The following is a 113,780-nucleotide window of genomic DNA, read 5'->3' as shown; positions in this document are numbered from 1 at the left end:
GGCACCGAGCCCCTCCACCTGACCGATCCGATGACCGCCGACGAGGCCCGGCGCGCCGTCGAGGCGGGCGCGGCGATCGCCGCCGAGGAGATCGCGGCCGGCGCCGACCTGCTGATCGGCGGCGACATGGGCATCGGCGACACCACCACCGCGGCGGTCCTCACGGCTGCGATCCTGGGCCTCCCGGCCGTCGACGTCGTCGGGCGTGGCACCGGCATCGACGACGCGGCGCTCCGGGTCAAGACCGAGGTCATCGACACGGCCCTGCGGCGCGCGCAGGATCGCACCTCCGACCCGATCGACCTGCTGAGCGCGCTCGGGAGCCCCGACATCGCCGCCCAGGCCGGGTTCATCAGCGCCGCCGCGCAGGCGGGCGTCCCGGTCCTGCTCGACGGCGCGATCGCCACGGCCGCCGCGCTGGTCGCCGAGCGCCTCACCCCGGGCGTGGCCCCATGGCTCGCCGCCGGCCACCGCTCCACCGAGGGCGCGCAGTGGCACGCCCTGAAGGACCTCGGGCTCGAGCCGCTGCTCGACCTCGGCATGCGCCTCGGCGAGGGCTCGGGCGCCGTCACCGCCGTGCCCCTCGTGCGGTCCGCGGCGCTGCTGCTGTCGGAGATGGCACGGCTCGACGAGCTCCTGTGAGCCGGTTCGGCGACGCGGTCCGGCTGTCGGTCGGGACGTTCAGTGCCGTCCCCGTCCCGGCTCCGCGGCGGGTGGACCGTGCCACCGCCGGGGTCGCCGTCGCGATCGCGCCGCTGGCCGTCATCCCCGTCGGTGCGCTCGTGGCCCTGGTCGCGTGGGGCGGCCGCGAGCTCGGGCTGTCCTCGGTCGTCGTCGGCGCCCTCGCGATCGGGCTCGGCGCGTGGGCGACCCGCGGCTTCCACCTCGACGGACTGGCGGACACCGCCGACGCACTGGCCTCGTCGTACGACCGCGACCGCGCGCTCACCGTCGCCCGCACGGGCGACGTGGGACCCGCCGGCGCGGCCACGCTCGTGCTCGTCCTGCTGACCCAGGCTGCCGCCGCGGGGACCGTGGCGACGCTCTGGTCGTGGGGACCGGTCGCGCTCGGGGTGCTGTGGTGCCTCGCGCGCGCCGCGGCCACGGTGGGACTGCGCCGCGGCGTGCCCGCGGCCCGCAGCGACGGCATGGGAGCCACCTTCGCCGGCAGCGTCGGACCCGTCGCCCTGGCCGTCGGCTGGATCGCCGCCGCCGGCGTCGGAGCCGCCCTCACGGCCACGACCTCCGCCCCCGTGCTGCAGGGCGTCGTCACGGTGGCGGTGGCCCTCGCGGTGACCCTCGCCCTGATCGCCCACGTCGTGCGCCGCCTTGGTGGCATCATCGGCGATGCGGTGGGCGCCTCGGTCGAGGTCGCCCTCGCTGTCCTCCTGATCGGCTTCTCGGCGGTGATCGCATGACGTTCCTCGGCCCCGACGGCGCGCCGCGCTGCGACTGGGCCGGTGGCGCCCCCGGCTTCGTGGAGTACCACGACGGCGAGTGGGGCTTCCCCGTCTCCGACGACGTGCGGCTCTTCGAGAAGTTCTGCCTCGAGGGGTTCCAGTCGGGCCTGTCGTGGCGCACGATCCTGGACAAGCGCGAGAACTTCCGCGCGGCGTTCGCGGGGTTCGACCTCGAGACCGTCGCCGCGTTCGACGAGTCCGACGTGCTGCGGATGCTCGCCGACGCGGGCATCGTCAGGCACCGCGGCAAGATCGAGGCGGCGATCAACAACGCCGGCCGCGCGCTGGACCTGATCGAGTCGGAGGGCTCCCTCGCGGCGTTCGTGTGGCGCCACGAGCCCGACCCGGCCGAGATCCCCGAGCCGCAGTCGCTGACCACCTCGCCCACCGCGACGGCGCTGTCGAAGGACCTCAAGCGGCGCGGCTGGAAGTTCGTCGGCCCGACCACGGTGTTCTCGTTCATGCAGGCGATGGGTCTGGTCAACGACCACGCCCACGACTGCGTGATCCGCGCCCGCGTCGCCGACGCCCGCGCGGCCTTCACGCCTCCTGCCTGACGCCCGCGACCGACCGCCACCCCTCGCCACTTTTGGAACGGGATGCACGCTTTCGCCGCGATCCCACGTGCAACGCGTTCCAAAAGTGGCCGAGGGGTGGCGGCTGTCCGGCGCGGGCGGGCGCGGGGCTCAGAGGCGCAGGACGCGGCCCGCGACGACGAGCAGGACCTCGTCGCAGTCCATGGCGAAGCGCTGGTTGACCTTGCCGAGCAGGTCGCGGAACAGCCGCCCGGAGCGGTGCTCGGGCACGACGCCCCAGCCGACCTCGTTGGTCACCACGACGACGTCCTCGGCGTGGGCCGTCATCGCCTGCACGGCGCGCTCGACGCGGAGCCAGAACTCGGGCTCCCAGTCGTCGAGTGTCTGGTCCCAGCCGTCGAGCTCGCTGATCAGGGCGGTGACCCACGTGCCGAGGCAGTCCACGATGACGGTGTCGTCGGTCATCGCGATGGCGCGCTCCAGGTCGGCGGTCTCGACCGTCTTCCAGTGCTGGGGCCGACGCCCCCGGTGGGCCTCGACGCGCGCCGCCCAGTCGGGATCGAACTCCGGGTCCGGCGGCGGACCCGGGGCGATGTACGTGACGTCGGTGGCTGCGACGAGCATCGACTCGGCATGGAACGACTTGCCCGAACGCACGCCTCCGGTGATGAGGGTCCTCACGCTCGAAGCCTAGTCCCGTCGCGCCCCGCGCCGGTCAGCCTTGGTCGAACACGGAGTCGAACGAGGCGGTGGGCAGCTCGAAGTCGAAGCGCTTGAGGAACTCGAGCGCCTCGGGCGCGCCGCGGAGCCGGTCCATCCCGGCGTCCTCCCACTCCACCGAGATCGGCCCGGCGTAGCCGATGCGCGCGAGCGCCCGGAACGCGTCCTCCCACGGCACGTCACCGCGCCCGGTGGAGACGAAGTCCCAGCCGCGACGCTGGTCGCCCCACGGCAGGTGCGACGAGAGGATGCCGTTGCGGCCCCCGCCCATCCGCATGCGGGTGTCCTTGCAGTCGACGTGGTAGATCCGGTCGGCGAAGTCGCTGATGAACGCGACGGGGTCGAGTCCCTGCCAGACCATGTGGCTGGGGTCCCAGTTGATCCCGAACGCCTCGCGGTGGCCGATCGCCTCCAACGTGCGCACGGTCGACCAGTGGTCGTAGGCGATCTCGGAGGGGTGGACCTCGTGGGCGAACCGGACGCCGCACTCGTCGAAGACGTCGAGGATCGGGTGCCAGCGGTCGGCGAAGTCCTGGTAGCCGGCCTCGATGCGCTCGGCCGGGACGGGCGGGAACATCGCCACGTACTGCCAGATCGACGAGCCCGTGAAGCCCACCACGACGTCGACGCCCATCCGCTGCGCCAGCCGTGCGGTGTGCTGCATCTCCTCGGCGGCGCGGCGGCGCACGCCCTCGGGCTCACCGTCGCCCCACACCCGCGGACCGACGATGGACCGGTGGCGGTCGTCGATCGGGTCGTCGCACACGGCCTGGCCCTTGAGGTGGTTCGAGATCGCCCAGCAGCCGAGGCCGTGCCGGCGCAGGATCTCGAGGCGTCCCTCGACGTAGTCGTCGTCGTCCCAGCGCCAGGCGTCGAGGTGCTCGCCGGACACGGCGATCTCGAGGCCGTCGTAGCCCCAGCCGGCCGCCAGCTCGGCGACCTCCTCGAGCGTCAGGTCGGCCCACTGGCCCGTGAAGAGCGTGAAGCGCTTGCCCATGGTGTCCCTCCTTCGATGATCAGGATCTCGCGAGTGCGACCGTGTCGCGCCCGGCGACGGCACTGCGCTCGATCGCGTCGAGCACCCGCTGCACCGCCAGGCCGTCCTCGAACGAGGGCGTGGGGTCGGTGCCGGCCGCGATCGCGGCGAGGAAGCCGGCGGCCTGCGTCGTGAACGTGTGGTCCCAGCCCAGCACGTGGCCGGGCGGCCACCACGGCTCCAGGTGGGGATGATCGGGCTCGGTCACGAGCACGCGGGTGCGTCCCTCGCCGGTGTCGATCCACAGCTCGTTGAGGCGCTCGAGGTCGAAGGCGACCGAGCCGCGGGACCCGAACACCTCGATCTGCAGCGCGTTCTTGCGGCCGGCGGCCATCCGGCTGACCTCGAGGCTCACCACCGCTCCGCGCGACGTGCCCAGCAGCGCCCAGGCCGCGTCGTCGACCGTGACCGGCTCGGGACCGGAGGGCCCCGGCCGCGACTCGACGAACGTCTCGAGTCGCCCCGAGACGCTCGCGATCTCGTCGTCGAGCAGGAAGCGCACCTGGTCGACCACGTGCGAGCCGAGGTCGCCCAGCACTCCCGACCCGGCCTCCTCCTTGCGCAGGCGCCAGGTCATGGGGGCGTCGGGGTCGACGAGCCAGTCCTGCAGGTAGGAGGCACGCACCTGGCGGACCTCGCCGATCCGACCCTCGGCGATCACCGAGCGGGCCAGGGCGAGCGCGGGCACGCACCGGTAGTTGAACCCCACCATCGAGCGGACCCCCCGAGCGCGGGCCTCCTCGGCCGCGACGACGAGCTCCGCGGACTCCTCGAGGGTGTTGGTCAGCGGCTTCTCCACGATGACGTGCTTGCCGGCGCGCAGGGCGGCCAGGGCGATCTCGTGGTGCAGGTGACCGGGGGTGCAGATGTCGATGACGTCCACGTCGTCGCGCGTGACGACGTCGCGCCAGTCGGTGGCCGACTCGCGCCAGCCGAACTGGTGGGCCGCCGCGCTGACGGCCGACGCGTCGCGGCCGACCAGGACCTGCTGGGCGACCCGCGGCAGGTGCGGATGGAACGCCCCGACGTTGCGCCAGGCGTTCGAGTGGGCCTTGCCCATGAACGAGTAGCCGATGACGGCCACCCCGAGCTCGCGCGTCATCGTGACTCCCCCGTCCGGGTCAGCTCGCGCAGGAACGCCAGACCGTCGCGCGCGAGGTCGTCCTGCGTCGGCGCGAGGGGCCGCCAGATCGACGCCGCCGTGGCGATCGAGGCGTTCTCGGCCGTGAAGCTCTCGATGACGAGGGGGCCGGTGTGCCCGACCTCGTCGAGGGCGCCGATCAGGGCGTCCCAGTCGGTCTGGTCGCCGCCGGGCGCCCCGCGGTCGCTGCCGCAGACCTGGATGTGAACGAGGTGCTCGCCCGCCGCACGGATCGCACCGGCGCTGGACCGCTCCTCGATGTTCAGGTGATACGTGTCCAGGGCGAGGCCGAGGGAAGCTCCGAGGAGTCCGTCGAGGCCTTCGAGCGCCTGGTCGACCGTGTTGACGAGCGACGTCTCGTAGCGGTTCAGCGGCTCGATGCCGATCCGCACGCCGCGGGATGCCGCGTGCTCCACGACCGGCGCGAGGTGCTCGCGCCACTGCCGGTAGGCGTCGCGGCGCTCGTCGGGCGACAGCCGCCACGTGCGGCCGGTCGCCGCGTAGAAGGGGCCGCAGACCGCGTCGGCCCCGATGCCGGCGGCGAGGTCGACGCACCCCCGCAGGTACTCCTGCGTGATGGCGACGGCCTCGTCGTCCGCCCCGACGAGATCGCGTCCCGGCGCCATCGCGCCGACGACCGAAGGAGCGAGGCCGGTGCGCTCGAGGGCCGGTCCGACGACGTCCGCCGTCAGGTCACCGAGGTTCTCCAGCGGCAACTCGACCGCGTCGAAGCCGAGGGCGGCGACGTGCTCCAGGCGAGCCTCGACCGTGGCGTCGGTGAGCGGCGACTGCCAGACCCACGTGTTGATGCCGATGCTGCGCACGACTTCTCCTGTCGAGAGGGACGGGTGGGTCCCGGGTGGCGGCGCCGAGTCGCCGCCACCCGGTTCGCGATCAGCGGTCCTGCCAGGCCTTCGGGAAGCCCGGGAGGTCCTCGCCGCCGAACTTGGCGTAGTGCCCGTCGGGCATCCCGTCGTTGGCCTTCAGGAACTCCGCACGGCTGTCCTCGGTGATCGGCGCCTGGGGCAGGACCCACTCGGCCGGCACCTCCTCGCCCGCGAAGATCTTCTGCAGGGCCAGCAGCGGGGTGCGCCACTGGAAGTTGGAGTAGACGGGCGCCAGGCCGGTCAGCCCGGTGTCCTCCCACTTGCGCAGGAAGCTCATCTCGTCCTCACCGGTCATGACCGGGTAGTCCTTGCCCGCGTCCTCGAAGGCCTCGATGGCCGCGACGGCACCGTCACCGGCGTCCATCCAGACGCCCTTGATGTCGTCCTGGTTGATCGCGTCGGTGATGATCTGCTTGATCTTGGTGGGATCGGCGTCGGTGAACTGGTCCTCCGCGTCGATGTCGTTCTCGTCGAAGATCTTCTCGGCCGCGGCCCAGCGGGTCTCGAGGACGTCGACGCCGGGCAGGATGCGCAGCGCGATGACCTTGTCGCCCTTCTCGAGGTTGTCCACCAGGAACTCGGCCGTGTCGATGCCCCACGCGTAGCCACCGATCGGGTGGATGAACGTGGTCGCGCAGTCGGTGTCGACGCCGCGGTCGAACACCACGACCGGCTTGCCGGTCTCACAGGCGCGCTCGACGGCCGGCGTCATCGCCGCCGTGGAGTTCGGCGAGATGATGAAGGCGTCGCAGTTGCCCTCCTTGATGAAGTAGTCGATGTCGGCGATCTGCGTGTCGTCGGAGTCCTGCGCGTCGCGGGTCTCCATCTGCGAGACGACGCCCTCGTCCTGCATCACCTTCAGCTGCTGCTGCATCGTGATCCAGCCGGTCTGGCGCCACGGGTTGCTGATCGAGGCGTTCGCGAAGCAGACCTTCTTGGCGCCGTCGGTCTTGAACTTGGCCGTGTCGGTCATGTCGCCGGCGATGTACTGCATCCACGGCGTGGCGGGATCGCCCTCGAAGCTGGCGCTGCGCTGTTCGTTCTGGCGGTCGAAGTCAGCCTGGACGAACCACTCGGTGTCCTGGGATCCCGAGTCGTCGTCTCCGGAGTCGGGCACGTCGTCCGTGCTGCAGCCGGCCAGTACCAGGACGGCCGCGGCCGACACCAGTACCCCTCTCATGGATGCGCGCATCAGTTCTCTCCTGTCGTTGCGCCCGTGGCGGGCTGGGGTGATGGGGGTGGAGAAGTCGTGGGGCCGCGGCGGCGCCCGGCGCCCTGCCAGGCCCGGCCCGCGAGGGCGACGGCCGCGATGATGATGAGGCCCTGCACCGTGTCACGCCAGGTCGACGCGATGCCGAGGCTCGTCAGCAGCACGAACAGCAGCTCGAGCGCGAAGGCGCCCGCCGCGGCTGAGAGGACCCAGCCGCGTCCGCCGCCGAGGACCACGCCGCCGAGCACGACCGCCGTGATCGCGGCGAACTCGTAGCCGCCGCCGACTGAGGGGTGCACGCCGGCGTAGCCGACCAGCAGGATGCCCGCGACCGTCGCGGACAGGGACGAGATCATGAAGGCCCGCGTCTTGGTCCACCACAGCGGCGTGCCGGAGAAGCGTGCGGACTCGGGGTTGTCGCCGGCGGCGATCAGGGTGCGGCCGAACGGACGGCGCATGAGCCACACGGCGAACGCCCCGACGACGAGGAGCACGATCAGCGGGTACGGGATCATCCCGACGAGCGGCACGTTCTCGATGCCGCCGCGGCCGATCTCGCGGAAGCGGTCGGAGGGGTTGCCCGTGGCGGCGCCCCCGGTGACGTACCGCACGAGGCCGGTGAGCGACAGCATCATGCCGAGCGTGACGATGAAGCTCGGCACCTTGAGCAGCGTCGTGGCCAGCCCGTTGAGCAGCCCGATCCCGGCGCCGACGACCAGCATGAGCAGCAGGCCCGGGAGGATGCGCGCCTCGTCCTGACCGATGACGTTGCCGGCCAGCACCACCTGGGCGGCGATGACCGCTCCCATGGAGAGGTCGAACTCGCCGCTGACGATGACGAAGTACTGGCCCATCGCGGCGATCGCGATCGGCGCCGTGCGGCCCGCGAAGCGGATCAGCGCGTTGCCGTCGGCGAAGCTCGGGTTGGACGCGATGATCGCGAGCAGCAGCGCGATGACGAGGAGGAAGACCGCGCCGCCGGGAGTGGCCAGGACGGCCAGGAACCGCCGGCCCGGCGTGCCCTCGTGGAGGGGGAGCACACGGGTCGTCATGACACGACCTCCTTCGTCGCGCCGAAGCGCTCGGGCCGCCGGTCGATCTCGCGGCGCGCGTAGACGGCGACCGCGACGACGATGACGATGCCGCGCACGACGTCCTTCAGGAACGGGTTCAGCTCCATGACGCCCATGACGTTGTCGAGGACGGCGAAGATGCCGACGCCCGCGATCGTGCCGACGATGCTGCCCTTGCCGCCCGACAGCAGGGTGCCGCCGAGCACGACCGCCGCGATGGACATGAGGTCGTAGCCGGCCTGCGAGCCGACCGTCGGCTGGCCGACGCCGAGGCGCGCGAGCAGCAGCAGACCCGCGAGGGCGGCCGTCACCGAGCAGATGACGTGCGCGGCGACGATCGGGACCTGCGTCCGGACGCCCGACATGCGCGCCACCTCGGCGTTGCCGCCGACGGCGTAGATGTGGTGCCCGAGGCGCGTGCGGCGCAGCATCAGCACGGCCAGGCCGGCACAGACCAGCATGATGAGCGTCGCCACCGGCACCGGGCCGATCCGCGTCGCGTCGAGCAGCCGGAAGGCGTACGGTGCCGTGCCCGAGCTGCCCTGGTAGTTCGACCCGAGGAAGCCCGAGACGACCAGGCCCGTGCCGAGCGTGGCGATGAAGCCGTGGACGTGGAGCATGCTGACGATCAGGCCGTTCAGCAGGCCGAAGAGGACCGCGACGCCCAGCGCCACCGCGACGCCGAGGGGGATGTTCGCGGAGCGGTCGGCCATGATCCCGCCCGCCAGCACGCTGGCGAGGCTGACCATGAACGGCACCGAGAGGTCCAGCGAGCCCACGAGGATCACGAGCGTCTGGCCGATCGCGATCAGGCCCAGGATCGTCATGGTGGTCAGGACGTTGTCGATGTTGCCGACGCTGAAGAAGTTGCGGCCCTCGAGCGCCGTGATGATCGAGCCGGCGACGATCGAAACCGCCAGCACGACGAACACGATCATCGTGGAGTCGAGGCCCGCCAGCCGTGCCCTCATGAGGCGATCTCCTCGTCCAGGCCGGCGGCGAGCGACAGGATCGTCTCCTCGTCGGAGCCCCCGGGCAGCTCGCCGGCGAGCCGGCCGTCGCGCATCACGAGGACCCGGTCGGACATCCCGATGACCTCGGGCAGCTCGCTGGACACCATGAGGACGGCGATCCCGCGGGCGGCCAGCTCGCGCATGACCTCGTAGATGGCGTGCTTCGCGCCGACGTCGATGCCGCGCGTGGGCTCGTCGAGCAGCACGATCCGCGGATCGGTGGACAGCCAGCGCGCCAGGACGACCTTCTGCTGGTTGCCGCCGGAGAGGAACTGGGCCTCCTGGCTCAGCGAGCGGGCCGAGACCGACAGGGAGCCGAACAGGCCGGGCACCTCGCGCCGGGCCGCCTCCGTGCGTCGCGGGAAGACGGCGCGGACCACGCCGAGCGCGTTGTCGAGCAGGGACTGCTGCAGTGCCAGGCCGGTGGCCTTGCGATCCTCGGTGACGAGGGCCAGGCCCGAGCGGATGGCGCGGCGCGGGGAGCCGATCGGCGTGGCCGCGCCGTCGACGGTGATCTCGCCCCGTGTGAAGGGCTCGATCCCGAAGATCGCCTCGAGCAGCTCGGTGCGACCCGAGCCCTGCAGGCCCGCGATGCCGACGATCTCGCCCGCGCGCAGCGTCAGGTCGATGTCGTCGACGTAGCCATTGCCGGCGCCGCGCAGCTGCAGTCGCGGCTCGCCGACCGTGGTGCCCGGGGTCGGGTCGGGGATGAACGAGTCCATCGGACGTCCCACCATGAGGCGCACCAGCGTGGCCTCGTCGAGCTCGGACGCGGGGCGCGTGTCGACCTGGCGGCCGTCCTTGAGCACGGTCACCGTGTCGCACAGGTCCAGGACCTCGCGCAGCCGGTGGGAGACGTAGACGATGGCGACACCGCGCGACGTCAGCCTGCGCACGATCCCGTAGAGCAGCTCGACCTCGTGGTCGGCGAGCGCGGCGGTCGGCTCGTCCATCTGGATGACGCGGGCGTCGAAGCTGACGGCCTTGGCGATCTCGACGATCTGCTGCTCGGCGACCGAGAGCGAGCGGACCCGACGCGACGCGCGCAGCCCCTCGATGCCCAGGCCGCTCAGCAGCGCGGTGGTCTCCTGCTCCATGCGGCGCGTGTCGACGAGGCCACCGCGTCCGCGGGGCTCGCGTCCGAGGTGGATGTTCTCGGCGATGGTCCGCTCGGGCAGCAGGTTGAACTCCTGGAACACCGTGGCGAGCCCGGCGCGCTGGGCCTCGACGGGGTGGCCGAAGCTCACCGCCTCGCCGTCCAGCTCGATCGAGCCCGAGTCGGCCGGGTGCACGCCGGCGAGGATCTTCATCAGCGTCGACTTCCCGGCGCCGTTCTCGCCGACGAGTCCGAGCACCTGTCCGGCCACCAGGTCGAGGTCCACACCGTGGAGGACCTGGTTGCCGACGAAGGCCTTCGTCACGGCGCGGACGCGCAGCACCGGCGCGGTCTCGCGCACGTTCACGTCAGCCTCGTTCACGCAAGCACTGTGACACAGATCTCCACTTCTGTCGAGTATTCGGTAAAAGTTGTCGGCTGGACGTTCAAAAGGCTGAATGGTTGAATCAGCACCGTGAAGACCAGCGACGTGTTCGCACTGCTCCAGCGCGAGGGTCGGCCCATGACCCGCGCCGAGCTGGCGGCGTCGAGTGGTCTGGCGCGCTCCACCGTGGCCTCGCGGGTCGACCTGCTGCTGCGGCTCGGCCTGATCGCGCCGTACGGCGGTCGCAGCTCCACGGGCGGCCGCCCGCCGTCCCTGCTCGCCGTCAACAATGGCGCGCGCGTCGTGGCCGCGATCGACCTCGGCGCACGCCACGCCCGCGCGGCGATCGTCGATCTGTCCGGTGCCGTGCTCGCGCAGGACCGCGAGGACCTGGACATCGCCGACGGCCCCGTGCCCGTGCTCCGCTGGGTGACCGCGACCATCGATCGCCTGATGCTCCAGACCGGCCGCCCCCGCGCCGACCTGGCGGGCATCGGCATCGGCCTGCCCGGCCCGGTGGAGCACTCGACCGGCCGCGCGATCAACCCGCCGATCATGCCGGGCTGGGACCGGTTCGACGTGCCGCAGTTCGTCCGGCGCTCGTTCGACGTGCCGGTGCTCATCGACAACGACGTGAACATCATGGCGCTGGGCGAGCAGGACACCCAGTTCCCCGACGAGGACGACCTGATCCTCATCAAGGCGGCCACGGGCATCGGCGCCGGCATCATCGCCGGTGGCGAGCTCCAGCGCGGCGGCCAGGGCACCGCCGGGGACATCGGGCACATCCGCGTCTCCCGCGGGAGCGACGTGCTGTGCCGCTGCGGCAACGTCGGCTGCCTCGAGGCGCTGGCCGCCGGACCCGCGATCGCGCGGGTGCTGGGCCGGCCCGGGGTGACCGAGGCGACCCACGTCGTCGACCTCGTCCGCTCCGGCGACCTGGCCGCGATCCAGGCCGTGCGCCAGGCGGGCCGCGACATCGGCGACGTGCTCGCGATGATCGTGAACTTCATCAACCCGTCGGTCGTGGTGATCGGCGGTGCCCTCGCCGAGGCCGGCGAGCACCTGCTGGCCGGCATCCGCGAGGAGGTCTACCGGCGCTCACTGCCGCTGGCGACCGAGCACCTGCGCATCGTCCCGTCGGTCAGCGGGGAGCAGTCGGGCGTCCTGGGCGCGGCGGCCATGGCGATCGCCCACGTGCTCTCGCCCGAGGCGATCGAGCAGGCCAGCGCCGAGCTGCTGGCCGCCGCGGACTGACGTTCGCGGACCTCCCTCGCCGAGTGGCGCACACCGGGGTCGCGAGTGGGGCGGTGGGCTCAGTCGCGGCGGCGGCGGGCGACGACGAAGGCGGCCACGGCCACCAGCAGCGCGGCCACGATCGCGATCGGCAGCGCCACCGTGGCGAGCGAGGACGACTCGTCGTCCTCGTGGTCACCGCTCGCGTGGTCCTCGTGGCCGGAAGCCTCGGCGGCGGCGCGCGTGGACGCGTCGGCCGCGGCGTCGACCGGGACGTTCTCGCCGTCGGCCATGAGGTGGTACTTGAGCGCGACGAAGTCACCCTCGGCCAGCTCGTACTCCTGAAGGCCCACCGAGGCGTAGCCCCAGTCCTGACCCTCCTTGGCCACGAGGAACGCCCAGTAGCCCGGACCGTTCAGCGCGTTGCCGCACTTCTCCTGCTCCGGCGTCGGCAGCCCGTCGATGCGGCACACCATCGGCATCGCACCGCTCGTCTCGGCCGTCTCGACGCCGGCCTCGTCGAGGGCCTCGAGGCCGGTCGTGCCCGCGGAGTCCTGGGCGCACAGGACCCGGTCCTCGCCGTCGAGCGAGCCGAACTCCAGCACGATCGGGACGTCCTCGGGCGACTCGCAGGACCCCTCGGCGGTGGCGGCCGTCGGCAGCGCGACGACGCTCGCCGACAGCAGGGTCACCGCGGCGAGGCGGGCGAGCAGGCTCTTCATGTGGACTCCTTGGAGAGGAAGCGGGCGCGCCGGGCGGCGCGTCTCAACGTAGCGAGGACGGCCGGCCCGAGCGCGAGCACCAGCAGGCAGTTCGTGATCGCACGGCCGAGGTCCCAGCCCCAGAACGACGTGAGCAGGGTGAAGACGAGGAAGCGCTGCAGGTTCTCCAGCACGGGGTCGCCGGGGACCATCGCCAGCGAGTCCTCCGCGCCCGGGATCGCAATGCCGAGGGTGAACGGCCAGGAGGAGAGGTTCATCAGCAGCCCGTAGGCGAACGCCGCGACCACGGCGTAGACGGCGAGCGCGGCGATCTCGGACCGGCCGGTCAGCCGCCGCGGAAGCAGGCCGGCGCCCATGCCGACCCACGCCGCACACAGCATCTGGAACGGCAGCCACGGACCGACGCCCGAGGTGAGCAGCGCCGACGCGAACAGGCTCGTGCACCCCAGCACGAAGCCGAAGCCGGGCCCGAAGACGCGACCGCCGAGGATCAGCAGGAAGAAGATCGGCTCGACGCCGGCGACGCCCGCGCCCAGGGGACGCACCGCCGCGTTGATCGCGCTCAGCACGCCGAGCATCGCGAGCGCCTTCGAGTCCAGACCGCCCTCGGAGAGCTCGGCGATCACCACGAGGACGACCACGGGCATCAGCACCATGAAGATGAAGGGCTGGTCGACGCGCGTCTGGTCCGGCGCCGGCGCGAAGATGAGCGGCCACAGCAGCATGAGCAGCCCCGCGACGCTGGCGGCGGCGAGCACGAGCGCGGACCGCAGGGTGACCGGGACGGCCTCGGAGGATCGCAGGCTGGTCACCGGACCACCTCCGTGGGCAGCGCGGCCGCGACCTCGTCCACCGTGAGCCAGTCGTGACCGAGCACCTTCGACACCTGCGGCGCGAAGGCGGGCGACTCCGCCAGCACCGTGCGCACCGGGCCGGTGGACACGACCTCGCCCTCGGCCATCACCACGACGGTGTCGGCCACGGTGGCGACGAACTCAACGTCGTGGCTGGACACGACGATGCCGCGGCCCTCGGCGGCGAGGTCGCGCAGGATCGCCGCGAGGGCCGCCTTGCCCGGGTAGTCGAGGCCGCGGGTCGGCTCGTCCAGCGCGACCACCGCGGGGTGGGCCGTGAGGACGATCGCCAGGACGAGCGCCAGCTTCTGCCCCTCGGACAGGTCGCGCGGATGACGGTCCCCGGGAATGCCCGGTGCCAGGCGGTCGAGCAGCGCGCGACAGGTGCCCGTGTCGACGACCGACTGGTCGTCGGCGGCGGCGCACTCGCGGTCGACGGTCTCGAGGTACAGCAGGTCGGAGGAGGTCTGCGGGACCAGGCCGACCAGCATCCGCGCCTCGGCCGGGCGCGCGTCGCCCGGGTCCACGCCGTCGACGTCGACGGCGCCCGCGGCCCGAGCGCCCGTGCCCTGCACGGCCCACAGCAGCGAGCTCTTCCCCGAGCCGTTGCGACCCATGAGGGCCACGACCTCGCCGTGGCCGACCTGCAGGTCGACCTCCTTCACGGCGGCGAACCGCCCGTACTGCACGGTGATCCCTCGCGCCCGCAGCGCCGGCGGACGCTCGAACGGCGCGTGCACGGGCGGCGGGCCGAGCCGTGAGGCGAGCGGCCTCACCCGGCGCCGCGCCTCGCGCACGGACAGCGGCAGCGGATCCCAGTCGGCGAGGCGCCCGAGGTGCACGAGCGGCGGCGCGACCGGCGCGTCCACGAGCAGGGCGGCCGTCTCCCCGATCCGGACCCGGCCGTCCTCGACCACGGCGAGCCGGTCGGCGAAGGGCACGACGCGCTCCATCCGGTGCTCGGCCACCACGACGGTGAGCGCCAGGTCGTCGACGAGGCGCGCGATCGTGGCCAGGACGTCCTCGGCCGCGGTGGGGTCCAGCGCCGAGGTGGGCTCATCGAGCACGAGCACGCGCGGGTGCATCGTCAGCACCGAGCCGATCGCGACGCGCTGCTGCTGGCCGCCCGACAGCGAGCGCACCGAGCGGCGGCGCAGGTCGGCGATGCCGAGCAGGTCGAGCGTCTCCTCGACGCGGCGACGCATCGTCTGGGGGTCGAGGCCGAGATGCTCCATCCCGTAGGCGAGCTCCTCCTCGACGACGTCGGCCACGAAGCCCGAGGCGGGGTCCTGCGCGACGTAGCCCACGAGGTGCGCCAGCTCGCGCGGGGGCTTGCCGAGGACGGACGAGCCGTCGATCCGGATGTCGCCGCCGAGCGTGCCGCCAGTGAAGTGGGGCACGAGGCCGTTGAGCATCCCCAGCAGCGTGGACTTGCCCGAGCCGGTGCGGCCGGCCACCAGCACCAGCTCGCCCTCCTCGATCTCGAGTGAGACGTCGCGCAGCGTGGGTGCGGAGGCGTCGTCGTACCAGAACGTCACGTCGTCGAACGAGATCATGCGTCGTCCCCTCCCACCTGGTCGTGGGCGACGGGCGCCTGCGGGGCGACGAACACGGGCAGGATCCCGATGGCGACCACCGCGAGCGACAGCACGCTGAGCGGGGGCCAGCCGGGGACGTCGGGGTAGATCACGGGGATCTGCTGCGTCGACAGCGCCTTGAGGCCGATCGCCACGGCCAGACCGGACGCCGCGGTGAGGTACTCGGCCGCCTGCCAGGCGATGGGACGGTAGCGCGTGCGGTGCACCCGGCGGCCCGCCGATCGCAGGGCCAGCACGGCGAAGACCAGGCCGACGGCGAGCATCGGGTACGAGAGGAAGCGGGGCGCCGTTCCGTCGAGGTACCCGTAGGTGCCCACGCTGAGGCCGAACAGGCCCACGAGCATGAGCACGCCCGTGGCGAAGCGGTCGCGAGGCGCCACCGTGCCGGAACGACCGTAGCCCCGCGCGTCCATCCCGGCGGCGAGGGTCATCGAGCGGTCGAGCGCGTCCTCCAGCACGGGGATGACGATGCGGTGCATCGCGCCCGTGCCGCGGCTCGCGTCGCCGCGCAGCTTGCGCGCGCGGTTGACCCGGCGCACGCTCTCGGCCAGCTGGGGGAACACCGAGACGGCGACGACCAGGGCCGCGCCGACCTCGTAGAGCGCGGAGGGCGCGGCGGCGAGCAGCTTCTTGGGGTTGGCCAGCGAGTTGGCCGCACCGATGCAGATGATCAGCGTGGCCAGGAGCATGCCGTCGTAGAGGCCCAGCAGCACCTCGTTGACCGTGACGTCGCCGAGCAGCTGGATCCCCCGGGCCACCTCGGGCAGCGGGATCTCCGGCAGGCCGAACAGCACGGGGTCGCCCGGCGCGGAGCCCCCGCCGAGCAGGACGCGGAAGACGACGCGCATCACGACGATGAGCAGCCCGAAGTACAGGTAGTACCGGAACGACAGGGCCCACGGGGCGTCACCGCGGCACGCCGCCACGACGAGCGCCGCGATCGCGACGATGATCACCAGCAGGAAGGGATTGAGCGTGAACGACGCGCCCGCCGCGAGGCCGAGCGCCCACAGCCACCAGGCGCCCGGGTGCAGCTCGCGCCGGGGGCGTCCGGTGGCGGGGCTCCTCACCGGGGTGGAGTCGACGACGGAGGTCATCTGCTCCCCTTCCCCGCGGCACGGGGGCGAGATCCACGAGGGCGATCGCCCACCCGTCGTTGCGCGACAACACATGTGGTGGTGGCTGTCCGGCGCGGGTTCCCGGCTCGCTCCGCCGGGTGGGGCGGGGCTCACGGTTGCGGCACAGCACCGGAATCTCACCGGTTTCCCCTGTGCCGGACGTTGGTCCAACGCCCGCGAGTCTACTCCCCCGCGGCCGTCAGCCCGACCGGCGTCGGTACCACGTGACGCCCCCGGCGGCGGCCAGCAGCACCACGACACCGACCCCAGCGACCAGGGCGGCGGGCGACGTCGTGTCGGACCCGGCCTCACCGGCCGTGGGCTCGACCGCCGGCGCACCGGCTACCGTCTCGTCCCCGCCCGAGGTCGTCGGAACCGAGGCGCTCGGCGTCGGACCGGTGGACGGGGTCGCGGACGGGGTCGGCACCGAGGTGGTCGGCGACGTTCCCGCCGAGGGGGTCACGGAGGATCCGGGGACGGCGCCCTTCGGTGCGGCGGTGGCGGTGGTGCGCGCGGTCGAGTCCTTGGCGCGCGGCTGGTCCTTCGCGCCGGGCTTCGACGTGCCGGAGGTGGGACGCGTCGTGGCCCGGGTGGGCTGGGGCGCGGTCGCGACCGGCGGCCTCACCGACGGCCACGTGCGCGAGGACGAGCCCTGGAACACGAACGCGACGGAGCCGCCCTGCGGCACCTTCAGCGCGGAGACACCTAGGCTCGAGTAGGTCCACTCGCCGGACTTCCCGTCCGACCAGAACAGGCCCCAGTACGCGTCGACGGGCGATGCCTCGACACAGGGGTCGGAGGCCGGCGCTCCGTCGACCCGGCACACGAAGCCGGGCGCGCGCGACGCGAACTTGAGCTGGTGACCGGCATCGGTGAAGTTGCTCGCGGCACGCCCGCCACCGTCGGAGTCGCACCCGACGCTGGAGCCGACCACGACGGTGACACCCTGCGCGCCGCCGCACGCCGCGGCGTGGGCCGGTGCGCTGAGGGACGCGGGTCCGGCGGCGACCCCGAGGAGGGCCGCCGCCAGGACACGCCGGAGCAGTCGGCTCACTTGACGACCCGGAAGACCCTCACGCCGTTGCGCTCGGAGTACGCACCGCGGACGATCACCTTGGCCTTGCCGATCCTCTTGCCCACCTTCAGGCGGTACGTGTACGTCCCGGTCTTCGTCGCGACGCCGCGCTTCACGAGCTTCCCGCGGTAGTAGACGCGCACCGGCTCGCCGGCGACGAGGCCCCGCACGACGACCTTCTGCACCTTCGCGCGGCGGACCTTCGCCTTCGAGGAGACCCGCAGCTTCTTCGCGGCGAGCACCTGAACCGACGTGGATGCGACGGCGCGGCCGGTGGAGTCGCCGACGACGACGGCCCGACGGGCCGTGCCCTTCGGGACGCGCACCGTGAACGTGGCACGGCCGGCGGCCGGCACGACCGTCCGGGCCGTGGAGCCGCCGGCGACACGCGCCGTGCTGCTCCAGCCGGCGGCGAGGCCACTGGCGCTCACCTTGAGGGCGCTGCCCGAGCGGACGAACTTCGGCACGGAGACCGACGCCTTCGGCGACGAGAGCACCGCCAGGGCCGGAGCAGCCTGCGCCGAGGCACGGACCCACTGGTCGATCGCGAACTCGTCGATGCCGTCCTCGGCGCCGGCGGTCAGGGCCGCCTGGTCGTAGGCGATCGCGCCGGCCTGCGCGGCCAGCTTCCCGCCAGTGGCCTCGGTGACCTGGTGGCGTGCGACCCACGTGGCGGCCTTCGTCGCCTCCGTGGCACGGCCCGCACGGCTCAGCGCCGCCGCGGCCAGGCCGGTGGAGTTCGTGTTGGGCACGCCGTTGCCGACGAACGAGCCGTCGGCGCCCTGGGCGGCGGCGATCGCGGCCACGGCGCGGTCGACGACCGCGGCGTCGACCGTGAGGCCGGCCTCACGCGCGTCGACGAGGGTGTGGAGGGCGGCTGCGGTGGTGTCGATCTCCGGGACCTCGGGGCAGGGCGCCGTGAGCACCTGGCGGAAGGTGCCGTCCGCGCACTGCTGCGCAGCGACGTAACCGACCGAGGTGGCGGCCTCGTCGCTCCCGCCCGCGATCAGGCCGCGCGTGGCGAACGTCTGGCCGAAGAGTCCGTAGGTGTCGCTGGACTCCCCGGTCTCGTCGTTCGTCGCCGCCTCGATCTGGGCGACCAGGTCACGACCGCCGACCGAGGCCACGTCGCCGCCGGCGGCGTCCACCGCGAGCGCGAGCTTGCCGGCCGACGCGGGGTAGAACGTCGTGACGCCCTCCCAGGTCGACTCGACGTACTCGTCCACGCGCGACGTGACCGTCGAGAGGATCTGCTGCTGGACGGCCGGCTGGACGTCGAGCGCGCGGAGCGCACCGAGGACGTCGAGCGTGAGGCCGAAGTCGTCGTAGTCCCACTGGTCGTTGTGGACGACGCCATTCGTCAGCTGCGCGGAGAGCCACTGGCCGGCCGCGGCAGTGGACGGGGTGGGGGCCGCCGAGGCGGTGGGGGCGGCGGCGACGGCGGTGGACACCGCGACCGCGCCGCCTGCGAGCACCGCGAGGGCGCGTCGACGCAGGGTGGTACACATGGGGGTTTCCTTCCCGCTGCACAGGACGGGAAGGGGCCGATGTCATCAGCTCCGCCCGCTGCGTTCCTCGACAGCGTGTGGCCGGTTCCGACAGGCAGGTGCTCCGGCTCGTCGCCCCGAGGGGCGGTCTCACGGTTGCGGGTCAGCGCCGGATTCGCACCGGCTTCCCCTGGCACTGCGGAAGGTGATTGTTGAAGCGCACTCTAACACCCGCGCGCCTCGTCATTTCCCTCTCGTCGAGGGCGAGATCAGCAGGTGCGGTAGACGTGGCCCTTCGCGCCGCGCGGGACGACGTCGCGATCCCGGAGCAGGACCGAGATCCTCGAGCCCCGCGCCTTGCAGGCGCGCTTGAACGCGCGGCGGCCGTTGTCGGTGTACTCGATCTCGATCACCCGGCGGCCGTACATCCGCGTGTACCGGCCGCACTCGCGGTACACCTCGCACTCCTCGGCCACCGCGAAGTCGAAGCCGAGCCTCCGGCCGTTGATCTCGGGGGTGTTCTTCTGGGCGATGGCGAGGCCCTCGGCGTGCGCGGCGGTGACGAGCCGCTTGGCGTAGGCCCGCGCCTCCGACCGCTTCAGCAGCCTCTTCGACCGGGTCCACGAGTCGAGGTTGTCCGGCTCCACCGCGCGGAAGCCCCGGTCGGCGCACGAGGCGAACCAGCTGCGCATCACGCGCGCCGCAGCCGCGCGCTTCCCCGAGGAGCGCAGGTCGAGCAGCACCTCGTCGGGCCAGCCGGCGTCGCGCACGACGCGCCCTCTGCCGTCGCGCAGCAGCAGGCCGGGGTGCTTCTTCTTCCACCAGCGCAGGCTGCCCGGCTGGGTCTGGAACGCGTTCACGTAGCAGATCGAGTACACGCCGGGCGCCGGCTTCTCGGTGCGATCACGCACGACGACGTCCACCTTCGCGGCGGGCGGGTACGCACCGCCGAGCTGGTAGTCGGCCACCCCACCGGCCGGCGGGAGCGTGACGGGCGTGACCGCCGCGAGCACCGCGAGCAGCAGCGAGGACAGGAAGGCCATGCCTCAGGAGTACCAGTCTTCGCCGTGTCGTGGTGGGCCGCCGCCACTAGCCTGTGCCCATGAGTCTCGGTGAGGAACTTCGACGGTCCATCGACGGCAAGTGGCGCCACGTGCGTGAGCAGAGCCGCGTGGAGCTGGCCCAGCTGGACCTGGCGTACGACCACTCGCTCACCCTCGACGAGGCCCGCGAGCGCGTGCTCGACCAGATGAAGCAGCTCGTGCCCACCGGCATCCCGGCGGCCGGCTTCCGCACCGAGAACGGCGGCACCGGCGACCCGGGGATGGCCGTCACGGGGATCGAGATGCTGGCCCAGTTCGACCTGTCGCTCATGGTGAAGGCCGGCGTGCAGTGGGGCCTGTTCGGCGGCGCGATCGAGAACCTCGGCACGGAGCGCCACCACGAGAAGTACATCCCCGCGCTGATCGACCTCGACGTGCTCGGCTGCTTCGCGATGACCGAGACGGGTCACGGCAGCGACGTGCAGAGCCTCGAGACCACGGCCACGTACGACCCCGCGACGCAGGAGTTCGTGGTCCACTCCCCCACCCCGTCGGCGCGCAAGGACTACATCGGCGGTGCCGCCAAGCACGCGCGCGTGGCCGCGGTGTTCGCCCGCCTCATCACCCTCGGCGAGGACCACGGCGTGCACTGCTTCGTGGTGCCGATCCGCGACGAGGCCGGCGAGGACCTGCCCGGCGTCACCACCAGCGACTGCGGGTTCAAGGGCGGGCTCGGCGGTGTCGACAACGGCCGCATCATGTTCGACCAGGTGCGGATCCCCCGCGAGAACCTGCTCAACCGGTACGGCAACGTCGACGAGGGCGGCACCTACTCGTCCCCCATCGACAGCCTCAACGCCCGGTTCTTCACCATGATCGGCACGCTCATCCGCGGCCGCGTCAGCGTGGGCGGATCGGCCCGCGCCGCCGCCGAGGTGGCGCTCAGCATCGCCGGCCGCTACGCGCTCCAGCGTCGCCAGTTCGAGGGCGTGCCGGGTGAGGAGACCGTGCTGATGGACTACCGGATGCACCAGCGTCGCCTGCTCCCCCTGCTGGCGGAGGCGTACGCGTTCCGCTTCGCCCACAACCAGCTCGTCGCGCGCATGCACCGCCTGCAGACCGAGGCCGACCCCGACGCCCACGCGCAGCGCGAGCTCGAGGGCCGGGCCGCCGGACTCAAGGCCGCACTCACCTCGTTCGCGACCCGCGCGATCCAGGAGTGCCGCGAGGCCTGCGGCGGCGCCGGATATCTCGCCGAGAACCGGCTCACGACGCTCAAGGCCGACAGCGACGTGTTCACCACGTTCGAGGGTGACAACGTCGTGCTGCTGCAGCTGGTCGCCAAGGAGCTGCTGACGTCGTACGCCAAGGAGGTCACGGGCCTCGACCCGGTCGGCATGGTGAAGTTCGCCGCCAGCACGGTGGCCGAGACCGTCAAGGAGCGCACCGCCGCCGCCCAGCTGATCCAGCGGCTCATCGACGCCCGCTCGCGCGACGACGACCACAACCTGCTCGACCGCGGCACGCAGCTGGACCTCTTCGAGGACCGCGAGCAGCACGTCATCGAGACGGCCGCCCGCCGCCTGCGCCGCGCCGGGAACGACAAGGGCGCCGCCTTCGCCGCGTTCAACGCCGCCCAGGACCACGTGGTCAAGATCGGCCAGGTGCACATCGATCGCGTCGTGCTGGAGGCGTTCACCGCCGGCATCGCCCGGTGCGACGACGAGGCCGCGGCCGACGTCCTGCGCGACGTCTGCTCGCTGTACGCCCTCACCGTGATCGAGCGCGACAAGGCCTGGTTCATGGAGCACAACCGGATCAGCGACACCCGCGCCAAGGCGGTCACCACCGAGGTCAACGCCCTGCTGGAGAGGCTGCGACCCCACACGCTCGCGCTCGTCGAGGGCCTGGGCGTGCCGGAGGAGAGCCTCGGCGCCGCGATGCTCGGCTGACCGAGGACGGTGGGTCGCCGGGTGAACGGAGGCCGTCCACTTGATGGTTCTTCCGAACCATTCGCCCGGGACATGGCAGACTGACGCTGCTCATCCACACACATTTCGTCTCGGGGAGAAAAATGAACCGACGCATCACCCAGGTCGCGGTCGCCGCCGCGGCCGCCATGGCGCTGTCCCTGGCCACGCCCGTGTCCGCCCAGGCTGCCGAGTCCGGCTCCGCCACGCTGCAGAAGAGCGCCACCGCGCCGACGGTCGCGACGCCCAGCGCCATCACCCGCAACCCGGCAGCCGCGCCGTCCGTGACCCGCCTGTCCGCGGGCCGGGGCACGCTGTACTACACCGGCAACACCTACGTGCCGGCCGCGATCAACTACAACGTGCCCGACGGCTGGAGCAGCATCCCGACCGCGCGCCTCTCGAAGAGCGGCCGCACCGCCAACGTCGACCTGTTCGACGGCACCTCGGTCCGCATCCCCAGCGCGTGGGGCGCCGGCGTGTACCGCGTCGACAACATCACCTTCCGTCGCTACGACGGCACGGCCACGCACGTCGCGCCGAACTCGCTCACGTTCCGCGTCCGCAAGGGCCTGAACCCCTCGGGCGGCATCCGCATCGTCCGCAAGGGCTCGAAGGTGACCTTCAAGGTCCAGAAGATCCGCGCCTTCAACGGTGCGCGCTACACGGCGCTGCCCAAGGCCACGGTCCAGGTCAAGAAGGGCAAGAAGTGGAAGACCCTCAAGACCGTCAAGCTGAACAAGTACGGCAGCCGGACGTTCAAGATCAAGCACAAGAGCAAGCGCAAGTACCGCCTCTACATCAAGACGACCACGTCGGTGCAGGGCGGCGCCACGGGCGCGATCCGCATCTGATCTGATTCGCACCGAGCGCCGGTCCACCTTCGGGTGGGCCGGCGCTTCGCGTTGGCGGGACGAACGATGAGGCATTGGGGTACCCCAGCGGGGCGAGAGGCATCATCGTTCGTCTCCGCAGCGCTCAGCTCCAGTCGTCGCGGCGCAGCGGGGTGAGCAGCTCGTGGATCGTGCGCTGGTCCTGGGCACTCACGCCGCCCACGCCGAAGTCGAGCGCCGTCAGCGCCTCCGTGGCGGCGTCGAGCACCTTGGTGCCGGCCGGCGTCAGTGACGCGAGCGCGCGGCGCCGGTCGCGCGGGTCGATGTTGCGGTCGACGAGCCCGTCGGCGACGAGCCGGTCGATGACGTTGGTGACCGAGGTCGGGTGCACCATGAGCCGCTCCCCGATCTTCGACAGCGGCAACGAGCCAGAGGAGCTGAACGACAGCAGCCGCAGCACCTCGTAGCGCGCGAAGGTGATCCCGAACGGCTTCAGGGCGCCGTCGAGGCGGGCGAGCACGATCTGGTGGACCCGCATGATCGAGGTCGCCAGCCGCATCGAGGTGGCGTCGCCGATGCGCTCCTCCCAGAGCTCGCCGGCGCGCTCGAGCGGGTCGAAGTCCAGTCCTGGCATGGCTCCACCGTAGCCATCCGCACCGCCGCGCACGTCCATGGACCGATCCCGGTGGTGTCGTCATGGAACCAAGGCTTAGGCTTGGCTTACCTACCCGTGATGAAAGGTACTCCCTTGCGCCTCGCACCCCTGCTGGCCGCCGCGACCCTCGCGCTGAGCCTTGCCGCCTGCGGCTCTTCCTCCGACGACACGAACGAGTCCTCGGGGGCCTCGGGCGAGAACTTCCCGGTCACGATCGAGCACGCGCTCGGCACGACCGAGATCAAGAGCGAGCCGAAGCGCGTCGCCACCGTCGCGTGGTCGAACCAGGACACCGCCCTCGCCCTGGGCGTCGTGCCCGTCGGCATGCCCAAGGTCACCTACGGCGACGACGACACCGACGGCCTGCACCCGTGGGTCAAGGACAAGCTCGACGAGCTCGGCGGCGAGGCCCCCGTGCTGTTCGACGAGACCGACGGCATCGACGCCACCGCGGTCGCCAAGACGACACCCGACCTGATCCTCGCGCCCAACTCCGGCCTCACGAAGGAGGAGTACGAGACGCTCAGCAAGATCGCGCCGGTCGTCGCGTACCCCGGCCAGGCGTGGGGCACCTCGTGGCGCGACGCCATCAAGCTCACCGGCCAGGCCCTCGGCAAGTCCGACGAGGCCACCCAGCTGATCTCCGACCTCGAGCAGCAGATCACCGACGCCACCGAGAAGGAGCCGGACATCAAGGGCAAGACCGCCGTGATGAGCTGGATCGACCCGAGCGACCTGAGCAAGGTCGGCTACTACACCGCGTCCGACACCCGTGCGACGTTCCTCAACGACCTCGGCTTCGAGACGCCCGACTTCGTCACGAAGGCCTCGGAGGGCAGCGACCAGTTCTTCCTGGAGATCAGCTCCGAGAAGGCCGACGAGCTCAACGGCGCCGACGTGTTCGTGGGCTACGGCGACGAGGCGGCCCTGAAGAAGGTCCAGGCCGACCCGCTGCTGGGCCAGGTCACCGCGTTCAAGAACGGCTCCGCCGCCCTGCTGGAGGACAACACGCCGATGGCCGCGGCCGTGTCGCCCTCGGCGCTGTCCATCCCCTGGATGATCGACGACTACGTCGCCCTGCTCGCGGACGCAGCCGCGAAGGTGAAGTGACCACGACGACCGATCCGACCGTGGGGGCTGCCGCGCTGACGCGGCAGCCCCCGTGGTGGTTCCTCGTCAGCATCGTGGCGCTCGTCGCCGCGGTGTTCCTCTCGGTCGCCTTCGGCGCTCGCGTGGTGAGCCTGTCCGACGTCGTGCAGGCGCTCACCGGCGGCGGTGACGACGTCACCTCGGCGGCGATCCGCTCACGCGTGCCGCGCACGATCCTGGCCGTGCTGGTGGGCGCGGCCCTCGGCATCGCCGGTGCCGTGCTGCAGGCCGTCACCCGCAACCCACTCGCCGACCCGTTCATCCTCGGCATCAACTCGGGCGCCTCGCTGCTTGTCGTGATCGGCATCGCGTTCTTCGCCGCCGCCTCGATGCCCGAGTACATCTTCTTCGCCCTCACCGGCGCCGCGCTGGCCGCGGTCTTCGTCTACCTCGTGGGCTCCCTGGGTGCCGGTGGACCCACCCCACTCAAGCTGGCGCTGGCCGGAGCGATCACCACCGCCGCCTTCACCTCGCTGTCGAGCGCGATCCTGCTGCCGCGGATCGACGTCATGCGGGTGTTCCGGTTCTGGCAGGTGGGCAGCGTGGGGCGCGCCGAGAACTCCGACACTCTGATGGTGCTGCCGATCCTCGTGGTCGGCGCGGCGATCTGCTTCGCCAGCGCCCGCTCCCTGAACATCCTCGCGCTGGGCGACGAGGCGGCCGCCGGTCTCGGCGTCGCCGTGGTCCGCACCCGCCTGCTGGCCGCCGCCGGGGCGATCATCCTGTGCGGCGCCGCCACCGCGCTGGCCGGACCCATCGGGTTCGTGGGCCTCGTCGTGCCGCACCTGTGCCGGCTCGTGGTCGGGTCCGACCACCGGTGGCTGCTGCCGGTGTGCGCCACCGTCGGCGCCACCCTGCTGACCCTGGCCGACGTCGTCGGTCGCGTGCTCGGCCGGCCCGGCGAGATCGACGTCGGCGTGATCACCGCCCTCATCGGCGGACCCGTCTTCCTCTGGGTCGTCCTGCGTCGCACGGGGGGCGCCACATGACCGTTCTCACCGGCCCCGAGATCGTCCACGCCGCCCGCACCCGCGGCGCGCGCCGCGCCACGTGGACCGTCGTCGGCCTGGCGATCACCCTCGTCGTGCTGTTCGTGGTGTCCCTGAGCGCCGGCGACCCCGTCTACTCCCTCCCCGACGTGTGGCGCGTCATCCTCGGCGAGCAGGTGCCGGGCGCCTCGTTCATCGTCGGCGAGCTGCGTCTGCCCCGCGCCGTCCTCGCGGTCCTCGCGGGCGCGGCCTTCGGCCTGGCGGGCATCACCTTCCAGACGATGCTGCGCAACCCGCTGGCGAGCCCGGACATCATCGGCATCACCAACGGCGCCAACGCCGCCGCCCTCTTCGGGATCGTGGTCCTGGGCGCGAGCGGCCTGGCCGTCTCGCTCGGCGCGGTCGTGGCCGGTGTCGCCACCGCCGCGCTCATCTACGGCCTCGCCGCCTCCGGCAAGGCCGTCGGCACGCGACTCATCCTCGTGGGCATCGGCATCGCCGCGATGCTGCACAGCGTCACGTCGTACCTGCTGGTCTATGCCAACGAGCTCGACCTGCAGCGGGCGATGCGGTGGCTGAACGGCAGCCTCAACCTCGCGACGTGGGAGACCGTGGCGATCGTGGCGGTCCCCTTCGTCTTCCTCGCGCCGGTCCTGCTGCTGCTCGGCCCTCGCCTGGCGCTCCTGCGGCTCGGCGAGGACCTGGCCGCGGGGCTCGGCGTCCCGGTGGAGACGACCCGGCGGATGCTCGTGCTCGTCGCGGTGGCGCTGGCCTCGTTCGCCACCGCTGCCACCGGGCCCATCCTGTTCGTCGCGTTCATGGCCGGACCGATCGCCACGCGGCTGGTCGGCCACCGCGGCTCGCTGATGCTGCCCTCGGCGCTCGTCGGCTCCACGCTCGTGCTGGCGGCCGACCTCATCGGCCAGTACGCCTTCGACACGCGCTACCCCGTCGGCGTCATCACCGGCGCGCTCGGCGCACCGTTCCTGATCTACCTGCTCATCCGCACCCAGCGCACGGGAGGCTCCCTGTGACCACCACCCTGACCACCGAGTCACTGACCTTGGCGTACGGCGACCGGCCCATCGTCACGGACCTCACCCTGTCGCTGCCGGCGGGGAAGATCACGACGATCGTCGGCGCGAACGCGTGCGGCAAGTCCACCCTGCTGCGCGGTCTCGCGCGCCTGCTGCCGGCGCAGTCCGGCCGGGTGCTGCTCGACGGCAGCGACATCCACTCGATGCCCACGAAGCAGGTCGCACGACGCCTCGGCCTGCTGCCCCAGTCGCCGATCGCGCCCGAGGGCATCACGGTGGCCGAGCTGGTGGCGCAGGGCCGCCACCCCCATCGCCGCTCCTTCGCGCGGTGGACCGCCGACGAGGACGCGATCGTGGCCTCCGCACTCGAGGACACCGGCGTGCTCGAGCTCGCCGACCGCGTCGTGGACGAGCTCTCGGGCGGCCAGCGCCAGCGGGTCTGGATCGCCCTGGCGCTCGCCCAGCAGACCGAGGTGCTCCTGCTCGACGAGCCGACCACCTTCCTCGACGTGTGCCACCAGGTGGAGGTCCTGGACCTGCTCACCGACCTCAACCGCACGCGCGGCACGACGATCGCGATGGTGCTGCACGACCTGAACCTCGCCGCGCGCTACGCCGACCACCTCGTCGCCGTCGACCGCGGGCTCATCCACGCCCAGGGCTCGGCCGAGCAGGTGCTCACGCAGGAGACGGTCAAGATCGTCTTCGGCCTCGACGCCCGCGTGGTCGAGGACCCCACCAGCGGCCGCCCCATGATCCTGCCGCTGGGGCGTCACCACGTGCGGGCGTGACGACTCCCCGGTTACGTGGGAAGTCCTGCCCACGTAACCGGGGAATCCGTCAGCAGCTCAGCGCACGCGGACCGTGGTCGCGTTCGCGCTGGGCGAGAACAGCGACGAGCCGCCGTAGCGGGCCCAGACGCTGCGCTTGCCCTTGGCCGACTTCAGCGTGACCGTGGCCTTGCCGTTCCTCAGCTTGACCACCTTGGTCGAGGAGCCGACCTTGACCCGCACGGAGCCGGAGGGCGTGCCCGCCGACGACTTCACCGTGACGGTGACCTGGACGCGGCCCTTGCCGAGCGCCTTGGCCCTCAGCCCGGTGCGCGAGGCCGCCTTGGCGACCTTCACCGTGGCCGGAGCCGAGGCCGAGGGGGCGAAGCCCGCACCCGACGGGACGAAGTGCGCCGTCAGGCGACGCGAGCCGGGCTTGAGGCCCGACACGCTCAGGGTCGCCGTGCCGCTCGCGGGGAGCGCCCGCGAGGCGAGCACCTTCGAGCCCTCACGCACCTGCACCGTGCCGGCCGGCTTCTGCGCACCCGCCGCGGTCACCTTGACCGTGGCCGTGATCGAGCGGCCGTAGGTCGCCGTCGCCGGGACCTTCAGCGTCGTCGTCGTGGCCACCACCGGAGCGGGGGCCGGGACGCCCTCGCCCTCGGGCGCCGCCCAGAACAGCGCACGCGCCGCCTGGCTCTGACCACCCTTGGTGTGCGTGCGGTAGACGGGCGACGTGCCGAACACGAACGCCTTGGCGCCGGACGGCTGCGACGCCGAGACGGCGGCCGGCTGACCCGCGGCGTTCAGCGGACCGTTCGCGCCGTTCGTGTCACGCCAGTGACCCGACACCAGCGGGTTGCCCGTGGCGTACCGCTGCTCGACCGCGACCGACTCCGGCAGCCCCGTGAACCACGTGGCCGGGTAGACGAAGGCGAACTGCTGCTCGTACGGCTTCAGCACGCCCCCCTCCGCGGTGTCGGTCCTGACGATGCCGTTGCCGGAGCCGTTGCCGACCACGGCGGTGCCGCCGCCGATGAGGCCGAACGTCCTCGCCGTGTTGAAGGCACCCGCCGCGCGGCCGACCATGCTGCCGCCCGCGTCGACGAACGCCTGCACCGCGGCGCGACCCGCGGCCTGGGCGTCGTTGAAGGTCAGCGCCGAGCCGAGCCACAGCACGTCGACGTCGTCCAGGATCGCCGGATTGGCGGTGATCGTGGCGGCCGTGACGGCCTGGAGGTCGTCGAAGCCCAGCTGCGTCAGCGAGAGCAGGTCCTCGTGGTTGCCGCTGTAGCCGACCTTCAGGTCCTGCAGCCCTCGCGTGGACTCGTCGGACAGCTGCGCGATCTCGGCCGCCGTCGCCTTGTCGACGTCGACGTCGAACTCCTCGGCGGCGTCCTCGAGCGCGTCGCGGGCCTCATCGGACTCCACGATCGCCGAGCCGTCGGCGAGCACCGACACCGCGATCTCGTCCTCCAGCAGCGCGTTCAGCGTGCGGAAGTCGTTGACGCCGGCCAGCTCGAACGTGAGGTAGGAGCCGCCCGAGGCGACCTTGCCGTCGGCGTTGCCCGTGACGATCCTCGTGCTCGCGGGCAGCGAGCCGACGCCCGTGGTGCCGAAGTCGGCGACGTCGACGCCCCAGAGGTGGCCCCAGCTCCAGGCCGACACGTCGTACATGCTCAGGATGCCGGGCTTGTTCGAGATGTCCGACCCGGGCGCCAGCAGGGCGTGGGCCAGGTTGCGGTTCGGCTGTGACATGTCGACGAGATACGACCCCGCGGGATACGACGTGCCGTCCAGCGTGGTCGCGGCGTCGAGACGCCGGACCGCGATGTTGTGCATCAGCAGGCGCGACACCAGGAAGCGCGCGTCGGAGACCGAGCGCTGGCCCTCGCCGACCGGGATGACGAACGCGCGCGGGTACTGCACGGCCGTCTGGTCGTCGGAGTCGTTCCACAGCGGCTTCCACTCGGCGGGTCCGGGGACCGCGTCGATGTTGGCCTGCGTGAGCGCGACCCGCTCGGCCCCGATGTTCGCGCGGCGGAAGAACTCGACCTGGTCGGCGAGCATCGCGTCGTCGTTGTCGGAGACGTAGTCGACCAGGCTCTTCATCGTCTGCTTCGCGACGGCCACGTTGATGGTGGCGCTCGCGGGCGTCTGGGAGCCGTTGTTCGGGCGACCCTTCGGCAGCTCGACCGTGTTGCTCACCGCACCCGTGAAGGCCGCGTACTGCGCCGTGAAGATCGGCGGGAAGTCGTCCCAGCCGGTCGGGGTGTCGCGGTAGGGGATCCTGATGTGGTCGGTGTCGGCGCTGGTGTTCTCGGGCACGACCTGGCCGGTCGTCACGTTGTAGTACGTGTTGCCGGGGATCTCGGCGTCGACGACGTCGCGCTCGACCTTCAGCGACGCGGCGTAGGCGTGCGGGATGAACAGGTCGTACTCGTAGTCGTCACCGTGCGGCGGGCCGCAGGGCTCGATCTGCAGGACGCCCGTGTAGCCGTGGAAGTCGGCCGCGTAGAGCGCCTGCACGGCGTGCGCCGTGCGGACGAAGGAGGTCGACTCGGGCGTCGTGTTCGTGATCATGTCGCGGTTGGCGTCGAGGTTGAGCGCCGTGGGCCGCTGGCCGATCGTGCGGCCGTCGGGGTTCAGCACCACGCTGAAGTACAGGCGGTGGCCGCGCAGCAGCGACTTGACGTCGTTCCACGGGGCGGTCGCCAGCTCCTCGATGTAGTCCAGCGACGCGTCGGTGCCCTCCCACTCGTTGCCGTGGATGTTCGAGCTGATCCAGATGGGCGTCTTGTAGCCCGACTTCAGCGCGGTGTCGGTCGCCGCGTCGCCGGGGTTCGTGCGGATCTTCTTGCGCCATGCGGTCTGCTGGGCGGTCTGCTCCTCGTCCTCCGGCGCGGTGACCGTGACCAGGTAGAGCTGGCGGCCCTGCGTGGACTCCCCGACGATCTGCGTCGAGACCCGGTCGGACGCGCGCATCAACGACTGCAGCCGCGGGGCGATGTCGTCGTAGCCGATCAGGTTGCCCGTGTCGGCCGCGTCGGGATTGGCGTCCGGGTAGACCTTGAGCTTCGGCTGGACCGGGTAGGAGTCCGGCATCGCCAGGGCGCCCTCCGGCTCGTCCTCGGCGGCGGCCGCACGCGCGGCCTTCGCGGTGAGGGACCCGGGGGTCGTGGGCTCGGGGGCCGAGCGGACGGTGGCGGACGGTGGAGCAGTGGGATTCGCGGCGGTGGCCGGGCTCGAGCCCAGCACGGATGCCAGGAGCGCGAGGCTCGCGGCAGAGGCCAGCAGACGGGTGGTGCGCACGGACGGACTTCCCTTCGGACGGGTCCGGCAGAGCGTCTGGTGGGGCACCACCGGCATGGGGATTGCCCGCCATCTTGCTTGCTGCGCACCCGATCGGGGAAGGGTAAGTTGCGCTTGGGGTCAGGCGTTAGGCCGATTCACTGCGCGAGTGCCGGCATCACCCGCGATTTCGGAACCGTCAGGAACGGCGCGGAAAACGGCTGAAGTCCGGGGTGCGCTTCTCCTTGTAGGCGTCGCGTCCCTCCTGCGCCTCGGCCTGTCCGTAGAACAGCAGGTTGGCGTCGTGGGCGAGCTGCTGGATCCCCGCGTAGCCGTCCTCGTGCGCGTGGAAGCTCAGCTTCGAAAGGCGCAGTGCCCACGGCGACAGCTGCAGCATCTCGCGGCACCACTTCAGCGTCTCGGCCTCGAGGTCGGCCAGCGGCACGACGGTGTTGACCAGGCCCATGCTCATGGCCTCGTTCGCATCGTACTGGCGGCACAGGAACCAGATCTCCTTGGCCTTCTTCGGCCCCACGAGATCGGACAGGATGCTCGCGCCGTAGCCACCGTCGAACGAGCCGACCTTCGGTCCGACCTGCCCGAAGCGGGCGTTGTCGGCCGCGATCGTCAGGTCGCAGACGAGGTGCAGCACGTGGCCGCCGCCGATGGCCCAGCCGGCCACCATCGCGACGATCGGCTTGGGGGTGCGGCGCATCTGGACGTGCAGGTCGGTGACGTCGAAGCGCCCGGTGGCGCCCTCGTCGGACTTGTAGCCCGAGTCGCCGCGCACCCGCTGGTCGCCACCGGAGCAGAAGGCCTTCTCGCCCTCGCCGGTCAGCACGATGACGCCGACCGACTCGTCGTCACGGGCGATCGTGAGGGCGCGTGAGATCTCGCGAATCGTCTGCGGGCGGAACGCGTTGTGGACCTCGGGGCGGCAGATCGTGATCTTGGCGATCCCGTCGGCCGTCGTCTCGTACCGGATGTCCGTCCACTCGCCCGCGGCGTTCCACTCAGTCATGGTTTCCACCCTAGGGTGGGCCGCGATGCACGATGACCTCGGCTTCGACCTCCCGCCGCTCGGGCCTGCCCGGCGCGTGGTCAGCCTCGTTCCCTCCCTCACCGAGGCGATCGCCGCCACGCGCCCCGACGCGCTCGTCGGCGCCACCGACTGGTGCACCCACCCGGCCGGACTCGAGGTCGCGCGCGTGCGCGGCACGAAGAACCCGGACCGCGCGGCGATCGAGGCCCTCTCCCCCGACCTCGTCATCGCGAACAAGGAGGAGAACCGCGAGCTCGACGTGGCCCGCCTGCGCGCGGCGGGCGTGCGGGTCTGGGTCACCGACATCACCACGCTCGACGAGGCGTTCGCGAGCCTGCGCCGCCTGTTCGACACGGCGCTCGGCTGGGGCGCCCCCGCATGGCTGGACGAGGCCGAGCGGGTCTGGAGCGAGCCGGCGGCACCGGACGGGCGCCGCGTCGCCGTGGCGATCTGGCGCGATCCGTGGATGGTCGTCGGCCGCGACACGTTCACCGGCGACCTGCTGCGGCGGCTCGGGCTGGTGCACGCCTTCGCCGACGCCGCCGACCGGTATCCCCACGTGGAGGTGGGCGACCTGGACTCCGCCGACCTGGACCTCGTCCTGCTGCCGGACGAGCCCTACGTGTTCTCGAGCACCGACGGGCCCGAGGCGTTCCGGGCGGCGCCCACCGCGCTGTGCAGCGGCCGGGCGCTCACCTGGTACGGGCCGTCGCTGCTGACCGCGCGCGACGAGCTGGCCGCCGCGCTGGCCTGATCAGTCGCGCGGCTCGTCGATCTCGTCGATCGTCTGCTGCGCGACGGCCTTGCGCACCTGGGCCTTCTTCGAGATCGACTTGCGGGCCGACCGCGCCGACTTCTTCGGCGTCACCGTCTCGATGTCGCTGCCGGAGACGATCTTCGGCTCGTGGGCGATCACGTAGGGCGTCTCGCCGACGATCGCGTTGTGGCTGCGCCACAGCAGGTACTTCAGCGTCAGGTTCGTCATGGTGGCGAAGCGGTTGCGGTTGCCCAGCAGCAGCGCGACGTGGACGGTGACCCAGATGAACCAGGCCGGGAAGCCCTTCAGCCGGGGCAGGCCACGCACCTCGGCGATCGCGGCGGCGCGACCGATCGTGGCCATCGTGCCCTTGTCGAAGTACTTGAACGGCTTGGGCAGGCTCTTGCCCGAGACACGCGCCTTGATCACCTTCGCGACGTGCTTGCCGCCCTGGATCGCGGGCTGGCCCAGCTGGGGCAGCGGCGAGTCGGGGTTGACCGAGATGTCGCCGATCGCGAAGACGCCCGGCATCCCGCGGACCTGCTGGTGCTCGTCGACCTCGATGCGGCCACCACGGCCCTGCGGCAGGCCCCAGTCCTTGACCACGCCGTGGGCGGCGACGCCGGAGGCCCACACGACGATGCCGGCGCTGAGGAACTCCTGGTGGCCGTCGTTCTCGATGAGCACGCCGTCGCGGCGGACCTCCTTCACGGCGGTCTTCAGGCGCAGGTCGATGCCGCGCTTGATGAGCTCCTTCTTGGCGTAGTCCCGCAGCTTCGGATGGAAGGGCGCGAGCACGTGCTCGCCCATCTCCACCAGCGTGATGTGGATGCGCTTGGAGTCCAGCTCGGGGTACGTGGTCGGCATGTCGAGGTTGCGCATCTCCGCCAGCGCACCCGCGGTCTCCACGCCCGTGGCGCCACCGCCGACCACGACGACGCGCAGGTCCTGGTCCTGGCCGTTGACCGCGGCATTCTCGAGGTTGGCGAAGATCAGGTCGCGCAGCGCGAGCGCCTGCGAGCGGCGGTAGAGCGGCATCGCGAACTCCTCGGCACCGGGGATGCCGAAGTAGTTCGCGGTGACGCCGTTCGCGAGCACGAGGTAGTCGTACGTGACCGTGATGTTGCCGTCGAGCAGCACCGACTTGGCCTCGTGGTCCATCGAGACGACGGTGCCCTTGAGGAAGCGGATGTTGTCCTGCTTGGCGCGCACGGCGCGCAGGAACCACGTGATGTCGCCGGGGTTCAGGCTGGCCGTGGCCACCTGGTAGAGCAGCGGCTGGAACGTGTTGTAGGTGTGCCGGTCGATCAGGGTGATGTCGACGTCGGCTCGCGCGAGCTTGCGCACCAGGGCCAGACCGCCGAACCCGCCTCCCACGACGACGACGTGTGGACGATAGGACGCTCGGACCATGGACATGAGGTCCAGCCTAACGAGCCTTTTTCAACGGTTCACGCCCGGGAGTGGCCGTGTGAGGACGATCATGCCCGGCGGAACCAGGCTTTCGCCTCAGGACGCGACAGCTGGACGATCACGACGATCGCTCCGAGGATCCACACCAGCCCGACGGGCAGCCCGAGGGCCGCGAATCCGGCCGTGACGACGCTCACGACGACGAGCGCCCACCACCCCGTCGGCGCGCCGGAAGCGGCCCACGCGGTGGCGCCGAGGCCGAGCAGCGAGATGACGAGCCACCCGCCGAACAGCCAGGTGCCGAGGGTGACCATCTCGCCGGCCGTGATGCCGGCGCTGTCGAGCTGGCGCTGCAGGAGGTCGTTCTGCTCGTACTGCTTCGTGACCTCGTCGCGCAGGGCGACCAGGGCCAGCAGGACGACGCCCGAGCCCAGCGCGCCGACCAGGTAGGCGATGCCCGAGATCAGCAGCGCGAGGCCGACGGGCCGCGGCCGGCCGCCGGGAGGCAGGGCGCCCGGCTGGGGCACGGTGGCGTGCTGGGCGGGGTCGTACGGAGGCGGTTGGACCGGCTGACCGGGCTGAGCCGGCTGACCGGGCGCGCCGGGCTGACCGGCGGGGGTGAACGGCGTCGGCGCGGACGGCACCGACGGAGCCGTTCCGAGCGACAGGGGGGTGCGGCCGTTCATCACCGCGAACCACTCACGCGCCGGGGCGGTCCACAGCAGGTACACGATCAGCAGGCCGAGGATCGCGGGCAGCAGGCCGGCCACGCCGGTGGCCAGGAAGCCGGCCGCGCCGAGGCCCGCGAGCACACTGAGCCCGATGCGGGAGGACTGGTGGCCGCGCGCGGTGAAGAACGAGAAGACGGTCGCGGCGATCGAGCCGACGAGCAGCGCCATGACCACCCAGCGCAGGGTGGGCAGGACGGCGTCGGGATCGGCGCCGAGCGGCTCCAGCCCCTGGCGGAGCGCCTCCTGGACCTCGATCGAACCCCAGCCCGCGAGCGCCTCGTAGAGCGCGACGGTCGCCAGGACGCCACCGAGCCCGCCGTAAACGCAGGCGAGCGTCACCGAGCGGGGCCTGGGGGTCGACATGCCAACGATCCTTCCAGATCCCGCCTGACGCCCCCACCCCCGCATCGCGCCCTTCCCGCCCGGATGTCACTGCGCCTCCCCGGGGAAATCCCGGGGAGGCGCAGGGCACCACGAGACCAGCCGTCAGGCGCGGCGCACCACCAGCTCATCGGCGTCCGGCACGCGGTCGACCAGGACCGTGTCGCCGTCGCGGACCTCACCGGCGAGCAGCTCGCGGGCGAGTCGGTCGCCGATCGCCTGCTGCACGAGCCGGCGCAGCGGGCGGGCGCCGTAGGCCGGGTCCCAGCCGGTGAGCGCGAGCCACTCCTTCGCCGCCGAGGTCACGTCGAGCGTGATCCGCCGGGGCGCCAGCCGCTGGCCCAGGGAGGCCAGCTGGAGGTCGACGATGTGCGTCAGGTCCTCGACCCCGAGGGCGTCGAACATGACCACCTCGTCGAGACGGTTGAGGAACTCGGGCTTGAAGGACATCCGCACGACGTCCATGACCTTGTCGCGCTTGACCTCGTCGTCGAGCGCGGGGTCGACCAGGAAGGACGAGCCCAGGTTCGACGTGAGGATCAAGATGACGTTGCGGAAGTCCACCGTTCGGCCCTGGCCGTCGGTGAGCCGACCGTCGTCGAGCACCTGCAGCAGGATGTCGAAGACCTCGGGATGGGCCTTCTCGACCTCGTCGAGCAGCACCACCGAGTAGGGCCGGCGCCGCACCGCCTCGGTGAGCTGGCCGCCCTCGTCATAGCCGACGTAGCCCGGAGGGGCACCGACGAGCCGTGCGACGGAGTGCTTCTCGCCGTACTCGCTCATGTCGATGCGCACGATCGCGCGCTCGTCGTCGAAGAGGAAGTCCGCGAGCGACTTGGCCAGCTCGGTCTTGCCGACGCCGGTCGGGCCGAGGAACAGGAACGAGCCGGTGGGACGGTCGGGGTCGGAGACGCCCGCCCGTGCCCGGCGCACCGCGTCGGACACGGCGCGCACGGCGTCACGCTGCCCGATGAGCCGCTTGCCGAGCTCGTCCTCCATGTGCAGGAGCTTCGCGGTCTCGCCCTCGAGGAGTCGCCCGGTGGGGATGCCGGTCCACGACGCCACCACCTCGGCGATGTCCTCGGAGCCGACCTCCTCGTGCACCATGCGGTCGTCGGCCACCGAGGCCTCGGCGGCCTGGGCGTCGGCGAGCTGTTGCTCCATCTGCGGGATCTCGCCGTAGAGCAGGCGGCTGGCCGTGGCCATGTCGCCCTCGCGCTGGGCGCGCTCGGCGGCGATGCGGGCCTCGTCGATGCGCTCCTTGATCTCGCCCACGGCGTTCAGGCCCTGCTTCTCGGCCTCCCACCGCTGCTCGAGCGAGCGCAGGGACTCCTGCTTGTCGGCGAGCTCCTGGCGCAGCTTGGCCAGGCGCTCCTGGCTGGCCTCGTCCTTCTCGTTCTCCAGGTGCAGCTCCTCCATCTTGAGGCGGTCCACGCCGCGACGGAGCTCGTCGATCTCGACGGGGCTGGAGTCGATCTCCATCCGCAGCCGGCTGGACGCCTCGTCGATGAGGTCGATCGCCTTGTCGGGCAGCTGGCGGCCCGGGATGTAGCGGTGCGAGAGAGTGGCGGCGGCCACGAGTGCGGCGTCGGCGATCTCGACCTTGTGGTGGGCCTCGTACTTCTCCTTGAGGCCGCGCAGGATCGCGATCGTGTCCTCAACGCTCGGCTCGCCGACGTAGACCTGCTGGAAGCGACGCTCCAGCGCGGGGTCCTTCTCGATCGACTCGCGGAACTCGTCGAGCGTGGTGGCGCCGATCATCCGCAGCTCGCCGCGGGCCAGCATCGGCTTGAGCATGTTGCCCGCGTCCATCGCCGAGTCGCCGGTGGCACCGGCGCCGACGACGGTGTGCAGCTCGTCGATGAACGTGACGACCTGGCCGTTGCTCTCCTTGATCTCAGCGAGGACGGCCTTGAGCCGCTCCTCGAACTCGCCGCGGTACTTCGCGCCGGCGACCATCGCCCCGAGGTCGAGGCTGACGAGGCGGCGGCCGCGCAGCGACTCGGGGACGTCCCCATCGATGATGCGCTGGGCGAGGCCCTCGACGACGGCGGTCTTGCCGACGCCGGGCTCGCCGATCAGCACGGGGTTGTTCTTCGTGCGGCGACTGAGCACCTGGATGACCCGGCGGATCTCGGCGTCGCGGCCGATCACCGGGTCGAGCTTGCCCTCGCGGGCGAGCGCGGTGAGGTCGATGCCGTACTTCTCCAGCGACTGGTACTGGTCCTCGGCGTCCTGGCTGGTGACGCGCGCGCCGCCGCGCACGGCCTCGAAGGCCGCGGTCAGTGTCTCGGGCGTGGCGCCCGCGGCGGCCAGCACCTGCTGGGCGGGGCCCGCCACGGTGGCGATGCCCACGGCGAGGTGCTCGCTGGAGACGAACTCGTCGCCCAGCTCACCCGCGAGGTCGATGGCGCGCTGCAGCACCTCGTGGGTGGCGCGCGCCAGCTGCGGGTTGCCGACGGTGGAGCCGCTGGCACTGGGGAGCCGGCCGATGACGGCCTCGAGCTCGGTCAGCACGGTCTGGGGATCAGCGCCGGCCGCGGTGAGCAGCGGCGCGGCGGTACCGCCCTGCTGGGTGAGCAGGGCTCGGAGCAGGTGCGCCGGCTCCACGGTGGGGTGGCCGGCGGCAGCGGCCTGCTGCATCGCGGCAGCGAGGGCCTGCTGGCTTCGCGTGGTGAGGTTGTTCAGGTCCATGTCAGTTTCAACATACCCAAAGTTGAGTCCATTCCACTCAACTCTGTGATTCGCGCTGTGATCTGGGCCAAAGTCCCGGACGCACGCAGGCCCGCCCCTTCCGGGACGGGCCTGCGAGATGGGACGGGGAGCTATTCCTTCGCGGGAGTCTCCTTGTCGGCGGCGGCGGCCGCAGCGTCCTCCTCCGCGAGGATCCGGTCGCGCTTCGCGCCCGGCGTCCAGCCCGCGTCGACGACCTTGACCTGATAGATCGAGGCGCCCACGACCAGAACGCCGCCGATCAGCAGGCACAGCGCGATCCCGATGCCCGGCCCGGCGAGCAGGCTCACACCGAGCAGCGTGCCGAACCAGCCGAAGTCGGCATCGCCGAAGGTCGAGTTCGCGAAGCCGAGCTCGCCGAAGACCTCGAGCAGCAGCGCCGGCAGGATCGTGATGAGCACGCCGTTGACGAAGCCGCCCAACACAGCACCCCTGCGGCCACCCGTGGCGTTGCCGTACACGCCGGCACCACCACCGGTGAAGAAGTGCGGCACCATGCCCGGCAGGATCAGCGCCAGGCCGAAGGCCGGGCCGAGCCACACGGCCAGCAGCGCGAGCGACGCGAGGCCACCGGCGAACGAGGCCAGGAAGCCGATCAGCACGGCGTTGGCGGCGAACGGGAAGACGATCGGGATGTCGAGTGCCGGCTTGGCGCCGGGGACGACCTTCTCGGCGATGCCCTGGAAGGCCGGGACGAGCTCACCCAGCACGGTGCGGACACCGTAGAGGATGATCGCGACGCCCACGCCGAACTGCAGCGCCTGCGCGAAGCCGGCCATGACGGCCGCACCGGCGTCGGGAGATCCGAGGGTCTCCTTCGTGGCCTCGGGGCTGGCGATCAGGCCCCAGATCACGAACACCTCGTAGATGAGGACCATCGACAGGGCGGTGGCGACCATCGAGTCGCGCAGGAACTTCAGGCCCTGCGGGAAGTTGATCTCCTCGGTGGAGCGGCTGCGCTGGCCCACGGCCTGGCCCGAAGCGCCGGCGGCGATGTAGCCCAGGGTGCCGAAGTGACCGATGGCGAGCGTGTCGTCACCGGTGATCTTGCGCGTCCACGGGTGGACGAGCGCGGGCATCACGACCATGACCACGCCGAGCAGGAACGCACCGGCGATCACGACCAGCCAGCTGTTGTCGCCGTCGAGGCCGACCGACAGCACGACCGTCAGCATGAGCGCCATGAAGACCATGTGGTGGCCGGTGAGGAAGATGTAGCGCAACGGCGTGAACCGGGCGAGCGCCAGCATCACGACGAAGCCGAGCACGAGGACGTAGGCACTGCGTGCGCCGTACTCCTCGGCCGCCAGCGCGGTGATGACCTCGTTCGTCGGGATGACGCCCTGGGCGCCGGTGACGTCGAGGATGATCGCGCCCAACGGGTCCAGCGACGCGACCACGACGCCGGCGCCGGCGCCGAGGATCAGGAAGCCGAGCGCCGCCTTGAGGCCGCCGCCGATGACCTGTCCGCTCGGGCGCTTGAGCGCGATGAGGCCGATCGCCGTGATGATGCCGATCAAGTAGGCCGGCACATTGAGGATCTGCAGTCCGATGAATTCGAGTACGTCGACCAACCAGTCCATGTCGTTCTCTTTCTAGGTTCCGTCGTCCGTCAGGAGACGAGGGGGGTCAGCTTCGCCGTGATCTCGGCGACGTCCATGAAGTTGTCGATGACCACGACCTCCGCCGGGACGTCGCCGAGCTCCGGCGCGAGCTCGGCCGAGGTCAGGACGATCTGGGCGGTGCGCGCGGCACCCTTGGCGGTGCCGATGTCGGCGGCCTCGACGTCGGCGTCCTTGCCGAGTGCACGGAGGGCCTTCTCGGCGTTCATCTTCAGCAGCACCGAGGTTCCGATGCCCATTCCGCACACGGCGACGATCTTCATGAGGTGGGTCCTTCGTTGGCAGTGGTGGGGGTCAGGAGTTCGAGGACGCGCTCGGCGGAGTCCGCCTCGCGCAGCCGGTCCAGCAGGTCGGTGTCGCCGAGCACGGCGGCGAGGGCGGACATCAGGCCGAGATGTCCGTCGTGGTCCAGCGCGGCCAGGGCGACGACGAGCCACACCGGGTCGTTCTTCGCGTGGCCGAACTCGACGGGCTCGGCCAGCTGCAGCCAGCCCAGTCCGGCGCGCTGCACGGCGGGCGACGGACGCGAGTGCGCCAGGGCGATGCCGGGGGCCAGCACGATGTAGGGGCCGAGCTTCTCGACCGTCTGGATCATCTCGTCGGTGTACTCGTCGGTCGCGACGCCCACGGCAGTGAGCAGGGCACCGGCCTGCCGGACGGCGTCGCGCCAGTCCGACGCGTGGGCACGGACCGCGATCGCGTCCTTGGTGAGTTCGTCGTTGAGTGCCACGAACGCCCCCTTTCGTCCCCGGTGGGGACGGCTGCATGGAGCGTAACCCGCCCCGGGTGTCTTTTGCCTAACCCTAGGCATATGTGGGCGCGTCGCCGCCCGCGACCCCGGTGACGGGTCAGGCCGGTCGCTGCAGGACGCGCAGGCTGTCGGTGTGACCGACCTCGACGAAGCCGTCGGCCAGCGCGCGCTCGTAGATGTGGAAGGGCGCCTGTCCGCCGTCGTCCGGGTCGGGGAACACGTCGTGGATCGCCAGGGCGCCGCCCGAACGCACCCAGGGGGACCAGCCCGCGTAGTCGGCCTGGGCGGCCTCCTCGGTGTGGCCGCCGTCGATGAACACCAGGTCGGCGGGCGTGCGCCACCACGACGAGATCGTGGAGGAGCGGCCGACCATCGGCACGACGACGTCCTCGAGCTTCGCGGCCCACAGGGTCCTGCGCAGGACCGGGAGGGTGTCGAACGCGCCCGTCTCGGCGTCGACGAGCGAGGCGTCGTGGTACTCCCAGCCGGCCTGGTGCTCCTCGGAGCCGCGGTGGTGGTCGATCGTCACGAGCGTGGCGCCGGACTCGCGGGCGACGTGGCCCAGGTGCACCGTGGACTTGCCGCAGTACGTGCCGATCTCGACGATGACTCCCCCGCGGGTGGCGTACTGCACCGCCGCGGCGCGCAGGGCCGCCGCCTCGACCTCGGGAAGGAAGCCACGGACCTCGTCGGCGATGCGGGACAGGTCCTCGGGGAGCGCGTTCACCCGCCGCACTCTACGACCCCGCGCAGGCATGTGAAGGAAGTGGCAAGAGGGACTCGTTTCCTCACGTACCATCGTCCGGTGACTCGACTCCCGTGGATCCTGACGGCCGCCGTCGCCGTCGCGGTGTCGTTGCTCGCAGCGCCTCCCGCCACGGCCGACGAGTCCGTGCCCACCCCAGCCCCCACCACCGAGCCGACCGCTCCCGCCACGACTCCCGTCCCCGCGGACAGCGGCGCCATCCAGGAGGGTGGCGAGGTCACCATCCCCAACCCCGCCGCTCCCTCGAGCCGCAACGCGCGCGTCCTCGTCTTCGGCGACTCGTTCTCCGCCACCCGGCGCTACAGCGCCGCCGGCACCGCCCGACGCCCCAAGGCCTGGTGGGCGCACGTGGCCGCGGCGGCGGGCCTCCCGGCGTCGGAGGTCATGGTGAGCGCCGAGGGCGGCAGCGGTCTCCTGGCGCGCGGCCACGGCGAGAAGCCGCAGGCGTGCACCGGCAGCACGTTCGGCGAGCGCCTCACCGACCTGGCCACGACGGACCCCGACGTGGTGATCGTCGAGGTCGGGCGCAACGACACGCACCGGTGCCGCGCCGGGGTGCGCGTGATGGCCACGGCCGCCGAGCGCCGCGACGCCGCCGCGGCGTACTTCGCGACCCTCGCCCGCCTGGCCGACCGGCAGGGCATCCCTCGCTCGTTCGTCTACGTCATGACGCCGTGGGGCTCCTCGGGCGGCGCGCACAAGATCGCCACCTCGACGCAGTACGAGGCGCTCGCAAAGGCGCGCGGCTTCACCTGGATCGCCCTGCCGTCGCTCGTCCGCAGCCAGACGATCGACGCGATCCACCCCACCGCCACGGGCGCCAGCACGCTGGCCTCCTGGGCGATGCGCGGCTCCGACCTCACCACCGCGATCCGCTCGCGCGCCACCCGGCACGCCACGGTCCCGAGCCACGCGCTGGTCCAGTGCACCGGCGTGAGCGCCTGCCGTCGGGCCGGTGTCTCGACGCGGGGCCATGACACCGTCACGCGCCGGATCTGGGGCGCGGCGCGGGGCACCTCCACCCACTACGTCGCCCACCGGCTGAGCACCGGTGGCCGCCGGTCCGCGCCGGTGCTGACCACCAGCACGCCGCGATCGTGGCGCACGGCGGCCCTCACGGAGAAGGCCGCCACGCAGGTGGCGGAGGCCAGGCCCGGCGACATCGCGTGGTGGCTCACCGCTCCGGCCGGGGTCGGCTCGCCGTCGCGGGGCCACCTGGCCGTCGTCGAGAGCGTCGCGCGGAACAACTCCTACGTCGTCGTCACCGAGCTCACGAGCCGGGGCACCTTCCGCTCGGTCCGGTACGCCGGCACGTCGTACCCGCGGGCCTTCCTGCGCTTCGCCGGCACCGACGGCAGCCCGCGCGGCCTCGTGACCGGACTGAGCGCCAAGCGTGGCTCCGTGGCCGTTCGTGGGCGCGCCGTGGACACCGACGCCGAGGCCAAGGGCGTGCAGATCCGGATCAAGGTCACGCAGGGCCGGCGCACCTGGACCCGCACGGGCAGCCGCACGAAGCTCGGGTTCTTCCACCGCTTCTCGGTGCCGGGACTGCGCAAGGGTGCCGCGGTCGTCAAGGTCACGGCGCTCGACGCGCCGGGCACGCGCGGCACCACCCGCACCCTGCGGACCGCCCGCCTCACCGTGCGCTGAGCCCGAGCCGAGCGGCGCGCGGCGTCGAACCTGCCACCAGTGCTGTCACAATCACGTGACGCACGCCACAATCAGTCCATGACCTTGCAGCGTGACGTCGACGTCCTGATCGTCGGAGCCGGCCTGTCCGGCATCAACATGGCCTACCGGATCCAGGAGGCGTGCCCCGAGCTGACCTATGCGATCGTCGAGCGGCGCGACCGGATCGGCGGGACGTGGGACCTGTTCCGCTACCCGGGCGTCCGCTCGGACTCCGACTTCTTCACCCTCGCGTTCCCGTTCCGGCCGTGGCGCGGCAAGGACGCCATCGTCGACGGCGACCAGATCCTGGAGTACCTCGAGGACACGGCGCGCGAGGCGGGCATCGACCGCCACATCGCCTTCGGCCGGCGCGTCGACTCCGCCGACTGGTCGTCGGTGGACGCGCGCTGGAGCGTCGAGGCCAGCGGCCCGGACGGCCCCGAGACGTGGTCGGCACGGTTCGTCGTGACGTGCACCGGCTACTACGACTACGACTCCCCCTACGACCCCGGCTTCGCGGGCGTGGAGGACTTCGACGGGACCCTCGTGCACCCGCAGTTCTGGCCCGAGGGCCTCGACCACTCGGGGAAGCGCGTCGTCGTGATCGGCAGCGGCGCGACCGCGGTGACGATCGTGCCGGCGATGGCCGAGACCGCCGAGCACGTGACGATGCTGCAGCGCACCCCGAGCTACCTCCTGGCCCAGCCGAAGGGCGACCCGATCGCCGACGTGGTGCGCAAGATCGCGCCGCCCACCGTGGCCCACCACGTGGTGCGCACGAAGAACATGCTGCTGCAGTGGGCGCTGTTCCAGGCGTGCCAGCGTGCGCCGAAGGCCATGCGCTCGCTGCTGCTGAAGGGCGTCGCCCACGGCACCGGATCGGCCGAGATCGCCGAGCAGCACTTCAACCCGCCGTACGACCCGTGGGACCAGCGCCTGTGCGTCACGCCGCAGGGCGACATCTTCGCCGCCATCAAGGCCGGCCGGGCGTCGGTGACCACCGCCCGGATCGACCGCTTCGTGCCCGAGGGCGTCCGGCTCGAGGACGGCACGGTGCTCCCGGCCGACATCGTCGTCACCGCGACGGGCCTGTCGATCAAGATCCTCGGCGGGGCGAAGGTGAGCGTCGACGGCGAGCCACGCGACCCCGCAGAGTCCTTCGCGTACCACGGCACGATGCTCACCGGACTGCCGAACCTGGCCTTCTGCGTGGGCTACATCAACCTGTCGTGGACGATGCGCTCGGACCTGACGTCGCGCCTCGTCGCGCGGGTGCTGCGGCGCCTCGTCGACTCCGGTGCGAGCTCGGTGGTGCCGGAGTTCACCGGCTCGGGCCCCACCACCCCGCTCATGGACATGCAGTCGGGCTACCTGCAGCGCGGCGCCCACCTCATGCCCCGAGCGACGGACGCGTACCCGTGGTCGTTCCGCCAGAACTTCCTCGTCGACTCCTGGTCGACGAACCGCGCCGACCTCGACGACGGGCTGGTGTGGACCGCCCCCGACCGCGCGGAGGCCCGGGCGTGAAGGCGGTCAGCGTCCACGAGGGCGAGCTGACGGTCGTCGACCTGCCGACCCCCGAGCCCGGACCCGGGCAGGTGCTCGTGGCCGTGACGCGCTCGGGGATCTGCGGCTCGGACCTGCACGCCCGCGTCCACGCCGACGCGAGCGCCGACGTGGCGGTCGAGGTCGACTACGACCGCTTCATGCGGCGCGCCCACCACGTCGTGATGGGTCACGAGTTCACCGGCACCGTCGTCGCCTACGGACCCAAGTGCCGCAAGCGGTGGCCCGTCGGCACACCGGTCGTGGCGCTGCCCGTCCTGAAGCGCGACGGGCAGGTCGACATGACCGGCCTGTCCGAGCAGGCGCCGGGCGGGTACGCCGAGTACGTGCTCGCGCAGGAGGCGATGACGTTCGAGGTGCCGGCCGGCGCCGACCCCGACCAGGTCGCGATGACCGAGCCGCTCGCGGTCGCCCACCACGCGGTGAACCGCAGCGAGATCCGCAAGCGCGAGGTCGCGCTGGTGATCGGTTGCGGGCCGATCGGGCTCGCGGTCATCCTCATGCTGAAGGCCGCGGGCGTGAGGACCGTCGTCGCGAGCGACTACTCCCCCGGGCGCCGTGCGCTGGCGCAGCGCTGCGGCGCCGACATCGTGGTCGACCCGGCGGTCCAGTCGCCGTGGGAGGCCTACTCCCGCCCGGCGACCCACCTGAGCTCCGCGCCCGACTACTTCGGGCAGGGCATCGACGCGATGCGGATGCTGCGGCGCGTGCGCGGCGTGCCGTGGAAGCGCGTGATGAAGGTGGCCGAGCGCGCGGGCCAGACGCCTCGCGGCCCGGTGGTCTTCGAGTGCGTCGGCGTGCCCGGCGTGATCGAGGACCTCGTCACCCACGCGCCGATCCGCTCGCGCATCATCGTCGTCGGCGTCTGCATGGAGCCCGACACGTTCCGCCCGACGATGGCCGTCAACAAGGAGCTCGACCTGCGGTTCGTGTTCTGCTACCAGCCGCACGAGTTCCACGAGACGCTCGAGATGATCACCGACGGCCGAGTCGACCCCACCCCGCTGCACACCGGCACCGTCGGCCTCGACGGCGTCGCGCAGGCCTTCGACGACCTCGCCGACCCCGAGCGGCACGCGAAGATCCTCATCGATCCGACGAGGTGACCGGCCACTCCGGCGGCGGCATCCTCCGCCGGGCCCGCCGGTCTCGGACCTTCTCCTCCGGCACCAACGTGATGGCGATGGCGAGGCCCGTGACCACCGTGGCCAGCCCGACGTGCCCGAGCTCATGGGCAGCGGCGGCGCCGATGAGGAGCGCCGTACTCGAGGCCCGCAGTCCGCCGTCCAATGCGTCCTCGAAGTCTCCGAGGAGGAGACCCAGGAAGCCGCATGCGCCGATGACGGCGATCGCCCAGCGAGTCTCGCCGGGCCACATCAGCACGACCCAGGCCACGAGCATGCCCAGCAGGCAGCCACCGAGCGCCCATGACCTGGCGATCGCGCCGAGCGTCCGCGGTCGTCCCTCGGCCTCCATGCCGAGAGTCTCCCAGCGCAGGCGCGTCGTGTCCCCGGATCGCCCCAGTGGGAGGACTCAGCGGCCCATGAAGCCGGCGGCCGGGGTGGCGCCGGTGAGGGCGTCGTGGGCCAGCAGGGCCGTGCCGGCGGTCCACGTGGACTGCTCGACGGGCCAGCGCTTGCCGTCGTTGTAGACCAGCCCGGTCCACCAGGCGCCGTCGGGATCGCGCAGGTGCTGGATGTCGCCGTAGAGCGACGTCGCGGCGTCGAGCCGGCCCGCACGCACGAGGGCGAGCACGAGCTCGAGCGTCTCGCCGCCGGTGACCCACGGGTTCACGGTGACGCAGCGCGCGCCGAACTCGGGGACGACGAACTCGTCCCACCGCTCGTCGAGGCGAGCCGTGGCGGCCGCGCCGTCGAGGACGCCCGTCATCACCGGGTAGTACCAGTCCATCGAGAAGCGCGGCTTGGGCGTGAACAGCTCGGGCCGGTGGGTCAGGGCCTCGGCGATGCCGTCGGCGGCGTGCTGCCAGTGCGGGCGCGGGTGGCCCCAGCGCTCGGCCAGCCGGGCGGCGCACCGCAGGCTGAACACGATGCTGGAGTTGCCCGTGACGAGGCACTCGCCCGCGACCTTGCCGTCGACGCCGCGGGCCCAGGCCACGGGGCCGTGACCGACCTGCAGCTCGAGCACCACGTCGACCGCGCGCTCGAGCATCTCGAAGAACCCTCGGCCGTCGACGCCCAGCAGCTCGAGGTGCCACAGGCCCGTGGCGACGTAGGCGCAGTAGTTCGCGTCGGTCTCGGGCTCCTCGACGCCGTCGTCATCAGCGCCGGGCCAATACTTGCGGCCCCACGACCCGTCGGGTCGCTGCGCGTGCCGGAGCCAGTCGTAGCCCGCGACCGCCTCGTCGACGAGGCCCGCCGTGGCCAGCCCCATCGCAGCCTGGACGTGGTCCCACGGGTCGAGGTGACCGCCCTCGAACCACGGGATCGCGCCGCTGGTCAGCTGGACCGACGCGATCCACTTCCCGGTCTGCTGGGCCTCGGCCGGCGTCACCGAGCCGACCTCACTCCACTTTTGGAACGGGATACACCTTCAGCCGCCCGAGGACGGTTGATCGCGTTCCAAAAGTGGAGAGTGGGGCGGGGATCGGGCATCAGAACGGCTTCTGGAAGTACAGCGCGACGCTCTTGCCGAGCACCGGGTTGAGGGCCTTCTCGGCCCAGCGGGTGGTGCGAGGGGCCTTCATCATGTCCCACACCAGCAGCTGGTGGTAGCCGCGCACGAGGGGGTGCTGGTCGCGCTCGACGCCGACCGCGCACTTGATCCACCAGTACGGCGCGTGCAGGGCGTGCGCGTGGTGCTGGTGCGTGAATCGCAGCCCCGTCGCCTCGAGCTTGCCGCGCAGCTCGTCGGCCTTGTAGATCCGGATGTGGCCACCCTCGTTGGCGTGGTACTCGTCCGAAAGGGCCCAGCACACGGCCTCGGGCATCCAGCGCGGCACCGTGACGGCGAGGATGCCGCCGGGCGCCAGGATGCGCTCGAGCTCGCTGATGGCCTGCACGTCCTCGGGCACGTGCTCGAGAATCTCCGAGGCCAGGACGACGTCGAACGAGCCGTCCTCGTAGGGCATGTCGAGGATCGTGCCGACCTTGATCTCGCCGCTGCCGCCGGGCGGGACCTCGCCCTCGAGCGCCATCGCGCCGAACATGTCCTCGACGCCCTTGAGCTCGACCTCGTCCATGTCGAAGGCGGTGACGTGCGCGCCGCGGCGCAGCGCCTCGTAGGAGTGACGGCCAGCACCGGCGCCCACGTCGATGAAGCGCGTGCCGCGACCCACCCGGAGTCGGTCGAAGTCAACGGTCAGCATGGGGGTTCCTTCCGTCCCGGGACTGGCGAGCACGGTGATCGCCGATCACCTTCTCATAGGCCTGTGCGGTGGCGCGGGCCACCGCGAGCCAGCTGAAGCGCTCGATCGCCCGGCGACGGGCCACCGAGGAGAGCCGCTCGCGCTCGGCGGGGTCGTCCAGCAGCCGGCCGATCTGCGTGACGAGCTGCTCGACGTCGCCCGGCTCGACGAGCACCCCCGCGTCGCCCACCACCTCGGGCAGCGCGCCGGCGGCACTGGCCACGAGCGGCGTGCCGCAGGACATCGCCTCGACCGCGGGCAGGCTGAAGCCCTCGTACAGGGAGGGCACGACCATGACCTGCGCCGACGAGATCAGCGCCGCCAGCTCCTCGTCGGAGATGCCGCTGTGCACCGTGACGGTGCCGGCGAGGTCGCCGCGGTGGATCCGCTGGTACGCGGTGCCGTCGGGGTCGAGGTTCGACACCAGCTGCACGTCGATGTCGCGATCCGTGCTGAGCTTGGCGGCCGCGTCCAGGAAGTGCGAGAGGCCCTTCAGCGGCGAGTCGGCGCTGGCGACCACGACGAGCCGGCCGGGCACCCGCTCGTCCGAGGGGCTGAACAGGTCGGTGTCGACGCCGAGCGGCACGACGGTCATCTGCTCGGGGCGCAGCCGGAAGTCGGCCACGGTGTCGCCGGCGGACGCCGACGAGACGCCCAGGATGGTGCGGATCCGTCGCGCCACGAACGCCTGCATCCGCACGAACGCGTACCAGCGGCGCGTCGTGACCTGCTTGCGCAGCGGAGCGGCGGCGATGTCGAGCGCGCGGTCGCGGCTGATCGGGTGGTGGATCGTGGCCAGGAACGGCTGGCGCCGGTTGATCAACAGCAGCCCGAACCCGAGCGACTGGTTGTCGTGCACGACGTCGAAGCCCGACAGGTCGAGCCGGCGCGCGCGGAGGCTGAACGTCAGCGGCTCGGGGAACGCCGCCGTGAGCATCTGCAGGTACTCGAGGACGTCGATCCAGTCGCGGAACTCGCGCAGCCTCGGCGTCCGGAACGGGTCGTCGTCACGGTAGAGGTCGAGGCTCGGCACCTTCTCGAGGCGCACCTCGGGGTGCAGGTCCTCCGGGTACGGCTGGCCGGAGAAGATCGTCACCTCGTGCCCGAGATCGGCCAGTCCGGCGCTGAGGTTGCGCACGTAGACGCCCTGCCCACCGCTGTGCTGCTTGCTGCGGTAGGACAACAGTGCAATCCGCACGCGGCCTCCTCGGGTACTCGTGGGTAACCCATTGTGCCGGGTCGGACGGCGGTCGGCTCAGGGGGCGCTGATCTGCACGCTGCGCAGCTCCACGTCGCACGCCGCGCGGAGGGTGGCGTGGACCTCGGCGAGGAGGTCCGTCTCCCGCGCGAGGTCGGCCACCAGCCCCGCGTCCGCCCGGGACCGCACGCGCACCTCGTAGGTCAGGTCGCGGGCGGGCACGCCGCGGTCCCCGTACTCGGACTCGACCACCACCTCCACGGCCCCGATCTCGATGCCGCGCCTCCCGGCCTCGCGGTGGAGGTCGTCGAGGAAGCACGTCGCGAGCGCCGCGGCGAGCAGCTCGCCGCCGCTCACGGCCGAGCCCGGACCGTCGTCGCGCGCCGGCAGTTCGAGCTCGGTCTCGCGTCCGTCGGTCGCGACGGTCACCTCGTGACGACCCGGCTCGTGGTGCACCGTCGCGGTGATCCTCATCCTTCGATCGTGCGCCCGCTCCGGGTCCCTGACAACCCCGCAGGGCGGCCGGGCTCAGTAGCCCAGGAAGTGGTCGCGCTTGACCCGCCGCACGCGCCCTCGCAGGCTCCGGGCGACCTCGTCGACGAAGTCGGGCCGACCCGACACCAGGGCGGTGCGATCCGACAGGTCGGGCACGAGGTCGGAGATGGCGGCCCCGCCGACCTCCTCGACGGGCATCCGCACGACGCGGGCACCCGAGGCCTCGAGCTCGGCCACGTAGGGCTGGTCCTCGCGCTCGCCCAGGACGACGACCACGTCGCGGCCCGGGTGGGCGGCGAGCTGGCTCAGGAACGGTGTGACGCCGATCCCCGCGCCGACCAGCAGGATCGGACCGGTCGACGGCCACACGAAGTCGCCGTGGACCGCCGTGACCCGCATCCGGTCGCCCGGCGACGCGGCGGCCAGGGCGCGCTTGTACGAGGAGCCGGGCTCGGGATGCCGTGTCGCGACGACGACCTCGGAGCCCGGGGCGGACACGACGCTGAACATCCGGCGGCGACCCCGGGTGTCGACGCGGCCGTGGGGCACGTCGAGCTCGACATACTGGCCCGGGACGAACCGCAGGGGACGATCGGCGGCGAAGACGTACTCCACGACGTCGTCCCCGAGGCGCCGGCGCTCGCGCAGGGTCAGGGTCCGCGAGCCCTGCCGCAGCGCGAACGCCACGAGGCCCGTGACGACGAGGGTCAGCTCGTACGTGCTCGTGAACGGCTCGGTCGTCCAGGGCTCACCGAAGATCCGCGAGGTGAGCAGCGGCCACGTGAAGAGGACGCCGGCGAGGGCCGCGACGCCGAGCTGCTGCGTCCGGCGCGGCGGCAGGGTCAGCGGCTCGCTGAGCATGAACCCGCCGAAGAAGACGATGGGCGTCGAGTAGAGCGTGAACCGGATCGCCTCCTCGAGCCCCGCGCCGATGCCGACCTGCCACCACACGGTGGCGGCGACGGCGACGACGGCGAACACGGCGCCGAGGGCGAGCCGGCGCGTGCGGTGCAGCACCAGGAGCGCACCGGCCAGGACGAACCAGAACAACGACTCGCTGGCGACCCACCAGCCCGTGAACGGCACCGGCCAGCCCGTGACCCAGCCGAGCAGGACCGACAGCACGACGCCCGCGGCGGCCGGGTTCACGAGGTGACGCCCGCGCCACGTGATCAGGTACTTCGACACCTGGGCGAGGGCGGCCACCAGCGCGAGCCAGCCGAGCTGCTCGGCGTGGGTGGAGGGCCAGTAGAGGAACCACAGGATCAGGGCGGTCACGACCGACGACTCGAGGTGCGGCCGGGCCCCGACGAGCCGTCCGACCACGAGGTTCACGAGCACCGACGTCGCCACCATCACGGCCAGGGTGAGCAGCAGCGCGTCGACGGGGAAGATGTCGGAGTCGAGCACGCCGAGGGCCGACTGGACCACGGCGACGGCGGCCAGCGCGAGCAGCACGACGGTGACGAGCCGGTACATCGTGAACCGGCCCAGCTGGCGATCCAGGAACGTCATGCGAACACCTCTCCGGGCAGCCCGTGGGCCACGAGTCGCCGGTCACGGTCGAGGGCCGCCCACCAGTGCCCGGTGCCGGACAGGTCGGAGGCGAAGAAGGCGGCGGTGGCGAGCCCGTCGGCCCAGGCGGCGTCGGGGCCGCCGGCCCAGGCCGCCACGACGTTGCGGGTCGGAGTACCGGATCGGGCGTCGAGCACGTGGTGCACGTCGTCGGACCAGCGGCGCCGGTTGCTGGCCGATCCGCAGATCGCGTCGCCGTCGGGCACCTCCACCACGGCGATCGCCAGCTCGGCGTCGTCGGGGTCCTCCAGTGCCACGCGCAGCACCCCTCCCGACCGGTTCACCAGGTCACCGCTCGCGTCGACGACGCACGGCTGGTCGATCATCGCAGCGATCTCACCGGCGAGCCAGCCCTTGCCGACGGCGCCGATGTCGAGGACGACGGGGCCCGGGACGTGCAGCACCGTGCCGACGAGCTCGCAGTCGGTCCACGAGGGGACGCGCACGGGCTCACCGGACGGCGTGAGGGTGTAGCCGGCGCCGTAGCCGAGCTGCTCCAGCGCCCCGCCCACGAGCGGACTGACGGCGCCCGAGGTCAGCGCGAACAGGCGGTCGTAGACGGCCAGGATGGCGGGGGCGTCGGGGCCGAGGTCGGCCTCGCGCGAGGTGCGCAGGGCGTTCGCCGCCGAACCGACGCGGAACCGCGACCACGTCCGATCGAACGAGTCGATGCGGGCCGTGATCGCGGTTCGTAGTCCGGGGCCGATCGGGTCGGGGGTCCCGATCGACCACGCGGTTCCGATGGCGTCGAAACGCCAGTCGGAGCTCATGGGGTCAGGCCTGCGCCTGGCCGATGATCTGGTCGATGGCGTCGTTGAAGCCGCCGCTGGTCAGCGACGAGCCGGACACCTTGTCGACGTCGAGATCGGTGATCTTGCGGCCCTCGACCTGGGCGTCGATGCCGCTCTCGAACTTGCCCTGGAACTGCTCGGAGTTGCCACCCTCGGCGTTGCCGTCGGCGTCGAGCTCGGTGATGGTGCCGTCGGCGGCGAGGGTGACCTCGACGTCGATCGACTGCGTCTGGCCGTCGGGCGTCGTGTAGGAGCCGGTGGCCTCGTACTCGCCGGCCGTGAACGCTCCGCCGGCGGCCGGGGCGGATGCCGCGGGCTCGGATGCGGACGGCGTGGTGGCCGACGGCGTCTTGCTGCTGGAGGACGCGTCGTCCTCGGCGGCGTCGCTGCCACAGGCGGCGAGGGTGAGCAGGGCGGTGGAGGCGGCGAGGGCGGCGTACGTGCGTCGCTTCGTCGGGTTCATGGAGCTCCTGGGTCGGGACACGAAGTGGTTTCTCGTTCAACCGTCGTGCATCCAACGTAGGCGAACCCTCGGCGGATCACTACCTCCGGGGGGCTCCCGTGGACGACCCACAGGGACTTCTCAGGTGGACTCGCGACCTCAGTCGAGGCAGAACTCGTTGCCCTCGGGATCGCGCATGACGAGGAAGCCCGCCTCCATCGGCGGCTCGGGCTCGAATCGCCGCACGCGCTCGGCCCCCAGCGCCACGAGCCGCTCGGCGGCGGCCTCGAGCGCCGTCATCCGCTCGTCGCCCTGCAGGCCCGGCGCGGCGCGGACGTCGAGGTGGACACGGTTCTTGGCGACCTTGTCCTCGGGCACCTGCTGGAAGAACACCCGGGGGCGCGAGCCCTCGGGGTCCTCGATGGCCGCCTTGGCGCGGCGCTGCCCCTCGGGCACGCCCACCCGCTCGAGGAAGTCGTCCCACGCGGCCCACGGATCGTCGCCGGGCTCGAGTTGGGCGTCGGGCGGTCCGGGCACCTCGTAGCCGAGCGCGGCCGCCCAGAACTCGGCCATGACCCGGGTGTCGTGGGCGTCGAAGGTGATCTGCACGTCGAGGCTCATGCGGGGCTCCGTTCGGTGGTCTCCTCCCATCCTGTCCCCGCCGGGCGACAGAATCGACCCCGTGACGCTGTTCCACCTCGTTCCCGCCGCGCGCTGGCGCCTCACCGAGGGCCGCCCGGCGTACGAGCCCGACTCGCTGGCCACCGAGGGATTCGTGCACCTGTCCACCGCCGGCCAGGTCGCCGGCACCGCCGCGCGGTTCTTCGCCGGCGTCCCCGACCTGCTGCTGCTCGAGGTCGAGATCCCCGAGGACGACCCGCGCCTGCGCTGGGAACCGAGTGACGGACCTCGCGGCGTGGAGGAGTTCCCGCACTACCACGGCGTCCTGCCGCTGGCCTACGTCGTGGGCCGGTCCAGATGGCGGTCGGGTGCAGAACCATTGGGCCCGGAGTCTTAGGCTTGCCTCATGACTGTGGACAGGAAGGTGCGCGTCGCCGTCGTCGGCGCCGGCCCCGCTGGCGTGTACGCGGCCGACATCCTCACCAAGACCGAGGACCTCGACGTGACCGTCGACATCCTCGACCGCGACCCGACCCCGTTCGGCCTGATCCGCTACGGCGTGGCGCCCGACCACCCGCGGATCAAGGAGATCATCAAGGCGCTCAAGCGCGTGATGGCGAACGAGGACATCCGCTTCTTCGGCAACGTCAACTTCGGCACCGACATCAAGCTCGAGGATCTCAAGGGGTTCTACGACGCCGTCGTGTTCGCCACCGGCGCGCGCCGCGACCGTGAGCTCACGATCCCCGGCGTCGACCTCGACGGCTCGTACGGTGCCGCCGACTTCGTCTACTGGTACGACGGCCACCCCGACGCCCCGCGCGAGTGGGACTTCCAGCCCCACGCCAAGCAGGTCGCCGTCCTCGGCGTCGGCAACGTGGGCCTCGACGTCGCGCGGATCCTGGCCAAGACGGCCGAGGAGCTGCTCGTCACCGAGATCCCCGACAACGTCTACGAGGGCCTCAAGAAGAACGCCACCACCGACGTGCACGTGTTCGCGCGGCGCGGCCCGGCCCAGGTGAAGTTCACGCCGATGGAGCTGCGCGAGCTGAGCCACTCCCCCACGATCGACGTGGTCGTGCACCCCGAGGGCTACGAGTTCGACCACGGCTCGATGGAGGCGCTCGCCGCCGCCAAGAGCCAGAAGCTCGTCGTGAAGGTGCTGGGCGACTACCTGGCCAAGGAGCCGTCGGGCGCACCCCACCGCATCCACATCCACTTCTGCCAGAGCCCGGTCGAGATCCTCGGCGAGGACGGTCGCGTCGTGGGCCTGCGCACCGAGATCACCGAGCTCGACGGCACCGGGAACGTGCGCGGCACCGGCGAGTTCAAGGACTGGCCCGTCCAGGCCGTGTACCGCGCGATCGGCTACTACTCCGACAACCTGCCGGGCCTGCCGTTCGACGCGAACGGCGGCGTGCTGCCCAACGACGGCGGCCACGTACTCGACATCGACGGCTCGCCGATCGAGGGCGTCTACGCCACCGGCTGGATCAAGCGCGGCCCCGTCGGCCTGATCGGCCACACGAAGTCCGATGCGGCGCAGACGGTCAAGATGCTCGTCGAGGACCTGCCGAAGCTGCCCGCACCGGAGTTCGCCGACCGTGAGGCCTTCGACCGCCACCTCGACAGCCGCGGCGTGGAGTACACCACGTGGGAGGGCTGGGAGAAGCTCGACGCCCACGAGACGTCCCTCGGCGAGGGCGACACCCACCCGCGCGAGCGCAAGAAGGTCGTCCCGCGCGACGAGATGGTGGGCATCGCGCGCGGCTGAGTCCTCCGTGATCTCGATACACCGTCTCGCTTCGCTCGCCGCCACTCGATCACCGGCCAGGTGATCGAGTAGCACCGCGAGGAACGAGCGGGCGTATCGAGATCACACACTCCTAGACTCGGGGCATGAGCCGACTGCTGCTGATGCGCCACGGCAAGGCCGCGTTCCCCGACGGGGTCGAGGACTTCGAGCGGCCCCTGGCCGACCGCGGACGGCGGGAGGCGGCGCTCGCGGGCGACTGGATCCGCGAGCACGTCGACACCGTCGACGTGGTGCTGTGCTCCACCTCCACCCGTACGCGCGAGACCCTCGCCGCCACCGGGCTCGAGGCCCCCGCCCGCTTCCTCGACGAGATCTACGAGGGCTGGACCGGGAGCCTCCTCGAGGCGATCCAGTCCGTCGAGGACTCCGCGTCAACCGTGCTGCTGGTGGGCCACGCCCCCGGCACCCCGGGCCTCGCCGCCCGGCTCGCGGGCGAGGACTCCGACCCCGAGGCCCTGAACCGCGTGCGCGCCGGCTTCCCCACGTCGGCCATCGCGGTCCTCGACGTCGAGGGACCCTGGGCCGCGCTCGACATCGGTACCGCCACCCTGACCGACGTCGTCATCCCGCGCTGACGGCGGCCAGCGCGTCGGCCAGCATCGACCGCCCGAACCAGTCGGGCACCACGGCGCGGGTGTCACGGGGCGCGTCGATCTCCACCTGCCGCGCCCGCATCGCCTGCTCCCACGAGACGTCGCCACGCCACACGTGCGTGAGCGTGCGCAGCGTCGCCCGCACGGTGGCGGACACCTCGTAGCCCGGGTCGTAGTCGCACGCGTCCACGACGCCGCCCGACACGACCAGCCACCACCGGCGCGCCCGCTCCAGGTCGGTGAACTCCACCGCCACGCACGTGCGCCCGGGCGGCCAGGCGGCGCTCGGGATCGTCCGGCGGACGTCCCACATCAGCAGGTGCGGGTCGAGGTCCTCGTCGCCGAAGTCCTCGATCCACCGCAGGCCCCACACGCCCAGGCTCATCACGGCGGTGTGCAGGTCGCGCCCGCACTCGGTCAGCCGGTAGCCGGACGCGTCGTGCTCGATGATGCCGTGGCGCTCGAGCGCCTGCAGCCGCTTCGACAGCAGCGCCGGGGACATCCGCGGCACCCCGCGCCGCAACTCGTTGAAGCGCGTGCTGCCCAGCAGGAGCTCGCGCACGATCAGGATCGTCCAGCGCTCGTCGAGGATCTCCATCGCCTTCGCGAGTGGGCAGAACTGGCCGTAGGAGGTCGCCATGGGTCTTCCCCTTCGTCTCGACCATCGTGCGCCTGCTCCACCTCCCGGCGCCACCCACCCGATCGGGCCGGTACAGAAACAGAACTGGTGCCGCCGCGCCGCGCGGACGGACTCTGGGTGGAGGAAGAACTCCATCGAAGGAAGATCCATGGGAACCACCGACACCACCGCCGCCGACGCGGTGCAGCAGGACACCGAGCTGAAGAGCAAGCACCGCCGCATGTGGGGACTGGGCGACTACCCCCGCGTGGCGCGCGAGATCGTCTCACCGCTGGGCGCCGTCCTCGTGGACGCACTGGCCGTGGGCCGGGGCGAGCGCGTGCTCGACGTCGCGGCCGGCACGGGCAGCGCCGCGGTCCGCGCCGCGCGACGGGGCGCGACCGTCGTCGCCTCCGACCTCACCCCCGAGCTGCTCGAGGCGGGCCGCGCCGAGCACCCCGACGTCGACCTCACGTGGGACGTCGCGGACGCCGAGGCCCTGCCCTATGAGGACGACTCGTTCGACGTGGTCATGTCGTGCATCGGCGTGATGTTCGCGCCGCACCACCAGCAGGCCGCCGACGAACTGGTGCGCGCGTGCCGCCCCGGCGGCCGGATCGGCATCGTCTCGTGGACGCCGGAGGGCACGATCGGCCAGCTCTTCGCCACGATGAAGCAGTACGTCCCCCCGCCGCCACCGGGCGCCTCACCGCCGCCGCTGTGGGGGAACGAGGAGCACGTCCGGTCGCTGCTCGGCGACCGGGTCGGCGACGTGCAGGTGCGCCGGCAGACGCTGCCGGTCATCCACTTCGGGGACGGCGAGCAGTTCCGTGACTACTTCGCGGCCCACTACGGCCCGACGATCGCGGCCTTCGCCGCCCATGCCGACGACCCGGAGCGGACCGCCGCCCTGGAGCGCGACCTGGCCGCCCTGGGCGAACGCGAGGGCTCACGCTCGGAGGCGGGCTTCACGATGCAGTGGGAGTACCTGCTCGTGACGGCCGAGGTGCGCTGACGGCACCGGCCGAACGCCACCGCGATCATGCGATCCGGTGCCGCTCGGCCGGTCCCCCCGGGTCCGTCGGACTGGCGGTCAGTCGACCGTGATCCCGATGAACTTGGGCTTGCCCATCTGGTTCATCTGGAAGCCCTGGACCTTGTCGCTCCGGGCGATCAGGGCGTCCTGGAACGCCACCGGGAGGAACGGGGTGCTCTCGTAGGCGGCCACAGCGGCAGCGTCCAGGCCCACCACCCGTTCGTCGAGATCGAAGGACTTGTCCGCTGCGCCGATGGCCGCGGCCATCCCGTCGATCTCGAGGCCACCGACGTTGTAGTAGCCCTTCGCGTCGAACAGGGACCGGTACGTCATGCTCGGATCGGGACGGCCGGACCAGCCGGCGAGGTAGGCCGGACTGCTCTTCTGGTTGAAGTACTGGTCCGTCGCCTCGACCACGTCACGCGGCAGGATGTTGACCGTCACCCCCACCGCGGCCCACTGGTCCTTGAGGATCTCGGCCAGACGAACGCTGGACGTGTCGCTGCGACTGAGCATGTCGAACTCCAGGCTCGGCACGCCGGCGTCGGCCAGGAGACGCTTCGCCTCGTCCGGATCGTGGGCGTAGTCGACCGAGTCCGGCGTCTCGGCCCAGTACCCGTCCGGGAGGACGCCACTGGCCGACTGGCCGTGCCCGAACAGCGCGTTCTTGACGATCGTGTCCCGGTCGATCGCGAGGGCCAGCGCCCGGCGCACCTTCGCATCGGAGAACTCCGGGGCACTCGTGTTCATGTACATGCCGTGCACCAACAGGCTCGTCTGCGACTCGAGGACGACCGACTTCTCCTTCTCCAGCGACTCGGCGTCGACGGGCTGGACGTCCAGCGCGATGTCCTGCTGCCCGGAACGCATCGCGGTCACGCGGGTGCGCGGGTCGGTGATGATCTTGATCCGCAGGGTCTCGGCGCGCTCGGAGTCCGCGTCCCAGTAGTCGTCGAACCGTTCGAGGCGGAGCTCGTTGCCCTGCTTCCAGTCGGACAGCTTCCACCCGCCGGCCCCGACGGGGGTGCGGCTGACGTCGTTGTCGTTCGCCTCGAGCGCGGCGGGAGAGACCATCATGCCCGCGCGATCGGCCAGGACCAGCAGCAGCGAGGCATCCGGTCGGCTCAGCTCGAGCGTCGCGACGAGCTCGTCGTCGACACGGACGTTCTCGATCGATGCGAGGTCGGCCGCGGCGACCGAGTCCTCGGCGCGTGCACGGTCGAGGTTGACCTTCACGGCATCAGCGTCGAGGGGTTCGCCATCGTGGAACTTGACGCCGGGCCGCAGTGTCAGCGTCAGCTCCTTCGGCGTGGGTGAGTCCCACGACTCGACCAGGCCGGGCTGCGGCTGGAGTCCTTCGTCGAAGGACACCAGGGTGTCGTAGATCGGGAACAGCATCACGTGGTCGTTGCCGGAGTTGCCCCGGATGGGGTCGAGCGACGACACGTCCGACTGCGCCGCCACGCGAAGCGTGGTCGAACCCGCCGACTTGTCGTCCGAGCCCCCGCAGGCGGAGAGCATCGCGGCCATCAGGGCGGCCGCGGCCACCACCTTCATCGTCTTGACGATCCTCACAGCGTCTGTCCTTCCTTGAACAGCTGGCGCAGCTTGTACTTCTCGATCTTGTTGGTGGGGGTGTGCGGGATCTTGTCGACCCGGACGATGCGGCTGGGCCACATGAACTTGGGCATGACCGCCTTGCAGTGCGCATCGAGTGCGGCCTCATCGAAGTCCGCTCCCTCGACGAGCTCGACGAACGCGACGATCGCGTCCTCGAAGCCCTCGTCGCTCGGGACCGCGATCACCGCGGCGAGCTGCACCGTGCGATGCCGCGCGATCTGCTCCTCGACCTGCGCGCCGGAGATGTTCTCTCCGCGGACACGGATGCGATCGCCCAGGCGGTCCACGAAGTGGAAGACGCCGAGGTCGTCGATCCGGGCGGCGTCGCCCGTGTGGAACCACAGGTTGGCGAAGGCCTGGGCCGTGGCCTCGGGCTTGGCGAGGTACCGCGTGAAGATCAGCTCCGGCAGTGCCGGGCGCATCGCCAGCTGGCCCACCTGGTCCGCCACGCACGGGCGGTCGTCCTCGTCGAGAACGGCGACCTCGAAGAAGGGGCTCGGTGTTCCGAGGATGCCCTTGATCACGCGGGGGTCGTGACCGTCGAGCACGAGCATCCCGGCGTCCTCGAAGGCCGCCCGGATCGTCGCGTGATCAAGACCCCGATAGACGGACTCCGGCGTGCCTGATCCCTGGGGGATCTCCTCGACGAGGGTCATCATCGCGCTGCCGGACTCGGACTGGCCGAACCCCGTGAGTGCGAAGTCGATGCCGAACCGCTGCGCGAACTCGTGGTGATTCGCCGGGACGGGCCCGAGGACCACCTTGTTGAGGGCGTTCTCCCGGTCGTCATCACGGGGCTCCTGCTTCTGCAGCCACGTGATCATGACGTCGAGCAGCGTGGCCGTCGTGCAGTTGCCATCCTTGATCCGCCGCCAGAAGTCGCTGGGACTGAAGCGGTCCCACAGCTGCAGGCCGGCTCCGACCCAGAGCGCCCGCGCGACGTTGTAGTGCGCGCCGCCGACGTGGTAGAGCGGCAGGTCGTTGTAGACGATGTCCTCCTCGTTGAGGATCCTGCGCCCGATCCACGTGTACCCGTTGACCCAGCGGTGCGACTGCACGACGCCCTTCGACGGCCCTGTCGTCCCCGACGTGTAGATGATGTTCGCCGGGTCGTTGAAGGACACCGTGACATCGGGGCGCTCCGCCGGTTGGAGGAGATCGTCGAACACGTGGGGCCACACGTCGCGGGCCTCGGGTGACGCCACCACGATCAGGGGCGTCTCGACGTGGAGGTCGCTCTTGATCTGCTCGACGGCCGGCACGAGCTGTTCGTCGACGATCAGCACGTCGGGTCGCGTGTCGTTCAGCTGATAGGCCAGGAGCTCGCCTCGGTAGAGGTAGTTGACCGGCGCGTACACCGCTCCGGCCTTCCAGAGCCCGTACATCGACGCCGCCGCCACCATCGCGTTGGTGGACAGCACGCTCACGCGGGTGCCGGGCTGGACGCCGTGGGTGCGTGCCAGGTTGCCGGCGATGGCGTCGGTGCGTCGACCGAACTCGCCGTAGGTCAGCTCCTCGCCCGTCTCGCCGTACGTGATGGCCATGCGCCCGGGTCGCACGCCGACGTGGTGGTCCAACGCCTCCACTGCGGTGGCGAAGTCGTAGTCCAGCAGATTCTCGAGGTCTTGAGACCGTGTGGCGTCCAACTACCTCACTCCTTGTGGCGAATCGAGCTGTCGCCGATCGGTGATATCTACCTGAGCGATCGATCAGGTAGCGCGATCGTATGTGACGCCTCTCACGCAGCGCAAGGAAAAGTTGAGATTAGTTTCAAGTGCCGTCCGCACGGCCACCACCCACCAGGCCCGGAGGGTGACGACGGAAGGGAGCCTCGCGTGACGCTGGGGTCAGCTGGCGGCGAACGCGGCGTCGATCACCGCGGGTGAGGCATTCAGCATGCGCAGCCCCAGCAGCGCGAAGTGATCACCGATCTCCTCCGGCGCCCACCGACCGTCCGGGCGGTACCAGCGCGCGACGTCGACGCACAGGGAGAACAGCGCCGTGACGGTCACGTCGATCCGAGGGCACTCGAACAGCTCCAGCTCGACACCGCGGTCGATGATCGCCCGCACCAGGCCCACCATGGCCCGCCGGATCGCGGCGATCTCCGCATAGTGCTCAGGATTCAGGGAATCCAGCTCGTTCGCCAGCACGTGGGAGACGAACTGCTCCCGCGCATTTCCGGCGCTCATCACCCGCATCACCCCGGCGAACTGGGCGCCCGGACCCGTCTGGGTGGCCAAGACCCGCTGCATGTCACGCAGCGCATTCTCGTGACCGTCCTTGGCGACGAGAAAGAGCAGCTCCTCCTTGGAGCGGTGGTGGGCGTACAGGGCCGAGGCGCTGATGCCCGCCCGCTCGGCGATGCCGCGGGTCGACGCGCCCCCGAATCCGTGCTGGCCGAACTCGGCGCGTGCGGCATCGAGGAGGCGCGCTCGCGTGCGATCGCCGCGAGGACGCTGCTTCCGCTGTTCCATGCCGACGCCACTCCTTTGACTTCACCGCCATTGACGAGGCGCGATGCTTCATCATATCGTCGCAGACATAACCGATCGATCGCTCAGTTTGCCGTGCCCGCGCGGTGATGCTGCGGAAGGAACTCCCGCGTGACAACAACTCTCGGACACGACGAGGTCCACCGCCGTCGCGCGCTCGCCATGCGGCTTGGCGGTGCCGACCAGGTGGCACGCCAGCACGCCCAGGGGAAGCTGACCGCCCGCGAACGGGTCGACCTGCTCGCGGACCTGGGCACCCTGCGTGAGTTCGGGATCCTCACCGGACGCGCGGAGTACTCGGCCCAGGGCGAGCTTCGCGCCTTCGTCCCGAAGGGCCAGGTCGATGGGCTCGTCGAGATCGACGGCAGGCCTGCCGTCGTGAGCGCGGGTGACTTCACCGTCCGTGGTGGGGCGGGGGGTGTCGATGCCGTGGGCTTCGGTCGCGAGCCGTTGGCCGCCGAGCGCGCGTTGGAGTCAGGTGTTCCCCTCATCCGACTCCTCGACGCCAGCGGCGGCAGCGTCAAGAGCTTCCTGGACCTGGGGCGCACCTATCCGCCCGACGGCAACACGTTCGTGGCCTCCGAGGTGGATCTGCTCCAGCTCGCGCCCGTGGTCTCGGCGGTGATGGGTCCCGTGGCCGGGCTTCCGGCGGTGGCCGCATGCCTGGGTCACTTCAACGTCATGGTCAAGGAGACGTCGCAACTGTTCCCCGGCGGACCACCGGTGGTGAAGGCCGCCCTCGGACTGGACATCACCAAGGAGGACCTCGGCGGATGGCGTGTCCACGTCGAGGAGAGCGGCTCCGTCAACAACGTGGCCGTCGACGAGCACGACGCGCTCGCTCAGATCCGCACGTTCCTCTCCTACCTGCCGACCAACGTGCACTCGATGCCACCACGAGCGACGCCGCTCGCTCCGAGGACCGACCCCGCCACCCTGCGTGACGTGATCCCCGAGGACAGCAGGGCTCCCTTCGATCCGCGGTCGGTGATTGACGCCGTGGTCGACCAGGCCTCGTTCTTCGAGCTGTCGCCCGCCTACGGTGGCTCCCGGGTGACCGGGCTCGCCCGGGTGGACGGCTACCCCGTCGGCATCATGGCGAACGACCCCGGCGTGCTGGGAGGGTCCACGGACACCGCCGCCGCGATGAAGACGATTCGACTGATCCAGATCTGCGATCAGTTCCACCTCCCCCTGATCTCCCTCGCCGACGAGCCGGGGGTGCTGGTCGGGCCCGACTCGGAGCGGGCGGGCATCGAGAACGCGGGCGCGCGCCTGGTCTGGTCCGTGTGCCGCAGCCGCATGCCTTGGATGACGGTCGTGATGGGGAGGCTGTTCGGGGTGGGCGGACAGACTCACCATCGCCCCTCCGGGATGTTTCGACGCATCGCGTGGCCCACCGCCCAATGGGGGTCCATGCACATCAGCGGGGGCACCTTCGCCGCCTTCCGGAGCCAGATCGAGTCCGCACCCGACCCCGAGGCCGAGCAGGCCCGCATCGAAGCGCAGTTGCGAGCCGTGACGTCGCCCTTCCGGACAGCCGAGGCGACCGGCCAGGACATCGTCGATCCCGCCGAGACGCGAGTTCTCGTCGTGGGCTTCGTCCGCGACGCGCAGCTTCCGCTGGCCCGCCAGCTCGGACCCTCGCCCACGCCGTTCCATCCCTGAACCCTCGGAGCCATCGCATGAAGAAGGTACTGATCGCCAACCGCGGCGAGATCGCGATCCGCATCATCCGCGCCTGTCGCGATCTCGGACTGACGTCCGTCGCGCTGCACACCGCGGAGGACGCCTCGGCTGCCTATGTCGCACTGGCAGATGAGGCGCTGCCGCTGCCGGGTCGAAGCGCCGCCCACGCCTACCTGGACATCGACGAGATCCTCGCCGCGGCGAACGAATGCGGGGCAGACGCCGTGCACCCCGGCTACGGGTTCCTGTCCGAGAGCGCGGAGTTCGCCCGGCGGGTGCTTGGCGCGGGACTCACCTGGGTCGGGCCGCCAGAGAAGTCCATCGACCTCCTGGCCGACAAGTCATCGGCCCGTCACATCGCGGAGGAGTCGGGTGCACGCCTGATCCCCGGCAGCAGTGGTCCCGTCGCGTCGGTCGAGGCCGTCCACGCGTTCGTCGCCGAGCACGGCCTCCCGGTGGTGATCAAGGCGGTGCTCGGCGGCGGCGGACGCGGCCAACGAGTCGTCACGACGATCGACCAGATCGACGAGGCGTGGCTCTCGGCGCGGCGTGAGGCGGAGGTCGCCTTCGGGTCCAACCCGTGCATGGTCGAGCGACATCTGAGTCGCGTCCGCCACGTCGAGACACAGTGCCTGGCCGACAGCAGCGGCAATGTCCGGATCGTCGGCACGCGCGACTGCTCGCTCCAGCGCCGCAGCCAGAAGCTGGTCGAGGAGGCACCGGCACCCCTGCTGAGCACGGAGCAGGTGCAGCACCTGCATGACGTCTCCACGGCGATCTTGCGGGCCGTGGGCTACGTCGGCGCCGCCACCTGCGAGTTCCTGCTCGATCAGGGTGGCGCTCTGTACTTCCTCGAGGTCAACACCCGCCTCCAGGTCGAGCACAGCGTCACGGAGGAGGCGACCGGAGAGGACCTGGTCACGGCCCAGCTGCGCATCGCCGACGGGGAGCAGATCCAGGCCGGAGCGGTCGAGGCCGACCGCCACGCGATCGAGTTCCGGATCAACGCCGAGGACCCTGGCCGGGACTTCCTCCCCATCCCCGGCATGGTGCGCTCACTGACCATCCCGCACGGCCCGGGAGTCCGCTGGGATGGTGGGGTGACGGCCGGTGAACGCGTCACCACCAACTTCGACTCGCTCATCGGCAAGCTGATCGTGACCGGCCCGGACCGGCCCACGGCGCTGGCGCGTGCCCGCCGCGCCCTGGCTGAGTTGTCCGTGGACGGGATCCCCACGGTCATCGACTTCCACCGGGCGATCGTCGAGCATCCCGCGTTCGCCGAGACCCCGTTGAGCGTGCACACCCGTTGGATCGAGCAGGACTGCGACGTGCGGCTCGATCCCTACAGCCCGAACATGGTCGATGCCGGTAGCAGGAGATCGATCGGGTCCGAGAGCTCCGTCACGGCGAGGGCCGCGCGCGCCGGTGACGTCGTCTCGCCCATCACGGCCACCGTGCTCCATGTCCATGTCGAACCGGGTGCTCGCGTGTCTGCCGGGGACGTCGTCGTCGTCGTGGAGGCGATGAAGATGGAGCAGCAGATCCGCGCGACCACACCGGGAACCGTTTCGGCGGTGCACGTGGCCACGGGAGACGGGATCATGACCGGGCAAGCCCTGGTGAGCATCGACGCATGACGGAGCCTCGCGACGGCACGCACCCCTTTCTCCGGGCACTCGACCGCCTGACCGCGGCGTCGGAGGTCGGTGACGAAGCGGCCTTCGCCCACCTGTTCTCCCCGGACGCCACCATCTGGCAGAGCACCGTGCAGCGCGAGACGAGCGTCCCGGAGTTCGTCCGGATCCTGCGGATACTCGACCGCACGGTCACGGAGCTCCAGTATGTCGACCGTCGGGTCGACGTGTTCGAGAGCGGCGCGGTCGAGCAGCACGTGCTCGAGGGCACGCGCATGAGCGACCGGATGCGCGTGCGACTCCAGGCGTGTGTCGTCGTCAGGTTCGACGAGCGCGGCCTGATCCGCGAACTGCGCGAGTACATCGACTCCGGGGAGGCCGCGGAGTTCGTGTCGCGTCATCGCAGCAACACCGGGACTTAGGGACAGGACGGCCCCAGGATCTCCCTCGATCCTGGGGCCGCCCGGCCTGTCCCCCTCGCCTCAGCGCACCCGCAGCACGAACGCGCGGCTCGCCGGCGCGGTCAGTGACGTGCCGCTGAACCGTGCCGTCAGGCGCACCGAGGACTTCTGGCGCGGCAGGGTCACGGTGACCTTGCCGCCCTTGACGTTGCCGGACCCGAGCAGCTTCGAGCCGCGGTAGATCCGGACCTTCCCGGAGCTCTCGACGAAGCCCGGCGTGCGGACCACGACGCGCACCTTCGCGCGCGTCCGCGGCGTGACCTTGCCGTTGAGGACCTTCGCCGACACGGTGGCCTTCGCCTTCGCGATCGTCACCGCGACCGACGTCTGACTGGCGTCGTGACCGCGGTCGCCGCCGTAGAAGACGGTCACCGCGGTGGTGCCCGGCCGCAGGGCCGTGCCGGGCACGTTGATCGTGGCCCTGCCGCCGCGCATGATCGCCGAGGCGACGATGCGACCGCCGACCGTGGCGTAGACCAGGCCGCCGGCGTCGGGGGCCCCCGTCACCGAGATCGCGGTCGGCTTGCCGTAGGTGCCGCGGGCCGCCGTGGCGGTGATCGCGGAGTCGGCGCGGACGTCGACCGCGACCGTGCCGGCCGAGTCGGCGTAGCGACCCTCGCCCGCGAAGGCCACGTCGAGCACGTGGCGACCCGCGCGCAGCGAGCCCGCGGGGACCGTGACCGTGGCGCTGCCATCGGCGACCGTGGCCGTTCCCAGCACCTCGTCACCGAGGGACACGGTGGCCGTGCCTCGGGGTGAGCCCGTGGCCGAGCCGACCGTGACGGCGACGTCGAAGGCCTCGTCGGCCCACACGACCGACGGCACCTTCGCGGTGGTCGTCGTGGCGACCTCGGCGGCGGCGCCGGGATCGAAGCCGACGATCACGGGGTCGTGGTCGCTGGCCCGGAACGGCGTGGACGCGTCGAACAGGTTCGTCACGTTGTTGTTGAACCGGCTGTACTCGCGGCCGATCGACTCGGGCGCGTTGATCGTCCAGACGTCGGCGCCGGTCACCCGCGCGAACGCGGCCGAGGAGGCGAACACGTGGTCGAGCGACCCGTGCATGCCCTCGAACTGGTAGGTCTCCTCGTCCGTGAGGCGCTGGTCGACGTTCACGAACCCGGCGTCCTCGATGATCGCCAGCGGGTCCTCCTTGGCGTAGGAATTGAAGTCGCCGAGCAGGAACACGCGGTCGGTGTCGGACTGCGCCTCCAGCGAGTTCACGAAGTCGACGAGCGCCTCGGCCTGGCCGACACGAGCCCGGTTGGACGCGCCCTGACCGTCGCCCTGGTCGGCGTTCACGCCGTCGCCCGAGCCCTTCGACTTGAAGTGGTTGACGATCGCCAGGAAGTCCTGGCCGGCGTCGCCGTCGACCGGGCGGAACTCCTGCGCCAGCGGGGCCCGGGCGTTCGCGAACGCGGGCGAGTCGAGGATCACCGACGGCCCGACCGGCTCGACCGCGTCGCGCTGGTAGATGAACGCCGTGCGGATGACGTCGCGACCGGAGGTCGGGATCGTCGACGGCGACAGGACCGCCGCCCAGCGCTGCGAGCCGGCATCGGCGTTGAGCGCCGCGACGAGGGTCTTGAGAGCCTCGTCGCGATCGGCGCCACCGAGCGAGCCGGTGTCCTCGATCTCCTCCAGCGAGAGCACGTCAGCGTCGAGGGTGTTGATCGCCTTCACGATCTTGGCCTGCTGGCGGGCGAGGCTCACGTCGTTGGCGGCACCGCGGGGACCGTTGTTCGTGCAGGTGTTCACGGTGATGCGGTTGCCGTCGCGGTCGGTGTACCAGGTGCAGGTGCCGCGGTTCGAGGACACCCAGTCCTCACCGGTGGTGGTGAAGTAGTTCAGCACGTTGAACGAGGCCAGCTTGACCGCGCCGCCGACGTCCTTCGGCGCCGTCTCGCGCGTGCTCTGCGGGGCGATCGTGGCGGACTCGCCCCCGGCGGCGAAGGGCTGCGTGGGCTGGAGCTTCCACGTGCTGTTCCGCCAGTCCAGGACCAGTGGGTCGTCGATCGTGACCGACGCGCCCGTGCGGACCTCGTTGGTCGGCGTCAGCCACGGACCCGGGCTCGCGCGGTTCGTGCCCGACGTGAAGTTGATGCTCTTGCCGTCGTCGAGCGTGATCATGCGGGCGGCGTTCTGCGCGACGAGGGCGTCGTAGGCCGACGTGCGCGGACGGACCTCGTTGGTCGGCTGCGGCAGCACGGTGTCGCCCGCCGCCAGGCCCAGCTCGCCGAAGGTGTTCGTGCCGTAGTTGTTCGTGATCGTGTACGTGCCGGCCGTGGCGTCGACGAGCATGCCCTCGAGGGACTCGCGCTGCGCCTCGGCCATCGGGAACGTCACGGGGGTCGGCGTCACGGTGCCGGCGGTGGTCGCGTCCTTCCACGAGGCCGCCGTGATCTGGGTGAGGCCGTTGAACTCCGACACGGCGCCGGTGACGTCGATCGTGTCACCGAGGTCGACCGACTGCGCGAACGCGGTGGACGATCCGAAGACGAACAGGCCGTGCGAGGCGGGGCCGGCGGTACCGCCGGTTCCCGGCGTCTGGATGTACGCGCCGTTGAAGCCGCCCGACGCGTAGAGCGCGGTGACGACTCCCGTCGTGGTGACGGTCTGGCCGACGCGCGGGCTGGCCGCACCCGTGCCCTGGATCTGCGCGATCGTGACCGTCTCGGACGGCTCGGGCTCCTCAGGCTCGGCGTCGCCGGGGCCGGCGCACGTGGCGCCGCACGGCACCGGGGTGGGCGCCGCGGTGGTGAAGTCGGTGGAGTTGGCGTCCGTGTCCACGCCGGCGGCGCGCGTCACCGACGCGGTCACCGAGTAGCCGTCGGCCTTCGGCGCGCCCTCGTAGGTGTTCGAGGCGCCGTAGCCGATCAGGTCGACCAGCGACGCGTTGGCGCGGACGGCGGCCAGGTCGCCGGTGAGCGCGGTCTCGGACGAGACGAGCGCGATCGTGCCGCCGTTGGCGTTGCCCGAGAAGCCGGTCGTGCTGGCGACGTCGGGCGTGGGCAGCGCGGCACCGTTGGCGGCGTTCGAGTTGCCGCTCACGAGCAGGGTGCCGCCCGGCTCGAGATGCCGGTCGCCGAGAGGGACCACGGCCGTGAAGTTCGCGGTGCCGTTGTACGGGCGGTACTGCACGGACCAGCCGTTGACGCTGATGTCCTCGTCCGTCGGGTTGTGGAGCTCGACGAACTTGTTCAGGTAGGTGGCGCCCGCGGAGCCGCCGTTCAGGTAGACCTCGTTGATGACGAGGCCGGAGCCGTCGGGGGCGGCGGTGGCCGCTGGCGGCACCGCCACGGCCGCACCGGCCGCCACGGCGAGCGCGGTCAGACCGCGAAGGACAGGACGAGACATCGGGATTCCCCTCGAATGGTGCTGATGGAGTGAGCCGGGGCGGCCCGCGTGCGGACCGCCCCGGCTCAGGTCACTACTTGACGAACGTCTTCGCGGACGTCGTGGAGCCGTTCGCGACGGAACTGCCCTTGTAGAACACCCGCAGCGTCGCCTTGCCGCGCGGGAGCTTGGCCAGCTTCACGCGGGCCACGCCGTCCTTGACCGTGGCCTTGCCCACGACCTTGGTGCCGCGCTTGACCACGACCGTGCCGGTGGGCGTGAAGCCCTTGGCCGAGACGCGGGCCTTCAGGACCGCACCCTTGGACTTGATCTTCGAGGAGACCACGGCGCGCACCGAGGTGTCGGCCTTCGTGACCTTGACGGTCACCGTGGCGTCGGCCGGCTCGTACGAGGCGCTGCCGTTGAAGAACAGGCCGTAGGTGTGCGAGCCCGGCTTGAGCGCCGTTCCGCCGAAGCGGAACGTGCCCTTGCCGTCGGACAGGAAGGCCGTGCCGACCTGGATGCCCAGCTGGTTGGCGACGTACACGATGCCGCTGGTGCCGGGGGCGGCCGTCATCGTGATGGTCGCGCCCGTGCCGTACGGCGTGGTCGAGCCCGTCGCGGTGAACGGCGTCTCGCCCTTGATGACCTCGACCGAGACGGTGCCCTCGGAGCCGGCGACCGTGGCGGAGCCCTGGTAGGACACCGTCAGCGTGCGCTGACCCAGACGCAGGTCGGCGGCGTCGACCTCGACCTCGCCGGAGCCGTCGGTCACCGTGCCGGTGCCGACCTGGGTGTCGCCGTCACGGACGACGACCGTGCCGTCGAGGTCGCCCGCGGCGGCGGTGACGTCGACCGAGACGTCGAACGTCTCGCCCTTCGTGACCTGGGCGGGCGCGGTGGCGGTCGTCGTGGACGCGGCCTTGTCGACCGACAGCGGGATCGTGGCCACGGTGCCGCTCGGCGACGCCTCGGCGCGGATGGTGCCGCCCTCGATCGCACCTGCGGGCACGGTGAAGGAGAACTGGCCGGAGGCGCCGTTGGTGACCGGCTGGCTGCCCAGGTCGAGCGTCTGGCCGTCGCCGTACTCGAGGGTGGCCTCGACCGAGGTGTTGGCCGGGCTGCCGAGCGAGGTCAGGTTCAGCTTCGGCAGCGAGAACGTCGCCGTCCCGCCGACCTCGTACGAGTCCTCGAGGCCCGTGACGGCCACGGAGCGGCGGCCGAAGTCGGGGCTCACCGGGGACTTGGCGCCCAGGTACTCGATCCAGCCCTCGTAGTCGACGACGCCGGTGTCGACGTACGTTCCCTCGGCGAAGGCGCGGAAGTTGTCGCCGCCCGTGGCCAGGAACGACGGGACGATGACCTTGTAGGACTTCGCCGGGTCGAGCAGCTGGTCGTCGATCCAGACGCTCGTGACGCGGTCGCCCTCGGCGCGGGTCGCGTCGTACGTGTAGCGGACGTTGTCGGACACGCCCAGCTGCAGGTACGGGCGGCTCGGCACCGTGTTGTCGGGGTTGCGCTGCCACTGCTGCTCGAAGACCTTCTTCAGCGACGCGCCCGTGAGCGTGACCGTGAAGAGGTTGTTCGTGAACGGCAGGACGGCGTTGGCCTCGGCGAACGTCACCGAGCCGTCGGTGTTGTTCGGGCCTCCGGCGGTGGTGTTGCCGGTGAAGAACAGCTCGTCGCGCAGGCCGCCGGGGTTGTTGATCGACAGGTCGGCGGGGGCGTTCGTCGCCTTGGACTGGGCGAGCATCGCGTCGGGCACGAGGTTGCCGATCGTGGACTCGCTCGCGCGGTCGTCGCGACCGGTCTTCGGCGCGGCCGGGTTCGACGGCGTGTAGACGCCGTTGACGTAGCTGCCGCCGGTGTAGGCCGTGGTGACGTCGGCCGTGATGTCGGCGACCTTCTCGTTGCCGATCGTGGCGGCGTACGCGAGGGCGTTGTCGACGATCGTCTTGACCGCGGCGACGCGGGGCAGCTGCTCGTTCGCGGTGGCGACGCGCGGGACGTTCGCGACCGTGTGCGAGGCGACGTCACCGGTGTCGGGATCGACCGACAGCGTGACCTTGCCGATGTTCTCGCCGTAGCTGCCCGTCTGGATGATCGGACGGGTCTTCGTGGCCTCGCCGGGGATCGGGGCGTCCCACGCGTAGGCCTTGTGGGTGTGGCCGGTGAAGATCGCGTCCACCGAGGCGTCGGTGTTGTTCACGATGTCGGCGAAGGCACCGCCGTGGGCGACCTCCTCCGCCAGGCTCGAGCCGTCGGGCGTGCCGGCGCCGGCGCCCTCGTGGAACGCGGCGACGATGACGTCGGGCCGGTCGGCCTCGGGGAGCGCCTCCAGGCGGTCGACCTCGGTGTTGACGGACTCGACCGGGTCGGTGAACGTCAGCGTCGAGATGCCCGAGGGGGTCACGAGGGACGGGGTCTCCTCGGTGACCGCGCCGATCACCGCGACCTCGAGGCCGCCGACGGTGAAGGTGGCCGACGCCGGCAGAGCCGCGGCGCCGGTGGCCCGGAGCTTCACGTTCGCACCGAGGTGCGGGAAGTCGGCCCGGTCGGTGACGCGGTTGACGAGGTCGTCGAAGCCGCGGTCGAACTCGTGGTTGCCCACGGAAGAGACGTTCAGGTCGAGCGCGTTGAGCACGTCGATCGTGGGCTCGTCCTGCTGAGTGGAGGACGCGAACGGCGAGGCGCCGATGTTGTCACCGACGGAGAGGAAGAGCGTGTTCGCCTCTCCCGCACCCTGTCGGATCTGCTCCACGGTCGTCGCGAACTTCGTGGTGTTCGTGTCGATGCGGCCGTGGAAGTCGTTGATGTCGACGAGGGTGATGTCGACGGGGTCGGCCGCGGTGGCCGACGGGGCCACGACGATCGGTGCGCTCAGCAGCGCTCCGATCGCAAGGGCCGAGAGGGAACGTCGGGACTTCAAGGTCTGTGTCCTTTGTCGCAGGGGAACCGGTTCGCCACACCGTAACCCTGAGAATCAGCCAAGAGACCGGACTGACCATGACATTTTGGTTAAGACGCGGCAAAAGGTCGGGGGCGCCCCGCGAGCACCCGCGCGTCAGAGGGCGATGACCGCCCGGAGCCGGCACGGGCCCTCGGGCGCGGCCACGATCGGGTCCATCGCGAAGGGCACGCTGGCCCCGGCCCTGACCCGGTCGAGCTCCACGATGCGCGCCGGTCCGGTCTGCTGTCCGATGAACGCCGTGACGCGGTAGTCACGGACCTGCTTGCCCGTGTTCTTGAGCGTGCCCTGCACCTTCCAGCCGCCCTTGGCGTTGCGGCGGCAGACGTACGAGGTGATCGCCAGCGGATCGACCGTGCCGGTGGCCTCGGTGGCGACCTTCCCCGGGGTGGTGGAGGCCGAGCCCTCCGACGGGGTGGGGGCATCGCCGCCCCCGCCGCAGCCGGCCAGGGCGAGGACGAGCACCACCGGGAGCCACGCACGCATGGGGCCATCCCATCACGACGTCTCGGAGCGCTTGCGGAGGCTCACCCGGCGACCGTTACGATCGAAGGTGAGGAATCCATCATCTTTACGGGAGGTCGCGTGACCATCGAACGCATCGGAGTCGTCGGGGGTGGCCTCATGGGCTCCGGCATCGCAGAGGTGAACGCGCGCGCCGGCATCTCGGTCGTCGTCGTCGAGGTCACCGAGGAGGCCGCCGCCGCCGCACACGGCCGGATCGAGACCTCCCTGCACCGCGCCGTCGACCGCGGGAAGCTCACCGAGCAGGACCGCGACGCCACCCTCGCCGCCATCCACGTGACGACCGACCTGGACGACCTGGCCGACCGCCAGCTGGTCGTCGAGGCCGCCAGCGAGAAGGAGTCGATCAAGCTCGACCTCTTCACCCGCATCGGCAAGATCCTGCAGGACCCCGACGCGATCCTGGCCTCCAACACGTCGTCGATCCCGATCGTGAAGCTGGGCGCCGCGTCCGGCCGCGCCGACCGCGTGATGGGCGTGCACTTCTTCAACCCCGCGCCGGTCATGAAGCTCGTCGAGCTCATCCCGTCGCTGACGACCTCGGACAAGACGCTCGACCGGATGCGCTCCTACGTCTCGGACACGCTCGGCAAGCAGCCCATCGACGCGACCGACCGCGCGGGCTTCATCGTCAACTCGCTCCTGGTGCCCTACCTGCTGTCGGCGATCCGGATGTACGAGGCCGGGTACGCCTCGGCGAAGGACATCGACAACGGCATGGTGCTGGGCTGTGGCCACCCGATGGGGCCGCTCGCGCTGAGCGACCTCATCGGGCTGGACACGATCAAGGCGATCGGCGAGTCGATGTACGAGGAGTTCAAGGAGCCCCTCTACTCGCCGCCGCCGCTGCTCGACCGCATGGTCGACGCCGGCCTCATGGGCAAGAAGTCGGGGCAGGGCTTCTACCCCTACCCCTGAGCCGGGTCAGCCGGTCCGCTTGCCCAGGCCCTGCTCGGGCAGCAGCTTGAGGAACAGGCCCTCGGCCTCGGCGCACACGACGTCGCCGTGGCGGAGCTCGCCGCGCAGGAACCACTTGCGGCCGTCGACCCGCTCGATCCACACGACGGCCTCGAGCTCGGTGTCGATCGGGGTCAGCGCGCGGTAGTCGGTGTTGAGGTAGGCGGTGCGGGTGATGCCGCCGGCGGAGACCGACGCCAGGATGCCGAGCACCTCGTCGAACAGCAGCGTCACGGCGCCGCCGTGCACCGCCATCCCGCCGCCCATGAACCAGCGCCCGAAGCGCACGGTCCCCTCGACGCGGTCGGCGGTGCGCGAGGTGACGTCCAGCTCGGGCAGCATCGCGTGGCCGCGCACGGGCAGCTCGGCGACGCGGCCGTTCACCTGGTGCTGCTCGTCGGTGACCGACGGCTCGAGCCGCTCGCGCCACCGCGCCAGGTCGGCGGAGAGGCCGTCGATCGCCTCGCGGTCCATCGGCATCGCGGCGAGCGCGTCCTGCACCGCGTGCAGGTTCCGCACCAGCTCGCCGTAGGCGCGGACGTCGTCAGCGGCGAAGTCGCCCTTGAACATCTCTTCCCAGCTCACCGGGCCGAGGCTACCCAGCGCGCCGGGTGACGCCCTCCACCGCTCCCCCCTCGCCACTCCGCCCGCTCCGCCCGCTCCCCCTCCACCACTTTTGGAACGGGTTGCACGCCTCGCCCCGGGATCGACGTTGATCCTGCTCCAAAAGTGGGCCGGGGTGGGCGGGGGGAACCGACCGAGCCGCCGCCGCTCACCGGGAGGCCCCGACCGCTGGTCGCTCGTGGCCGGGCTAGAGGTGCACGGCGCGGGCAGGAGTCGACACAATGGCAGCGTGACGTGACCCACACGCACCGTTCGACCCCGCCGGAGGCCCCATGATCGTCCCGCTCACCCTGCGCGACTTCCTCGACCGCGCCCGCACCGTCTACCCCGACCGCGTCGCCGTGGTCGACGAGCCGAACCAGGTGGCGGACTCGTGGGGCGAGGTCACCTACGCCCAGCTGTACGCGAAGGCGCGCAGTCAGGCCGCGACGCTCGACGAGCTCGGCGTGCCGCAGGGCGCGCGGGTCGCGATGGTCTCGCACAACGCGGCGCGTCTGCTGGCCTCCTTCTACGGCGTGGCCAACTGGGGCCGCATCTTCGTCCCGGTGAACTTCCGGCTGGCGCCGGCCGAGATCGAGTACATCGTGGAGCACTCCGGCGCCGAGGTGGTCATGCTCGATCCCGAGCTGGAGCACCTCGCCGCGGCCTGCTCGGCGGCCAAGCACGTGTTCGTCCTGGGCCGCGACGACGACCGGATCTGGGCGTCGAAGGCCGAGCCGGCGCAGTGGGAGCCCGACGAGAACGCCACCGCGACCATCAACTACACCTCGGGCACGACCGCCCGGCCCAAGGGCGTGCAGCAGACGCACCGCGCCCGGTGGGTCAACGCCACCACGTTCGGCTGGCACGCCACGCTCACCGACCGCGACGTCTACCTGCACACGCTGCCGATGTTCCACTGCGACGGCTGGGGCCTGCTCTACTCGGCCACGGGCGTCGGCGCGAAGCAGGTCGTGATCCGCCAGATCGACGGCACCGAGATCCTGAAGCGCATCGAGGAGCACGGCGTCACCGTGCTGGCCTGCGCTCCCGCCGTGCTCAACGCCACGCTCGACGCGCTCGAGGACTGGACGGGCGACACGGGCCGCGACCGGGTGCGCTGCATCGTGGCCGGCGCTCCCCCGCCGACCCGCACGATCCAGCGGGTGCGCGAGGAGCTGGGCTGGGAGTTCATCCAGATCTACGGCCTCACCGAGACCTCGCCGCTGCTCACGATGAGCCGCATGCGCGAGGAGTGGGACGACCTCGAGGCGCAGGAGCAGGCGCGCCTGCTGGCCCGCGCCGGTGCCCCCACGATCGGCACGCGCGTGATGATCGACGACCAGGGCGAGATCCTCGTGCGCAGCAACACCGTGCTCGAGTCGTACTGGGAGAACCCGGAGGCCACCGAAGAGGCGCTGGCGGGCGGCTGGTTCCACACCGGCGACGGCGGCGTCTACGAGGACGGTTACGTCACGATCGCCGACCGCAAGAAGGACGTCATCGTGTCCGGTGGCGAGAACGTCTCGTCGATCGAGGTCGAGGACGCGCTGGCCTCGCACCCGGCCGTGCGTGAGGTCGCGGTGATCGGCGTCCCCGACGACCGGTGGGGCGAGTCCGTGCTGGCCCTCGTGGTGGTCGACGGCGACGTGACCGAGGACGACCTCCGCGCCCACGCGCGCGAGCGCCTCGCGGGCTACAAGGTGCCCAAGCGTGTCGAGTTCCGCGAGGAGCTCGCCCGCACCGCCACCGGCAAGCTGCAGAAGTTCAAGCTCCGCGAGGCGTACTGGGAGGGCCGCGACCGCCAGGTCAACTGACCTGATCTCGATACGCGGGCTCGTTCCTCGCCCCGCTACTCGATCGACGGACCCCCGGTGATCGAGTAGCTCGCGACGTATCGAGATCACGCAGCCCCGGTGATCGAGTAGCTCGCGACGCAGTCGCGGCGTATCGAGATCCCCCGTCAGCCCGTGTTGCGCAGGCCGTTGGCGATGCCGTTGACGGTCTGCAGCAGCGCGGCGCGCATGTCCTCGTCGACGGCGTCGGGGTCCTCGCGGTAGCGGGCCAGCAGGTCGACCTGGGCGAATGAGATCGGCTGCAGGTACGCGTCGCGCACCTCGAGCGTGCGGCGCAGGCCGGGCTGGTCGTCGAGGACGTGCCGCTCGCCGGTGACCCGCAGCACCTCCTCCACCGTGACCGCATGCTCGGCACGGATGCGGTCGAAGATCGGGCGCAGGTCGGCCGGCACGAGGGTGTTCACGTAGTGCCCGGCGACGTCGAGGTCGGTCTTCGCCAGCGTCATCTCCACGTTCGAGATGAAGGTGCGGAAGAAGTGCCACTGGTCGAGCATCTCGGCCAGCACGTCGCCCTTCCCGGCCAGGCGCGCGGCGCGCAGGCCGCTGCCGACCCCGAACCAGCCCGGCACGATCTGGCGGCTCTGGGTCCAGCCGAACACCCACGGGATCGCGCGGAGGCCGTCGATGCCGCCGCCGGTCTCGGGTCGCCGTGACGGGCGTGAGCCGATGTTGAGGTCGCCCAGCTGGTCGACCGGGGTGGACGCGAGGAAGTACTCGAAGAGCCCTGGCGCGTCGATCAGCCGGCGGTAGGCGGCATAGGCGGCGTCGCTGACCTGGGTCATCGTGTCGTCCCACTGCTGCATCGACTCGGCCGGCGTGCGGGCCTCCAGGTGCAGCGTGGAGGCCTCCAGCACGGCAGCGAACGACAGCTCGAGGTTCTCGTGGCCGAGGCGCGGCAGCGAGTACTTGTCGCTGATGACCTCGCCCTGCTCGGTGAACTTGATGTCACCGGTGAGCACGCCGTACGGCTGGGCCAGGATCGCGTCGTAGGTGGGTCCGCCGCCGCGGCCCACCGTGCCGCCGCGGCCGTGGAACAGCCGCAGGGTGACGCCGTGCTTCTGCGCCACGTCGCGCAGCGCCCGCTGCGCGCGGTGCAGCTCCCACTGCGAGGTCGTGATGCCGCCGGCCTTGTTGGAGTCGGAGTAGCCGAGCATGACCTCCTGCCGGTCGCCGCGCAGGCGCACGAGCGAGCGGTACTGGTCGTCCGAGAGCAGCTCGTCGAGGACGTCGCCGGCCCGGCGGATCTCGTCGACCGTCTCGAGCAGCGGCACGAAGCCGAGCCGCGCGAACGGCGGCGTCTCCTCGCTGCCGACGAGGTCGACCAGACCGGCCTGCCGGGCCAGCACGACCGGCGCGAGCAGGTCGTCACCGCTGACGGTCATGGAGACGATGTAGGACTCGATGACGTCCTCGCCGAAGGCCTCCTTCAGCTCGCGGACCGCGGCGAAGACGCCGTACGTGCGCGCGCCCCACTCGTCGAGCGACGGCGGGTCGGCGGCCAGCGGGCGCAGCCGGCCGAGCTCGCGCGAGAGCAGGGCGAACCGCTCGTCGCGGCTGAGGTCGTCGTACGAGGTCTCGGACTCGTCGAGGCGGTCGAAGAGGAGCGCGAGCGCGTGGTGGTGGGCCTCGGCGTGCTCGCGGATGTCCATCGTGGCCAGGTGCAGGCCCACCGACGAGATGGCGCGGATCCCCCGCGCCAGCATCCGGTCGGCGATCAGCTCGCCGCCGTGCGCGCGCAGCGACGCGTCGACCACGGCCAGGTCGGCCAGCAGCTCGTCGCGGTTGGCGTAGTCGCGGCCCGGGACGTGGGGGGTCCCCTCGGCGACGCGGGTCGCCGAGTTGGCGACCTTGAGCTTCACGCACGACAGCTTGAGCCGGTAGGGCTCGTGCGCGTTCACGCTCAGCAGCCGGGGGTCGAGGTCGGGCAGCGCGACCAAGTCGGCCTGGAGCGACTTCGTCAGCTCGGCACTGACCTCGACGAGCTCGTCGGACGACGACAGCTCGCGGATCAGCAGGTCGAGGTTGGCGTCGACGATGCGGGTGGCGATGCGGTTCTGCAGCTGCAGGATGCTGAGCGTGACCTCGGGCGTGACGTTCGGGTTGCCGTCGCGGTCGCCGCCGATCCAGGTACCGAACGACAGCGGCCGCTGGGCGGGATCGAGGGCGATGCCGTGCTCGGCGAGCCGGTCGGCCAGGTCGGTGCCGATGTCGGGCAGCGCCTCCTCGAGGATCTGCTGCAGGAAGAACACGAGGTGGCGCGCCTCGTCGAGCGGCGTCGGCCGGGTGCGGCGGACGGCATCGGTCTGCCAGATCAGGTCGATCAGCTGGGCCAGGTCGCGGTCCTGCGCGGCCCGGCGCCGACTGCCGGGCTCGGCGGAGTCGACGAGGATGTCGGCGATCCGGCGCAGCTTCGTCAGCACGGTGCGGCGACTGACCTCGGTGGGGTGGGCCGTGAAGATCGCGCGCACGTCGATCCGCTCGATGCCCTCGCGCAGCGCCTCGACGCCCTGCTCGGCGACGATGTCGTCGATCGCACGGGCCAGCCAGCCCTGGTCGTCGGGGCGTGCCTCGATGCCGCGCACGCGGGCCACCTGCTCGGCCACGTTGGCGAGGTTGAAGTAGACGCTGAACGCCCGGACGAGCTTGCCCACCGTGGGCGCGTCGAGATCGGCGAGCAGCGCGCGGATCCGGGAGGCGGCCTCGTGGCGCTCGTCCGGGTCCTCGGACTCCTCGATGACCTTGCCCTGGGCGCGCACGAGCTCGACCTGGTCGAAGAGGTGCTGACCCTCCAGACGCCGCAGGGTCTGGCCCAGCAGGTCGCCGACGCGGCGCACGTCGGTGCGCAGCGAGTCGTCCTTGGATCGGGCGATGGCATCGAACTCGGAGTCGGTCATGGAGCTCCCCTCGGCTGGCGAAAGTCGTGGGGCGCCGTTGCCCGCGACCAGCCTAGTCAGATCCGTGGCGGCGTGGGGGTGACGTGCGGCTCAGGGCGCGTGGTGGACGACGGCGTCGACGAGCTCACGCCACGGGCCGTCGACCTGGCGCTCGGGCAGGGTGGCCTCGCGATCGTTGGCCTGCACCTCGTAGACGAAGCCGTCGGGGTAGCCGTCGCCGGGCGCGGCGTCCCACGGGCACGCCTCGACGAGCGGCCACCAGGCCTGCGCCTCGTCCTCGGACGTGGCCTCGACCGCCCACTGCCGGCGCAGCCCGGCGAAGCCGCCGGTGCGGGTCACCCGGACGACGAGGAGGGGCTGGTCGATTCCGTCCATACACCCACAGACTGCCACGCCGAGCGAACCACGTCAGCAGCGTCGTGGTTTTCGGCGACCGCCACCGTGGCCCGCGCGAACTGCTCGAACGTCGCCCGCGGGGACAGCTCGCCCAGCAGGGTCTCGTACCAGATCCGGCCGGCGACCTCCCAGGCGTTGCCGCCCAGTGCGGTGGCGACGAGGTGGAACGCCTTGTTCGGGATGCCCGAGTTGAGATGGACGCCACCGCTGTCCTGCGTGGTCTCGACGAAGTCGTCCATGTGGGCCGGCTGCGGGTCCTTGCCGAGGACGTCGTCGTCGTAGGCGGTGCCGGGCGCACTCATCGACCGCAGGGCGCGACCCTCGACCGCCGCGGTGAACAGGCCCTCCCCGATGAGCCACGACGCCTCGTCGGCGCTCTGCCCGGCGGCATGCTGCTCGACGAGGGCACCGAAGACGTCGGCGACGGACTCGTTGAGCGCCCCGGACTGGTCGCGGTAGACCAGCCCGGCGGTGTACTCGACCAGCCCGTGCGCCAGCTCGTGGCCGATGACCGAGAGGGATGCCGTGAAGCGCCCGAAGATCTCGCCGTCGCCGTCGCCGAAGACCATCTGGGAGCCGTCCCAGAAGGCGTTGTCGTAGGCGACGCCGTAGTGCACGGTGCCCGCCAGCGGCAGCCCGGCGTCGTCGATCGACTGCCGTCCGTACACGGAGCGCAGCAGCCCGTCGGTGGCGCCGAAGCCGTCGTAGGCCTCGTCGACGGCGATGTCGCCCGTGGGGGGATCACCTTCGGAGCGGACCACCCGACCCGGCAGCTCGGTGCGGTTCTCGGCATCGTGCACCGTGCGCCGCAAGGGCATGTCGGCCGCCGGCGGGCGCGCCGACGGATGGCTGTGGGCGCCGTGCGCGGGCCGCTCTGCCAGCGCGTGCTGGGCCGCGCGGGCGGCCGTGGCGTAGCGGTCGTCCTCCAGCGAGGCGATCTGACGGAGCAGGTAGGGCGGGACGATCCCCCGAATCGTTTCCATGCCCCGACCGTAGGGCCCGGCACCGACATCGCGCGCGGCGACGACTGCCACGTGAGACGGTGCCCGCCATCTGGCCATCGGAAGTAGCCGTTCGGTCGTCCCGGCGACGCCGGGTCGCCGGTTAGCGTGCCGACATGCCCTCCTGGACCTTGCGCGACCGCGGTCGCGACCTGGCTGTGCACGAGGACGACGACCACACCGCAACGCTCACCGTCGACGGCACCGAGGTGGGATCCAAGCGGCTCGGCACCCTCGACGACGTGAAGTTCGAGCTGCCCGGCGAGGACGACCGCGTGGAGCACGTCAAGGTCGAGAACGGGCTGAAGCGCCTGCGCGCCGTCACCCTCGTGGAGCAGCGGGAGCTGAGCCCGATCCGGGTGCCGTTCGTCCCGCCGCCCGACACCCGCGCCCGCCGCCTGTACGACCTGAAGGAGTCTCACCCGAAGGTCTACGCGGCACGGCACGTGGTGTTCGCGCTCGTCGGGTTCCTGGGCATCGGAGCGGCCGTGTCGGCGATCCTGGGCCGGCTCCTGCCCGCCGTCGACTGGTCGTGGCTGCCCGACGTCGACCTGCCGAACATCGATCCGCCCGACTGGCTCCAGTACCTCAACCCGTTCTACTGGCTGCGGCGGATCACCCCGGACTGGGACCTCGGCTGGCTCGCCGACCTGCCGTGGGGCATCATCGTGCCGCTCGTCGTGGCCTGCGGCATCGCGCTCGGCGAGTACGAGAAGCACCGCGCCCGCAAGGAGCGCGAGGAGCGCACCGACGACGAGTGAGGGCTCCGGGGCCGGGCGCACGCGGCGTCGAGTGGCGCAGACCGGGGTCGCGAGTGGCGGGTCAGGGCTGGCGGCGCCAGACGGTGACCTGCCGGCCGCCGTAGAGCGCGGGCAGGTTCTGCGGGGCGCGCGCCTGCACCAGCTCGGCCTGCAGCTCGGCGACCTTCGCCTGGAGTGCGGCCACCTGGTTCTCCAGCGCGATGACGCGCTTGACGCCCTCCAGGCCTAGTCCCTCGGCGGTCAGGTGCGCGACCATCCGCAGCAGCTCGACGTCGCGCAGGGAGTACCGGCGGCCGCCGCCGGACGTGCGACCCGCCTCGACCAGACCCATCCGGTCGTAGGTGCGCAGGGTCTGCGGGTGCAGCCCCGACAGCTCGGCCGCGACGCTGATGACGAAGACCTTCGCCTCAGGACCCGGAGGGATGAAGTCGTTCATGCCGGCACCGCCCCGAGGAAACAATGATGAGGCGGCACCGCCATGAAGTGCCCCATGCTCACTCGCTGACGCTCGTTCATCAGGCACTCCCCGTCCTCGCGGCGCGGAACGCCTCCACCGCGGCCCGCTCGTCGGGCGACGGCTCGTGGGGCACCTGCACCTCGACCGTGATCAGCAGGTCGCCGCGCGACCCGTCGCGCCGCGTGCCGCCCTTGCCGCGCGCACGGAACGTGCGGCCGTTGGGCGTGCCCGGCGGCACCTTGAGCTTGACCGACGGACCGTCGATCGTGGGGGCGCTGACCTCGCCGCCGAGCACCGCGTCGTCGAACGGCAGCGGCACGGTGACGGTGAGGTCGTCGCCCTTGCGCCCGAAGCGCTCGTCGCCCTCGACGTGCACGAGCAGGAACAGGTCGCCGGCGGGGGCTCCGGTGTCGCCCTTGGCGCCCTTGCCGCGGATCTTGATCCGCTGGCCGTCCTTGACGCCGGCGGGCACCTTGACGTTGATCGTGCGGCTGGACGGCGCGCGCCCGGATCCCGTGCAGACCTCGCACGGATGCTCGACGATCAGCCCGCGACCGCGGCACTGCGAGCAGGGCTCGGTCATCGCGAAGACGCCGCCGGAGGCACCGGTCTGCATGCCACTGCCCTGGCAGTTGCCGCACACCTTCGGGACGGTGCCGGGCTTGGCGCCCGTGCCGTGGCACATCGTGCACGGCTCGTCGCTCGTGAGCCGCAGCGGGAGCGTGACGCCCTCGACGGCCTGCCGGAAGGTGATCGTCGCCTCGGTCTCGAGGTCGTCACCGCGGCGCGGCTGCGGCGCGCGACGACGCCCGCCGCGCGCACCCCCGCCGAAGATGCCGCCGAGGATGTCGCTGAGGTCGAAGTCGACCCCGGCGTTCCCGTACGAGCCGCCGCCACCGCCGGGCGGGAAGCCGCCCTTGAACTGGCCGAACAGCGACCGCTGCTCGTCGTACTGCTTGCGCTTATCGGCGTTGCCGACGACCCCGTAGGCCTCGGAGATCGCCTTGAAGCGCTCCTCGGCCTGGGTGTTGCCGGGGTTGGAGTCGGGGTGGTGGTCCCGCGCCAGCTTGCGGTACGCCTTCTTGATCTCGTCGGCCGAGGCATCCTTCTTGACGCCCAGGACCGCGTAGAAGTCCTTCGTCGCCCAGTCAGTCGGTGCGCTCATTCACCCCTCCTCCCTCTCGTGTTCCTTCGTGATCTCGATACGCCGCTCGCAGCGCTCGCGAACTACTCGATCACCGGACTGCTTGCTCGGCGAGCGAGTGCCGGCGAGCGAAGCGAGACGGTGTATCGAGATCATGCGTCAGTCTTCCGGCGAGACCGGCTGCTCGGTGGCCTCGGCGGCGACACCGGGGTCGACGACGCCGACCACGGCGGGCCGCAGGACGCGGTCGCCGACGCGGTAGCCGGTACGCATGACCTGCGCGATGCTCTGGACCGCCACGTTCGGGTCCTCGCCCGCGTGGAAGACCGCCTCGTGCAGGTTCGGGTCGAACGGCTCGCCGGCCTCGCCGAACGAGACCAGGTCGAACTTGCCCACCGTGCCGCGCAGCTGGTCGGCCACGGCCTTGAAGCCGCCGGTCAGCTCACCGTGCTCCTCGGCGCGGCCGAGGTCGTCGAGCACCGTCAGCAGCTCCGTGAGGACCTTCTGCTTGCCCGTCTCGACCGCGCGGACGCGATCGTCCTCGACCCGTCGCTTGTAGTTGATGAACTCCGCCTGCTTGCGCTGGAGGTCGTTCGTCAGCTCGGCGACCTTCGCCTCGAGCTCGGCGACCGGATCGGGAGCGGCCTCCTCGGAGACCTGCTCCTGATCGGTGCCGGCGGCGGGCGCCTCCCCCTCGGGGGAGGTCGCCTCGTCGTCGAACGGCTTCTCGGTCACTTCTGCTCGCCCTCGTCGTCGACGATCTCGGCCTCGACGACGTCGTCGTCATCGGCCGGGGCGTCGCCGGTCGGGGCAGCGCCCTCGGCGCCTGCCTCGGCCGCCGCGGCGGCGTACATCGCCTCGCCCATCTTCGAGCTGGAGGTGCCCAGCTTCGTGACGGCCGCCTGGATGGCGTCGGTGTCGTCGCCCCCGAGGGCCGTCTTCAGCGCGTCGACGTCGGCCTGGACCTCGGTCTTGACGTCGTCGCCGACCTTGTCGCCGTTCTCGGCCAGGAACTTCTCGGTCGAGTGCACGAGCGTCTCGGCCTGGTTGCGGACCTCGACGGACTCGCGGCGCTTGCGGTCCTCCTCGGCGTACTCCTCGGCGTCCTTGACCATCTTGTCGATGTCGTCCTTGGACAGCGCGGAGCCGCCGGTGATCGTCATCGACTGCTCCTTGCCCGTGCCACGGTCCTTCGCCGAGACGTTCACGATGCCGTTGGCGTCGATGTCGAACGTGACCTCGATCTGCGGGACGCCGCGCGGCGCGGGCGGCAGGCCGGTGAGCTCGAACGTGGCCAGCAGCTGGTTGCCGGCGGCCATCTCGCGCTCGCCCTGGTACACCTGGATCGCCACGGACGGCTGGTTGTCGTCGGCAGTCGTGAAGACCTCGGAGCGCTTGGTCGGGATCGTCGTGTTGCGCTCGATGAGCTTCGTCATGACGCCGCCCTTGGTCTCGATGCCCAGCGACAGCGGGGTCACGTCGAGCAGCAGGACGTCCTTGACCTCGCCCTTCAGCACGCCGGCCTGCAGGCTGGCGCCGATGGCGACGACCTCGTCGGGGTTGACGCCCTTGTTGGGGTCCTGACCACCGGTGAGGGTCTTCACGAGCTCGGACACCGCGGGCATGCGGGTGGAGCCGCCCACGAGCACGACGTGGTCGATGTCCTTGACGGTGACGCCCGCGTCACGGATGACGTTGTTGAACGGCGCCTTGGTGCGCTCGAGCAGGTCGGCCGTGATCTTCTCGAACTCGGCGCGGGTCAGCGTCTCGTCGAGGAAGACGGGGTTGCCGTCGACGACCGTGATGTAGGGCAGGTTGATCGACGTCGAGGACGAGCTGGAGAGCTCGATCTTCGCGCGCTCGGCGGCCTCGCGGATGCGCGGCATCGCCATCTTGTCCTTGGTCAGGTCGACGCCCGTGGACGCCTTGAACTTGTTGACGAGCCAGTCGACGACCGCGTTGTCCCAGTCGTCGCCGCCGAGGTGGTTGTCACCGCTGGTGGCCTTGACCTCGATGACGCCATCGCCGATCTCGAGCAGGGACACGTCGAACGTGCCGCCGCCGAGGTCGAACACCAGGATCGTCTGGTCGTCGCCCTTGTCGAGGCCGTACGCCAGCGCGGCCGCGGTGGGCTCGTTGATGATGCGGCTCACGTTGAGGCCCGCGATCTCGCCGGCCTCCTTGGTGGCCTGGCGCTGGTGGTCGTTGAAGTACGCCGGCACGGTGATGACCGCGTCGGTGACGGGCTCGCCCAGGTAGGCCTCGGCGTCGCGCTTGAGCTTCTGCAGCACGAAGGCGCTGATCTGCTGGGGGTTGAACTTCTTGTCGTCGATCTCGACCGACCAGTCGGTGCCCATGTGGCGCTTGACCGAGCGGATGGTGCGGTCGACGTTCGTGACGCCCTGACGCTTGGCGACCTCGCCGGTCAGGACCTCACCGTCCTTCGCGAACGCGACGACAGACGGGGTGGTGCGAGCGCCTTCGGCGTTCGCGATGACGGTGGGCTCTCCACCTTCGAGCACGGCCACGACGGAGTTCGTCGTGCCGAGGTCGATGCCGACTGCACGGGCCATGGTTCCTCCTGAGGATCGCAGTGTCTCTGCTTGAAATCTGTGCCTTGAAAACTGTGGGTCAAAAGACTTGAGTCATACGTTATCAACTTCGATCAAGACGGTTCCATTCCCCCTCCGGTCGAGAGTTTGAGGACCAGACCCTGGTCTGACGACGCGTGCCCTGGGCGCCCCTAGGCTCGGGCCCATGGACGAGAGCCGGATCGCGCCCGCGGGGCCGTGGCGCCTGGGACCGCGGGCGACGCGGCTCTTCGACCTCGCCTTCGCCACCGCGCTCGTGCTGCCGTCCTTCCCCCTCGCCGTGCTGGCCGGGCAGTCGCTGTGGGCGCTGACGCTGTCGCTGCTGCAGACCGTGCCGTTGTTCTGGCGCCGCCGTCACTCCGCGCTCGTGTTCGGGTTCGTCGCCGCGGCCAGCGTGCTGCAGGCCGCGACCTACGACATCCCCACGTGGGGCCAGGTCGCGTTCCCCGCGGCCTTGTACGCGCTGGCGCGCTACAGCTCGGGCCGGGCCGCCCTCGTGGGCCTCGGCGTGGGGATCTGCGGAGCGGCCGTCGCCTCGTGGGTGTGGACGTCCGAGCAGATCGCGGCGTATCCGCCGGGTCTGGAGTATGTCGACTACGACATCGGGCTGGACGACCTGTCGCCCTACTTCTTCACCATCGCCGCGATCGTCCTGGCCGCCTGGGCGCTCGGCAGCCAGGCGCGGATCCGGCGCGCCTACGAGGCGAGCCTCGTCGAGCGTGGCCGTCAGCTGGCGCTCGAGGCCGAGCAGCGCGCGGTGCTGGCCGCCGCAGAGGAGCGCACCCGGATCGCCCGGGAGATGCACGACGTCGTCGCGCACGGGCTCTCGGTGGTGATCGTGCAGGCCGACGGCGCGCGGTACGCCGCGGAGAAGGACCCCCAGGTCGCGGTCGAGACCTTGGGCACCGTGGCGTCGGTCGGCCGGGACGCGCTCACCGAGATGCGCCGGCTGCTCGGCCTCCTGCGCGGCGGCGAGGACCCCACCCTGGCGCCGCAGCCCCGGCTCGAGGACATCCCCTCGCTCGTCACGGCCGACGATCACGTCGAGCTCGACCTCCCCGACCCCGCGCCCTCGGTACCCGACGGCGTCGCGCTGACCGCCTACCGCCTCGTGCAGGAGTCCCTCACCAATGTCCGGAAGCACGCGGGCCCGCACGCGCGCGCGGTCGTGCGCCTCGTGGCGACCGACGACGCCCTGGACATCGAGGTCGTCGACGACGGTCGAGGCTCCTCCGCCGACGGTTCCGGTGGCCTCGGGCTGCTGGGCATGCGCGAGCGGGTGGAGGTGCACGACGGCACCCTCGAGGTCGGGCCCGCGCCCGGCGGCGGATGGGCCGTGCGTGCGAGGATCCCCACGTGATCCGGGTGGTGCTCGTCGACGACCAGCAGATGGTGCGCGCCGGCTTCCGGATGCTCGTCGAGAGCCAGGACGACCTCACGGTGGTGGGCGAGGCCGGCGACGGCGAGGAGGCGCTGCGACTGCTCGCCGAGGTGGAGGCCGACGTCGTCCTGATGGACGTGCGCATGCCGCGCCTCGACGGCGTGGAGGCCACGCGCCGGATCGCGCCGGGCGACGACGGCCCCCGCGTCATCGTGCTGACCACCTTCGATCTCGACGAGTACGCGTTCGCCGCGCTCCGCGCCGGGGCCTCGGCCTTCCTGCTGAAGGACGCCGCTCCCCCGGACCTGCTCGCGGCGATCCGCGCCGTGCACGCGGGCGACGCCGTGGTGGCCCCCTCGACCACCCGGCGGCTGCTCGACCACTTCCTGGCGGCACCGGCCCCGCGCGCCTCGGGCGCCGCCGACCAGCGACTGGCCGGTGTCACGGAGCGCGAGCGTGAGGTCCTCGGCCTGATCGCCCATGGACTGAGCAACCCCGAGATCGCCACGACGCTCGTGGTCTCGGAGGCCACGGTCAAGACCCACGTGAGCCGCCTGCTCGCCAAGACCGGGTCGCGCGACCGCGTGCACCTCGTGCTGCTGGCCTTCGAGGCGGGCCTCGTCGGCTGACCGTGCGGGGTTTCCTCTCGCCATGCGGGGGAAACTTTCCCCGCAAAGCGGTGGTTTCCCCTGTTAACAGGGGAAACTTCGCCTGACTCCACGACGCTCGTCATACCGTGGGCGGACGCCGAAGATCCGCCCCTGAGGCGACGACCCGGACCCCGTCCCGGAAATAGCGTCGAGGCATGACTTCGACCTCCCTTCCCGGCGCCGCCACCGAGCGCGGCGTCATGCCCGCCGCGTCCGTGCGCGGACTGTCCAAGACCTACGGTCACGGCGACACCACCGTGCACGCGCTGCGCTCGGTCGACCTCGACCTGGCGCCCGGCCGCTTCACCGCGATCATGGGCCCGTCCGGCTCGGGCAAGTCGACGCTGATGCACTGCCTCGCGGGCCTCGACCGCCCCACCGAGGGCACGGTCTCCATCGCGGGCACCGACATCACGGCGCTCGACGACGACCGGCTGACGCACTTCCGCCGCGACCACCTCGGCTTCGTCTTCCAGGCGTTCAACCTGCTGCCGATGCTGACCGCGCGGCAGAACATCATGCTGCCCTTCGAGCTGGCCGGCCGCCGCCTCGAGCCCGGCGCCACCGAGCGGATCGAGCAGGTCATCGACGTGCTCGGCCTGCGCGATCGTCTCGACCACCGCCCCGGCGAGCTCTCGGGCGGTCAGCAGCAGCGGGTCGCGATCGCCCGCGCGCTCGCTGCGGACGCCGACGTGGTCTTCGCCGACGAGCCCACCGGCAACCTCGACAGCACCGCGTCGTCCGAGGTGCTGTCCTACCTGCGGCGCAGCGTGATCGAGATGGGCCACACCGTCGTCATGGTCACGCACGAGCTCGACGCGGCAGCCTACGCCGACGACGTGGTGGTGCTGGCCGACGGCCGCGTCCGCGCCCACCTCGAGACCCCCTCGCGCGACGAGATCGTGCACGCCCTCGAGGGCGGTGACCGATGAGGACCGTCCTGTTCGCGTCGCTGCGGACCCACACCCGGCGCTACGTCTCGGCGCTCGTCGCCGTGGCGATCGCGGTGGCGTTCGTCGTCGTGATCGACGCCATCGGCTCGGGCGCCCGCAGCGGTGTCGCCGCGAGCGTGGAGGCCGCCTACCCGCAGGCCGACCTCGTCGTGGGCGAGGAGTACGGGATCTCCGAGACCGACCCCGACCGGGTGCTGCGGGTGGCCGAGAGCCGCGGTGATCGCGCCGCCGTCATCGGCTCGCTGTGGACCACGGTCGAGGGGCCCGAGGGATCCCTCGGGGACGACGTCCCGGTCGGCACGGTCGCGCTCGACCCCCGGCTCCGCTCCCAGGAGCTGGCGAGCGGTCGCGCCCCCAGCTCCGACCGCGAGGCGCTCGTGTCCACCGACACCGCGAAGGCGAAGGGACTCGCCGTCGGCGACCGCCTGACCGTGGGGGTCGGCCGTGACACGGTGGACGTCACCGTCGTCGGTCTCACCAGCCCTTCCAGCTACCTCGACGCGGACATCGACATCACGTGGCCCGCCATGTCCGCGGTCGGCCTGGCGATCCCCGACGCCGTCGCCTACGACGTGCTGGGCGACGACGTGGCCGGGGCACAGGAGGCGCTCACCGCCGTTGCCGAGTCGCCGGTGCAGACCCGCGACGACTACGTGGACGCCCGGATCGTGCTGATGAACCAGGGCGTCGACGTGCTGTCGTACCTGCTGCTCCTCTTCGCGGCGATCGCCGGCTTCGTCGCCGTGCTCGTCATCGCGAACACCTTCACGATCCTGTTCGCCCAGCGCGGCCGCGACTTCGCCCTGCTGCGGTGCGTCGGCGCGACGGGCCGGCAGGTCCTGAGGTCGGTGCGCGCCGAAGCGCTCGTGCTGGCCCTCGTCGCCGGTGCGACCGGCGTCGTGGCGGGCATCGTCGCGGGCCGGCTCCTCGGCTGGATCATCCGCGCCTTCGCCGGCGACGAGGCCTTCGGGCCCGTCACGCACTCGCCGACCTGGCTGGTCGCCGCCTTCGTCGGCGGCGTGCTCACGACGATCGTCGCCGCCTGGCTGCCGACTCGTGCCGTGGTGCGCGTCAGCCCGCTGGCGGCGTTGCGACCCGCCGCCGATCCGACCTCCCGCACGACCGCTGGCCGGGTCCGCATCGCCTTCGGCCTCCTGACGACGCTCGCGGGCTTCGCGGCGCTCGGCGTGGCGGTCTGGGCCTCCTCGATGCCGCTGATGCTGGCCGGCGGGATGGCCTCGTTCGTCGGCGTGCTCCTGCTCGGGCCCGTCGTCGTGCCGCAGCTGCTGCAGCTCCTCGGACGGGTCGGCCCCGCCGGTGGGCCGTTCCGGGTCGCCGCGGCGAACGCCGTGCGCCACCCGCGCCGCAGCGCCGCGACCACGGCCTCGCTGCTCGTCGGCGTCACCCTGGCGACGGCGATCCTCACGGGCATGGCCAGCGCCCGTGACGCCGTGACGACCGAGATGGACGCGGAGTACCCGGTCGACTTCGCCGTGAGCGGAGCGCGGGCGTTCGACCCAGATCTCGTGGAGGCGGTCCGCGCGGTCCCCGACGTCGCCGACGTCCGGGGCGTGAAGGGGGCGACCGTCGCATCCGAGGCAGGGCCGCTCACCGTGATCGCCGCGAGCAAGGCCGATCGCGCCGCCACGCTGGACCCGGCAGCCACGATGGCGAAGGTGGACGAGGTGCTCATCCCCGCCGCGGTGGCGCAGGGCTTCGCCGACGGCGTGCCGGACGAGCTCACCCTGCGCGGCGGTGGCGGCGAGGTCACCCTGGCGACCCGCGTCGTCGGCTCCCAGTGGGGTCAGGCGGCGATCGTCCCCACCGGCGCACTCGAGCAGCTGGCACCGGATGCCGCCGTGCGCGTCCTGTGGGTCCTGGCCGAGGACGGCGCCGACGCGGACGAGCTCGGAGGCGCGCTCGGTGCGCTCACCCGCGGCGCAGACGGGGAGGTCGCCAACAACCTCCAGGACCAGCAGTGGGTCGCGACCCAGCTGGACGTGATGGTGTGGGCGGTCCTCGGCCTCCTGGGCGTGGGCATCCTCATCGCCCTGGTGGGGATCGCGAACACCGTCGGGCTCTCCATCCTGGAGCGGTCCCGCGAGCACGCCCTCATGCGGGCCCTCGGGCTGACCCGCCGCGGCCTGAGCCGCGTGCTGGCCGCCGAGGGGATGCTGCTGGCGCTCGTCGCGTCGGTCATGGGCGTCGTGCTGGGCACGGTCTACGCGACGTTCGGCGTGGCCACCGTGGTGGCCGACGTGATGCCCGACGCCCGCCTGGTCGTGCCGTGGGGCCAGCTGGCTGCCGTGCTCGTCGTCGCGACGGCCGCCGGACTGGCCGCGGCCACGCTTCCAGCCCGCCGCGGCTCCCGCGTCATGCCGGCCGAGGGACTGACGCTCGACTGAGCCGCCCTCGCCACTCCCGGGACTTCGGCGAGTGGCGCAGATTCGCCCGCCACTCGCCGAGTGGCGGGCGTTCTTGCGCCACTCGCGACCCCGGTCTGCGCGACGCGGCGTCAGGACCGCCGGATCAGCGGGCCCAGCGCAGCTCGCCGCCGGCGCCGGCCGGCACCTGCGGGTCGCGCGGCGGCACGGCGGCGAGACGACGGTAGGGCTCGCCGAGCGCCGGGCGGGCGTCGGGCTCGCCGCGGTTGGGCCAGAACGACAGCGCGCGCTCGGCCTGCGCGGTGATCGTCAGGGCGGGGTTCACACCGAGGTTGGCGCTGATCGTCGAGCCGTCGACCACGTGCAGGCCGGGGTGGCCGAAGAGCCGCTGGTACGGGTCGACCACGCCCTCCTCGGCCGTCGCTCCGATGACGCAGCCGCCGATGAAGTGGGCCGTGACCGGCACGCCCACGAGGTCGGCCACCGAGCCACCGGCCACCCCGCCCACCCGCCGGGCGAGGCTCCGGGCCACCCGGTGCGAGACGGGGATCCACTCGGGGCTCGGCTCGCCGATCCCCTCGCGCGTGGTCATCCTCAGCCCCCACGGCCGGCGCCTGAGAAAGGTCGTGACCGAGTTGTCGAGGGTCTGCATCGTCAGGATCACGATCGACTGCTCGGCCCAGCGCCGCGGGTCGTGGAGGCGGAACGCCTTCCGCACCCCCAGCCGGCGGTAGGTCCGCAGCGTGGCACGCCACCGGGGAACCCCCTCGACCGGATCGACGAGGTGCGCGTTCAGCAGTCCGATCAGCCCGGAGCCGGGGCCGTACCGGACGGGCTCGACGTGCGTCTGCGGGTCGGGGTGGAACGACGAGGTGATCGCGAGGCCCGGCGTGTGGTCGGCGCGGCGGTCGCCGTCGCGCGCGGACAGCACGGACTCCGAGTTGGTCCGCGCCAGCGTGCCGAGCAGCGGAGACATCCGGGGCAGCGAGCGACGCCGCAGGCGGTGGAGCAGGTCCTGCGTGTTGAGCGAGTTGCCCGAGAAGACCACCTGCTCGGCCGTCAGGCGACCTCGCTTCCACGGAGTCCCGGTACCTCGCGTGGACACGCGGTAGCCGCCTCGGAGAGGACGCACGTCGGTCACGGTCGTCAACGGGCGGACCTCCACCCCGGCCTGCTCGGCCAGGTACAGGTAGTTCTTCACGAGCGTGTTCTTGGCGCCGACCCGGCACCCCGTCAGGCAGGCGCCGCACTCGGTGCAGGACGTGCGGTCCGGGCCCCGTCCTCCGAAGAACGGGTCGGCGAGCGGCAGTGCCGGCCGCTCGGCGAACAGCACGCCGACGTCGGCGGGGTGCACCGTCTCGGCCACGCCCAGCTCCTCCGCGACCTCGGCCATCAAGCGGTCGGCCTCGGTGGAACCCGGGTACGTGACGACGCCGAGCATCCGCCTCGCCTGGTCGAAGTGCGGCTCCAGCTCGGCCCTCCAGTCGGTGATGTGGGCCCAGCGCGAGTCCTCGAAGTACTCGTCGCCGGGCTGGTACAGCGTGTTGGCGTAGACCAGCGACCCGCCGCCCACGCCCGCGCCGCTCGCGATGAGGACGTCACGCAGCGGGGTGAGCCTCAGGATCCCGAAGCACCGGGCCCACGGCGCCCACAGGTAGCGGCGCACGTCCCACGACGAGGTGGCGAACTCGTGGTCGGCGAAGCGGCGGCCGGCCTCGAGCACGACGACGGAGTAGCCCTTCTCCCGCAGCCGCAACGCCGTGACGCTGCCGCCGAACCCGGATCCGACGATCGCCACGTCGTAGTCGAAATCGCTCACGCGACCTCACCGTAGGGGACTGTTGACAGTCTGCCAATAGCCTGCCGACACTGGTCCCATGACTCCCGCGGCGCGCACCCGCCTCGCTCCCGACTCCCGGCGCCGATCGATCCTCGACGCGGCGGCCGTGCTCTACGCCTCCCGCCCGTACGACCAGGTCTCCACCACCGAGCTGGCCCGGGCCGCGGGCGTGACCCGCGGCCTGGTCCACCACTACTTCGGCAGCAAGCGCGCGCTGTTCCTGGCGGTCATGCGCGAGTCGGTGCAGATGCCCGAGGCCGCCCTCCCCGACCTCGCGGACCTGCCGCTGCCCGAGCGCGTGAGCCGCACGATCGACTGGATCCTCGACGCGGCCGGCACGTACGGCCAGGCATGGGTCGCGGCCTCGGGCGCGGCGAACCTCCACGGCCCCTCCGACGTCCAGGCGATCGTCGACGAGGCCGACGACCGGGCCGCGCGCCTCGTGCTCGACGCGCTGGCGCTGCCCGACGACGCCGCCCTGCGCGCTCGGCTGCGCCCCGTGGCCGCCTACGTGAAGGCGCTGTGCCGCGAGTGGCTGGTGCGCGGCACCCTCGAGCGTGAGGACGTGCACGCCGACGTGTGCGCGGCCGTCCTCACGGTGACGGCGCCATGACGTCGATCGGGATCATCGGCACTGGGTTCGGCGGCATCGGCACCGCCGTCGAGCTGCTCACCCACGGGTACGACGACGTGCGGCTGTGGGAGCGGGCCGATCAGCTCGGCGGTGTGTGGCGCGACAACACCTACCCGGGCTCCGGCTGCGACGTGCCGGGGCCGCTCTACTCCTTCTCCTTCGCGCCGAGCGACCGGTGGACGCGTCGCTACCCCGTGCAGGCGGAGATCCTCGCCTACCTGCGCGACGTCGCCGACTGGTTCGGCGTCACCCCGCGGTGCCGCTTCGGCGCGAAGGTCGTGTCCGCCCACCAGGACGCAAATGGCTGGCGGGTCACGTTCGACGACGGCACCGCGGAGACCGTCGACGTCCTGGTGAGCGCGGTCGGCCAGCTGTCCGAGCCGAGTGCGCCGCAGGTCCAGGGCTGGGAGTCGTTCGCCGGCCCGGTGCTGCACGCCGGCTCCTGGGACGACTCGGTGGACCTCGCAGGTCGACGCGTGGCCGTGGTGGGCACCGGCGCGTCCGCCATTCAGCTCGTCCCGCGGCTGGCCGAGGTCGCCCGCGAGCTCGTCGTGGTGCAGCGGTCGGCCCAGCACGTGCTGCCGAAGCTCGACGGCGCGTACCCGTCCTGGTACCGCGACCTCGCAGCCCGCGAACGACGGCCGATCGACTGGATCAGCCAGCAGTTCTCGCGGGGGCTCGACCCGAACTCCGGGGTCGCCTCGTTCATCGAGCGGCTCGCCGCCACGCAGCGCCGCGTGCAGGTACGCGACGCGGGGCTGCGGCGCGACCTCACCCCGCGCCACCAGGTGGGCTGCAAGCGGATCCTGTTCTCCAACGAGTACTACCCCGCCCTGACGCGCGACCACGTGCGACTCGTGCCGCACGCGCTCACCGAGGTGCGTCCGGACGCGATCCGCACGGCCGACGGCACCTGGCACGACGTCGACGCGGTCTGCTTCGCCACCGGGTTCGACACGCAGGACTTCCTGCACGGGATCGAGGTCACCGGTCCGGGCGGCGACCTCCACCAGCTCTGGCGAGACGGCGCCCGCGCGCACCTGGGGATCCACGTGCCGGGCTTTCCGAACCTCTTCCTGGCGTACGGCCCCAACACCAACCTCGGCGGCGGCTCGATCATCACGATGCTCGAGGCGCAGGCGCGCCACATCCGCGCCACCCTCGACCGGATGCGGCACCGCGGCGCGCGGCAGGTCCAGGCCCGCGCCGAGGCCGAGCAGCGGTGGGACGCGCGGGTGCAGGACGAGCTGGTCCGGTCGGCGTGGGCGTCGTGCTCCAGCTGGTACCGCCATCCCGAGACGGGCCGCATCACCTCGAACTGGCCCGGCGGCACGTGGGCCTACGAGCGCGTCGTCGCAACGGTGCACGACGAGGACTTCGTCTGGGCCTGAGCCGCCTCCCGGAGGGTTGAGCCGGACCGGGACAATGGAGGCATGTCCCCCCGCCGCCTGTTCCGCATCGTCGCCGTCTCCGAGGCCATCACCTGGGCCCTGCTGCTGACGGGCATGTTCCTCAAGTACGTCACCGAGACCACCGAGCTGGGGGTGCGGATCGGCGGCATGCTGCACGGCGTCGTGTTCGTGGCCTACGTGGTGACCACCGTGGTCGTCGCGATCGACGCGCAGTGGAGCCTCAAGCGCTCGGCGCTGGGCCTGCTGGCCGCCGTGCCGCCGTTCTTCACGATCTGGTTCGACGTCGTCAGCGAGCGCCAGGGCGCGCTGCCCGAGCGGTGGCGGCTCACCACGGGCGAGCCGCAGGGTCTGCTCGACCGCCTCGTGGCGTGGCTCGTGCGCAAGCCCCTGCAGGGCGTAGCCGTCGGCATCGTCGCCGTCGTCGCCCTCACCGGTGCGGCCCTCGTGGTGGGCCCGCCCACCAGTTGACCCGCGCCACCGCCCCACTTTTGTGACACGAGTCGGCCGGATCGGGGCTCAGGACCCGACAGGCGTCACAAAAGTCCGGCGGGTGGAGCCTCGGCTCAGGTCAGCGCGCGCGTGATCGGGTCGATCGCGAAGTAGGCGACGAACATCGCGGCGATGATCCACAGCAGGACGTGCACCTCGCGGACCTTGCCCATCACGACCTTGAGCACCACGTAGGCCAGGAAGCCCGCGCCGATGCCGGCGGTGATCGAGTACGTGAACGGCATGAAGGCGATCGTCAGGAACGCCGGGATCGCGATCTCGGGGTCCTTCCAGTCGATCTCGGTCACCTGCGTCATCATCAGGAAGCCCACGAGCACGAGCGCGGCCACGGCGGCCTCGTTCGGGATGATCTGCACGACCGGGGTGAAGATCGTGGCCAGCAGGAAGCACAGGCCCGTGATCACGCTGGCCAGGCCGGTGCGCGCGCCATCGGCGACGCCGGCCGTGGACTCCACGTAGGACGTGTTGCTCGAGACGCCGGCGGCGCCACCCACCGCGGCGGCGACCGAGTCGACGATGAGGATCCGCTGGGCACCCTCGGGCGCGCCGTCCTCGTCGTTCAGGCCGGCCTCGGCGCCGACGGCCGTCATCGTGCCCATCGTGTCGAAGAAGTCCGCGAGCATGAGGGTGAAGACCAGCAGCACCGCCGCGACGACGCCGACGCGGTCGAACGAGCCGAGCAGGTTGAAGTCGCCGAGCAGCGAGAGGTCGGGCTTCTCGATGATCTTCTCGGGCCATGCCGGAACGTTGAGGTTCCAGCCCTTGGAGGTCGGGTCGCCGCCGGAGGCCGGGGTGTCGGTGATCGCCTGCACGATGATCGCCACGATCGTGGTGACGACGATGCCGATGAGGATGGCGCCGGGGACCCGGCGCGTGTGCAGGCTGATCATCAGCAGCAGGCCGAAGCTGAACACCAGCACGGGCCAGCCCGACAGCTCGCCGCCGATGCCCATGCCGATCGGCGGGGCGGCGTTGCCGGTGGCACGCACGAAGCCCGCGTCGATCAGGCCGATCAGGGTCAGGAAGAGGCCGATGCCCACCGCGATCGCGGTCTTCAGCTGCCCCGGCACGGCGTCGAAGACCGCCTTGCGGAAGCCGGTCAGCACCAGCACGAGGATCACGATGCCCTCGAGCACGACCAGGCCCATCGCGTCGGCCCACGTCATCTGGGTGGCCACGGAGAACGCGACGAAGGCGTTCAGGCCCAGGCCGGTCGCCAGCGCGATGGGGAAGTTCGCCACCACGCCCATCAGGATCGTCAGCACGCCGGCCACGAGCGCGGTGCAGGCCGCGATCGTCGCGAAGCCCGAGCCCGGCTCGGTGCCTCCGCCGAGGAACTTGCCGTCGGCATCGGCCACACCACTGAGGATGATGGGGTTGAGAACGATGATGTACGCCATCGTCAGGAAGGTCACGACGCCGCCGCGGACCTCCTGTCCGACCGACGAGCCGCGCTGCGAGATCTTGAAATAGCGATCGAGGGTAGTCGTCACGGGGCCCCATCCTGCCAAGCGTGCGAGCGTCTCAGCACGGCGGGCTCTTCGGAGGCTCTCAGGAAACGGACAGGTACGCTCGGCAGACTGTCCGGGCGACTCCCTCGACGAAATGAGAACCATGCGGAACCTGAAGACCCTGCCCCTCGTCCTGCTGTTGGCCGTGGCGCCCCTGGCGGCCTGCGGGTCCGGCGACGACGACGCGAAGGACTCGAAGAAGGAGAGCTGCACGGACTACGCCTCCGGTGCCTCCAGCGACGCCGTGAAGGTCTCGGGTGAGTTCGGCAAGACGGGCCCCAAGGCCACCTTCACCGCGCCGCTGGCCGCGAAGGCCGACGACCTGCAGCGCACCGTCGTCGACGACGGCGACGGGGACGACACCTCGAAGGGCGACCAGGTCGAGGCCGTCATCACCGTCTTCAACGGCCGCGACGGCAAGCAGGCGCTCAGCGAGCAGGCCACCCTCACCGCCGGCGACGACAAGACCTTCGAGGCCTTCCGCGCCGGCATCGAGTGCGTCCCCACGGGCTCGCGCGTCGTCACCACGGTGTCGGCGTCCGACGTCTACGGCGCCGAGGGGTACGCCGACCTCGGCATCAAGGGCACGGACTCCCTCGTGATCGTGACCGACGTCGTCGACGTCCGCGAGGAGGTCAAGGCCAAGGAGTGGAAGGACGACGTCCCCGAGGTCAGCCTCGAGGGCGACGAGCCCAAGGTCGAGCTGCCGAAGACCGATCCGCCGAAGGACGTCCTGGTCAAGGTCCTCGAGGAGGGCGACGGCGAGACCGTCAAGGCGGGCGACACCCTCACCGTGAACTACCAGGGCAGCACCTGGGAGGACAAGGGCAAGGTGTTCCAGCAGACGTTCGGCAAGGACGGCCAGCCTGCGCAGCTGTCCACCGACCAGGTCGTGCAGGGGTTCAAGGCCGGCGTCGTCGGCCAGAAGGTCGGCTCCACCGTGCTGATCAACATCCCCGCCGAGTACGGCTACGGCACCGAGGCCTCCGAGGGCAACGAGCTCGGCGGCAAGACGCTGCTGTTCGTCGTGGAGATCGTCTCGATCGACTCCTGACCTCCGGCGCCTCAGGCCCACTTGTGGAAGCGGATTCACGTCCCGAACCGCGTTCGGCGTGGATCCGTTTCCACAAGTGGTGCGGGGTGCGCGTCAGAACGAGTCGGCGGGCGCCGTCACCACGGAGCCCGCGTCGCGGAACGGCTCCGCAGCCGCGGTGATCCGCTCGTTCAGCGCCGCCCACCAGGCCGCGTCGCGCTCGCTGCGCGACTCGTCCCACGAGTCACCCTGGCCGTCGAGACCCTCGCGCAGGATCTCCAGGTGCCCGGCGTGCTGCGCGGTCTCCGACACGAGGTGGACGAGCAGGTGGTCGAAGGTCGTGTCGGGCTCGCTCCACCACGGCACCTTCGCGGGTGAGTCCTCGGGCAGCTCGGCGCAGGCGCGCGCGGTGTGCTCGCCCACGGCGACGTAGAGGTCGATCACCGCCTGTGCGCTCTCATCGGCCGCCAGCCACAGGTCGGAGTCGTCCTCCTCCTCGGTGGTGGACTCCCACGGGGTGCCGAGGTCGCTCCGGAAGCCGGCGCAGCTCGCGACGTACTCGAGCTCGACGATGGCCAGGTGCTTGACCAGGCCGAGCAGGTTCGTCCCCGTCGGCGTCAGCGGCCGCCGAGCGTCGTACTCCTCCACGCCGTGCACGGCACGGAGCACGGCACGGTGGCCACGCTGCAGGTAGTGCAGGCTCATCGCCCGACTCATCGGCTCGCCCTCCACTCCGGGTCGCGGCCGATGAAGCCCATCAGCCTCACCACCCCGTCCGCGTCGGGCGGCACGGGCACCGCAGGCCCGTACTGACCGGAGTCGCGCAGCAGCTGCTCGTGCGGGGTCATCCCCTGCAGCAGGTGCTCGCACTCCTGGGAGTCCAGGCCCGACGGCACGCCGGCCGACTCGGCCAGGTCCCACGTGTGCATGAGGACGTCGGTCGTGTAGAACCGGTCGATCACGCCGCCCAGCGGATCGGTGCCCAGGTGCGGGTGCGTGAAGTCCTCGTCGGCCGCCGGCGACTCGAGCAGCTCCTGGATCTCCGCGGCGTGGGCGCGCCAGGCGGCGGCCGGGTCGTCGGGGTCGACCTCGCGGCGGAGGTGAACGCCCCCGGAGGCGAGGAAGCCCTGCGACCACGTCACCAGGTGCTCCACGACGTCGCGCGCCGCCCACTCGGGAACCGGGGTGGGCGCGTCCCAGTCCTCGACGCGCTCGACGACCGCCGTGAAGCCGTCCGCGAGGCGCGCATGGCGTTCGGCGAGGGACGGTGACCCCCCGGGGTGAGATGCGGACACGGATCCTCCGACGGTCGACGACACGAGGCTCCCAGTCGACCGCTCCCCCTCCGCGGCGTCAAGAGCGATCTGGGGCCGGGTTGTCGAACCACCCGCGGGCACGAGACGGTGGCGAGGTGACCGCACTGCACGAGCTGGACGCCCACGACCTCGCCGCCACGATCGCCGCGCGTGAGGTGTCGTGCGTCGAGGTGACGCGCCACTTCCTCGATCGCGTGGAGGCCGACCACCTCGGGGCCTTCGTCACCGTGACGCCCGAGCGAGCGCTGACCCGCGCCGCCGAGCTGGACTCCCTCGACGATCGGCCCCCCTTCGCCGGCGTCCCCACCGCCTTCAAGGACCTCACCCCCACCGCGGGCGTCCGCACCACGATGGGCTCGCGACTGCTGGCCGACGAGGTCCCCGACCACAGCGCCCACCTGGTCGACCTCGTCGAGGAGGCCGGGTTCGTCAGCCTCGGCAAGACGAACACCCCCGAGTTCGGCCTGAGCTCCTACACCGACAACGACGTCGTCGGACCCACGGGAACGCCGGCCGATCCAGCGCTCAACGCCGGCGGTTCCAGTGGTGGCGCCGCGGCGGCCGTGGCCGCGCACCTGCTGCCGCTGGCGCCCGGCAGCGACGGCGGCGGCTCGATCCGGATCCCGGCGTCGTGCTGCGGCGTGCTCGGGTTCAAGCCGTCGCGGGGGCGCGTCGGAGCGGGACCGGACTCCCCCACCTGGAGCGGTCTGGCCACCGACGGCGTGCTCGCGCGCTCGGTGCGCGACGTCGCCGCGGTCCTCGACCTGCTCGCCCGGCCGGTGCCGGGCTCGTCGCGCGTGTGGCCGGCACCGGCGACACCGTTCGCCCAGGAGGTCCGCCGCGAGACCGGCCGCCTCCGGATCGCCACCTGGACCGACCCGTACCTCGACTTCGTCGAGGCGTCACCCGGCTCGGTGGCCGCGGTCGCCGCCGCGCGCGAGGCCCTCGCCGCGCTGGGTCACGAGGTCGTCGAGATCGCGAACCCGTGGCCGGCCGACCTCGAGCCGCAGTTCAACGTGGTCTGGTCCGCCGGCATGGCCTCGGTGCCGCTACCCCCGGAAGCGATCGGGGCGCTGCGCCCCACCACCCGCTACTGGTACGAGCGAGGTGGGCAGGCGTCCGCCCCGGCACTCGCCGCGGCGCTGACGTTCCTCGAGCTCACCACCGCCACGGTCAACGCCTCACTGGCGTCGTTCGACCTGTTCCTGACGCCCACCCTGGCCCTGCCGCCGCAGCCCCACGCGTGGTTCACCGAGTCGGGCGACCCCACCGAGGACCACCGGCGCGAGCTGCTGTTCACGCCGTACACGGCACTGATGAACATGAGCGGCCAGCCTGCCGCGAGCGTGCCGGGCCACGTGCACGAGGGCCTGCCGGTGGGCGTCATGCTCGCCGGCCACGTCGGAGCCGACGCCCTCGTCCTGCAGGCCGCCGATCAGCTGATGGAGGTCAGCGGGCGGTCATGACGATGGGGTCGCCGTCGGTGATGGCGATGGTGTGCTCGCTGTGGGCGCCGCGGGAGCCGTCGGCGCTGCGGATCGTCCAGCCGTCGTCGTCCATGCGGATCTCGTCGGTCGAGGCCAGCAGCCACGGCTCGATCGCGATGACCAGGCCCGGCTTGAGGGGGAACCCCCGACCCGCCACGCCGTCGTTCGAGATGTGCGGGTCGCCGTGCATCGTGCGGCCGACGCCGTGGCCGCCGAACTGCGTGTTGACCGTATAGCCGTACTCGCGGGCCGTCTCGCCGATCGTGGCGCTGATGTCGCCGATCTTCCCGCCGGGTCGCGCCACCTCGATCGCCCGCGCGAGGGCCACCTCGGTGGCCTCGATGAGGCGCAGGTCCTCGTCGCGCGGCGTGCCGACGACGACGCTGAGGGCCGAGTCGCACACCCACCCGTCGACGCTGACCGCGAAGTCGAGGCTGACGAGGTCGCCGTCGCGCAGCTTGTACTTGTGAGGCAGGCCGTGCAGCACCGCGTCGTTGACGCTCGTGCACAGCACCTTGCCGAACGGGCCGCGCCCGAACGAGGGCGCGTAGTCGATGTAGCACGACTCGGCGCCGCGGTCCTTGATCATCCGGTGGGCTATGGCGTCGAGCTCGAGCAGGTCCATCCCCACGTCAGCCGTCTCGGCCAGGGTGGTCAGGACCTCCGCGACGAACCGGCCGGCCGGCCGCATCTCGTCGAGTTGGGTGGGGTTCAGCAGCTCGATCGCCATGCGGCCAGCCTACGGACCCGCGTCAGCGGCGGACCCGGAAGGTGGCGGTGTACGACCCGCTGAGCTTGCCGGGGGCGACGAAGCCCGCACGGCGCTGCGAGGCGCCCTTGGCCTTGCCCACCTTCCAGTTCCAGCCGGCCGTCACGAGGGCGCGGTCGGAGGGGATGAGGGCGTCCAGCTGCTCGAGCAGGGCCGCGAACGTCCGGGGCCCTTCATCGTCGCCGCCGAACTCGGGGCAGAAGATCTCGCCGTCCTCGTCCTCCACGCACTCAGACTTCGACTCCTCGCCCTTCGGCGCGAACGTGACCTTGCCGCGACCGACGGCGTTCCTGCCGATCGTGAACTTCTTCGACGGGCCGGTGCGCGTTCCCTGCGGCTTGCCGTTGACGTACTCGCGGTAGACGGGGCGCACCAGCACGCCGCGGCCGGCCTTGACCGACGAGCCGCCGAGCTTCACCCACGCCTTGCCGCTCCACTTCTGCGCACCGCTGAACCGGTAGTCGACCGCCTTCGCGCTGCGCAGGGTGAGGTGCGAGGTGACCGAGGTGATGGTCGCGTCGGCCAGGTCGGTGCCGGTGAGGGAGGCGATGTCGCCGCCGATGTCGCCGGCCAGCTGGTCGGCCAGCTCGCCGCGGTCGGCGTAGACCTGCTCGTTCGTCAGGATGCCGGTCCGGCCGTCGCGCGTGCGGTAGCCGATCCGCCAGACGTGGCGCACCGTGCCGATGCCGAAGTTGTCGAGCGTGTCGATGGCGGCGTAGGCGGGCGCGTAACCCGCGGCGAACGGGGCCATGTCCGGGTTGACGACGGAGCCGCTGTACGTGCGGATCCGCTGGGTGGCCGCGTTGTAGACGTGGGTGGTCACCCCGAAGCCCTTGATCAGTCCGAGCTCGCCACGGATGGCGGCGTAGCCGTCGTGCGTGATCGTGCCGATCTGCTGGCCGATCCGCGAGACCTGCTTGTACGAGCCCACCTGGCCCGTGGCGTCGGGGACGATGAGCGCCGCCGAGGCGTTGTGGATCGACAGCGAGGTCTCACCGGCGAAGTCCATCGGGTGACCGAAGGCCCACACCGTGGAGCCGCAGATCGCGGTGACCGTGCCGACGCCGCCGGAGAACAGGTCGCCGGTGGAGTAGCCGACGGCGATGTTGCCGCCGGGGACGAGCGGGTCGTCGATGACCGTGGGCGTCGCCACCGCGGCGAAGCCACCGGCGCGCGCCGAGCGGGCGGCGGCCGAGGCGCCCGGGACGCGGGCGAGCGTGCGGTTCGCCAGGCGGTTGGCCTTGGCACCGCCGGCCACCACCTTCCGCGTCTTGAGCAGGGGCAGCGTCCCACCCGCGAGGTCCGCCTCGGTGGCGGCCGAGACGCCGCTCAGGGCGCGGCGGGTGATCGAGACCTCCGCCGGGCCCAGGCGGTCGACGCCGGCGCGCTTCATGTAGTCGGCCGGGGTCACGCCCGCGATCGGGATGTTGTCGGCGTTGAGGCCGTACGCGACCGCGCCGATCAGCCGGCCGTCCTCGGCGTAGACGGGCGAGCCCGACATGCCCGACCAGATGCCGGCCCTCGGGCTGCCGGTGTCGATCCCGGCCCCCGAGAGCTCGAAGAGCAGCATGTCGACGCCCTGGCCGAGCGCATTCTCCAGGTGACCGGTGTAGCGGCCCGTGAACTGCACGGGCTGCGTGCCCTTCACCACCGTGAGGCCGGTGACCGGGGTGTTCTCGTCGAACGTGTCGACCACCTCGGCCTGGGTGATCATCGGCTGGCTGCCGTCGGAGCAGAACGCCGCGGGAGCGGCGACCGCGGGCGAGGCGGGGGCGACCAGCGCGGTCGCGGCCACGCCGCTGATGGCGGCGGCGGACAGCCAGCGCAGGGTCGGACGATGCATCGGGTACCCCCGGTTGAAGGACATGAGTCGGACGATCGTATCCGGAGAGTCCCTCATCCCGGGGGTGATACCCGAATCAGCCCCCGAGCGACGTCCGGAAGCGCTGCATCCCCGACAGCCAGTGGTCGGTGTCCTGGGCCTTGCGGCCGTACATCGTGCCCACGGACTCGTGAGGGAGCGCGAGGAAGCGGCCCTCGTCGATCGCCTCGAGCAGGACCCGCGCGGCCTCGCTCGGCGCGAGCGTCTCACCCGCGGCGGCGACCGACGCGTGGGCCAGCCGCGCATCGGGCTCGGTGGCCGTCTCGCCGGCCTCGGCCATCGGCGTCGCGACTCCCATCGGGCACAGTGCCGTGACCCGGACGCCGCGGTCGCCGTACGTGGCGGCGAGCCACTCGGCGAAGCCCACGGCGGCCCGCTTGGAGACCGAGTAGGTCGGCGAGCCGAGCTGCGTCAGCAGGCCCGCCGCCGACGCGGTGACCGCGAAGACCCCGGGGTTCTCGACGCTCCACCGCGGCACGAGCGCGCGGGCCGCGCGCACGTGCGCCATGAGGTTGACGTCCAGCGACAACGACCAGTCGAACTCGTCGGCGTCGAGACCGAAGCCGCGGAAGATGCCGGCATTGGCGACGAAGACGTCGACGCCGCCCAGCTCCTCGTCGGCGCGGGCGACGAGGTCGGTGACGCCCGCCTCGGACGCCACGTCCCCCGCGAACCACGGCTGCCCGAGCCGCTCGCCGGCCTCGGACACACGCTGCTCGTCGAGGTCGGCCAGCAGGACGCGGTCACCGCGCTCGATCAGGGCCTCCGCGATCGCCAGGCCGATGCCACCGGCCGCGCCGGTGACGACGCAACGACGCCCGGTCATCGGAGTCCCTGCCGCTTCAGCTCGGCCTTGGCCAACGAGTTCTTGTGCACCTCGTCGGGACCGTCGGCGAACCGCAGCGTGCGGATCCCGGCGTACATCTCCGCGAGCGGGAAGTCCTGGCTGAGGCCTCCCCCGCCGTGGACCTGGATGGCCTTGTCGAGGATCCACTGGACGGTCTGCGGCGTGGCGATCTTGATCGCCTGGATCTCGGTGTGGGCGCCCTTGTTGCCCACGGTGTCCATCAGCCACGCGGTCTTGAGCACGAGGAGGCGCAGCTGCTCGATCCGCACGCGGGACTCGGCGATCCAGTCGCGGATGACGCCCTGGTCGGCGAGCGGCTTGCCGAACGCGGTGCGGTCCTGCGCGCGTTGGCACATCAGCTCGATGGCCCGCTCGGCGATGCCGATCGAGCGCATGCAGTGGTGGATCCGGCCCGGCCCGAGGCGCGCCTGGGCGATCGCGAACCCGTCGCCCTCGCCGGCGATGAGGTTCGTGACCGGCACGCGCACGTCGGTGAACCGCAGCTCGGCGTGGCCGCCGTGGTCGCGGTCGTGGTAGCCGAACACGTGCATGCCGCGCACGATCTCCAGGCCCGGCGTGTCCCGCGGCACGAGGATCTGCGACTGCTGGCGGTGGCGGGCGGCCGTGGGATCGGTCTTGCCCATGACGATGAAGACCTTGGCGTTCGGGTTCATCGCGCCGGTGATCCACCACTTGCGGCCGTTGATGACGTACTCGTCGCCGTCACGGACGATCGAGGTCTCGATGTTCGTGGCGTCGCTGGAGGCCACGTCGGGCTCGGTCATCGCGAACGCCGAGCGGATCTCGCCGACCAGGAGCGGCTCGAGCCACTGCTTCTTCTGCTCGTCGGTGCCGAACTCGTTCAGAACCTCCATGTTGCCGGTGTCCGGGGCGGCGCAGTTCGTGGCCGGCGGGGCCAGCTGGATGCTGCGGCCCTGGATCTCGGCGAGCGGCGCGTACTGCAGGTTGGTGAGGCCGGCTCCGCCCTCGCCGGGCAGGAACAGGTTCCACAGCCCGCGCTTCTTCGCCTCGACCTTCAGGTCCTCGACGACCGCGGGGATGTCCCACGTGTCGTTCGCGTAGTTGGCCTCGATCTGCTCGTGCGCGAGCGGCTCGGCCGGGTGGACGACCTCGTCCATGAACGCGCGCATCTGCGCGATGAGGTCCTGGGTCCTGTCGTCGAAGGCGAAGTCCATCGGGTCAGCCCTCGGCGATCACGTAGACGACGTCGGCGATGCACGCCGGCTTCTCGACCCCGTCGATCTCGACGACGACGGTCAGGACGACCTGGGTGCCGATGGTGATGTCCTGCGTCTCCTTCAGCGTGGCGGTGGCGCGCACGCGGGAGTCGACGGGCACCGGGTGCGGGAAGCGCACCTTGTTGGCGCCGTAGTTCACGCCCATGACCGCGCTCTTGACGCTGTAGATCTGCGCCGTGAACACCGGCAGCAGGCTCAGCGTGAGGTACCCGTGGGCGATCGGCGTGCCGAAGGGTCCCTTCGCGGCCGCGTCGGGGTCGACGTGGATCCACTGGTGGTCGCCGGTGGCGTCGGCGAAGAGGTTGATCTTCTCCTGGGTCACGGTGACCCAGTCGCTGGTGCCCAGCTCCTGGCCGGTGGCGGCCTTCAGGTCGGCGATCGTCTCGAACTCACGGGTCATCGGGGTCTCCTGGGGTGACTAAGCGCTTGCTTAGCCTGCACCGTACCGCGAGGGTGAGGTCACCGGCAACGCCCTCGACGGCACCGGTCGCCCGCGGGTTCGGCGGACTCGATTGTCGCGCCGCGGCTCAGGTGTGACACTCGGTTACGTGAATGCCTCCGCCGGCCCGCCGCGCCGCGAGCGCCCCGAGCTGAAGCCGACACCGCAGCTGCGGCCGGCGCGCCTCGTGGCGAGCCTGCTGAGCCTCGTGCTGGTGCTCGGGCTCGGCTGGGCGGCGTGGAACTACATCGGCACCAACATCGTCGCGAAGCAGCGCCAGGGCGAGATGGCCGTGGCACTGGCCGACGACTGGAGGGGCAACCGCGAGGGCGATGCCACGCGCGACGAGATCCGCATGGGCCAGGTGTTCGCCGTGCTGCGCGCACCGCGGTGGGGCGACGACTTCGAGGTGCCGGTGGTGGCCGGCATCGACGACACCGCACTCACCTCGGGCGTGGGCTGGTTCACCGACAGCCAGCGCCCCGGGCAGAAGGGCAACTTCGCCGTCGCCGGCCACCGGGTCACGAACGGCCAGCCGTTCAAGGACTTCCCGAAGCTGCGCCCCGGCGACCTCGTCGAGGTCGAGACGCGCACGCACGTCTACACCTACGAGCTGCAGAACTCCGGCACCGACACCATCGTCGACTTCACCGACATCTGGGTCGTCCAGCCCGTGCCCGAGAAGGCCCGGGGGTCGAAGGACCAGAAGACGAAGGCGAGGCCCACCGAGTCGCTGCTGACGCTGACCACGTGCTCGGAGATCTTCCACACCGACAACCGCTCGGTGGTGTTCGGCACGCTCGTGAAGACGGAGCACGTCTAGCCACCTGGCCGCACCGTGAGGGGCGGAGCCTCAGCTGGTGGTGAGGTCGTCGACCATCCAGTCGCCGTCGACCTCGCGCATCTGCACCACGACCGAGAGCGCTGCGGGCGAGCCCGCCTCGCCGGCGATCGTGCGGCTCTGGTCGACGAAGGCCAGCAGCCGCACCCTCGAGGTGGAGCACTCCTGGCCGCACTCGAGCGCGGCGATCTCGCGCACCGTGGCGGTGACGTCGATCTTGCGCTGCTGGGCCGTGGTGACCAGCTGGGGCGCGAGCTCGGTGTACTTCTTGGCGAACTTGGGGGTCATCACCTCGGTGGCCTCGTCGAGGTCCTCGGCGATCGTGGCGTGGCGGTAGCCCAGCATGCGTGGCAGCGCGGCCGAGGCGGCGGCGGTGGCCTCGTCGCGCGCGTCGACCTCGTCCTGCGCGGAGGCCTCGGCTCGCTGGACCGCCAGCAGGCTGCCGAGCGCGAACACCACGGCGACGACGGCCGCCGCGATCGCCAGGGTGCGGGTGCGGGGGATGCTCACTGACCCTCCTCGGAGTCCTCGGCGGGTGCGGACTCGACCGCGACGTTGGCGAAGTTGTCGACGAGCCACGTGTCGCCCTCGCGCACGAGGGAGACACGCCACCGCAGTCGCGGCTGGCCGTACTGGACGTCCTCGGGCACGGTGGTGACGGTGACCGCCGCGAGCGCCTCGGCGCTGTCGCCGTCGATGCTGTCGATCGCGACCTGCTCGACCTTGCCCTTGGAGACGATCTTCGTCTGCTCGAAGCGGGCCAGGAGGTCCTGCGTGGAGAGCTCGAACTGCTCGGCGAGGTCGTCGGTCAGCAGGGGCGTCACGCGCTCGACGTACGGATCGAGGTCGGCGACGTCGTAGGTGTTGATCGCCGTGGCGAACCGCTCGGTGGCGGCGCGGACGTCCTGCCGTGCGGCGGCGTCGGCCGACGGCGGGACCTGCGGGCCCCGTACGAGCAGCCAGGCACCCACGGCCACGCCGATGACCGCGACGACCAGGAGCGCTGCCGTGACGAGGCGACCGCGCGTCAACGTGCGACCGCCGGACCGAGCATCATCCACTTCCAGGACTCCTCACCGAGATCAAGAGCCTGCGGAATCGTCGCGGCCTCGTCCGACGCGAACCGACGCGTCGCCACATCGTACGTGCCCAGCACCGTGCCGTTGCCCGCTTCGGCCGAGGACGACGAGGACGAGGTCGCCCCCGTGCCGCCGGACTTGGCGCCGCGCGGCGCGGACTTGGAGCACGTGTACGACTTGTTCCACTTCTCCACCGTGCGGTCGTACGGCGTGCGCTGCCGGGGGTCGGGCTTGTACCCGGCGAGGCAGGGCTCGTTGGCCGGTTGCAGCGAGAGGCTCAGCCGCGCGCCGTACTGGCCGGTGCGGGAGTCCTTCGTGATGATCGAGAAGGCGCTCTCGATGCCGTACGGGGCGATCACCAGCACGCCGCGGATGCCGTCCAGGCGGGTGGCGACGACCTGGTTCACCGTGATGGCGTCGTCGAGCAGCGCGGCGATGTCGTCGGCGTTCTCGTCGATCACGCCGCGCAGCGTCTGCGCGGTGGGCGCGCCCGCATCGATCACCCGGCGAAGGTCGCCGTCGGAGCTGCGCACCGCGGTGGACAGGTCGCGCAGGCTTCTTGCGAAGGTGCGGATGTCGGCCTGGGAGTCCACCTGCGTCTGCAGCACCGTGTTGGAGCTGCGGATCAAGGCCGCGGTGACCTCGTACTTCTGGTCGGCCTCGGTGATGACCGAGCTGCCGGAGTCGATGATCGTGCTCAGATCCTGCGAGGAGCCCTCGAAGGCCGTGCCGAGCTCGGTGATGACGGTGCTGAGGTCGTCGGCGTCCACCGACGCCAGCAGGTTGCTGACGTTGGTCAGCAGCGTCCGCGTGTCGATCGGCACCTGGGTCCGCTCGCGGGCGATCACGTCGTCCTGCTCCAGGAACGGGCCCTGGTCCGTACGCGGCTGAAAGTCCAGGAACTGCTCACCGACGGCCGACCGGTTGGCCACCACCACGTCGGAGTCCGCCGGGATGTCGGGGGCATCGGGGTCGATGCGGACCTCCACCTTGACGCCGTCGCCGTCGAGCCACATGTCGGTCACGCGGCCCACGCTGACGCCGCGGTAGGTCACGTCGGCGGTGGTGAAGATGCCGCCGGACTCGGCCATCTGGACGGTGACCTTGTAGCCGCTGCCGAAGAGACGGTCGACGTGGGCGTAGTTCGCCCCGATGTACGTCAGCAGCACGAGGGTGCCGGCGAGGAAGATCGCCAGCTGGACGCGCACGCGGCGAGTGATCATGGCGCCACCACCGACTTCGCGAGGACGCCCGAGACGTCGTCACCGCGCAGGGCCTCCTTGAGGGCCCGGCGCTCGGCGTCGTTCATGAGCCCGATGGTGGTGGAGAAGTCGGTCTCGAAGTTCAGCGACACGTTCAGGTAGTCGCCCATCTGGTAGTTCTTCGCCTCCTGCGGCGTCTTGCCCAGCAACGAGTCGGGGAACGGGAACGTGGGCAGCACCTCGAGCGAGGTGATCAGCGCGTCGCCGGCTGAGCCGAGGTTGTCCAGGATGGGGGCGAGTGCCCGCAGGTCGGCGGTCACCGCGGTCTTGCTCTTGATGATCACGTCGGAGCCCACGGCGCCCAGCTCGGACAGCGCCTCGAGCATCTTCACGAGGTTGGCCCGCTGCTGGTTCACCGTGGTCAGCGCGCCGGGCAGGTCGTCGAGCGCGGCGTCGATCGCCTGCTTCTGGTCGTTGGTGTTCTTGGCGAGGCGGTCGATCTGCTCGATCGCGGTGACGATGTCCTCGCGGGAGTCGTCGGCGACCTCGAGGAACTCGTCGAGCCGTCGGACGAGGGTGCGCATGTCGGACTCGCGTCCCTTGAAGGCCGTGTTGAGCTCGCGGCTGATGACCTGCGCCTTGCCGAGCGCGCCGCCGTTGAGCACGAGCGACATCGACGCCAGCACGGTCTCGATCTCGGGGGCGTTGCCACTGCGGGCCAGCGGGATGAGGTCGCCGTCGTCGAGTCGGCCCACTTCACCGCCGCCCTCCTCGGGCGGGGCGAGGGACACGAACTTCTCGCCCAGGATCGAGGTCTGCCGGATCGAGGCGACCGCCTGATCGGGCAGCACCACGTCGCCGCTCACCTTGACGGTGACCTTGGCCTTCCAGCCGTCCAGCTCGACCTTGGTGACGCGCCCGACGGACACGTCGTTGACCTTGACCGCGCTCTGCGGGACGAGATCGAGCACGTCGGCGAACTCGATCGTGACCGTGTAGGGGTCGTCGCCGAGGTCGGCGCCGCCCGGCAGGGGCAGGTCGCCCACGCTGGAGACGCAGCCCGAGACGAGTGCGAGGGAGCTCACCACGCCGGCGAGCACGAACCGGGAACGGACCTGACGCATCACGCCACCCCCATCAGGTAGGAGAGCGACTCCTCCGTCGATGAGCCCGCGGGCGGGGCCGAGGTGGCGCCCGCCGTGCCGGCGTCACTGCCCGTCTGGAGCGCCTGGGCGGCCAGGAAGCTCACGAGCTCGCCCACGGCGTCGCAGGCCTGCTTGTACTTGGCGTTCTCCTTGGTGCTCAGCGAGCAGTAGGCCGACACGTAGAAGCTCTCGGTCAGGACGGTCATCCCGCGCGAGGTGGAGCCCTTGATCGAGCCGCGAGCGTCGAGGGTTCCCGTGGTGGGGTTGTAGGCCGTGGCCAGGTTGGAGAGCGCCTTCGGACCCTGGTCGAGGATCCTGCCCAGGTTCTTGCGCTGCTCGGCGAGGTTCTCGGTGACGTCGCTGAGGCCCGCGATGTTCTTGCGCAGGACCCCGCGGTTCTCGGCGACGTAGGACTGGACCTGCGTCAGCGCCCCTGCCAGCTCGCGCACCGCGGTCTGCAGGTCGTCGCCCTCCCCCGCCAGCACCTGCGAGACGCCGGCGAGGCTCGAGTTGAACCGACGCACGCTGGTGTCGTTGGTCTCCAGCGCCGACACGAAGCGCTCGATCTGCTCGATCGACGTGAAGAACTCGTCCTTCGTGCCGTCGACGGTGGTGCTCAGCTTCGCCAGCGCGGCGATGCTCGCGCGGATCTCCGCGCCCTTGCCCTCGAGGTTGTCCGCGGAGTTCGCCACCAGGTCGCTGACCGCGCCATCCTTGTTCAGGCCGTCTGGCCCGAGCGTGGTCGCCACGTCGTCGAGAGCGGCGAACGTCTCGTCGAGCTCGGTGGGCGTGCCCGTGCGCGACTGATCGAGGTGGGAGCCGCTGCGCAGCTTCGGGCCGCCCGTGTAGGCCGGCGCCAGCTGGACGAAGCGGTCGCCGACGACCGAAGGCGAGACGACGAGCGCCTTCGCGTCGGCCGGGACGTCGAACTCGGCGTCCCACGAGATCTCGGCCCGCACGGTCTGGCCGCGCGGAGTGATCTTCTCGACGGTGCCGACGTCGACGCCGAGGATGCGCACCTTGGAGCCCTCGTAGAGCGAGACCGTGCGCTCGAAGTCGACGGTGACCGTGTTCTGGTCCGACCGCGTCACCGTCGCGACCGCCGCGACGGCCACGAGCGCGAGGCACACCAGCGCCGCCGCCACGGCCACGGCGGCGCGCGACATTCCGTTCAGGAGGGAACTCATGCTCACAGTCCTCCCGGCACGCCGAGGATGCTCAGCAGGTTGTAGATGTACGAGTCGAGCCAGGGCCCGCTCGACCCGTTGTTGGCGACCATCGAGTAGTAGGCCGGCAGCTGGTCGATCGCCGCGTCGATGTTGGCCTCGTTCTTGCGCAGCACCGACACCACCCCGGCGAGCCGGGTGAGCGCGGGCTTGAGGTCGGCGCGGGTGTCCGTGACGAGGGTCTCGATCTCCTGGGACATCCGCGTGACGTTGACCAGGACCGCGTGGATGGCCTCGCGGCGCTGGGTGAGCGCGTCGAACAGGACCGATCCGTCCTCGAAGAGCTTGATGAACTCGGTGTTCCGGTCGGCCAGGACCGCGGAGATCCCGTCGACGTTCTTGAGCAGCGTCTCGAGCTCCTGGTCGCGCTTGGCCAGGCTGTTGGACAGGGCCGTGACGCCCGTGACCGCGCTGCGGAACTCCTCGGGTGTCTTCGCCGCGACGTCGTTGACCGTCTCGAGCGCCTGGGCCAGCTGGTCCTGGTCGACCTGCTGGGTGGTCTCGGTCAGGCCCGAGAACGCCTGGACGATGTCGTACGGCGCCTTCGTGCGCGACGCCGGGATGACGGCGCCCTTCGCGAGCGTGCCCGAGCCGTCGGGCTCGAGGCTGACGTACATCGTGCCGAGCAGCGACTTGATCCTGATCGAGGCGCCGGTCTGCGTGCCGAGACGGTCCCGGTCGGACTTGACCCGGAAGATCACCCGGACCTTGTCACCGTTGAGCTCCAGGTCGGCGACCTCGCCGACGCGGACTCCGGCGAGCCGGACGTCGTCACCCTTCTTGAGCCCGCCGACCTCGGTGAACTCGGCGGCGTACTTCGCACCGCCGCCGACGACCGGCAGGTTGGCGGCCTGGCTGGCACCGAACAGCATGGCCGCGATCAGCCCCAGGGCGATGGCACCGACGATCACCGGGTTGCGCTCGCGGACCGGCTTCATGTCCCTCAGCGGCATCGGTTCACCCCCGATCCCGTCACGGTGACGCGCTTGGTGGTCTTGAAGGTTCGGGTCTTCTCCCAGCCGGGGACGCCGTTCAAGGAGGGGACCTTTCCGTTGACGCCGATGTCGCAGACGAAGAAGTTGAAGAACGAGCCGTACTGGCCGGTGCGCCCGATCCTGTCGATCTTGATCGGCAGGATCTGCAGCGTGCGATCGAGGTCGCGGCGGGCCTTCTGGGTGCCGATCTGCGAGGTGAGCTTGCGCAGCTCCTTGATGTCGGCGGTGACCGCGGGACCGATGTCGTCGAGCAGGCCCGCCGTCTCGCCCGTGAGGACCGAGATGTCGTCGAGCGAGCCGGTGAGCACCTCGCGGTCGTCCTTGAGACCGGAGATGAGCTGCTGCAGCGTGGAGATCGCCGACGACAGCTCGGTGTCACGCTCGTTGAACGAGGTCAGCACCACGGTGAGGTTCTCGATGACCGAGCCGATCAGCTCGTCGCGGTCGGCGAGGGTCGTGGTCAGCGAGGCGGTGTGCGAGAGCAGCGACTCCACCGTGCCGCTCTCGCCTTGGAACACCTGGATCAGCTCGTAGGCCAGCTGGTTCGTGTCCTCGGGCGAGAGCGCCTCGAAGAGCGGCTTGAAGCCGCCGAAGAGGTCGGTCAGATCGAGGGCGGGCGTCGTGCGGTCGAGCCCGATCGTCTCGCCCTCCTCCAGCCGCCCGGGGGCACCTGCGGTGCCCTCGCTGAGGGAGAGGTACCGCTGGCCGATCATGTTGCGGTAGCGCAGCGCCACCTGAGTGGACTGCGTCAGGGTGACATCGGAGTCGACGCTGAAGGTGACCTCGGCCGTCGAGCCTGAGTGGACCCGCACGTCCGAGACGTTCCCGACACGCACGCCGGCGATGCGCACGTCATCGCCCTTCACGAGGCTGGTCACGTCGGAGAACACGGCCTTGTACGTGGCCGTGCGCTCGAACGACTTGTTGCCGATGACGGCCACGAGCATCGCGGTCATCACGCCGGTGACGACCAGGAAGGTCATCAGCTTCACGAACGCCGTGGCGGTCTGGCGGTCCATTCCGGTGCGGGCCATCAGAGCGTCACCTCCGCACCGCGCAGGACCGGGCCGAACAGCGGCTGGGCCACGTCGGGGACGTCACTTGGATCGATGCCCAGGGCCGTGCCGACGATCGCGTCGATCTGCTCGGCCTCGACCTCGCTGCCGGCCGGGCTGGCCACCGTGGGCGACACGAGCGGAGAGCGCTTGCCGAGGTCGCCGGAGATGCCGAACTCCTCGAGCAGGGCGTCGCTCATGCCCGGCGCGGGGCGCTTGGCGGTGTAGGCGGTCCTGGGCAGCGTGGCGCAGCTCGGGCCCGCGCTCCCGCCGCCCGAGGTGGGCAGTCGGAAGGCGTCGCCACCGTCGTAGTCGCGGGACGATCGCGGCGCGAACTCGATCGTGGCGTTGGCGCGGTGGTTGCGGAACGCGCCGTCGATGGCGGGCTTGAGCCGGTCGATGCCCTTCAGCGCGCACTGCAGCGTGGGCGAGTACTGCGCCAGGAGGTCGAGCGTGGGCTGGGCGTCGCGCGACAGCGTGATGAAGTCGTCGCCCGACCGCTCGGCCAGCCTCTCGGCCGACGTCGCGAAGGCGGCGGTCTCGACGAACAGCGTCTGCAGCTGGGCGCGGCGGGCGGTCAGGGTGTTGCCGGTGACCACGGCGTTCCGCAGCGTGGTGCCGATCTCGGGCATCACGTCGGCGTAGGCCTTCGCGGTGTCGCCGAGCAGCGTGACGTCCTCGACGAACTTCGGCGCCAGCGGCGTGATCTTCTGCAGGTAGGCCGACAGCGTCTCCAGCGTGCGGCCGACCTTCTCGCCCTCGCCGGACAGCGCGTCGGACAGCGCGGTCAGCACGAACGACAGGTCCTCGGGATTCAGTGCCGTCAGCAGCGGGTCGAGATCGGCCAGCAGCGTCTCGACCTCGGACGGGAGAGCTGCCTGGACGATCTCGTCACCGGCGCGGATCGGCGTGCCGCTCGACTGCGCGACGGGCTGCAGGTCGACGAACTTCTCGCCGAACAGCGTCTTGGGGACGACGAACGCCTGGACGTCGGCGGGAATGACCTCGCGCTGGTCGGCGTCGAGGCGCAGGTGGATCACCGCCTGCCCCTGCTCGGAGGTGATCTCGTCGACCCGGCCCACGATGACGCCGCGCAGCTTCACGTCGGCATTGGGGTTCAGCTGCAGTCCCACCCCGTTGCTGCGGATCGACACCGGGATGTCGTTGGAGAACAGCTTCGTGAACATCGCATAGGTCAGGAACACCGAGAACGCGATGAGCGCGACCATCACGACGCCCAGGCCGCGGACGACGAGCGGACGATCGAGGGTGGAGACGCGCGCCATCAGCCGGCCAGCCTGACGGTCGTGGTGGTGCCCCAGATGGCCATCGACATCATGAGGTCGGCCACGTTGATGACGACGATCGAGGTGCGCACCGCGCGGCCCACCGCGACGCCGACGCCCACGGGGCCGCCGCTGGCGTAGTAGCCGTAGTAGCAGTGGATGAGGATCACCAGGACGGCGAACACGAGCACCTTGAAGAACGACCAGAGCACGTCCTCCGGTGGCAGGAAGAGGTCGAAGTAGTGGTCGTAGGTGCCAGAGCTCTGCCCGTAGATCGCGGTGATCGTCAGCCGTGTGGCGAGATACGACGACATCAGACCCACCATGTACAGCGGGATGATGGCGACCATGCCGGCGATCACGCGCGTGGTGACGAGGTAGGGCAGCGACGGGATCGCCATCACCTCGAGCGCGTCGACCTCCTCGGAGATCCGCATGGCGCCGAGCTGCGCCGTGAACCCGCAGCCGACCGTGGCCGCGAGGGCGATGCCCGCGACGAGCGGCGCGATCTCGCGGGTGTTGAAGTAGGCCGAGAAGAAGCCCGCGAACGCGCTGGTGCCGAGCTGCTCGAGGGCGCTGTGGCCCTGCATGCCGACCTCGACGCCGGTGAAGAACGACATCGTGAAGATGACCCCGACGGTGCCGCCGATCACCGCGAGCGAGCCGCGACCGAAGGTGACCTCGGAGAGCAGCCGCAGGATCTCGCGCGGGTACCGCACCACGACGCGGGGCATCCAGGCGATCGTCCGGATGTAGAACGCGAGCTGGAGGCCGAGGTCGTCCAGCATCCCGAGCGGGCGCCGCACGGCGGTCTTCACCTGGGACACGTCAGAGCGCCTTCGCCGGGACGAGCTGGAAGTACAGGGCGCTCATGACGAAGTTG

Annotated in this window: 102 protein-coding genes and 2 riboswitches (2 of these 104 only partly in view); of the genes, 34 read left to right on the top strand and 68 right to left on the bottom strand. The window is 71.3% G+C overall.

Annotated elements, in window-relative coordinates:
• The 3 genes in view from cobT to B5D60_RS09475 are tightly spaced (each overlapping or abutting the next) and all read left to right on the top strand, a layout consistent with a single transcriptional unit that may run on beyond the window.
• Window positions 1-642, top strand: partial view of a nicotinate-nucleotide--dimethylbenzimidazole phosphoribosyltransferase gene (gene cobT / locus B5D60_RS09485; RefSeq protein ID WP_078699928.1) — the 3' portion only. It extends 378 nt beyond the left edge of the window; the window shows 642 of its 1,020 coding nt (coding positions 379-1,020); its start codon lies beyond the left edge, outside the window; its stop codon occupies window positions 640-642.
• On the top strand, window positions 639-1,418 hold the full coding sequence (locus B5D60_RS09480; protein ID WP_078699927.1) for an adenosylcobinamide-GDP ribazoletransferase: 780 nt from the start codon (window positions 639-641) through the stop codon (window positions 1,416-1,418). Before cobT ends, B5D60_RS09480 begins: the two co-directional genes overlap by 4 nt.
• A complete protein-coding gene (locus tag B5D60_RS09475) occupies window positions 1,415-2,017 on the top strand; it encodes a DNA-3-methyladenine glycosylase I (RefSeq protein WP_078699926.1) in 603 nt (200 codons plus the stop codon). Before B5D60_RS09480 ends, B5D60_RS09475 begins: the two co-directional genes overlap by 4 nt.
• A gap of 129 nt (window positions 2,018-2,146) precedes the next feature.
• Here B5D60_RS09475 and cobU read toward each other — a convergent pair whose 3' ends face one another.
• The 8 genes from cobU to B5D60_RS09435 form a co-directional block, all read right to left on the bottom strand.
• A complete protein-coding gene (cobU, locus tag B5D60_RS09470) occupies window positions 2,147-2,677 on the bottom strand; it encodes a bifunctional adenosylcobinamide kinase/adenosylcobinamide-phosphate guanylyltransferase (RefSeq protein WP_078699925.1) in 531 nt (176 codons plus the stop codon).
• Window positions 2,678-2,711: 34 nt separating this feature from the next.
• On the bottom strand, window positions 2,712-3,713 hold the full coding sequence (locus tag B5D60_RS09465; protein WP_078699924.1) for a sugar phosphate isomerase/epimerase family protein: 1,002 nt from the start codon (window positions 3,711-3,713) through the stop codon (window positions 2,712-2,714).
• A gap of 19 nt (window positions 3,714-3,732) precedes the next feature.
• Complete coding sequence (locus B5D60_RS09460; RefSeq protein WP_078699923.1) at window positions 3,733-4,854, bottom strand: Gfo/Idh/MocA family protein; 1,122 nt, start codon at window positions 4,852-4,854, stop codon at window positions 3,733-3,735.
• Entirely contained in the window at window positions 4,851-5,717 is an 867-nt protein-coding gene (locus B5D60_RS09455) for a sugar phosphate isomerase/epimerase family protein (protein WP_078699922.1), read from the bottom strand. Before B5D60_RS09455 ends, B5D60_RS09460 begins: the two co-directional genes overlap by 4 nt.
• Window positions 5,718-5,787: 70 nt before the next feature.
• Window positions 5,788-6,960 carry a substrate-binding domain-containing protein gene (locus tag B5D60_RS09450; RefSeq protein WP_197684293.1) on the bottom strand — a complete coding sequence of 391 codons (1,173 nt, stop codon included), beginning with the start codon at window positions 6,958-6,960 and terminating at the stop codon, window positions 5,788-5,790.
• A gap of 11 nt (window positions 6,961-6,971) precedes the next feature.
• Complete coding sequence (locus tag B5D60_RS09445; protein ID WP_078699920.1) at window positions 6,972-8,042, bottom strand: ABC transporter permease; 1,071 nt, start codon at window positions 8,040-8,042, stop codon at window positions 6,972-6,974.
• Window positions 8,039-9,034, bottom strand: a complete 996-nt coding sequence (locus tag B5D60_RS09440) for an ABC transporter permease (RefSeq protein ID WP_078699919.1) — start codon at window positions 9,032-9,034, stop codon at window positions 8,039-8,041. The genes B5D60_RS09445 and B5D60_RS09440 overlap by 4 nt, the downstream gene beginning before the upstream one ends.
• Entirely contained in the window at window positions 9,031-10,554 is a 1,524-nt protein-coding gene (locus B5D60_RS09435) for a sugar ABC transporter ATP-binding protein (RefSeq protein ID WP_197684292.1), read from the bottom strand. Before B5D60_RS09435 ends, B5D60_RS09440 begins: the two co-directional genes overlap by 4 nt.
• A 93-nt stretch (window positions 10,555-10,647) precedes the next feature.
• Between B5D60_RS09435 and B5D60_RS09430 the strand changes: the two genes are divergently transcribed.
• Window positions 10,648-11,814 carry an ROK family transcriptional regulator gene (locus B5D60_RS09430; RefSeq protein ID WP_231948695.1) on the top strand — a complete coding sequence of 389 codons (1,167 nt, stop codon included), beginning with the start codon at window positions 10,648-10,650 and terminating at the stop codon, window positions 11,812-11,814.
• A 59-nt stretch (window positions 11,815-11,873) separates the two neighbouring features.
• Here B5D60_RS09430 and B5D60_RS09425 read toward each other — a convergent pair whose 3' ends face one another.
• The 7 genes from B5D60_RS09425 to B5D60_RS09395 all read right to left on the bottom strand — a co-directional run bounded on the left by B5D60_RS09425 (window position 11,874) and on the right by B5D60_RS09395 (window position 19,690).
• Window positions 11,874-12,515 carry a hypothetical protein gene (locus tag B5D60_RS09425; RefSeq protein ID WP_078699917.1) on the bottom strand — a complete coding sequence of 214 codons (642 nt, stop codon included), beginning with the start codon at window positions 12,513-12,515 and terminating at the stop codon, window positions 11,874-11,876.
• On the bottom strand, window positions 12,512-13,327 hold the full coding sequence (locus B5D60_RS09420; protein WP_231948694.1) for an ECF transporter S component: 816 nt from the start codon (window positions 13,325-13,327) through the stop codon (window positions 12,512-12,514). Before B5D60_RS09420 ends, B5D60_RS09425 begins: the two co-directional genes overlap by 4 nt.
• Window positions 13,324-14,925 carry an ABC transporter ATP-binding protein gene (locus tag B5D60_RS09415; RefSeq protein ID WP_078699916.1) on the bottom strand — a complete coding sequence of 534 codons (1,602 nt, stop codon included), beginning with the start codon at window positions 14,923-14,925 and terminating at the stop codon, window positions 13,324-13,326. The genes B5D60_RS09420 and B5D60_RS09415 overlap by 4 nt, the downstream gene beginning before the upstream one ends.
• The gene (locus B5D60_RS09410) at window positions 14,922-16,064 is read right to left on the bottom strand and encodes an energy-coupling factor transporter transmembrane component T (protein ID WP_078699915.1); all 1,143 of its coding nucleotides are present in this window, start codon (window positions 16,062-16,064) and stop codon (window positions 14,922-14,924) included. The genes B5D60_RS09415 and B5D60_RS09410 overlap by 4 nt, the downstream gene beginning before the upstream one ends.
• A 76-nt stretch (window positions 16,065-16,140) precedes the next feature.
• Window positions 16,141-16,276, bottom strand: a riboswitch (cobalamin riboswitch).
• 8 nt (window positions 16,277-16,284) lie between these two features.
• Window positions 16,285-17,139: a hypothetical protein gene (locus tag B5D60_RS09405; protein ID WP_078699914.1), complete on the bottom strand. Its 855-nt coding sequence runs from the start codon at window positions 17,137-17,139 to the stop codon at window positions 16,285-16,287.
• Entirely contained in the window at window positions 17,136-18,668 is a 1,533-nt protein-coding gene (locus tag B5D60_RS09400; protein ID WP_153302960.1) for a prenyltransferase/squalene oxidase repeat-containing protein, read from the bottom strand. Before B5D60_RS09400 ends, B5D60_RS09405 begins: the two co-directional genes overlap by 4 nt.
• 76 nt (window positions 18,669-18,744) lie before the next feature.
• A riboswitch (cobalamin riboswitch) is annotated at window positions 18,745-18,897 on the bottom strand.
• Window positions 18,898-18,916: 19 nt separating this feature from the next.
• Window positions 18,917-19,690: an endo alpha-1,4 polygalactosaminidase gene (locus tag B5D60_RS09395; protein WP_078699912.1), complete on the bottom strand. Its 774-nt coding sequence runs from the start codon at window positions 19,688-19,690 to the stop codon at window positions 18,917-18,919.
• Window positions 19,691-19,749: 59 nt separating this feature from the next.
• Between B5D60_RS09395 and B5D60_RS09390 the strand changes: the two genes are divergently transcribed.
• Both B5D60_RS09390 and B5D60_RS09385 read left to right on the top strand, forming a co-directional pair.
• Window positions 19,750-21,642, top strand: coding sequence for an acyl-CoA dehydrogenase family protein (locus tag B5D60_RS09390; RefSeq protein WP_078699911.1), 1,893 nt, complete (start codon window positions 19,750-19,752; stop codon window positions 21,640-21,642).
• A 122-nt stretch (window positions 21,643-21,764) separates the two neighbouring features.
• A complete protein-coding gene (locus B5D60_RS09385) occupies window positions 21,765-22,514 on the top strand; it encodes a hypothetical protein (protein ID WP_078699910.1) in 750 nt (249 codons plus the stop codon).
• A 124-nt stretch (window positions 22,515-22,638) separates the two neighbouring features.
• Here the strand turns inward: B5D60_RS09385 and B5D60_RS09380 are convergent, their stop codons facing one another.
• Complete coding sequence (locus tag B5D60_RS09380) at window positions 22,639-23,127, bottom strand: MarR family winged helix-turn-helix transcriptional regulator (protein ID WP_078701370.1); 489 nt, start codon at window positions 23,125-23,127, stop codon at window positions 22,639-22,641.
• 114 nt (window positions 23,128-23,241) lie between these two features.
• Between B5D60_RS09380 and B5D60_RS09375 the strand changes: the two genes are divergently transcribed.
• Genes B5D60_RS09375 through B5D60_RS09360 form a run of 4 tightly spaced genes read left to right on the top strand, consistent with a single transcriptional unit; the run spans window position 23,242 to window position 27,114 of the window.
• Window positions 23,242-24,258, top strand: a complete 1,017-nt coding sequence (locus B5D60_RS09375) for an iron-siderophore ABC transporter substrate-binding protein (protein WP_197684291.1) — start codon at window positions 23,242-23,244, stop codon at window positions 24,256-24,258.
• Complete coding sequence (locus tag B5D60_RS09370; RefSeq protein ID WP_078699908.1) at window positions 24,255-25,286, top strand: FecCD family ABC transporter permease; 1,032 nt, start codon at window positions 24,255-24,257, stop codon at window positions 25,284-25,286. The genes B5D60_RS09375 and B5D60_RS09370 overlap by 4 nt, the downstream gene beginning before the upstream one ends.
• A complete protein-coding gene (locus B5D60_RS09365; RefSeq protein ID WP_078699907.1) occupies window positions 25,283-26,320 on the top strand; it encodes a FecCD family ABC transporter permease in 1,038 nt (345 codons plus the stop codon). The genes B5D60_RS09370 and B5D60_RS09365 overlap by 4 nt, the downstream gene beginning before the upstream one ends.
• Window positions 26,317-27,114 (top strand): ABC transporter ATP-binding protein, encoded by a 798-nt coding sequence (locus B5D60_RS09360; RefSeq protein ID WP_078699906.1) that lies wholly within the window; start codon window positions 26,317-26,319, stop codon window positions 27,112-27,114. The genes B5D60_RS09365 and B5D60_RS09360 overlap by 4 nt, the downstream gene beginning before the upstream one ends.
• A gap of 57 nt (window positions 27,115-27,171) precedes the next feature.
• Here B5D60_RS09360 and B5D60_RS09355 read toward each other — a convergent pair whose 3' ends face one another.
• Both B5D60_RS09355 and menB read right to left on the bottom strand, forming a co-directional pair.
• Window positions 27,172-30,405 (bottom strand): M14 family metallopeptidase, encoded by a 3,234-nt coding sequence (locus B5D60_RS09355; RefSeq protein ID WP_078699905.1) that lies wholly within the window; start codon window positions 30,403-30,405, stop codon window positions 27,172-27,174.
• 178 nt (window positions 30,406-30,583) lie between these two features.
• Window positions 30,584-31,405: a 1,4-dihydroxy-2-naphthoyl-CoA synthase gene (gene menB, locus B5D60_RS09350; protein ID WP_078699904.1), complete on the bottom strand. Its 822-nt coding sequence runs from the start codon at window positions 31,403-31,405 to the stop codon at window positions 30,584-30,586.
• 25 nt (window positions 31,406-31,430) lie between these two features.
• Between menB and B5D60_RS09345 the strand changes: the two genes are divergently transcribed.
• The gene (locus B5D60_RS09345; RefSeq protein ID WP_078699903.1) at window positions 31,431-32,180 is read left to right on the top strand and encodes a helical backbone metal receptor; all 750 of its coding nucleotides are present in this window, start codon (window positions 31,431-31,433) and stop codon (window positions 32,178-32,180) included.
• Here the strand turns inward: B5D60_RS09345 and B5D60_RS09340 are convergent, their stop codons facing one another.
• The 7 genes from B5D60_RS09340 to B5D60_RS09310 all read right to left on the bottom strand — a co-directional run bounded on the left by B5D60_RS09340 (window position 32,181) and on the right by B5D60_RS09310 (window position 40,541).
• Window positions 32,181-33,602, bottom strand: coding sequence for an NAD(P)/FAD-dependent oxidoreductase (locus B5D60_RS09340; protein WP_078699902.1), 1,422 nt, complete (start codon window positions 33,600-33,602; stop codon window positions 32,181-32,183).
• A gap of 62 nt (window positions 33,603-33,664) precedes the next feature.
• Complete coding sequence (locus B5D60_RS09335) at window positions 33,665-34,690, bottom strand: hypothetical protein (RefSeq protein WP_078699901.1); 1,026 nt, start codon at window positions 34,688-34,690, stop codon at window positions 33,665-33,667.
• A gap of 123 nt (window positions 34,691-34,813) precedes the next feature.
• Window positions 34,814-37,402: an ATP-dependent chaperone ClpB gene (gene clpB / locus B5D60_RS09330; RefSeq protein WP_078699900.1), complete on the bottom strand. Its 2,589-nt coding sequence runs from the start codon at window positions 37,400-37,402 to the stop codon at window positions 34,814-34,816.
• Window positions 37,403-37,533: 131 nt separating this feature from the next.
• On the bottom strand, window positions 37,534-39,024 hold the full coding sequence (locus tag B5D60_RS09325) for a PTS ascorbate transporter subunit IIC (RefSeq protein WP_078699899.1): 1,491 nt from the start codon (window positions 39,022-39,024) through the stop codon (window positions 37,534-37,536).
• 29 nt (window positions 39,025-39,053) lie between these two features.
• Window positions 39,054-39,326, bottom strand: a complete 273-nt coding sequence (locus B5D60_RS09320) for a PTS sugar transporter subunit IIB (protein ID WP_078699898.1) — start codon at window positions 39,324-39,326, stop codon at window positions 39,054-39,056.
• Window positions 39,323-39,793, bottom strand: coding sequence for a PTS sugar transporter subunit IIA (locus B5D60_RS09315; protein ID WP_197684290.1), 471 nt, complete (start codon window positions 39,791-39,793; stop codon window positions 39,323-39,325). The genes B5D60_RS09320 and B5D60_RS09315 overlap by 4 nt, the downstream gene beginning before the upstream one ends.
• Before the next feature lie 118 nt (window positions 39,794-39,911).
• Window positions 39,912-40,541 carry a class I SAM-dependent methyltransferase gene (locus B5D60_RS09310; protein ID WP_231948692.1) on the bottom strand — a complete coding sequence of 210 codons (630 nt, stop codon included), beginning with the start codon at window positions 40,539-40,541 and terminating at the stop codon, window positions 39,912-39,914.
• A gap of 78 nt (window positions 40,542-40,619) precedes the next feature.
• Between B5D60_RS09310 and B5D60_RS09305 the strand changes: the two genes are divergently transcribed.
• The 3 genes from B5D60_RS09305 to B5D60_RS09295 all read left to right on the top strand — a co-directional run bounded on the left by B5D60_RS09305 (window position 40,620) and on the right by B5D60_RS09295 (window position 44,923).
• Window positions 40,620-42,230, top strand: a complete 1,611-nt coding sequence (locus B5D60_RS09305) for a GDSL-type esterase/lipase family protein (RefSeq protein WP_172806313.1) — start codon at window positions 40,620-40,622, stop codon at window positions 42,228-42,230.
• Between the two features lie 78 nt (window positions 42,231-42,308).
• Entirely contained in the window at window positions 42,309-43,778 is a 1,470-nt protein-coding gene (locus B5D60_RS09300; RefSeq protein ID WP_078699895.1) for a flavin-containing monooxygenase, read from the top strand.
• Window positions 43,775-44,923 carry a zinc-binding dehydrogenase gene (locus tag B5D60_RS09295; protein ID WP_078701368.1) on the top strand — a complete coding sequence of 383 codons (1,149 nt, stop codon included), beginning with the start codon at window positions 43,775-43,777 and terminating at the stop codon, window positions 44,921-44,923. Before B5D60_RS09300 ends, B5D60_RS09295 begins: the two co-directional genes overlap by 4 nt.
• On the opposite strand, the gene B5D60_RS09290 is transcribed toward B5D60_RS09295, so the two are convergent.
• The 9 genes from B5D60_RS09290 to B5D60_RS09250 form a co-directional block, all read right to left on the bottom strand.
• Window positions 44,904-45,293 (bottom strand): hypothetical protein, encoded by a 390-nt coding sequence (locus tag B5D60_RS09290; RefSeq protein WP_078699894.1) that lies wholly within the window; start codon window positions 45,291-45,293, stop codon window positions 44,904-44,906. The two genes, B5D60_RS09295 and B5D60_RS09290, sit on opposite strands and share 20 nt — an antisense overlap.
• A gap of 57 nt (window positions 45,294-45,350) precedes the next feature.
• Window positions 45,351-46,331: a prenyltransferase/squalene oxidase repeat-containing protein gene (locus tag B5D60_RS09285; protein WP_078699893.1), complete on the bottom strand. Its 981-nt coding sequence runs from the start codon at window positions 46,329-46,331 to the stop codon at window positions 45,351-45,353.
• A 100-nt stretch (window positions 46,332-46,431) separates the two neighbouring features.
• Window positions 46,432-47,145: a class I SAM-dependent methyltransferase gene (locus tag B5D60_RS09280; RefSeq protein ID WP_078699892.1), complete on the bottom strand. Its 714-nt coding sequence runs from the start codon at window positions 47,143-47,145 to the stop codon at window positions 46,432-46,434.
• Entirely contained in the window at window positions 47,132-48,382 is a 1,251-nt protein-coding gene (locus tag B5D60_RS09275) for a glycosyltransferase family 4 protein (protein ID WP_078699891.1), read from the bottom strand. Before B5D60_RS09275 ends, B5D60_RS09280 begins: the two co-directional genes overlap by 14 nt.
• A gap of 57 nt (window positions 48,383-48,439) precedes the next feature.
• A complete protein-coding gene (locus B5D60_RS09270) occupies window positions 48,440-48,856 on the bottom strand; it encodes an OsmC family protein (protein WP_078699890.1) in 417 nt (138 codons plus the stop codon).
• Window positions 48,857-48,910: 54 nt separating this feature from the next.
• Window positions 48,911-50,392, bottom strand: a complete 1,482-nt coding sequence (locus B5D60_RS09265; protein WP_078699889.1) for an FAD-dependent oxidoreductase — start codon at window positions 50,390-50,392, stop codon at window positions 48,911-48,913.
• Window positions 50,389-51,222 (bottom strand): FAD:protein FMN transferase, encoded by an 834-nt coding sequence (locus B5D60_RS09260; RefSeq protein ID WP_078699888.1) that lies wholly within the window; start codon window positions 51,220-51,222, stop codon window positions 50,389-50,391. The genes B5D60_RS09265 and B5D60_RS09260 overlap by 4 nt, the downstream gene beginning before the upstream one ends.
• 4 nt (window positions 51,223-51,226) lie before the next feature.
• On the bottom strand, window positions 51,227-51,706 hold the full coding sequence (locus B5D60_RS09255) for an FMN-binding protein (RefSeq protein ID WP_078699887.1): 480 nt from the start codon (window positions 51,704-51,706) through the stop codon (window positions 51,227-51,229).
• Window positions 51,707-51,844: 138 nt separating this feature from the next.
• Complete coding sequence (locus tag B5D60_RS09250; protein WP_078699886.1) at window positions 51,845-52,306, bottom strand: VOC family protein; 462 nt, start codon at window positions 52,304-52,306, stop codon at window positions 51,845-51,847.
• Window positions 52,307-52,367: 61 nt separating this feature from the next.
• Here B5D60_RS09250 and B5D60_RS09245 point away from each other — a divergent pair, with 61 nt between their 5' ends.
• From B5D60_RS09245 to B5D60_RS09235, 3 genes are all read left to right on the top strand, one after another.
• Window positions 52,368-52,703, top strand: a complete 336-nt coding sequence (locus tag B5D60_RS09245; RefSeq protein WP_172806312.1) for a DUF952 domain-containing protein — start codon at window positions 52,368-52,370, stop codon at window positions 52,701-52,703.
• Window positions 52,704-52,712: 9 nt separating this feature from the next.
• The gene (locus B5D60_RS09240) at window positions 52,713-54,080 is read left to right on the top strand and encodes an FAD-dependent oxidoreductase (protein WP_078699884.1); all 1,368 of its coding nucleotides are present in this window, start codon (window positions 52,713-52,715) and stop codon (window positions 54,078-54,080) included.
• 125 nt (window positions 54,081-54,205) lie between these two features.
• On the top strand, window positions 54,206-54,697 hold the full coding sequence (locus tag B5D60_RS09235; RefSeq protein WP_078699883.1) for a SixA phosphatase family protein: 492 nt from the start codon (window positions 54,206-54,208) through the stop codon (window positions 54,695-54,697).
• On the opposite strand, the gene B5D60_RS09230 is transcribed toward B5D60_RS09235, so the two are convergent.
• Window positions 54,684-55,355, bottom strand: coding sequence for a winged helix-turn-helix transcriptional regulator (locus B5D60_RS09230; RefSeq protein ID WP_078699882.1), 672 nt, complete (start codon window positions 55,353-55,355; stop codon window positions 54,684-54,686). The genes B5D60_RS09235 and B5D60_RS09230 overlap by 14 nt on opposite strands.
• Window positions 55,356-55,503: 148 nt before the next feature.
• Here B5D60_RS09230 and B5D60_RS09225 point away from each other — a divergent pair, with 148 nt between their 5' ends.
• Window positions 55,504-56,349 carry a class I SAM-dependent methyltransferase gene (locus B5D60_RS09225; RefSeq protein ID WP_078699881.1) on the top strand — a complete coding sequence of 282 codons (846 nt, stop codon included), beginning with the start codon at window positions 55,504-55,506 and terminating at the stop codon, window positions 56,347-56,349.
• A gap of 78 nt (window positions 56,350-56,427) precedes the next feature.
• Here B5D60_RS09225 and B5D60_RS09220 read toward each other — a convergent pair whose 3' ends face one another.
• The 3 genes from B5D60_RS09220 to B5D60_RS09210 form a co-directional block, all read right to left on the bottom strand.
• Window positions 56,428-57,945 (bottom strand): ABC transporter substrate-binding protein, encoded by a 1,518-nt coding sequence (locus tag B5D60_RS09220; protein WP_078699880.1) that lies wholly within the window; start codon window positions 57,943-57,945, stop codon window positions 56,428-56,430.
• A complete protein-coding gene (locus B5D60_RS09215) occupies window positions 57,942-59,636 on the bottom strand; it encodes an AMP-binding protein (protein ID WP_078699879.1) in 1,695 nt (564 codons plus the stop codon). Before B5D60_RS09215 ends, B5D60_RS09220 begins: the two co-directional genes overlap by 4 nt.
• 201 nt (window positions 59,637-59,837) lie before the next feature.
• Window positions 59,838-60,467 carry a TetR/AcrR family transcriptional regulator gene (locus tag B5D60_RS09210; RefSeq protein ID WP_078699878.1) on the bottom strand — a complete coding sequence of 210 codons (630 nt, stop codon included), beginning with the start codon at window positions 60,465-60,467 and terminating at the stop codon, window positions 59,838-59,840.
• A gap of 129 nt (window positions 60,468-60,596) precedes the next feature.
• Between B5D60_RS09210 and B5D60_RS09205 the strand changes: the two genes are divergently transcribed.
• From B5D60_RS09205 to B5D60_RS09195, 3 genes are read left to right on the top strand one after another with little or no spacing between them, the layout of a single operon-like run.
• On the top strand, window positions 60,597-62,153 hold the full coding sequence (locus B5D60_RS09205; RefSeq protein ID WP_153302956.1) for an acyl-CoA carboxylase subunit beta: 1,557 nt from the start codon (window positions 60,597-60,599) through the stop codon (window positions 62,151-62,153).
• A 17-nt stretch (window positions 62,154-62,170) separates the two neighbouring features.
• Window positions 62,171-63,814, top strand: a complete 1,644-nt coding sequence (locus B5D60_RS09200; protein ID WP_078699876.1) for an acetyl/propionyl/methylcrotonyl-CoA carboxylase subunit alpha — start codon at window positions 62,171-62,173, stop codon at window positions 63,812-63,814.
• The gene (locus B5D60_RS09195) at window positions 63,811-64,233 is read left to right on the top strand and encodes a nuclear transport factor 2 family protein (protein WP_078699875.1); all 423 of its coding nucleotides are present in this window, start codon (window positions 63,811-63,813) and stop codon (window positions 64,231-64,233) included. Before B5D60_RS09200 ends, B5D60_RS09195 begins: the two co-directional genes overlap by 4 nt.
• Before the next feature lie 60 nt (window positions 64,234-64,293).
• On the opposite strand, the gene B5D60_RS09190 is transcribed toward B5D60_RS09195, so the two are convergent.
• The 3 genes from B5D60_RS09190 to B5D60_RS09180 all read right to left on the bottom strand — a co-directional run bounded on the left by B5D60_RS09190 (window position 64,294) and on the right by B5D60_RS09180 (window position 71,062).
• A complete protein-coding gene (locus B5D60_RS09190; RefSeq protein WP_078699874.1) occupies window positions 64,294-67,629 on the bottom strand; it encodes an ExeM/NucH family extracellular endonuclease in 3,336 nt (1,111 codons plus the stop codon).
• A 73-nt stretch (window positions 67,630-67,702) separates the two neighbouring features.
• Window positions 67,703-70,537 carry a 5'-nucleotidase C-terminal domain-containing protein gene (locus B5D60_RS09185; RefSeq protein ID WP_078699873.1) on the bottom strand — a complete coding sequence of 945 codons (2,835 nt, stop codon included), beginning with the start codon at window positions 70,535-70,537 and terminating at the stop codon, window positions 67,703-67,705.
• A 135-nt stretch (window positions 70,538-70,672) separates the two neighbouring features.
• Window positions 70,673-71,062: a hypothetical protein gene (locus tag B5D60_RS09180; protein WP_078699872.1), complete on the bottom strand. Its 390-nt coding sequence runs from the start codon at window positions 71,060-71,062 to the stop codon at window positions 70,673-70,675.
• 105 nt (window positions 71,063-71,167) lie between these two features.
• Between B5D60_RS09180 and B5D60_RS09175 the strand changes: the two genes are divergently transcribed.
• Window positions 71,168-72,019, top strand: coding sequence for a 3-hydroxybutyryl-CoA dehydrogenase (locus B5D60_RS09175; RefSeq protein ID WP_078701367.1), 852 nt, complete (start codon window positions 71,168-71,170; stop codon window positions 72,017-72,019).
• A gap of 6 nt (window positions 72,020-72,025) precedes the next feature.
• Here B5D60_RS09175 and B5D60_RS09170 read toward each other — a convergent pair whose 3' ends face one another.
• The gene (locus tag B5D60_RS09170) at window positions 72,026-72,643 is read right to left on the bottom strand and encodes a PaaI family thioesterase (RefSeq protein ID WP_153302955.1); all 618 of its coding nucleotides are present in this window, start codon (window positions 72,641-72,643) and stop codon (window positions 72,026-72,028) included.
• Window positions 72,644-72,954: 311 nt separating this feature from the next.
• Between B5D60_RS09170 and B5D60_RS09165 the strand changes: the two genes are divergently transcribed.
• Window positions 72,955-74,478, top strand: coding sequence for an AMP-binding protein (locus B5D60_RS09165; protein ID WP_078699870.1), 1,524 nt, complete (start codon window positions 72,955-72,957; stop codon window positions 74,476-74,478).
• Between the two features lie 146 nt (window positions 74,479-74,624).
• Here B5D60_RS09165 and ppc read toward each other — a convergent pair whose 3' ends face one another.
• The 3 genes from ppc to B5D60_RS09150 form a co-directional block, all read right to left on the bottom strand.
• On the bottom strand, window positions 74,625-77,411 hold the full coding sequence (gene ppc, locus B5D60_RS09160) for a phosphoenolpyruvate carboxylase (protein WP_078699869.1): 2,787 nt from the start codon (window positions 77,409-77,411) through the stop codon (window positions 74,625-74,627).
• 90 nt (window positions 77,412-77,501) lie between these two features.
• Window positions 77,502-77,786: a protealysin inhibitor emfourin gene (locus tag B5D60_RS09155; RefSeq protein WP_078699867.1), complete on the bottom strand. Its 285-nt coding sequence runs from the start codon at window positions 77,784-77,786 to the stop codon at window positions 77,502-77,504.
• On the bottom strand, window positions 77,747-78,790 hold the full coding sequence (locus B5D60_RS09150) for a M4 family metallopeptidase (protein ID WP_078699865.1): 1,044 nt from the start codon (window positions 78,788-78,790) through the stop codon (window positions 77,747-77,749). The genes B5D60_RS09155 and B5D60_RS09150 overlap by 40 nt, the downstream gene beginning before the upstream one ends.
• 134 nt (window positions 78,791-78,924) lie before the next feature.
• On the opposite strand from B5D60_RS09150, the gene B5D60_RS09145 reads away from it, so the two are divergent.
• Window positions 78,925-79,569, top strand: a complete 645-nt coding sequence (locus B5D60_RS09145; RefSeq protein ID WP_153302954.1) for a hypothetical protein — start codon at window positions 78,925-78,927, stop codon at window positions 79,567-79,569.
• A 61-nt stretch (window positions 79,570-79,630) separates the two neighbouring features.
• Here the strand turns inward: B5D60_RS09145 and B5D60_RS09140 are convergent, their stop codons facing one another.
• The 4 genes from B5D60_RS09140 to dnaK all read right to left on the bottom strand — a co-directional run bounded on the left by B5D60_RS09140 (window position 79,631) and on the right by dnaK (window position 83,743).
• Window positions 79,631-80,005 carry a heat shock protein transcriptional repressor HspR gene (locus B5D60_RS09140; RefSeq protein WP_078699862.1) on the bottom strand — a complete coding sequence of 125 codons (375 nt, stop codon included), beginning with the start codon at window positions 80,003-80,005 and terminating at the stop codon, window positions 79,631-79,633.
• Window positions 80,006-80,084: 79 nt separating this feature from the next.
• Window positions 80,085-81,191 carry a molecular chaperone DnaJ gene (gene dnaJ, locus B5D60_RS09135; protein ID WP_078699861.1) on the bottom strand — a complete coding sequence of 369 codons (1,107 nt, stop codon included), beginning with the start codon at window positions 81,189-81,191 and terminating at the stop codon, window positions 80,085-80,087.
• 138 nt (window positions 81,192-81,329) lie between these two features.
• A complete protein-coding gene (locus B5D60_RS09130) occupies window positions 81,330-81,905 on the bottom strand; it encodes a nucleotide exchange factor GrpE (protein ID WP_078699860.1) in 576 nt (191 codons plus the stop codon).
• Window positions 81,902-83,743: a molecular chaperone DnaK gene (gene dnaK, locus B5D60_RS09125; RefSeq protein ID WP_078699858.1), complete on the bottom strand. Its 1,842-nt coding sequence runs from the start codon at window positions 83,741-83,743 to the stop codon at window positions 81,902-81,904. The genes B5D60_RS09130 and dnaK overlap by 4 nt, the downstream gene beginning before the upstream one ends.
• A 184-nt stretch (window positions 83,744-83,927) precedes the next feature.
• Between dnaK and B5D60_RS09120 the strand changes: the two genes are divergently transcribed.
• The 4 genes from B5D60_RS09120 to B5D60_RS09105 all read left to right on the top strand — a co-directional run bounded on the left by B5D60_RS09120 (window position 83,928) and on the right by B5D60_RS09105 (window position 89,150).
• Window positions 83,928-85,121, top strand: coding sequence for a sensor histidine kinase (locus B5D60_RS09120; protein ID WP_078699857.1), 1,194 nt, complete (start codon window positions 83,928-83,930; stop codon window positions 85,119-85,121).
• Window positions 85,091-85,771, top strand: coding sequence for a response regulator (locus B5D60_RS09115; RefSeq protein ID WP_078699855.1), 681 nt, complete (start codon window positions 85,091-85,093; stop codon window positions 85,769-85,771). The genes B5D60_RS09120 and B5D60_RS09115 overlap by 31 nt, the downstream gene beginning before the upstream one ends.
• A 176-nt stretch (window positions 85,772-85,947) precedes the next feature.
• Entirely contained in the window at window positions 85,948-86,724 is a 777-nt protein-coding gene (locus tag B5D60_RS09110; RefSeq protein ID WP_153302953.1) for an ABC transporter ATP-binding protein, read from the top strand.
• Window positions 86,721-89,150 carry an ABC transporter permease gene (locus B5D60_RS09105; RefSeq protein ID WP_078699854.1) on the top strand — a complete coding sequence of 810 codons (2,430 nt, stop codon included), beginning with the start codon at window positions 86,721-86,723 and terminating at the stop codon, window positions 89,148-89,150. The genes B5D60_RS09110 and B5D60_RS09105 overlap by 4 nt, the downstream gene beginning before the upstream one ends.
• A gap of 124 nt (window positions 89,151-89,274) precedes the next feature.
• On the opposite strand, the gene B5D60_RS09100 is transcribed toward B5D60_RS09105, so the two are convergent.
• Window positions 89,275-90,948, bottom strand: coding sequence for an FAD-dependent oxidoreductase (locus B5D60_RS09100; protein WP_078699853.1), 1,674 nt, complete (start codon window positions 90,946-90,948; stop codon window positions 89,275-89,277).
• A gap of 58 nt (window positions 90,949-91,006) precedes the next feature.
• On the opposite strand from B5D60_RS09100, the gene B5D60_RS09095 reads away from it, so the two are divergent.
• The 3 genes from B5D60_RS09095 to B5D60_RS09085 are packed head-to-tail and all read left to right on the top strand — an operon-like array spanning window position 91,007 to window position 93,483.
• Complete coding sequence (locus B5D60_RS09095; protein WP_078699852.1) at window positions 91,007-91,582, top strand: TetR/AcrR family transcriptional regulator; 576 nt, start codon at window positions 91,007-91,009, stop codon at window positions 91,580-91,582.
• Window positions 91,579-92,994 carry a flavin-containing monooxygenase gene (locus B5D60_RS09090; protein ID WP_078701365.1) on the top strand — a complete coding sequence of 472 codons (1,416 nt, stop codon included), beginning with the start codon at window positions 91,579-91,581 and terminating at the stop codon, window positions 92,992-92,994. Before B5D60_RS09095 ends, B5D60_RS09090 begins: the two co-directional genes overlap by 4 nt.
• A gap of 42 nt (window positions 92,995-93,036) precedes the next feature.
• Window positions 93,037-93,483, top strand: coding sequence for a DUF3817 domain-containing protein (locus tag B5D60_RS09085; RefSeq protein WP_078699851.1), 447 nt, complete (start codon window positions 93,037-93,039; stop codon window positions 93,481-93,483).
• Between the two features lie 95 nt (window positions 93,484-93,578).
• Here B5D60_RS09085 and B5D60_RS09080 read toward each other — a convergent pair whose 3' ends face one another.
• Window positions 93,579-95,018, bottom strand: a complete 1,440-nt coding sequence (locus B5D60_RS09080) for an NCS2 family permease (RefSeq protein ID WP_231948691.1) — start codon at window positions 95,016-95,018, stop codon at window positions 93,579-93,581.
• Window positions 95,019-95,139: 121 nt separating this feature from the next.
• Here B5D60_RS09080 and B5D60_RS09075 point away from each other — a divergent pair, with 121 nt between their 5' ends.
• On the top strand, window positions 95,140-96,090 hold the full coding sequence (locus B5D60_RS09075; RefSeq protein WP_153302952.1) for an FKBP-type peptidyl-prolyl cis-trans isomerase: 951 nt from the start codon (window positions 95,140-95,142) through the stop codon (window positions 96,088-96,090).
• Between the two features lie 93 nt (window positions 96,091-96,183).
• On the opposite strand, the gene B5D60_RS09070 is transcribed toward B5D60_RS09075, so the two are convergent.
• Both B5D60_RS09070 and B5D60_RS09065 read right to left on the bottom strand, forming a co-directional pair.
• Window positions 96,184-96,774 (bottom strand): DinB family protein, encoded by a 591-nt coding sequence (locus B5D60_RS09070; protein WP_172806311.1) that lies wholly within the window; start codon window positions 96,772-96,774, stop codon window positions 96,184-96,186.
• Window positions 96,775-96,782: 8 nt separating this feature from the next.
• Complete coding sequence (locus B5D60_RS09065; RefSeq protein ID WP_078699848.1) at window positions 96,783-97,364, bottom strand: TIGR03086 family metal-binding protein; 582 nt, start codon at window positions 97,362-97,364, stop codon at window positions 96,783-96,785.
• A gap of 116 nt (window positions 97,365-97,480) precedes the next feature.
• Here B5D60_RS09065 and B5D60_RS09060 point away from each other — a divergent pair, with 116 nt between their 5' ends.
• Window positions 97,481-98,851, top strand: a complete 1,371-nt coding sequence (locus B5D60_RS09060; RefSeq protein ID WP_172806310.1) for an amidase — start codon at window positions 97,481-97,483, stop codon at window positions 98,849-98,851.
• Here the strand turns inward: B5D60_RS09060 and map are convergent.
• The 5 genes from map to B5D60_RS09035 all read right to left on the bottom strand — a co-directional run bounded on the left by map (window position 98,835) and on the right by B5D60_RS09035 (window position 104,029).
• Entirely contained in the window at window positions 98,835-99,602 is a 768-nt protein-coding gene (map, locus tag B5D60_RS09055) for a type I methionyl aminopeptidase (protein WP_078699846.1), read from the bottom strand. The genes B5D60_RS09060 and map overlap by 17 nt on opposite strands.
• A gap of 22 nt (window positions 99,603-99,624) precedes the next feature.
• Window positions 99,625-101,484 carry a hypothetical protein gene (locus B5D60_RS09050; protein ID WP_172806309.1) on the bottom strand — a complete coding sequence of 620 codons (1,860 nt, stop codon included), beginning with the start codon at window positions 101,482-101,484 and terminating at the stop codon, window positions 99,625-99,627.
• Window positions 101,485-101,560: 76 nt separating this feature from the next.
• Window positions 101,561-102,349: an SDR family oxidoreductase gene (locus B5D60_RS09045; RefSeq protein ID WP_078699844.1), complete on the bottom strand. Its 789-nt coding sequence runs from the start codon at window positions 102,347-102,349 to the stop codon at window positions 101,561-101,563.
• A complete protein-coding gene (locus B5D60_RS09040; protein ID WP_078699843.1) occupies window positions 102,346-103,566 on the bottom strand; it encodes an acyl-CoA dehydrogenase family protein in 1,221 nt (406 codons plus the stop codon). The genes B5D60_RS09045 and B5D60_RS09040 overlap by 4 nt, the downstream gene beginning before the upstream one ends.
• Window positions 103,567-103,570: 4 nt before the next feature.
• Window positions 103,571-104,029 (bottom strand): MaoC family dehydratase, encoded by a 459-nt coding sequence (locus B5D60_RS09035; protein ID WP_078699842.1) that lies wholly within the window; start codon window positions 104,027-104,029, stop codon window positions 103,571-103,573.
• Window positions 104,030-104,177: 148 nt separating this feature from the next.
• Between B5D60_RS09035 and B5D60_RS09030 the strand changes: the two genes are divergently transcribed.
• Window positions 104,178-104,891 carry a class E sortase gene (locus tag B5D60_RS09030; protein ID WP_078699841.1) on the top strand — a complete coding sequence of 238 codons (714 nt, stop codon included), beginning with the start codon at window positions 104,178-104,180 and terminating at the stop codon, window positions 104,889-104,891.
• Window positions 104,892-104,921: 30 nt separating this feature from the next.
• On the opposite strand, the gene B5D60_RS09025 is transcribed toward B5D60_RS09030, so the two are convergent.
• The 10 genes in view from B5D60_RS09025 to B5D60_RS08980 are tightly spaced (at most 40 nt apart) and all read right to left on the bottom strand, a layout consistent with a single transcriptional unit that may run on beyond the window.
• Window positions 104,922-105,419, bottom strand: a complete 498-nt coding sequence (locus B5D60_RS09025) for a hypothetical protein (protein ID WP_078699840.1) — start codon at window positions 105,417-105,419, stop codon at window positions 104,922-104,924.
• Window positions 105,416-105,940, bottom strand: a complete 525-nt coding sequence (locus B5D60_RS09020) for a hypothetical protein (protein ID WP_078699839.1) — start codon at window positions 105,938-105,940, stop codon at window positions 105,416-105,418. Before B5D60_RS09020 ends, B5D60_RS09025 begins: the two co-directional genes overlap by 4 nt.
• Window positions 105,937-107,211 (bottom strand): MCE family protein, encoded by a 1,275-nt coding sequence (locus B5D60_RS09015; RefSeq protein ID WP_078699838.1) that lies wholly within the window; start codon window positions 107,209-107,211, stop codon window positions 105,937-105,939. Before B5D60_RS09015 ends, B5D60_RS09020 begins: the two co-directional genes overlap by 4 nt.
• The gene (locus B5D60_RS09010) at window positions 107,208-108,314 is read right to left on the bottom strand and encodes an MCE family protein (protein ID WP_078699837.1); all 1,107 of its coding nucleotides are present in this window, start codon (window positions 108,312-108,314) and stop codon (window positions 107,208-107,210) included. The genes B5D60_RS09015 and B5D60_RS09010 overlap by 4 nt, the downstream gene beginning before the upstream one ends.
• Window positions 108,314-109,522, bottom strand: coding sequence for an MCE family protein (locus B5D60_RS09005; protein ID WP_078699836.1), 1,209 nt, complete (start codon window positions 109,520-109,522; stop codon window positions 108,314-108,316). The genes B5D60_RS09010 and B5D60_RS09005 overlap by 1 nt, the downstream gene beginning before the upstream one ends.
• Window positions 109,523-109,524: 2 nt before the next feature.
• Window positions 109,525-110,514: an MCE family protein gene (locus B5D60_RS09000; protein WP_078699835.1), complete on the bottom strand. Its 990-nt coding sequence runs from the start codon at window positions 110,512-110,514 to the stop codon at window positions 109,525-109,527.
• Complete coding sequence (locus B5D60_RS08995) at window positions 110,505-111,590, bottom strand: MCE family protein (protein WP_078699834.1); 1,086 nt, start codon at window positions 111,588-111,590, stop codon at window positions 110,505-110,507. Before B5D60_RS08995 ends, B5D60_RS09000 begins: the two co-directional genes overlap by 10 nt.
• Entirely contained in the window at window positions 111,590-112,897 is a 1,308-nt protein-coding gene (locus tag B5D60_RS08990) for an MCE family protein (RefSeq protein WP_078699833.1), read from the bottom strand. Before B5D60_RS08990 ends, B5D60_RS08995 begins: the two co-directional genes overlap by 1 nt.
• On the bottom strand, window positions 112,897-113,685 hold the full coding sequence (locus B5D60_RS08985; protein WP_078701362.1) for an MlaE family ABC transporter permease: 789 nt from the start codon (window positions 113,683-113,685) through the stop codon (window positions 112,897-112,899). Before B5D60_RS08985 ends, B5D60_RS08990 begins: the two co-directional genes overlap by 1 nt.
• A gap of 40 nt (window positions 113,686-113,725) precedes the next feature.
• A protein-coding gene (locus B5D60_RS08980; protein WP_078701361.1) for an MlaE family ABC transporter permease crosses the window boundary here: on the bottom strand, window positions 113,726-113,780 show its 3' portion. The gene runs 719 nt beyond the window's last position; 55 of the gene's 774 nt are visible here — the last part of the coding sequence; the start codon falls outside the window, past its right edge; its stop codon occupies window positions 113,726-113,728.

The organism is Aeromicrobium choanae (assembly GCF_900167475.1).
GTDB classification, from domain to species: Bacteria; Actinomycetota; Actinomycetes; order Propionibacteriales; family Nocardioidaceae; genus Aeromicrobium; species Aeromicrobium choanae.
The sequence above is the reverse complement of the archived record's forward strand: the minus strand, read 5'-3'. Positions and strand labels throughout refer to the sequence as shown.

Coding starts and splice junctions, on each gene's coding strand:
- B5D60_RS09090 (WP_078701365.1), top strand. CDS start 91,579: ATGACGTCGATCGGGATCATCGGCACTGGGTTCGGCGGCATCGGCACC.
- B5D60_RS09320 (WP_078699898.1), bottom strand. CDS start 39,326: ATGAAGATCGTCGCCGTGTGCGGAATGGGCATCGGAACCTCGGTGCTG.
- B5D60_RS09145 (WP_153302954.1), top strand. CDS start 78,925: ATGCCCTCCTGGACCTTGCGCGACCGCGGTCGCGACCTGGCTGTGCAC.
- B5D60_RS09050 (WP_172806309.1), bottom strand. CDS start 101,484: ATGCATCGTCCGACCCTGCGCTGGCTGTCCGCCGCCGCCATCAGCGGC.
- B5D60_RS09335 (WP_078699901.1), bottom strand. CDS start 34,690: ATGTCGACCCCCAGGCCCCGCTCGGTGACGCTCGCCTGCGTTTACGGC.
- B5D60_RS09255 (WP_078699887.1), bottom strand. CDS start 51,706: ATGAACCCGACGAAGCGACGCACGTACGCCGCCCTCGCCGCCTCCACC.
- dnaJ (WP_078699861.1), bottom strand. CDS start 81,191: ATGAGCGCACCGACTGACTGGGCGACGAAGGACTTCTACGCGGTCCTG.
- B5D60_RS09440 (WP_078699919.1), bottom strand. CDS start 9,034: ATGAGGGCACGGCTGGCGGGCCTCGACTCCACGATGATCGTGTTCGTC.
- B5D60_RS09380 (WP_078701370.1), bottom strand. CDS start 23,127: ATGCCAGGACTGGACTTCGACCCGCTCGAGCGCGCCGGCGAGCTCTGG.
- B5D60_RS09005 (WP_078699836.1), bottom strand. CDS start 109,522: ATGAGTTCCCTCCTGAACGGAATGTCGCGCGCCGCCGTGGCCGTGGCG.
- B5D60_RS09445 (WP_078699920.1), bottom strand. CDS start 8,042: ATGACGACCCGTGTGCTCCCCCTCCACGAGGGCACGCCGGGCCGGCGG.
- B5D60_RS09300 (WP_078699895.1), top strand. CDS start 42,309: ATGACCTTGCAGCGTGACGTCGACGTCCTGATCGTCGGAGCCGGCCTG.
- B5D60_RS09200 (WP_078699876.1), top strand. CDS start 62,171: ATGAAGAAGGTACTGATCGCCAACCGCGGCGAGATCGCGATCCGCATC.
- B5D60_RS09180 (WP_078699872.1), bottom strand. CDS start 71,062: ATGCGTGCGTGGCTCCCGGTGGTGCTCGTCCTCGCCCTGGCCGGCTGC.
- dnaK (WP_078699858.1), bottom strand. CDS start 83,743: ATGGCCCGTGCAGTCGGCATCGACCTCGGCACGACGAACTCCGTCGTG.
- B5D60_RS09280 (WP_078699892.1), bottom strand. CDS start 47,145: ATGCTGACCGTTGACTTCGACCGACTCCGGGTGGGTCGCGGCACGCGC.
- B5D60_RS09035 (WP_078699842.1), bottom strand. CDS start 104,029: ATGACCCGTGAGTTCGAGACGATCGCCGACCTGAAGGCCGCCACCGGC.
- B5D60_RS09250 (WP_078699886.1), bottom strand. CDS start 52,306: ATGAGCCTCGACGTGCAGATCACCTTCGACGCCCACGACACCCGGGTC.
- B5D60_RS09270 (WP_078699890.1), bottom strand. CDS start 48,856: ATGAGGATCACCGCGACGGTGCACCACGAGCCGGGTCGTCACGAGGTG.
- B5D60_RS08995 (WP_078699834.1), bottom strand. CDS start 111,590: ATGGCCCGCACCGGAATGGACCGCCAGACCGCCACGGCGTTCGTGAAG.
- B5D60_RS09155 (WP_078699867.1), bottom strand. CDS start 77,786: ATGGACGGAATCGACCAGCCCCTCCTCGTCGTCCGGGTGACCCGCACC.
- B5D60_RS09150 (WP_078699865.1), bottom strand. CDS start 78,790: ATGGAAACGATTCGGGGGATCGTCCCGCCCTACCTGCTCCGTCAGATC.
- B5D60_RS09000 (WP_078699835.1), bottom strand. CDS start 110,514: ATGCCGCTGAGGGACATGAAGCCGGTCCGCGAGCGCAACCCGGTGATC.
- B5D60_RS08985 (WP_078701362.1), bottom strand. CDS start 113,685: ATGCTGGACGACCTCGGCCTCCAGCTCGCGTTCTACATCCGGACGATC.
- B5D60_RS09260 (WP_078699888.1), bottom strand. CDS start 51,222: ATGAGCTCCGACTGGCGTTTCGACGCCATCGGAACCGCGTGGTCGATC.
- B5D60_RS09225 (WP_078699881.1), top strand. CDS start 55,504: ATGGGAACCACCGACACCACCGCCGCCGACGCGGTGCAGCAGGACACC.
- B5D60_RS09325 (WP_078699899.1), bottom strand. CDS start 39,024: ATGGACTGGTTGGTCGACGTACTCGAATTCATCGGACTGCAGATCCTC.
- B5D60_RS09365 (WP_078699907.1), top strand. CDS start 25,283: ATGACCGTTCTCACCGGCCCCGAGATCGTCCACGCCGCCCGCACCCGC.
- B5D60_RS09045 (WP_078699844.1), bottom strand. CDS start 102,349: ATGACCGGGCGTCGTTGCGTCGTCACCGGCGCGGCCGGTGGCATCGGC.
- B5D60_RS09265 (WP_078699889.1), bottom strand. CDS start 50,392: ATGACGTTCCTGGATCGCCAGCTGGGCCGGTTCACGATGTACCGGCTC.
- B5D60_RS09115 (WP_078699855.1), top strand. CDS start 85,091: ATGGGCCGTGCGTGCGAGGATCCCCACGTGATCCGGGTGGTGCTCGTC.
- B5D60_RS09465 (WP_078699924.1), bottom strand. CDS start 3,713: ATGGGCAAGCGCTTCACGCTCTTCACGGGCCAGTGGGCCGACCTGACG.
- B5D60_RS09010 (WP_078699837.1), bottom strand. CDS start 108,314: ATGCGTCAGGTCCGTTCCCGGTTCGTGCTCGCCGGCGTGGTGAGCTCC.
- B5D60_RS09190 (WP_078699874.1), bottom strand. CDS start 67,629: ATGTCTCGTCCTGTCCTTCGCGGTCTGACCGCGCTCGCCGTGGCGGCC.
- B5D60_RS08990 (WP_078699833.1), bottom strand. CDS start 112,897: ATGGCGCGCGTCTCCACCCTCGATCGTCCGCTCGTCGTCCGCGGCCTG.
- B5D60_RS09015 (WP_078699838.1), bottom strand. CDS start 107,211: ATGATCACTCGCCGCGTGCGCGTCCAGCTGGCGATCTTCCTCGCCGGC.
- map (WP_078699846.1), bottom strand. CDS start 99,602: ATGGCGATCGAGCTGCTGAACCCCACCCAACTCGACGAGATGCGGCCG.
- B5D60_RS09075 (WP_153302952.1), top strand. CDS start 95,140: ATGCGGAACCTGAAGACCCTGCCCCTCGTCCTGCTGTTGGCCGTGGCG.
- B5D60_RS09395 (WP_078699912.1), bottom strand. CDS start 19,690: ATGGCCTTCCTGTCCTCGCTGCTGCTCGCGGTGCTCGCGGCGGTCACG.
- B5D60_RS09230 (WP_078699882.1), bottom strand. CDS start 55,355: ATGGCGACCTCCTACGGCCAGTTCTGCCCACTCGCGAAGGCGATGGAG.
- B5D60_RS09085 (WP_078699851.1), top strand. CDS start 93,037: ATGTCCCCCCGCCGCCTGTTCCGCATCGTCGCCGTCTCCGAGGCCATC.
- B5D60_RS09095 (WP_078699852.1), top strand. CDS start 91,007: ATGACTCCCGCGGCGCGCACCCGCCTCGCTCCCGACTCCCGGCGCCGA.
- B5D60_RS09210 (WP_078699878.1), bottom strand. CDS start 60,467: ATGGAACAGCGGAAGCAGCGTCCTCGCGGCGATCGCACGCGAGCGCGC.
- B5D60_RS09415 (WP_078699916.1), bottom strand. CDS start 14,925: ATGATCTCGTTCGACGACGTGACGTTCTGGTACGACGACGCCTCCGCA.
- B5D60_RS09345 (WP_078699903.1), top strand. CDS start 31,431: ATGCACGATGACCTCGGCTTCGACCTCCCGCCGCTCGGGCCTGCCCGG.
- clpB (WP_078699900.1), bottom strand. CDS start 37,402: ATGGACCTGAACAACCTCACCACGCGAAGCCAGCAGGCCCTCGCTGCC.
- B5D60_RS09475 (WP_078699926.1), top strand. CDS start 1,415: ATGACGTTCCTCGGCCCCGACGGCGCGCCGCGCTGCGACTGGGCCGGT.
- B5D60_RS09390 (WP_078699911.1), top strand. CDS start 19,750: ATGAGTCTCGGTGAGGAACTTCGACGGTCCATCGACGGCAAGTGGCGC.
- B5D60_RS09240 (WP_078699884.1), top strand. CDS start 52,713: ATGACTGTGGACAGGAAGGTGCGCGTCGCCGTCGTCGGCGCCGGCCCC.
- B5D60_RS09290 (WP_078699894.1), bottom strand. CDS start 45,293: ATGGAGGCCGAGGGACGACCGCGGACGCTCGGCGCGATCGCCAGGTCA.
- B5D60_RS09195 (WP_078699875.1), top strand. CDS start 63,811: ATGACGGAGCCTCGCGACGGCACGCACCCCTTTCTCCGGGCACTCGAC.
- B5D60_RS09235 (WP_078699883.1), top strand. CDS start 54,206: ATGAGCCGACTGCTGCTGATGCGCCACGGCAAGGCCGCGTTCCCCGAC.
- B5D60_RS09460 (WP_078699923.1), bottom strand. CDS start 4,854: ATGACGCGCGAGCTCGGGGTGGCCGTCATCGGCTACTCGTTCATGGGC.
- B5D60_RS09040 (WP_078699843.1), bottom strand. CDS start 103,566: ATGGACTTCGCCTTCGACGACAGGACCCAGGACCTCATCGCGCAGATG.
- B5D60_RS09400 (WP_153302960.1), bottom strand. CDS start 18,668: ATGTGTACCACCCTGCGTCGACGCGCCCTCGCGGTGCTCGCAGGCGGC.
- B5D60_RS09070 (WP_172806311.1), bottom strand. CDS start 96,774: ATGAGCCTGCACTACCTGCAGCGTGGCCACCGTGCCGTGCTCCGTGCC.
- B5D60_RS09120 (WP_078699857.1), top strand. CDS start 83,928: ATGGACGAGAGCCGGATCGCGCCCGCGGGGCCGTGGCGCCTGGGACCG.
- menB (WP_078699904.1), bottom strand. CDS start 31,405: ATGACTGAGTGGAACGCCGCGGGCGAGTGGACGGACATCCGGTACGAG.
- B5D60_RS09105 (WP_078699854.1), top strand. CDS start 86,721: ATGAGGACCGTCCTGTTCGCGTCGCTGCGGACCCACACCCGGCGCTAC.
- B5D60_RS09110 (WP_153302953.1), top strand. CDS start 85,948: ATGACTTCGACCTCCCTTCCCGGCGCCGCCACCGAGCGCGGCGTCATG.
- B5D60_RS09140 (WP_078699862.1), bottom strand. CDS start 80,005: ATGAACGACTTCATCCCTCCGGGTCCTGAGGCGAAGGTCTTCGTCATC.
- B5D60_RS09425 (WP_078699917.1), bottom strand. CDS start 12,515: ATGAAGAGCCTGCTCGCCCGCCTCGCCGCGGTGACCCTGCTGTCGGCG.
- B5D60_RS09165 (WP_078699870.1), top strand. CDS start 72,955: ATGATCGTCCCGCTCACCCTGCGCGACTTCCTCGACCGCGCCCGCACC.
- B5D60_RS09340 (WP_078699902.1), bottom strand. CDS start 33,602: ATGTCCATGGTCCGAGCGTCCTATCGTCCACACGTCGTCGTCGTGGGA.
- B5D60_RS09410 (WP_078699915.1), bottom strand. CDS start 16,064: ATGACCTCCGTCGTCGACTCCACCCCGGTGAGGAGCCCCGCCACCGGA.
- B5D60_RS09450 (WP_197684293.1), bottom strand. CDS start 6,960: ATGAGAGGGGTACTGGTGTCGGCCGCGGCCGTCCTGGTACTGGCCGGC.
- ppc (WP_078699869.1), bottom strand. CDS start 77,411: ATGACCGACTCCGAGTTCGATGCCATCGCCCGATCCAAGGACGACTCG.
- B5D60_RS09385 (WP_078699910.1), top strand. CDS start 21,765: ATGAACCGACGCATCACCCAGGTCGCGGTCGCCGCCGCGGCCGCCATG.